A 115,343-nucleotide genomic window follows, 5' to 3' on the forward strand; every position below is an offset into this window, starting at 1 on the left:
TCCGCAGGAACGTTTTCACGGTCTTACTGCATCTGAAGTAAGAGAAGCTGCAAAAGCAACCGATGAACCGGTACTGTATCCAATCAAAGAGAATAAACGAATCAAAAAATACTGGGAAGGTATAGATGAAAAAAAGGCCTCTTTAATAGCAAGTGCTATTAAAGAGGCGGATCTCCAGTAAATTATTTCCCGTGTCTACTTGACAGGGGGCTGATCACATTTACGATCCTGCCTTCATTCTAATGTTTAAAGTGACGAACACCCGTAAAGACCATCGCGATCCCGTTTTCATTACAAACATCGATCGACAATTGATCCTTGATCGAGCCACCCGGCTGAATGATCGCCGTAACACCCGCCTTGACAGCCTCTTCCACCGTATCTGGCATCGGGAAGAACGCGTCGCTCGCCATGACAGAACCTTTCGCTTTATCGCCTGCCTGCTCGATCGCGATCTTGGCCGCCCCGACACGATTCATTTGACCAGCGCCAACTCCAATCGTCATATTATCCTTGACAAGAACGATCGCGTTGGACTTCACATGCTTCACCACATTCCAACCAAACAAAAGCTGCTTCATCTCCTCTTTGGTTGGCTTGCGATTCGTTACACAACGAAGATCCTCTTCCTTGAGAGAATGCGTATCCATATCTTGAACCAGAAGACCATCATTGACATTCGTATACTTCAAAGCCGTATTCGCGTTAAGCGTCGTATCCAGCTCCATCAAACGAATATTTTTCTTCTTCGTCAAAATATCCAAAGCCTCTTGCTCGAACTTAGGCGCGATGACGATCTCCAAAAAAATCTTAGAAAGCTTTTCGGCCAGCTCAACATCCACTGGCGCGTTCAAAGCCACGATCCCACCAAAAATCGAAACCGGATCCGCCTCATACGCTTTATCCCAAGCCGCGTTGATCGACTCGCCAATTCCAACTCCACAAGGATTCATATGCTTCAATCCAACAGCCGCGAACTGCCCCTCGAAATCCTTCAAGATCTCGATCGCCGCGTTTCCATCCTGAATATTATTGTAGGAAAGCTCCTTGCCATGAAGCTGCTTCGCGTTCGCCAAAGAATACTTCGGATTCATTCCCTTATAGAAAGCCGCCTTTTGATGCGGATTCTCTCCATACCGAAGATCCTGCACCTTATCGAACGTGATCGTCAAACTCTCAGGGAACTGCTCGCCTACTTTCTTCGTCAAATAATCCGCGATCATCGCATCATAGCGCGCCGTATGACGGAACACTTTCGCCGCTAGACGCTCCCGAGTCTCTAAACGAGTTTCTCCAAATTCACGAAGCTCATCCAACACCAGATCATAATCCTTCGGATCACACAATACCGGAATCGATTGATAGTTCTTCGAAGCCGAACGCAACATGCTAGGACCACCAATATCAATATTCTCAATGATCTCGGCATGCGATACACCCTCTTTTTGCACCGTCTCCTTGAACGGATACAAATTCACGCACACAAGATCAATAAAATCGATCCCGAGCTCTTCGATCTGCTTACAATGATCCGGATTGTCGCGAACACACAACAGCGCTCCATGCACATTCGGATGCAACGTCTTCACACGCCCATCCATGATTTCCGGAAAATTCGTGATCTCGCTGATCCCGATCACCGAAAGACCCGCATCCTCCAAAGCACGCTTCGTTCCGCCCGTCGAAATGATCTCATAACCAAGATCGATCAACCCCGAAACAAAAGGCACCAAATTCTCTTTATTCGAAACACTCACCAACGCTCTTTTCATTCGCTTTCCCTCCATAGACTCTGCCACTTTTTTGATCACTTGCCAAAACAATTCATACTCCAACGCATGCACATGACTTTCCAACGTCTCTAGATCCCAATTTGGATCGATCTGTAAACGACGCTGCTCGATGATCGGACCACTATCGACCCCTTCATCCACAAAATGCACCGTAACACCCGTCTGAGAAACCTTCGCCATATACGCGTCCTGAATACTATGCGCCCCAGGAAACTCCGGCAAATACGCCGGATGCAGATTCATGATCTTATTCGGATACGCCTCCAACAAAACTGGCCCAATAAAACGCATATAGCCGCTCAAAACGATCAGATCCACATTTAAATCATTTAAGACCTCTAAGATCGCCCTCTCATACTCCGCCTTGTTCTTATACGCCTTCGGATCAAAATAAAACTCCGGAATAAAGTGATTTCTCGCCCGCTCACGAGCGAACGCCTTCTCTTTATCAACAATCAAACACGAAACATGAACAGGCAACGAGCCATCCTCGACATGCTTGAGTATCTCTTCAAAATTCGTGCCCGATCCGCTCGCGAAAATCGCCACATTTACCATGTAAGCTCGACCTTTCCAGAATCACTCACATGACCGATCACATACGAAGGCTCATCGATCTCTTCCAACAAAGAACGGACACGATCCACCTCGCTAGGATCGACCGCTAAAATAAAGCCGATCCCCATATTGAAGACGTTATACATCTCTTCTTTCTCGATCTTTCCATATGTCTGGATAAAATCAAAGATCTGAGGATGCGGGAAAGATGTCGTATCGATCACGACACCCATGCCCTCCTTCAACATCCGAGGCACGTTTTCATAAAAACCGCCCCCCGTGATATGCGCCATCGCATGCAGATCCACCTTCCCGAACAAATGCTTGATCGCCTTGACATAAATCTTCGTTGGCTCTAAAAGCACATCCCCAAGACGACGAGAAGACAACTCTTCAAAATGCGTGTACGGATCCAAATGATTATCCTTGAACAACGCCTTGCGCACTAAAGAAAAACCATTCGAATGTACACCCGAAGAAGGAAGACCGATCAAAACATCTTCCACCTTCAAATTTCTAGAATCTAACAATTTATCCTTATCCACAGCCCCTACGCAGAAGCCAGCCAAATCATAATGATCCTCAGAATACATATCCGGCATCTCCGCCGTCTCGCCACCAATCAAAGCGCACTCGCTTTGCACGCAACCATCCGCAACACCCTTTACGATCTGCTCGATGACTTCCGGCCTATTTTTTCCTACCGCAATATAATCCAAGAAAAAGATCGGAGAAGCGCCTTGCACAAGCACATCATTCACACACATCGCCACCGCATCGATCCCGATCGTATCATGCTTATCCATCGCGAAAGCCAGCATGAGCTTCGTTCCCACGCCATCCGTTCCCGAAACAAGAACAGGCTCCTTCAAACCAAAAACGCTCAAATCGAACATTCCCCCAAAAGCACCTAAAGAATCGATCGCGCCCTTTACTTTCGTGCGGGCCACATGCGATTTGATCCGACGAACCGATTCATACCCGGCCTCGAGATCAACTCCTGCTTCTTTATATTTTTCTGCCACAATGCTCCCTCTCTTTCCTCATACACGCTTGGCAACAATCCATCGGAAGACACGCGTCAAATTCCTCCAACTCTAAAAACCGAACCGAATCCACATTGAGCCATTTCGCCAATTCATCATCCGAATAGACATTGGCAGCCAATTCATCATGATCCGCCTCTTCAAAACCATACCAGCACTCCGAAACGATCCGCGGAGAAGCGATCCGCAAATGGACCTCCTTCGCTCCCGCTTCCTTTAAAAGCTGACATAAACGCTTCGCCGTGAAACCCTTGATCAAAGAATCATCCACCAAGTACACGCGCTTGCCCTTCACGATCGAAGACACCGCGTTAAAACGCGTCTTGATCCCCTGCATCCGCTGCACAGACGAAGGATAAATATACGTCGAACCAATATAACGATTCTTGACCAAACCAATCTCGTAAGGCTTTTTCAAAACCGAAGCGAACGCCATCGCGGCGCTTGTCGCCGTATCGGGAGCCGCCACGACAAGATCCGCGTCCACCCTCTCTTGTCTAGCCAACATCGCTCCCGTTTTTTTACGAACCGTATGCACGCTCACATTCTCGAACAAACTATCCATACGCGCATAGTAGACAAATTCCATCGCACATAAGCGTTCCTGCGCCCGATCGTTCAAGAAAAACGATCGCACATCTTCCTTCCCGAACCGAATGAGCTCGCCCGCCTCTAAAGAGCGGAACTCTTCTACATCGAACATCGAAAACGCGCTCGTCTCCGAAGCCAGTAAATATCCACCCTTATACGAGGCAAGAAAGAGAGGATGGATCCCATCGCTCGAACGATACGCATACATCGTATTCTTCGTCATCAACAAAAACGTATAAGAACCGACCAACCGCTTCGTCGCCGATAAGATCTTCTCAAACAAATGCCCATGATTGAACTGAATCAAATGCGCGATGAGCTCCGCGTCGCTGTTGCCCTGAAAGATCAAGCCATCCGCTTCCATTTCCTCCTGCAGCTCTCTTGCATTCAAGATCGAACCCGAAACCACGATCGCAAAATGTCCTTGATGGGCACGCACCATGATCGGCTGCAAATTCTCAAGCGCCTCATCGAGATACATCGACATTCGAACATGACCTACCGCGCTGATCCCGGTGTTTTTCGACAACACATCTTCCTTGAACACTTCCGCCAGCAAGCCATGATTTTTCTCCACCATCACATGAGAACCATCCGCGATCGCCATACCACAACCATCCTGGCCCAAATGCTGTAAAGAATGCATCATATAATATAAGATCCGCTCGCTTTGTTCGGCATGAAACACACCCGCGATCCCAGAAAGTGACTGCTTATTCATGCGTAAAGAACCGGATTCCATTTTCAAAAATATTCTGATCCTTATTCCCGGAAATATTTTGGAACAAGTTCTCCTCGTAACGTTCGCTATGTCCCATCTTTCCTAGAATATGACCATCCTCGCTCATGATCCCCTCGATCGCCATCGAAGAACCATTGATATTATCTAAACCATTCATCGTCGGAACGCCCTCCTCATTCACATACTGGAACGCGATCTGTCCATTGGCCACCAAAGCATCCAGCACCTCAGAAGAAGCTACGAACTTTCCTTCGCCATGCGACATCGCGATCGAATGCATCTCGCCAGGCTTAAAAGAAGAAAGCCAAGGCGAACCATTCGAACTCACTCTCGTGCGCGCGATATGCGAAACGTGACGATTGATATCGTTCCTGAACAAAGTCGGTGAATCTTGACTAAGCGAATGCACATCTCCATACGGCAAAAGTCCCGACTTGATCAACGCCTGGAATCCATTACAGATCCCCAAGATCAAGCCATCGCCAGCCCGCATTTCTTGAATCGCCGCGTCGATCTTTGGATTTTGCAGCACACTCGCGATAAATTTACCCGAACCATCCGGCTCGTCGCCTGAACTAAAACCGCCCACCAACATCAAGATCTGAGAGGAAGCGATCTCTTTTGCCAACGTATCGATACTTTGCTTCGTGGACTCGACGCTCAAATTGTTGAAGACGACCATTTTCACTTCGCCCCCGGCCCGCTCGAATTTCGCCGCGCAATCATACTCGCAATTTTGACCTGGGAAGATCGGGATCACAACTTTTGGCTTCTCGACTTTCTCTTTCGAATACGTCCGCTCTTTTTCACACAACGGAATATCGACCGTGCTCTCTTCCGTGGCATTGACGATTCGTGGATAAAGAGTGTGATATCTCTTCTCCCATAGCTCGATCGCCTCATCCAACGACAAGCGCTCCCCATTAAAATCAAGCCTATTCGAGGAATTCGTCGAACCGATCCGGATCAAACGTGGATCGTCGATCTCTTCGTTGGCTTCGATCACGATCGAACCATACATTGGATCGTATAGCGCAAGATCTGTATCCAATACGACACCGATCTTGTTTCCAAAAGCCATCTTAGCCACAACTGCTCCAATGCCGCCTTCCTGCACCGATTTCGAAGCTGCGATCTTGCCCTCTTTCATCCAGCCAAGAAGAGAATCAAAATTGTTTTTTAATTGCTCATAGTCCGGAAGATCCTTTTCCTTTGGCGTATGTTTGAGCACATATAATGGATGATCGGCCTCTTTCAAACTTGCCGAAACGATTTGATCCACTTTCGCCGTATTGATCGCGAACGTGATCAGAGTTGGAGGCACATGAATGTCCTTGAACGTACCCGACATACTATCTTTACCACCGATCGAAGGCGTTTCAAACGCGAGCTGCGCCTCGATCAAGCCTAACAGCGCCTGCAGCGGAGCTCCCCATTTTTGAGGATCGTTTCCCAAACGCTCAAAATACTCTTGGTTGCTCAAACGAGCCCCTTTATAATCCACGCCCATCGCGACAAGTTTCGCCAACGCTTCCACCAACGAATAGGCGGCTCCTAAATAAGGAGAATACGTGCTGATTTTTGGATCATAGCCATAACTCATCGCCGAACACGTGTTCGTCATCCCAAACACAGGCAGCTTTTGAACCGAACCTTCTTCTGGCGTCAATTGATATTTGCCTCCAAAAGGCATGAGCACCGTGCTCTTGCCAATCGAAGCGTCAAACATTTCCGCTAGACCGATCTGCGAAGCCACATTGGCATCTTGCAGCACGTCTTTAAGCGAAGAATACGAAGAATGGAAAGGATCTTGAACCTCTGGCTCGCTTTTGACATCGACCTTTTGATGCGCGCGCACCCCATTCGTATTCAAAAAATCACGCGAAAGATCGACGATCGCCTTGCCATTCCACTTCATGATCAAACGATTGGAATCTGTCACTTTCGCGACCACGATACCGCTCAAATTTTCTTTGCGACACTCTTCCAAGAACGCATCCAGATCCTTTGGATCGATACATACCGCCATTCTTTCTTGAGATTCCGAGATGGCCAATTCCGTTCCATCAAGACCTTCGTATTTTACAGGAACGACATTCAAGTCGATCTCTAAGCCATCCGCCAATTCGCCGACCGCCACGCTCACGCCGCCAGCGCCAAAATCATTCGCCTTTTTGATGAGCTTGGTCGCCTCTGGATTACGGAAAAGACGCTGCAGCTTTCTTTCGATCAACGCGTTTCCTTTCTGAACTTCGGAACTACATTTTTCAAGCGAAGTGTCATTGTGCTCTTTGCTCGAACCCGTGGCGCCGCCAATACCATCCCGGCCTGTAGCACCGCCGATCAACACGATCACATCGCCTGGTTGCGGCTGTTCGCGTTTGACATTGGATTTTGGAGCGGCCCCTACAACCGCGCCGACCTCCATGCGTTTTGCGGTATAGCCTTCATCGTAGATCTCTTCCACGAAGGTGGTCGCTAGCCCGATCTGGTTGCCATACGAAGAATAGCCATGCGCCGCCTGTTTGCTGATCTTCGATTGCGGCAGCTTATGCTCCAATGTTTGCGCGATCGGCTTAGTGATATCCCCCGCACCGCTCACACGCATCGCTTGATAGACATAGCTGCGCCCAGAGAGCGGATCGCGGATCGCGCCTCCAATACAAGTGCTCGCTCCTCCGAATGGCTCGATTTCCGTAGGGTGGTTATGCGTCTCATTTTTGAACATCAATAAATAGTCTTCGTCTTTTCCATCGACATCGACTTTGATTTCAATGGAGCAAGCATTGATCTCATCGCTCACTTCAAGATCGTCGAGCTTGCCTTCTTTTCTTAATTTTTTGCCCGCGATCGTCGCCATATCCATGAGCGTCGATGGTTTGCGGTTTTGGTGTACATCTTCACGAAGCTTCAAATACGTTTCATACGCGTTTTGAATTTGTTCTTGGAATTGACCCTTTTCGAATCGGACATCCTCGAGCACCGTTTCAAACGTCGTGTGCCGGCAATGATCCGACCAATATGTGTCGAGCACACGGATCTCGCTCATGCTCGGATCCCGATGCTCTTCGTTTTTAAAGTAGTCTTGAATAAAAGCGAGATCTTTTAACGACATCGCAAGCCCTAGCGTTTCAAGAAGATTAGAAAGTGCCTCGATATCCATCGAGCAAAATCCTTCGATCACAGGCACATCTTCGATCTGAATATCTTGATCGTCCTCCAAAATCGATAGATCTTTTTTGCGCGCTTCGACCGGATTGATCATATAGTGTTCGATTTGTTCGATTTGTTCCTTCGTGACATTTTCGAACACGAGCAACGTTCCTGAATGGATCCGGACGCTTTGCTTATTGTTGAGGAGCATCAAGCACTGCATCGCGCTATCCGCTCGTTGATCGTATTGACCAGGCAAGAATTCATACGCGATATACGTTTTTCCTTCTAGATCGAGCGTATCGAACACTTTATCCGTTACGACTTCCGAGAGCACTCTTTCTTTTAAAAGCGAAAGATCGTTTTCATCGGCGTTGAAGACGTCATAAATGTTGTATTTCGCGACTTGAAAAGAAGGCTGTAAGCCTAAAGAGCTGATCAATTCGTCGCGAAGCGATTCGCTTTCGACTTGGAATCGATCTTTCTTCTGCACAAATATTCTTTGATCCATACAATTCCTTTCCTCTATTCTTCTTTATTCATAGATCGAATCTGCCAACACTTTTTTGGCTTGTTCCTGCTTGAAGACTTTGACCTTTTCTTGGATGGCTGGATCCTGCAAACCGATCATTTGACACGCTAAGATCGCCGCGTTCTTGGCGCCCGCCTTTCCGATCGCCACTGTGGCCACCGGCACGCCCGAAGGCATCTGCACCGTTGAAAGAAGCGAATCCATACCGCCTAAGGCACTTGTCTGCATCGGGATCCCGATCACAGGAAGCACGGTGGAGCTGGCAAGCACGCCAGCTAAATGGGCGGCTCCTCCAGCTGCTGCGATAATGACTTGGATTCCTTGGCTTTGCGCTTCTTTGGAAAGCTCGAGAACCGCCTCGGGTGTTCGATGCGCGCTCAAGATCCGAACGAGATAAGGAACTTGAAACGCGTCCAGCTGTTCCATGCACCCTTCCATCGCGGGCAGATCGGAACGTGAGCCCATCATAATCAATACTTTTGCTTGTTTCATCTAAGAGATACCTTCCTTTCATGAAAAAAAGCGCACCTTTTGGGCACGCTTAAAAAAACCTCTTCATTTTTACTAGTTGTTTAAATCTTGTTAAGACCATAATCAAGACCTCCGACAACGTCTGCTCCATCATTTTACATGAATTTACCATTTTTTACAATATATTGATAGAGTTCATTTTTTGAGACGTTCAAATCGGAAGCCGTTTGCTGGACCGCCTTTTTCATTGACAATCCATCTTCCATATATCGATGGACAAATTCAGCCGCGTCTTCGATCGAAATTTGATTCTCCTCTTTCTTAGCGCCCGAGACCACGAGCACCATCTCCCCTTTTAAAGTCGAACAAACCTCTAAGATCTCCGAGATCGTTCCCCGCAAGTATTCTTCATGCAGTTTGCTGATCTCACGCGCCAAGACGATCTTGCGATCTCCAAAGACAGAAAGCAAATCTTTCAAACACGCCTCGATGCGATGAGGCGCTTCGTAAAACAAAATCGTATAAGGAAAGGAGGCGAGCTCTTCGAGCTCTTGGATCCTTTTTTTCGATTTCGCGTCTAAAAATCCATAAAACAAATAGTGCTTCGTTTCAAGACCGCTCGCCACAAGCGCATCCAACGCGGCGTTTGGTCCTGAAATCGAAATCACCGGAATATCTTGTTCGATGCTTTGTTTCACGAGATAAGATCCTGGATCCGAAATGAGCGGATAGCCCGCATCCGAAACGATCGCCACGCTTTGTCCTTCCTTGATCTTATCGAGGATCTTGGAAATGCTTTGATCTTGGTTATGTTCATGATGAGAGAGCAGCGGCTTTTTGATATCAAAGTGTTTTAAGAGCTTTCCGGTATTGCGCGTGTCTTCACAAGCGATCACATCCACGCTTTTCAATATTTCAAGCGCTCTTTCGCTCATCTCTTGCAAATTTCCGATCGGCGTAGGAACGAGATAGATCGAAGGCTCTTCCTGCTCAAAGCTTTTTTGTCTTTTCATGTTTCTCCCCTTTGTTTGGCCAAAGCTCGTCAAATGAAACGAAACGGACTTCTTCCCTGTTTTCAAGCTTCGCTTGTTTTTGAAGCACGTTCATGCTCGAGATCCGATATTTGTTCCCTTCAAAAACGATCTGGGAATTGAGTTTTGGCAATCCTTTTTTCAACTGGGTATATTCGTCATTTTCATAGCGCAGACAGCACATGAGTTTGCCGCATTGGCCAGAAAGCTTCGAGATGTTCAAGGCGAGCATTTGGTTTTTTGCCATATTGATAGAGACTGTATCGAATTCAGATAAAAAGCGCGAACAACAGCATTCCATTCCACAATTGCCGATCCCGCCAACCATCTTCGCTTTGTTGCGCGGACCAATCTGCCTCAACTCGATGCGGCAGTGCAGCTGATGCGCAAGATCCTTGAGCAGCTGCCTGAAGTCGACCCGCTCATCGGAAACATACATAAAGATGACTTTCGCGCAATCGAGCGTATATTCGCAACTGATCAAATGCATATCAAGATCAAGATGCCGGATACAAGCCGCGCAGATCTCCATGGCGTGTTTCGCTTTTTCTTTGTTTTTTTCTTTTTGTTCTAGGTCGGCTTGGCTCGCTTTGCGAACGATCGGCTTGCATTCGCCTTTAACTTTTTTAGGATCGAAAGGGATCGCCGGCACACATACTTTGCCGATTTCTTGTCCGCGCACTGTTTCCACGACAACCATATCGTTCACATGATATTTTTCGTGCGCGCCAAATGAATACGGTTTTTTGCTTTCTTCAAATTGAATATATACAAGATAAGGAAAATCGAATTCCTTTTCCTTTTTTTCTTTCATAAAATAGCCTTTCTAATGCGGAAATGAATATCGTCTAAAAACAACAACAGATCCACAGGACGGCGAAGGCGTTCAAACGCTTCCACTAAGATCAAAAAGATCTCGTTTCTTTGTTCGAGAGACAGCTTCGATCCGTCATTATATTTAATATAATACAAAATCCAGCAGAGCCAAACTCTTACGGCTTCTTTCTCTTTAAATTTGCTTTTGGAATAGAAGATCTTTGTTTGCAGATCCACGATCTGAGAAAGAGAAGCGTGATGATCGATATACTTTTTCGCGCTTTCCTGAAGCAAAGAAAAATCTTCGTTTTCCATCCACGCTTTCGCGCTTTCATAGGAATATCCGCAGCGCGCAAGCATGCTGGCCTGCTCTTCGTTTCCATATTGTTGAATGAGAGATGCTCTCATTCCTTCTGGATCTAGTGGTTTAAAAGGGATCACTTGCGTTCTAGAGACGATCGTATCGAGCACTTGGCTTAGATCCTCCGCCATCAAGATCCCAAGAATATTAGGGTGAGGCTCTTCTAAAAATTTTAATAACGTATTCGCCGCTTCCGGTGTACACGATTCAAAATGATCCAAAATATAGATCTGAAACGCGTATGTTTCCATAGAAGTTTGCGCGAAACGCTCCTGGATCTTCAATATATCTTTCTTTTTCAAAGGCGTCGATCGGATTCGGATCAAATCAAAGGACTCTTCTTTTTGAAGGCGCATGCACGCTTCGCATGTTTGGCAAGCGAATCCATCTTCGTCTTTATGATGGCAGACAAGCGATTGCGCCAATAAAAGCGCTGTGTCTTCTTTAGGAACATTTTTATCTCCCACCAACAAATACGCATGCGAGAGACGATTGGTTTTAAGCGCCTTCGATAAGATGCGATAAACGACGGGCTGTTTTTGTTTGAGTTCAGCTTTGAACATGAAGCACCTTTTCGATCGCGTCGATCACATCCGCTTCCACATCTTCGAGATCTTGAGAAGCATCGATTGCTCGGATCCGTTCTGGATATTTTTTGAGAAGCTTTTCATACCCGCGCCGGACTGCTTGATGGAACGCTTCTTCCTCCAATTCGAGACGGTCTTTTTTTTCATCCCGAGCCTTGAGGCGGGCTTGGCTAGTCTTTTCATCGATCGCAAGAAATAGCGTGAGATCGGGCATGCAGCCTTGGATCGCGAATTGATTGAGCTGCTCGATCGCATCCATCCCTAGCTTTCTTCCTTCTCCTTGATAGGCGAGCGAGGAATCGATGAACCGATCGCAAAGAACGATCGTTCCTTCTTCAAGGGCAGGGAGCACCACTTCGACAAGATGTTGTCGGCGACTAGCCGCGTAAAGGATCGCTTCTGTGATCGCGTCCATTTTGGTGTTTTCAGGATCCAATAAGATCGTACGGATCTTTTCGGTGATCATCGAACCGCCTGGTTCTCTTGTGTAGATCGCTCGATATCCTTTTTTTTGAAGATATTCGAGCGCTTTTTTAGCCATCGTCGTTTTTCCAGCGCCGTCGTTTCCTTCCAATGTGATAAATAATCCTCGCTTCATTGTATCGACTCCTTTTTTTATTTCTCCATTTTAGCATTGTGCTAAAAAAAAAGATAGAATAGAGAAAGGAGGAGGTGACTCGAACATGTGTGGTCAATTCTATATTTCCAACGATATATTAAAAGCGACGCGAAATTATGCACCGATCTCGCATTTCGAACAAGAACAGCTTCATTTTGGAACGATCTATCCAAGCGCGAAAACGCTTGTCCTTTGTAGGCAAGAGGATCATATCGCCGCCAAGATCATGCGTTTTGGAATCGAATATAAAGGTTTTAAAAAAGCGCTCATCAACGCGAGAAGCGAGACTGTCCTATCCAAGTGGATGTTCCGTTCTGATTTTATCCATAGCCGCGTCGCGATCCCGGTGTGCTCTTTTTATGAATGGACAGCGGATAAAGAGAAGATCATCTTTACGCGTTCGCATCATTCCGTATTCTTTATCGCGGGCTTTTGTCAAGACGATCAGTTTATCATCTTGACTCGAGAAGCCAACGAATCGATGTCGCCGTATCATTCTCGGATGCCTCTTCTTCTCAAAGACGATCAGGTCCTTCCTTATTTGACGGATCTTGAAATGGCGAAAACGTATCTAAAAGAAGGTTCGTTTCCTTTAGAAGCTAAATCTGCCGATCCGCAAATCAAACTATTCTAGAAAGTGAGTGAGTGTAATGAATACCCAATTGATCGAACATCTTCTATCCTTGCCAGTCCAGCTCGTGGCGGTCACTAAAAAACACACCAAAGAAGAAGTCGACGCCCTATACACTTTAGGGGTCCGTACTTTTGGCGAAAACCGTGTCCAAGAATTTTTAGAAAAATACGACCCGAACTATTCTTGGCATATCATAGGGCATTTGCAGACAAATAAAGTAAAATATATTATTGACAAAGTCGATATGATCGAAAGCGTCGATTCTTTGAAGCTGGCTTCAGAAATCGAAAAACAAGCCAAGAAGATCGGTAAAGTTCAAGATATCTTGATCGAGCTGAAAGTAAGCGATGATCCGAATAAAACAGGTCTGCCACTCGAAGATCTCGATGATTTGCTCGAAAAGGTCGATCAAATGGAGCATGTGCGTTTAAGAGGATTGATGTGCATCGCTTCCAACACAGAAGATACGCAAAAGATCGAACATGAATTCGATACGATGCATTCTCTATATCACGATCTGCAACAAAAGAGGGATCATATCGATACGTTGTCGATGGGAATGTCACACGATTATCCGATTGCGATCAAACATGGAGCCAATACGATCCGGGTAGGCACCGCTCTTTTTGAATAAAAGGCTTGCTTTTGGGAGAATAGATGTTAAAATAGCATTAAGAATAATTCTCATTCTCAAAAGGAGGCGCCTATGTCGAAACAAAAAGACAAATTGCTTGCGATCTTGCAGGCATCCAAGACGCATCCAAGTGCGGAAGAACTGTTCTTAGCCTGCAAAAAGGAAAACGTCAAGATCTCGTTAGCGACTGTCTATCGAAATCTCGCGCTGCTTCAAGAAGAAGGTAAGATCCAGAAAATTTCGATTCCAAACGAGGTGGATCGTTACGATTCGATCCTCAGGCCGCATGCGCATGCTGTATGTGATCGATGTCATCAAATCGAAGATATCGAATTGAATGGCTTGATTGATTTTATTCAAGCTCAAACCGAGATCAAACCCACTTCTTGCGATCTGAGCATTCGTCATATTTGCGCGAAATGCCGGAAAAAAGAAGCACTTAACATTCATTAATGGTTGCGATTTCAAATATGAAATTGAACATAGGATTTTTTTAAATAATGGAGGACAACATGGAAAAATCACTAAAAGGTACAAAAACAGAAAAGAACTTGTGGGAAGCGTTCGCAGGAGAAAGCCAAGCGCGCAACAAATACACTTATTTTGCGGGTGTAGCGAAAAAAGAAGGATACGAGCAAATCGCTGGTTACTTCTTGAAGACTGCGGATAATGAAAAAGAACACGCGAAATTGTGGTTCAAAGCACTCGGTGAACTTGGAAACACGGAAGAAAACTTATTAGCCGCTGCTCATGGCGAACACGAAGAGTGGACAGACATGTACGAAAGAATGGCGAAAGAAGCCGAAGAAGAAGGTTTCCCTGAACTCGCTCGTAAATTCCGCGGCGTTGCGAAAATCGAAAAAGCACATGAAGAACGGTATGTCGCATTGTTGAACAACTTGAAAGAAGAAAAAGTATTCAAGAAAGACGACAAGACGATGTGGGAATGCCGCAACTGCGGATTTATCGTATTCGCTGAAAAAGCGCCTGAGATCTGCCCAGTGTGCGATCATCCAAAATCATTCTTCGAAGTACACGTTCAAAATTATTAATCAAAAAAAGTCGCAATGCGACTTTTTTTTGTAACTCATGATATACTGCTTGCATGAGTACCAAAAGAAAAAAGAAACGACAACTTCGTCCTTGGGTGAAGATCACCCTTTCTATCATTGTCATCCTTCTTGTTGTTTTTGGCTTGAAAAGCTGTTTTTTTGATCAAGAAAAAAGACAAGCTAAAGCCGATCCTGATCAAGAAGTGATGACTACCGCCAAAAGCAAGATCATAATCGATGCAGGCCATGGCGGAATGGATGGGGGAGCGATCTCCACGATCCAAAAAACCGAAAAAGAATTCGCCCTTGAGTACGCTTTAGGTATTGGAGAAGAAATCCAAAAACTCGATCCAAATATCGAAGTCTTGTACACTCGAGTCAATGATGAGACGCCTTGGGTCGATCCATATACATCTTTGAATTATGAATATGACGATTTGATCGGGCGCGCCAATCTGGTCAACGAAAAAGATCCCTATTATTTGTTGTCCGTTCATTTCAATTCAAGAGAGGATGTCAACGAATCTGGCTTTGAAGCGTACGTTCGAGGAGATGATGCGGCAAGCGATCAAATCTATCAAAATATCGCCAAAAATTTGAAAGAGATCGGCTATTCAAAAGACCGCGGCGTGTTCAGCACAGAAACGTATCCACTGCATATGGTCGATATGACTACACCTTCCGCGATGCTGATCGAACTCGGTTTTATGACCAACGAGCAGGAAGTCAAAACGCTCAATTCACCACAAATGCGTGCCAAGATCTGCAAAGCGATCGCCAAAGGCTATGTCGAATATATCAAGGACCATGATAATCCAGACACGAATCCACAAAAAGAAAAGCTGAAGAAACGAGCCGAAGAGGACGCTAAAAAACAAGAAGAAGCCCAAAAAGCGGCTGAACAGGCAGCCCAGCAAGCGGCCCAAGCCAATCCACAACCGGTCCAATAAATCGAAATAGGCAAGCGCGAACGCTTGCCTATTTTTCGTCTTCCTTTTCTTCTTGAGGTTCCGGTAATAAAAGACGCACTTCTTCAATGCGGTTTTTATCGAGTTTTTTCACTTGCAGAACGATTCCATTTGCCAATATGACTTGATCGTTCTTTTCAGGAAGCCTACCGAGCTGATCGATGATCAGACCGCCGATCGAATCAAAATCTTCGCTATCAAGATCGAGTTCGAGCTGGTCGTTCAAATCATGCAAGCTAACATAACCTTTGACATCGTATGTCCTATCGTCGACTTTTTGGATCTTCTCCACTTCATGCGTATCGTATTCATCCTGCATTTCGCCAACGACTTCTTCTACGATATCCTCTAATGTGATCAATCCGGCCACTTCGCCATATTCATCCAATACGATCGCAAGATTGAATGTCGCTTTCCGCATTTCCATCAATAGATCCGATACATTTTTATTTTCTACTGTAAAATACGGCTTTCTTAAAAGCTTGCGAATATTGAAATGTTCGAGGTCTTCATAAAGCAGAAGATCTTTCATATTGATCAAACCGATAATATTATCGACATTGTCTTCATAGATCGGGATCCGTGTAAATTGTTCTTTGCGGAAGAGCTCCAAAAGATCTTGATAGCTGCTGTTGACATCCGCCATGACGCAATAAACGCGCGGGACCATCACTTCTTTGGCGATCGCGTCGCCAAGATCGAACACATTGTTGATCATTTCTTTTTCATCTTCTTCAATGACCCCTTCTTCATGGGAAACATCGACGATCGTTCTCAGCTCGGATTCGGTCATCGCCTGCCGTCCTCCGCGATCGATATGAAAGAGCTTCAAGATCATATCGCTGAACAAGTTGACAAACCAAATGACAGGGGTGAGGATCTTCATTAAAAAAGAAATGATAGGAGCATAGGCCAAAGCGAGCTTTTCAGCGTTCTGGGTAGCGAATGTCTTTGGCGTGATCTCTCCGAACACCAAGATCAAAAACGTGATGATAAATGTCGCGATGCTGACGGCTGCCCCGCCTCCAAAACTTAAAGCCAATGTGGCCGCGATACTGGCCGCATACGTATTGACTAAATTGTTTCCGATCAAGATCGCGCTAAGCATCTTGGAATCGTTTTCGTAGATTTTCAACAAGATCTTCGCTTTACGGTTTCCTTCTTCCGCTAAGGTTCTGATCTTGATACGGCTCACCGCGACAAGAGACGTTTCGGCGGATGAAAAAAAGCCCGACAAAAATAATAAAATGATTAAAATGACGACTTGAGGACCTATGTCTTCGCTCATGTATCTTTCTCCTTTTGATTATTCAATATTTGGCAGCGCTAAAAGGATCGCGTTGGGAACGATCTCTATGTTCGGATCTTGAAAGGCTTTGACTTCCCCATCGAGATTCGCTTCTAAAAAACGGCCTTTCGTATCGATCTGCACACGCTTCACCTTTCCCATTGTAACACGTTCTGGAAATTTTTCTTGGTGTTCGCCTCGTTCATATGATTTTGAGAATAGAAAGATCTGGCTTTTTTTAACGCCTTCGATCATACAAAGATCCATCTTTCCATCATCCAGCTTCGCCTCTGGGCAAGGCTGGTAGCCACCTCCATAAAATCTTCCATTTCCAAAAACAAGAAATGAATAGTTCGCATTCGGAAGCTTCATCCCATCGCACGTCAGCTGGCATTCAAAGCCCATCGGATTGAACAAGCTTCTAAGCATTCCTAAATAATAGGGAACGATTCCTGTGTGGATCAGTTTTTTCGTGTATTGATTGGCGTATTGAGCGACGCGGACATCAAAGCCAAACGAGATCGTATTGATCGCGTATTCTTGCTCGATCTTCATTAGATCGCAAACTTGAATAAAAGGTGCTTTATAATTGGATAGTTTTTGAAAATCTTGTTTTTTATAGGCCGGAAACGATTTGATCCAATCATTTCCTGTTCCTAAAGGAACCACGGAGAGGAGGATGTTTTTTGATGTTCGTATCCCATTGACAACTTCATGAAGCAAGCCATCCCCGCCGCAAGCAAAAAGGTGGATCCTTTCTTGTCTATTTTGAGAAAGCTGAAAGGCGATCTCTTGAGCATGATTGAGATAGCGTGTTGGATAGACTCGCACGTTTGGATCGAATCGTTCGATTTGCTTCATTAAATCGACGATCGCTTTTTTCTTCGCTAGACCATGAATGATAAATACGTTTTTCATTGAGGATGACTACTTAAATAACGGATGCACGCATCCGCCAACAACAAACCAGCGGCGGCTGGTACAAAGATCATGCTCGGCAAAGGCTGCCCGCTTTCTACAGAAACTGGGATCTCGGTGGAAGAGACGACCATGATCTTTTCCCGGATCTTTTGTTTTCGCTTCCATACTCGGATCTGCTTGGCGATCGGATCATAGCTTGTCTGTTCGACTTCCATTACTTTCAGCTTGCTGATGTCCTTTTTTCTTGCCATGCCCATCGACGAGAGAAATGGAATGTGTCGATCCAAGGCATACGCGATCAAATCTTTTTTGGAAGAGATCGAATCGATCGCGTCAATGATATAGTCGATCTTATATTGATCAAGAGTCTCATTGAGAGAAGCATCGTAAAACGTATGCAAGGCAATCACCTTGCATCGTTTGGAAAGAAGATGGATCCGTTTTTTCCATTCTTCTACTTTGCTGTGGGAGAGTGTATCAAAGTTGGCGATGAGCTGTCGATTGATATTGGATTCTTCGATCGTGTCTTTATCGACTAAGATCAAGCAACCGATCCCGCTTCTAGCTAGCGCTTCTACACACATTCCCCCTACGCCTCCCACGCCAACGACGAGGACGGTCTTTTTTTGAAGTGTTTCGATGGCTTCTTTTCCTAACAATAAACTCGCCCGTTCTAATTCAGGCATTCAACCAGCACCTCACCTTCTCTACGATCTTTTCTATTTGATCCGATGCGAACCAATGGACAGGAACTTGTCTTGAAAACCATGTCATTTGTCTTTTAGCGTATTGGCGGGTATGGATTTTGATTTTTTCTTTTACGCTTTCCAAGGAAGCTTCTTTTAAGAAATACGGTTTAAATTCTTTATAGCCAATCCCTTGGAAGCTCGTATACTCCCATGTTCGTGGGGAGGAAAACAAATCGACCACTTCTTGTTCGAGGCCTTCTTCAAACATTTGATCAACGCGTTCATCGATCTTTTCGACAAGCTTTTCTCGATCGATATCGAGCCCGATCCAAAGCACATCATAGATCGGTTCATGGTTTTGCGCCTCTTCGATGGCGCTCTTGTTCTTCCCTGAATGCGCGATTTCGAGCGCGCGGATCACACGCTTGCGATTGTTGACATGGATCGAATCTAAACTTTTGGGATCGATTTCTTTTAGAAGTTGATACAATTCTTCGTTGGTCTTTGTTTCTAATTCTTGACGATACGCTTCATCCTTTTGTTCTTCTTGAAAAGTATAGTCGTATAAAGCCGCTTTTAAATAAAGTCCTGTGCCACCGCAAATGATCGGAAGCTTTCCTTTTTGATGGATCGTTTCGATCGCTTCGCGGCATTTCTTCTGAAATTCACATACGTTATACGGTCGTGAATACTCTTGGATATCGAGCAAATAATGGGGGATCCCTTCTTTTTCATCTTCTTTGATCTTGGCGGTCCCAATATCCATCTTTCGATAGACTTGCATGCTGTCGCCTGAAATGATCTCTCCATCCAGCTTTTTTGAAAGTTCGATCGAGATCTTTGTTTTGCCTGAGCCAGTCGGTCCAACGATCGCTATAACTTTGATCTTATCCACGTTCGAATTCCTTTCTAAGCATCGAATCGCTCAAAGTGATCACAGTAGGACGTCCATGCGGACAATGATACGGCTGTTCGCATTTTTGCAGATCCTTGATCACTTGTTCCATTTCTTGTTTCGATAAGTCGCGATGGAAGCGGATCGAAGAATGACACGCCATCGTCGCGACGATATGTTTGCGAAGCTGGGCGATATCGACTCGTAGATGTTCCATGAAGAAATCGAGCAACCGCTCTAGAAATTCTTCTTCTTGTTCGCATTGCATCCAAAGAGGGATCTCACGAACGATGAGACGATCTGAGCCAAACACTTCAAAATGAATGCCAAATGGTTCTGTTTGTTCATTGATCGTATCCACATGGGCGATCAAGGCAGGACTGGCATGGACTTGCAATGGCAGCATAAGCGGTTGTTTTTTAGGATCGAGCTGCATCAATTCTTTTTGAAGCTGTTCATAGTGGTATCTTTCTTGCGCAGCATGCTGGTCGATCACGACGAGTCCTTCTTCATTTTCGCAAAGAATATATGAGGAGCGAAGCTGACCAATAATGCGCAAATGGTCAAAGAAAGCGTGTCCCTTTTCCTTTTTTTTGGGAATCGGAATAGGATACTCATACGATTGCTCCGATATTATCGGCTGGAACGGTTCTTCTTGCTCGTAGACATTTTCGATCGGATCGACTTCGCGCACTTCTTCTTTGAGTTCTTCTAAAATTGTAGGCTGTTTTTTTGGAATCATGCTTTGCTCATAGACGTTTTCAATCGGATCGACTTCTTGCACTTCTTCTCTCATCTCTTCCATTAGCGATGGCTGCACGACCTTCTTTTCTTTTTCCTTCTCTTTTTGGGGCGAGATTTCGACGGTCCTGAGCTCTTTTGTAAAAGCGGCATTGATCGTCTCTTTGATCAGCTGGATCAAATCGTTTTGCTGGGCGATGCGCACCTCCCATTTATTCGGATGCACGTTCACATCGACAAGCTGGGTATCTACATCAATATTGAGCAGAACGATCGGAAAACGATTCGGCGGCATATAATTATGATACGTTTCAATGATCGCGTTTTGGAGCGGAATCGAGCGAACGAGACGATCGTTGATCGACAAGAAAATAAAATACTTAGTCGACCGATTGATCTTTGGTTGGATCGCGTAGCCAGAAAGTTTGAAAGTCTCGTTTTTCGCCTTGAATGGAACAGCGTTTTCTGCAACTTCTTTTCCATACATTTGATATAAGATTTCCAATACATTTCCTTTTCCACTCGATTGAAAGACGAGACGATCATTGTGAAAAAGTCGAAATCGAATGTTTGGATGGGAAAGCGCCATTTTATTGACGAGATCGGCAATGACTGAAAACTCATAGCTTGCTTTTCGTAAATATTTAAATCGGGCGGGTGTTTTATAAAAGAGTCCGCTGACTTCGATCTTTGTTCCTTGCGGGATCGAGATCGATTCCTGTCCTTTCAATTCGCCATAATCATATTCGATGCGACTTCCTTCGTCTCCATCGCTCGTGCTGAGCACGACTTTCGAGACAGCGGCAATCGAAGGAAGCGCCTCCCCTCGAAATCCCATCGTCTGAATATTGAATAAGTCATCCTCATCTTTCAGCTTGCTTGTGGCGTGTCGCAGAAAAGCGAGTTTGGCATCTTCCCTCGACATTCCTTCCCCATCGTCTTGAATGACGAGCTTATCGATTCCTCCTTCATACGCTTCGATCGAGATTTCTTTGGCATGCGCATCGATGCTGTTTTCCACGCATTCTTTTACGATATTGGCTGGACGCTCTACGACCTCGCCTGCTGCGATCATATTGCTGATGTGGGGATCGAGAACTTGGATTTTTGACATACTTATTCCTCCATTTCTTCTTGGAGCGCTTTGAGTTCATACAAGCATTCGAGCGCTTCTCGCGGAGAGAGCTGATCGACATCGAGATCGTGGATCATTTCGATCAGCTTTGACTTTTCTGGTTTGACTTCGTCCATAATGAACAAGCTTGGCTGGTGTTCTTGGATCGTCGGGTTGGATTCATAGCCTTTTAAAAGCTGGCTGGCTCGTTCAAGCACGATCGAAGGAAGATGAGCAAGTCTTGCGACATTGATTCCAAACGATTTATCGGCCTTTCCTTCCAAGATCCGATATCGGAATTCGACTTCATTGTTTTTTTCTTTGACATCGACATGGACATTTTTGATCGATCCATGACTTTGGGCCAAGTCTGTCAATTCGTGATAATGGGTCGAAAAGAGCGTTTTGGCTTGAAGCGCCGAATCGATATATTCCATGATGGCTTGCGAGATGGCCATGCCATCATACGTTGCGGTCCCCCGACCAATCTCGTCGAATAAGATCAGCGAATGCTTTGTGCCGTATTGAAGGGCGTAATTGGCTTCGATCATTTCGACCATGAATGTAGATTTACCAGTCAATAGATCGTCGCTCGCGCCGATTCGGGTAAAGATCCGATCAAATAGAGGAAGGTCGGCTTTTTTGGCTGGAACGAAGCTTCCCATTTGGGCCATGATCACCAAGAGCGCGTTTTGACGCATATAGGTTGATTTCCCTCCCATATTGGGTCCTGTGATCAGCTGGATCGTTTCTTGTTCAGGCATTTGCCAATCGTTGGAAATATAGTTTTTAATGCGTTTTGCTAAGATCGGATGCTTTCCTTCGACCACGTGGATCGCTTGGTTTGAATGAAAGGTTGGTCGAACATAGCCTTCTTGACTCGCCAAGATCGCTAAAGAAAGAAGCACATCGAGCGTGGCGATCGCGGAGGATAAAGCGTGGATCATAAACAAGTCTTGCTTGATCCGTTTCAATAGATCGTCAAACAGTTTTTGTTCAAGTTCGATCATGCTTTGTTTAGCATGAAGGATCGATTCTTCTTGTTCTTTGAGTTCTTGCGTGGCGTATCGTGTTGAATTGGCTAACGTTTGTTTTGGGATATAGCCAAATTCTGGCCGAATGTTGTCTAGATTGGTGTTGCGGACTTCGATATAGTAGCCAAAGACACGATTGTATCCGACTTTCAGTGATTTAATGCCTGTCCTTTCTCGTTCTCGATTTTCGAGCTCTAAAATAAAAGATTGTCCATGTTCTGCTTTCTCTCGTAGAAGATCAAGTTTTTGACTATATCCTTGCTGTATGACGCCTCCTTCTTTGAGATTTAGGCTTGGTTCTTCTTGAATGGCGTTCTTGATTTGTTCATAGAGCGCTTGTCCGCGATCGATCGTCTTGAATTCAGGATACGCGTTTAGTTTTGAGGCGTAGTCCATGAGCGGAGCAGCGTGTTCTAAGGAAGAAACGAGCTGAAGAACATCGCGTGGACTCGCGTTTCCATAAGCGATACGAGAAGCTAATCGTTCCATATCGTATATGAATGTCAGATGTTCTTTCATATTTTCGCGCAATAAAAAATCATCGATGAGCTGTTCGACAGCGTCTTGTCGCTGTTCGATCCTTTTTTGATCATAGAGTGGGTGCGAGATCCAGTCTTTGAGTTTTCGTGATCCCATTGCGCTTTGCGTATGATTCATGAACGAATAGAGCGAGATTGCTTTATTCGAGCTTGAGCGGCTTTCTAGAAGTTCGAGATGGAGTTTCGTTTCATAATCCATTTGAAGGATCGTTTTTTTTTGGTCCAACGTGATCGGTAAAAAATGATCGATATGTTGTTTTTGGGTCTTTTTCAAATAGCCCATCAATAGCTGCAGAGCGATCTTGATATGCTGGTCTTGGTTGACCAAGAGCGCTTCATCTTCTTGTTCGAGATCGATACGCGTTTGGGTCGAAATCACAAATTGATCCATTTCTTCGAGCGCTTGGCGCCATTTCTTATCAAAGCTCGCTTCGATGATGATTTCTTTGACTTCGTTTTCGAGTAGCGTTTTTTGAAGTGCGACGATCGATCTTTCGATTTGAAGAGCTCTTAATTCTCCTGTCGATAATTCGGCAAGAAGGATCGTGATGTTGAAAGCAGAAGGATGAAGGACGGCTAAATAATTAAGACGGCTAGCTTCTTGGTTTTCATCCATGAATGTGCCTGGCGTGATGATCTTGATGATCCCGCGTTCAACAAGTCCTTTCGAGGTAGCTGGATCGGAGAGCTGTTCGCAGATCGCGACTTTATATCCTTTCTTGATGAGTCTTTGTATATACGATTTGGCGGCATGGTAGGGAATACCGCACATCGGAACTTTTTCATTGTTTCCAGCTGCTCTTCCTGTCAATACAAGATCGAGTTCTTGAGAGGCTAGTTTCGCGTCTTCAAAAAACATTTCATAGAAATCCCCGAGTCGATAGAATAAAAACGAATCTGGGTTTTCTTCTTTTAATTGAAGATAGTGCTGCATCATTGGAGTGTATTTTTTCTTATCCATGGAGTTATTATAGCAAATACTTTTTGAAATGCTTAGCTTCATCGATTCTGTGGTATGATAAAAGTTACTTAAAAGAAGGAGGGTTCTTGATGAAGCGGACAATCAAAATTGGAAAAATGACGATCCAGCTCGATTTCACTTTGATCCTCATTTTGTTGTGGATGTGTCTTTTGAGCAGCTTGGCATTGTACACTTCATTCAATCTTATATCGACCGGTTCAGGGAGTCGTTACTTGATGATGCAGATCGTATGGTATGCGGTTGGTTTCTTCGTGATGTTTTTGATTAGTCACTTCAACAATCGGATCTTATTCCGGTATATGAAGCCAGCTTATAATTTTTTGATGATATGCCTTGTGTATTTGTTTTTATCGATGCTTTGTATTCGTTTTTTTGGTTTTCATTTGCCATTGGCTCCCGATATCAATGGAGCGGTTTCTTGGTTTAGGATCCCTTTTATATCAAGCTTTCAGCCTAGCGAGTTCATCAAGATCGTTTTGATCATCTTATGCGCTAGAACGATCACGAAGTTTCAACGTTCTCATCGCGATCCGAGTCCAAAGGATGATTTTTTGATGTTATGGGAGATCGCGAAAGTGCTGCTTCCGCCATTGATCTTGATCTTTTTACAGCCGGATACGGGAGTTTGTATCATTATTGGTTTCACGATCTTAGTCATGATCTTATGTTCGGGGATCCGAAAAGAATATATTTATGGTTTGTTTGGATTGTTGATCTTTGTGGTTGCTTTATTTTTCTATTTGTATTTCTTCCAACACGATTTTTTATCTTCGATCATTTCCAATTACCGCTTGCAACGGATCGATGCTTGGCTTGATCCAGAAAGCAATATCCGGGGCAGCTCGAATCAATTGTATACAGCTTTGTTGTCGTTAGGTTCTGCTGGATTTTTTGGATATGGTTTGCAGCCAAATATCATCGCGATCCCAGAAGCGCAAACCGACTTTATTTTCGCGGCGTTTGGTCAAAGTTTTGGTTTGGTCGGAACGACTTTGATCTTGGCCTCTTGTATATTGTTGGATCTTTATTTGTGCAAGATCGCGTATGCAACAAAAAACCGCACGGATCGATTGATCGTGATCGGTGTTATCGCGATGTTGTTTTACCAGCAGATGCAGAATTTAGGAATGATCGTTGGTTTATTGCCGATCACAGGGATCACCCTTCCTTTCATTTCCTATGGAGGCAGCAGTATTCTTTCCTACTTCATCGCTTTTGGTTTTATCGCCAACGCTGAACCGAAAGTAAAAAAAAGAACCTAGCAGCTTAATATAGGTTCTTTAGACGTTTTAAATAAGAGTACGGTCGATATCGAAAAAACCGTACTTTTTTTGTAGATGTTTTGATCTCGACTTTTTTTGTATCTCGCAACGATCGTTCAAAATAATCGTAACAAAGCTGGGCTTCGTCCATTTCTTCGGATTCAATCGTAATGATTCGATCATCCCGCATAATGTATGGATTTTTAAGCGAATGATGGCCTTTATGACTGATTGGCATGATTTCGCAAAGTTCCATGACAGAAAGTCCATCATCGATCACCGCACCTCCTAATGCCCGGTTGATCGCTGTCGATCCGGATTGTGAGCATACACAAATTCCCGAACCTGTAGAACGTTCAAAAAATTCATGATTGATATAAATATCGAGTTTGAGTGTTCTCGAAAACGATTCGATCCTAAACTCATTAAACGCATAGAGAACTTGACCATCTTCTAAAGTGAGTTCTAGAAGTGAGAACTCGTCATAACTTGGAGGATTGTGGCTAACATCTTGTAAAAACAATGGAATCTGAGATTGCGTATAATCTGTGAAGAATCCTAGGGTTCCTGTATGGATCCCGATAAATCCGATTTGATCCAATTGGTCTATATAGTGATGGATCGCTCTAAGCAGCGTGCCATCTCCTCCTATAGAAATCACGACCGTAGGTTCTTTTTCGTCATAGATCCATCCGATCGCTTCACATTCTTTTCGGATCAGAGAGCTGATCTTGCGAGAATGTTCGTCATCTCGAATAATTGTCGTAAATCGTATCATATTACTACCTGTCTTTTCTGAATCCATTGTACCATTCTTTTAAAGAAGGAGATACTATGGCTGAAGATTTAAAAAATAAAGAACGTGAATTAAAGATCATGCTCACCCAGGATCAATTTGAATCCTTACTCAACTCCTATGATTTTCCGATAACGATCCGACAAACAAATACGTATTACGACACAGTGGATCACCGTGTGAAAAAAATGAATGGCGCTTTACGGCTCCGCAAGATCGAAGATCGTACTATTTTTACTTTAAAAAAGAGGATCGATCCGATCACCTTGATCGAACTGGAAAAAGATGTCGATACAGACGATCTTCGATCGATCGAGGATCCAGAGATCTTGGATTGGCTCAAACAATATGGAATTTCGAAAGAGCATGTTGCTCCAATCGTTCAATTTTCAACGATTCGTCATATCCTCAATACGAAAGATGCGCAAATTTGTTTAGATGAAAACAAATTTGAACATTCGATGGATTATGAATTAGAATATGAATATAAAGTTGATCACGATGGTGTGCATGACCTGAATGTGTTTCTCAATAAAATTGGTATCCAATATACAAAAAATGGCCCTAGCAAACTGCAAAGAGCCATGATCGATCAACAACATTAAATTTTATGAAGCAAACGATAGAAGAAGGATTTTGAATTGTATTCTTCTTCTTTTCTTTTCATTTCTTCATTCGAACGTTTTAAATCGTTCAAAGTTGTGATTTCATCTTTCAATTTCTGATTTTCCGATTCTAATTCAGATATTTTCTGTTCATTGTTTTTATTTTCCAATAAAAATGATTGACGGCTTTTTTCAACTTCCAAGAGAAGACGTTCTTTGTAGAGCTGTTCGATTTGAAGAGCCGCCTTCTCTTTCTCTTCTATGATCGCTTTTAACTTTTCATTTTCATATCGCAATTCCATCTCTACGGTTGAGATTTCTTGCTTCTCTTTTCTAAAATAAGTTGATAAACATTCGACCCCTTCTGCCCGGATCGTGATCCTTCGAGTTTCAGGATTTTTATATTTCCAGTCTTTGTCTGGATGATCTTTGATTAGCTTCGCGACCGCTTTATCTACTGTATTTCGTGATTTATGAAAATGTTCGCAGATCTGCGCGATTTCCATATCATAATAAACATCGATCGGATCTTTCGAATTGGATATATTCATACAGCTCTCCTTTCTCGTTTCACGTGAAAATAGTATAGCACATTGGTCAATTTACTCGTGCTTCATAAGATTGTCATAGGAAACTTTTTTTGATACAAACAATCCATATAAAAACAGAAACGAAGAAAAAAAGCAAGGGATAATCTCATATATTTGAATTTTATTGAAATCGTCCATCATATTCATATATGAATTTTCATATATTATTCACATGATTAGTAAGAAATAGAAGAAATTGAATCGATTTTTATGATTATAAGGGTAGGAATTCATATATTCTTTAAGAAAAATTATGGATACGTTAATATTAAGTGGTGTAATATATCCTATGATCATTCCTAAGAGAATGCGATATCTCTATGATTTTTAGATGAAAGTAAAAAGTGTGGTTTACTTCTACTTTTAACTTTCCATGATTCTTTACGCTTCAAATATTCTAATTCCTATCCAATTCATATTAAATAGAATTTCTAATCAATTGGCTTTATTTTCTAAATTTTCTTTTCCTATGAATAAGTTATTTGGAATTTAATCTATGTAATAAGAAATAGGAAAATCATAAGTGATTCATTTATGTTATATCTCAACGATCATCTTTTTCATACAATTATCCTATTCAATAAAAAATACAGGAATCGTTTCTGCAAATTCCTGTATTTCTCCTATGATTGATCTGAATTCGTTATTTTCTTCCTTCAAACGCACGACTTAATGTTTTTGAATCGGTGTAGTCTAGATGTGCGCCCATCGGAATTCCAGATGCGAGTTTAGAAACTTTCACATGATTTTCTAATAGCTTTTGAAGATAGAGAGCCGTTGTTTCTCCTTCTACGGTTGGATCCAACGCTAATATGACTTCTTCTGTCTCTGGTGTGATTCGTTTCAACAAATTCTCAATATCTAGCTGATCTGGAAGAATCCCTTTTGATGTGTTGATCAAACCATTCAATACATGATAAACACCTTCATATGAATTCATATTTTCTAAAGTTAAAATGTCTTTTGGTTGAGATACAACACAAATCATATTATGATCTCTATTCTGATTTTCACATATTGAGCATATTTCGTGATCGGTTAAGTTCCCACATACTTTACAATGCTTGATATGATCGAGATCTTTGATCGTTTTTGAGAAATGATCTCGATCTTCCTTTGATAAATTTAAGATCGTGAACGCAAAACGTTCCGCTGTCTTCAATCCGACACCTGGTAGCTTTTGCATTTCAAAAATCAAGTCTTCGATTTCTCTTGGATACATATAGATCCTCCATTTCTATCAATCTTCTATAAATTGGATACTTGGAAATACTTTCTTCAATTGTTCTTCTTCTGAATTTCCTTTCTCTTCTTGAACGATACTTTTCAACTCAATGATTGCTGCCTTCGGAAGCGTGTTGTTCGCTCTTCTTTGGCGAAACGTTTCTATTAGATCTTTATGCTGTTCATTCGTGATAGCAAAAATCTTCTTTTCTCTTCCAACCAATTTTAACATAAAATGTTCAAATCCAAAATTTTCTTCCAATTCATTGATCTCATTGGCTTCCAATTCGCTATTGACTTTTATAATACTGTAATTTTCACCCGAAGCGATGAGATCACAATGAAGCAAGGAAGACGCGAATTTTCCATATTCGATATCGACTAAATAATCTTCCATTCCTATCATTTGTTCAGATTCTTTTTGTCTTAATTTTCTATCAGCACCTACTAATAAGGAGAGTAAAAAGTCTGTCGAAAATCTGATTTTTTCGTTTGTAAATTCAGATGATTCTTCTTTCTTATTTGTTTCACGTGAAACATCATATATTTCTTTTACGTCCAAATCTGCGTTATTTTTAGGCATTTTTTTATTTTTTTTAGAAATATCTGCTCGTTCAGGTGTTATATCATAGGATATATCCGATCCGATCTCTTCTTTCTTCACCCCATTTTCCGTCTGATTTATACTTTTATACTCCTTAGAAATATAGGATTTTGAGATACTTTTGAGAAGAGCGGCTTCCAGATAATCCGATATATTGCTGGCGTACGGATATTTCGTATATGTTTCCATCAGAAGATCCATCAGATGTATCCGAAATTCGATCGGAATATTCATAAATTTAGATTGTATGATTTTTTTTGTTGAAGGATCGATCAAAGTCGTTTGATTCGAATAATTAAAAATAACACTATTCTTCAAGATATGGATAAAATCATTTGTGAAACGTTTTAAGTCAAATCCATTCATCCGGATCTTATGAACGAATTGAATCGTGTCATCGACCTTCTCTTCATACAATAAATTCAATAGATCTCCTAGATCATTTTTGGTCACGACGCCATAGATCGTTCGTACATCCTCTAAGGTGATCGCATCTTCACTATAAGCGATGCATTGGTCTAAAATCGATAAAGCGTCCCGCATTCCTCCATCACTCAACTCGGCGATCAATTCTAGCGCCTCCGGATCGATCTTGATCTTTTCTTCTTTACAGACGACATCGAGACGATAGACGATATCTTCTTTCGCGACCCTCGAAAAATCGAAACGCTGACAACGAGAAATAATGGTCGGCAGCACTTTATTGACTTCGGTCGTGGCGAAAATAAAGATCACATGCGCGGGCGGTTCTTCGATCGTTTTTAATAAAGCGTTGAATGCCCCTGTTGACATCATATGAACCTCGTCAATGATATAGACTTTGTATTTTCCTTCCATAGGCGCGTATTTTACTCGCTCGATCAAATTACGTACTTCATCAACTCCATTATTGCTCGCCGCATCGATCTCAATAACGTCAGGATGCGCGTTTTGTTTCGCCAATTCGCAATTATGACAGTTTCCGCAAGGCGCATTCTGTAGGTTTTCGCAATTGAGAGTTTTCGCGAAGATCTTAGCAATTGAAGTCTTTCCTGTTCCTCTTGGACCACAAAACAAATACGCATGCGAGATCCGATTTGTTTTGATCGCGTGCTGCAACGTCTTTATAATTGGCTTCTGCCCAACGACCTCATCAAAAGAGGTCGGCCGATATTTACGATATAACGCTTGATAGGACATGAATAGATCCCCCTTTTTCAATTCGTATTTAAAGTATATCACGCATCTATCTAAAAAAAATGTTCTCCATCGAGGAGAACGATCATAAGCGATTCTTCTTTTTTTCTTTTCGCTTCTGCCTAAAAAAATCTTTGAGAAGCTGAGCGCATTCCTCTTCGAGGATGCCCCCGTGTACTTCAGGATAATGATTAAATCCTTTCACGTGAAAAAGATCAGTGCAAGAACCTGCGCATCCTCCTTTCGGATCATAGGCTCCAAACGTCACTGAACGAATTCTCGATAAAATGATCGCTCCGGCGCACATAGGACAAGGTTCTAGAGTCACATAAAGATCACAATCTTCTAGTCGCCAAGTTTTAAGCTTCTTGCACGCCCTTTCGATCGCGATCAATTCTGCGTGTTTTGTCGCGATCTGCTGACTCTCTCTTAAATTATGAGCGCGAGCGATGATCTTGCCATCCCTTACGATCACACATCCGATCGGTACTTCGTTTTTTTTCATCGCCACTTTTGCTTGCAAGATTGCTTTTTTCATCCAATCTATTTCATTCATGCTCCCATTCTACCATAAAAGAAGATCCTCGCTCTTTCTTGTATTCATTTTGTGCATGCTTACATATAGAAAAGAACGATTACACAGGGAAATAAAGAATCCATATCATAACCGTGTAAGCAGAAAGGAAATTCTTATGAAGCAAAAAAAATCTACCACTTATAATGTTTGTTTTCATTATCATGAATTTCATCATTTCCTTATCAGGAATACTGTTTAACGGCATTCTTGACCAACAACTTTCAAATCTTATTGTTTGCTCGTTTTATGGCTGGATTGTTTGGAACCGCATATGGTGTGATTGCCACAACGACTATCGCATCGCTATCCTCTAATAAGAATGTCGGAAGAAACATCGCTTTGTTGATTTCTGGCGCTTCCGCAGCGCTTATGATCGGTATTCCCCTATGCCGAATCTTGATTGAATACTTTTCATGGCAGATGATCTATCTTGTTTTAGTCATCTTGATGGGAGGAGGTTTGTTGGCTTATACGATCTTATTGCCAGAATCAAAAACAAATACCGTGAAAATCGATCTGAACAAAGAATGGAAGCTGCTCACAACTCCAAAAGTATGGAGTATCATTCTTGCTTCTTTCATCGTCTTTGTTGGATATGGAGCTTTTTATACGTATCTTACACCATATCTCATTGAATTATTCCCACAAATCGAACCATACACAAGTGGAATCCTTGTATTTGTAGGAGCTTGCGCTTTGATTGGAAATTCAATCAGCGGATATATCTGTGATCGGATCGGCTTTGCGCGCGCTTTATTGTATGGAACAGAGTTGCAGATTCTTGTTGGCTTTCTAATCTTCATAACCCAAAACAACATGGTGGTCAATATTTTATACGTATTTTTATGGATGATCACAGGATGGTTTATCGGTCTTCAGCTCAATACAGGAATTAATGTTGTAAGCCAAAAACGCTCCAACTTCATCGTTTCCTTATCTGGATCAATCATTCAGTTTTCGCAAGCCGTTGGCTCCTCGATTTCAGCAATCGTGATCAATCAATTCGGCATGTCAATGATCATCTTCATTTCCATGATCACTTCTCTTCTATGCGTGATCTTTTGTCTTTTACAAACCATTCAAAAACAAGCAGCAATAATAACATCCGAAAATATCTAAAACAAAGAGGAAAGATCCAATCCAGATCCTTCCTCTTAATTGTATAAAAAAACTACTACACATACGGGAGCTTACTTAGGGCTGCTTCATTCCTGACCTGACCCGATTCATAAGATCGTATTGTAGTAGCTTAAATATAATAGCAAAATCGCTCTAAAAAGTCAAACGAGAACTAGCGAACCAGTTTTAGCTCCTCTGTACCTCCCATATAAGGACGAAGCACTTCCGGGATCTTCACCGTACCATCCTCCTGCAAATTGTTTTCTAAGAAGGCGATCAACATACGAGGTGGAGCGACACAGGTGTTGTTTAACGTATGAGCAAAATATTTATTGCCCTTATCATCTTTAACGCGGATCTTCAATCGACGAGCTTGGGCATCCGTTAAATTCGAACAGCTTCCCACTTCAAAGTATTTTTGTTGGCGAGGAGACCAAGCCTCCACATCGACCGACTTACATTTCAAATCTGCCAGATCACCAGAACAGCATTCTAAAGTGCGGACAGGAATATCCATCGAACGGAAAAACTCCACCGTATTCATATACATCTTTTTAAACCAATCCATTGATTCTTCTGGTTTACATACAACGATCATTTCTTGTTTTTCAAATTGATGGATCCGATAGACTCCACGCTCTTCAATGCCATGCGCTCCCTTTTCCTTTCTAAAACAAGGAGAATAGGAAGTATAGGTATAAGGAAGAGCTTTTTCATCTAAGATCGTATCAATAAATTTACCGATCATCGAGTGTTCGCTCGTTCCGATCAAATAGAGATCTTCGCCCTCGATCTTATACATCATTCCTTCCATTTCCGCAAAGGACATGACACCCGTCACGACATTCGAACGAATCATATAAGGAGGAATGACATACGTGAATCCTTTATTGATCATAAAATCTCTTGCGTACGATAAGATCGAAGAATGCAAGCGCGCAATATCACCCATTAAATAATAGAAGCCGTTGCCAGCCACTTTTCTTGCCGCATCCAAATCGATCCCATTAAACCGCTCCATGATTTCTGTATGGTAAGGAATCTCAAAATCAGGAACGACAGGTTCTCCAAAACGTTCCAATTCCACATTCTCTGAATCATCTTTTCCAATCGGCACTGTTACATCGATCATATTCGGGATCTGCATCATTTTTTCTAAAACCGATTGACGAAGCGCGTCTTCTCTTTTAGAAAGCGTCTCAAGATCTTCAGCGATCTTAGCCACTTGAGATTTGACTTCAGCCGCTTCTTCTTTTTTTCCTTGTGACATGAGCTTGCCGATCTCTTTCGAAATCGACTTGCGCTGATTCCGTAAAGAATCCGCCTGCTGCTGTGTCGCGCGCAGTTCTTGATCTTCTTCGATCACTTCGTCAACTAAATGAAGCTTATGATCCTGGAATTTTTTACGAATGTTCTCTTTCACAAGATCTGGGTTTTCTCGTACAAATTTAATATCTAGCATATGACCTCCTAAAAAAAAGACCTTCGTCAAGGGACGAAGATCTTCGCGGTACCACCCTTTTTCGTTTTCATCCTCAATGAAAACCTCTTCCATGATAACGGTTTGGCTCCGGATCCTATTACTGATTTTCATAGGATCGCTCACAGGGGCTGCTTATAACGTTTCGTCGATGCTTCCACCAGCCGCATCGTCTCTATGAATCGAAATGGCGTTATAAAAAACCTGTTCTACGCTTTTTTTTATTTTATGACTCTTCCGATCACAGGCTTGCGATCGACTTCTATCTAACGATAGAGAAGAATAGCCACCTCCCCAATTGATTTGGTTTAATTTTACATCTATTCAAGATAAAAGTTAAGCAAAAATTATACTTACGAATTTGCGATCTCTTCCTCTTCGACATTCATCTGTCCATCTGGATCGGATTCTACAGCGAACTTTTCTTCGATTCCTTGATCATCCACCACATCGATTTCCTCGATCTCTTCTTCATCGTGATTGACCAATGTGATCTTATTCACCTTCGCTCCTTCGTCTAAATTGATGAGCTTGATTCCTTGTGTATTTCGTCCATACACACCAATATCAGCAAGATGGATCCGGATCATGATTCCTGTGCTCGAGACGATCAACGCATCCTCATCCCCATGGACCGACAACAAAGAAACAAGATCACCCGTTTTTTCCGTGATCCGAAGCGCGCGTACACCTTTTTTACCTCGCGCCGTTTTTCTGAAATCCGCAAACGAAGAACGCTTGCCATATCCATTTTCCGAAACGCAAAGAACCGTATCTCCTTCGTGGGACAGCGCGACACCAACAACTTGACCACCATCGGTATTGAATCCAAGAACACCAGCCGCCGTTCTGCCACTCATACGAATTTGCGATTCATCAAAACGCACCGCTTTTCCATTGTTGCCCGCGATAATGATCTCATCCGAGCCTGTTGTCGCTTTGACATATTTCAATTCATCATCATCTTTGAGCGTGATCGCGATCTTGCCATTCCGATTGATCGTATCGAACTCCTTGACACTTGTTCGTTTTACGATCCCATTTTTGGTTACGAACAACAAGCTTTCAAATCCGTCTTTATCTTCTGGGACCGCAAGGAGCGTCTGAACTTTTTCATCCGGTTGCAGCTCGACGATATTCACGATCGGTAGTCCTTTCGCTGTCCTGGAAGCATTCGGGATGTTATAGCCTTTGATTCGATAGACACGCCCTAAATTCGTAAACAAAAGAAGCGGATTATGCGTGTTCATGCTCAACAGCGTATCGACTTGATCTTCCTCGTTGAGTGTCACCGACTTGATTCCTTTGCCCCCACGATTTTGAGCATGATAGGTGTCGACTGGTTGCCTTTTGATATAACCCGATTCTGTCAACGTGATAATGATATCTTCACGAGGAATCAGATCTTCATCTTCCATATCCACATACGATTCCGATATCTCCGTACGACGAGCATCACCATACCTTCGATCCATCTCTTCGAGATCCTCTTTGATGATCTGCAAGACACGATCGTGATTTGCTAAAATATCCTCGAGATCCGCGATCGTTTCTAGAAGCGTCTGGTATTCATTCTCGATCTTTTCGCGTTCCAAACCAGAAAGGCGCCGAAGTTGCATCGCTAAGATCGCCCGAGCCTGGATCTGCGTAAAACCAAAGGCTTCACACAGATCGGCATTCAAACCATTCTCGTCTTTATGCGAACTGCGAATCATATGAATGACTTCATCCAAATGATCGAGCGCGATCCGCAATCCTTCTAAAATATGCGCTCTCTCTTTCGCTTTCTTTAAATCATATTTTGTTTTCCGAACGATCACATCCACTTGATGATCGATATAATCGACAATGATCTCCTTTAAAGAAAGCTGCTTTGGCCGGCCTCTTTCCAAAGCGAGCATATTGATCCCAAAAGAAGACTGCAAAGGCGTCAATCTGAATAGCTGATTCAAAATCACATCCTCTTGAGCGTCCTTTTTAAGCTCCATTACGATCCGCACCCCTTCACGATTGCTTTCGTCGTTCAAATACGTTATGCCTTGGATCGCTTTATCTTTGATCAATGTCGCCATTTTGGCAAGCAAATTCGCTTTATTCACAGAATAAGGAATCTCATAAAAGATGATCCTTTTTCTTCCTTGCGATAATTCCTCTACACGATATTTCGAACGGATCATGATCGAACCACGACCCGTTTCATACGCTTGACGGATCCCTTTTCTTCCTAAGATGATCCCGCCCGTTGGAAAATCCGGACCTTTGATATGTTCCATCAATTCCGGAACCGTGATATCTGGATCCTCCATTACCGCGTCGATCGCCTTGACTGTCTCGCTTAAATTATGCGGAGGAATGTTCGTCGCCATCCCGACGGCGATCCCCATCGCTCCATTCAACAATAAATTCGGGATCCGAGAAGGAAGGACATCCGGCTCTTCTCCATCTGAATCATAGGTCGGCGAAAAGTCGACCGTTTCCTTATTGATATCGGCAACCATTTCCATCGAGATCTTCGACATGCGCGCCTCGGTATATCGCATGGCCGCGGCCCCATCTCCATCCAAGGAACCAAAGTTTCCATGCCCGTCCACGAGCGGATAACGATAGGAAAAATCTTGCGCCATTCGAACCATCGCGTCATAGACAGCCGTATCTCCATGCGGATGATATTTACCAATGACATCGCCGACGATACGCGCGCTTTTTTTATGCGCTGTATTGGCTGTCATATTCAATGTGTTCATCGCATAAAGAATACGACGATGAACAGGCTTGAGGCCATCGCGAACATCGGGAAGAGCCCGCTGCACGATGACAGACATCGAATAATCAAGAAATGATTCTTTCATTTCTTTTGAGATTTCGACATCCTCGATCACATCGTGTCCGCGTTCTCCTTGATTTTCTAATTCTTCTGTATTCTTTTCTGGCATGTTCATTCACTCCTATAGATCCAAATTCGCATACGTCGCATTTTCTTGAATAAACTCTCTACGTGGATCGACATCTTCTCCCATCAGCATATCGAACACCGCATCGGCTTCCATAGCATCCTCGATCGTGACCCGCTTCAAGATCCGATTGGCCGGATCCATCGTCGTTTCCCATAGCTGCTCGGCATCCATTTCACCGAGTCCTTTATAACGCTGCACTTTGTATCCTTCTTTAAATTCATCACGAAGCTGATCCATCTCTTGTTCTTTATACGCATAAGCCACCTTCTTCCCCTTCTGGACTTTATAAAGAGGAGGCTGGGCCAAATACACATATCCGCCCTCGACGACTGGTTTCATGAACCGATATAAGAACGTCAACATCAATGTACTGATATGCGAACCGTCGACATCGGCATCCGTCATTATAATGATCTTATGATAACGAAGCTTAGAAAGATCGACATCATCTTGGATCCCGCAACCAAAAGCTGTGATCATGCTTCGTATTTCCGCATTCTCGAAGATCCGATTCGTTCTCGCTTTTTCAACATTCAAGATCTTTCCTCGAAGCGGCAAGATCGCTTGGGTCTTCGCGTCTCTTCCTTGCTTGGCAGAACCACCCGCCGAGTTCCCCTCGACAATATAGATCTCGCATTCGCTAGCATCTTTGCTGGAACAATCTGTCAATTTTCCTGGCAAAGAAGTGATCCCATCCAAAGCGGACTTTCTTCGCGTCAGCTCACGCGCCTTTTTGGCGGCGATACGGGCTTTAGAAGCGACCATCGCCTTGTCGACGATCGCCTTAGCCACGCTTGGATTTTCCAAAAAGAAACGATGCATTTTATCGCCTACGATATTAGAAACGATCTTGCGGACTTCCGAGTTTCCTAATTTTGTTTTTGTTTGCCCTTCATATTGAGGGTCTGGATGCTTGATCGAAATGATCGCGACCAAACCTTCTTTAACATCCTCTTGGGAAAGACTCTCGTCTTTTTTCAACATATTGTTGTCTTTAGCGTATTTATTGATGATACGTGTCAAAGCCAAACGGAAGCCTTCTTCATGGAAACCGCCTTCATGCGTATTGATATTGTTGCAGAACGAATAAATATTCGCCTGGTATCCATCGTTATACTGCAAAGCGACTTCCGCAAAGATCCCATCCTGCAACCCATCCACATAGATCACAGGCTCTGAAATAAGCTGCTTGCCTTTATTCAAATATTCGACATATTCAATGATCCCGCCTTTATAATGGTATTCATTGACGCGAGGAGTCTCGCCGCGCTCATCCCTTAAAGTCAGACGGATATCCCGATTCAAGAAAGCTAGCTGACGAAGTCTTGTATTCAAAATCTCATAATCATAAGTCGTTGTTTCTTTAAAGATCTGCGGATCGGCTTTAAAGCGGACAAGCGATCCGGTTTCATTCGTTTCGCCAATGACCTTTAATGGCGCCACGGTATGACCGCCATTTTCAAACCGGATCATATAGATTTTTCCATCTTGAAAGATCTTGACTTCCATCCATTCGCTCAAAGCGTTCACAACGCTCGCTCCTACACCATGCAATCCGCCGGAGACTTTATAAGCACCCCCACCAAATTTACCACCCGCATGAAGGACGGTCATGATCGTCTCGACCGCACTCAGTCCTGTCTTTTCGTGGATGCCAACAGGCATACCGCGTCCATTGTCTCGCACACTGATCACATTGTCTTTTTCGATCGTCACATCGATCTGGTTGGCGAAGCCCGCTAGAGCTTCATCGATTCCATTGTCAACGATCTCCCAAACAAGATGATGAAGTCCACGAGAAGAAGTCGAGCCAATATACATACCTGGCCGAAGCCTTACCGCTTCGAGTCCTTCTAATACTTGAATGTCATCAGCTGTATAGGAATGGTCCACAAAAGTGGCTTGGTTTTCCATTTCTTCAAATTTCAGCAATTCATCGTTATTCGTTTCGCTCATGAACTTCCTCCTTTATCGTTCCATTCTCTATCGTATAAAAAAATACTTTTCGTTTGAACCAGTCTGTCTGGATCGGTTCAGCGCTCGTTATGAAGATCTGCATCTGCTCAGGAAGCATTTGGATCAATGTCCGTTTGCGCCCTTCATCAAGCTCGCTGAATACATCGTCCAACAGCAAGATCGGATATTGCCCATCTTTTTCATAGACGATGTGAGCGAGTCCAAGCTTCAAGGAAAGAAGTACGCTTCTTTTTTGACCTTGGCTCGCGCTCTCTATGACAGGGACGCCATTGAGAGAAAAAATAAAATCATCTTTATGGATCCCCAATTGGGTCGTTTTATAAAACAGATCCTTTGAAAGGGAAGTCGCGTAAGCTTCCTTCAAGGACTGCTCTAGATTTTCGTCGATGGGTACGAATGTTTTATAGACCGCATCCATCACTTCTTTTCCATCATCAAAAAAAGGATAAAGCGATTGGGATTTTTCGATCAAGTCTTTCAAAAACGCATGTCGCTGCTTGATAATGATCTTTTCATCCTCGATCATCTGATCGGTATATACTTGAATGAGCGCGCGATCGACCGGCGTGCTCTTCAAAGCCAAGTTTCGATCTTTCAAGAGCTTTTGATAATGCGAAAGGGTTGCTGTATAGGTCTTGGAAAGCTTGATCAATTCTGTGTCGATAAACTTGCGTCGCTGACTTGGAGCGCCAGCAAAAAGCATCAAGTCGTCGGGGCAAAACAAGATCGCGTTGAGCGAGCCAACAAAAGAAGAATACGTAGAGACGGGCTGTCCAAACCGAAAAAGCTGTTTTTTATGCTCTGAAAGAACGACTTTTAGATCTTCCGTTCTTTCTTTCGATTCGATCTGCGCTTCGATCATCATCATTTCTTCATCGTGCTTGATCATGAGATTCGGTTTGCTCGTTCGAAAAGAGCGCAGCAGCGATAAAAAATAGATCGCTTCTACGACATTGGTCTTGCCTTGCGCGTTGTTTCCACGCAAGATATGGATCCCATTTTCTTCAAAAGAAAAAGAAGCCTTGTCATAATTTCGAAAATGATAGAACTTCAGTTTTCTAATATTCATTCGACTTCGATCCTAATTCCATCGGCTTCGACAACATCCCCTGCATAAATCTTTTTTCCACGTCGATCTTCTTTTTCTCCATTGAGAAAAACAGGACAGTTCGCTAAAAAATATTTCACTTCACCGCCACTTGAAACGACATCACAGGCTTTTAAAAGTTGCCCCAAAGCGATGTAATCATTCGTCAATTTAAATTTCATACAGTCTCCTTTCAATGTAATACATTATAGCACAAAATCAAACATTTTACCATAATCCCTATTTGAATACAAGAAAAAAGGAAGCACATTACGTGGCTTCCTTAATCAATGCTCCGTACCGGAACAACGATCATCAATGTCGAATCATCTTCTGGATCGCTGATCTTGATCGGCTTCAAAACTCCTGTAAAAGAGAGCTCGACTCTAGAAGAACCAAGTGCCTTCAGAGCATCGAGCATATACGATCCATTGCATGTCAAAGTCAGATCTTCGCCACCATAGATCGAGCTCAACAATTCTTCTTTCGAATCGCCGATCTCGCTAGAGCGCGTCTTGATCTCTACGATCTTGGGCGTGCACTCTAATTTGATCAAATGCACTTTGTCCGTCAAGATAAAATTCGTTCGATCGATAGCGTTCGAAAGTTCTCTAGCATCGATCTGCAGTGTAGAAATAAAGTGTTGCGGAATAATTCGTTCTACATCCGGAAACGTTCCATCCAGCAAGCGCGTTTGAAAGGTCGTCCCATCAAAAATAAACTGCGCCTTTTTTTGATCCACAAAGATCTGAATGTCTTCTTCCTCTTGATTGAGCGATTTTACGATCTCGTTGAGCGAACGATTGGAAATCGTGATATTGAATGTATTTTCTTGGGGCAAAGTGATCCTTTTGCGCGCAAGACGATATGTGTCTGTCGCTGAACAATAAAGGTTTTCTCCTTGCATATTAAAATTGATGCCATTCAAAACAGGACGGCTATCAGAATCCGCGCATGCAAATCCAGTTTGACGCACGATTTCTTTCAATTGTTTTTTTGAAAGGATGAATTCATTTTGAGGTTGATAAAAATCGATCGATGGATATTCGCTTCCTTCGATCCCATTCAAATGGAACGTTCCATGATCGCCTTCGATACGGATCAACGTATCGTCAAACAATTCAAAAGAAACGATCTTGCATTCTAGCTTTCGAATGATTTCTAATAGATATTTCGATTCGATGATGATCGATCCTGTAGATTCGATTTTTAATTGATTTTCTTCATTGGGTTCAATGATCGTTTTAATCGAGATCGTCGAATCGCTTCCCATCAAAATCAAATGATCCGCTTCTACTTGAATACAGATCCCAGATAAAGCGGGCAGCGGAGAATAGGGTGAGATCGCCCGAGCGACAATGCTAAGTTGGTCATAAAAGTATTTTCGATCTATGCTGAAATTCATGTAGACTCCTTTAATATATTTATTTTGTATATAGTAACAACAATAAGGGTGGGGATATTGGGGAAAACTCTTGAAAACCGAATATCTATGCGATTTTTTTACGATTTTAGCTGGGTATGGATTGGGGAAGCCTGGGGAAATCACAAAAGCTTCTCTTTGATCTTATGGACGGCGATCTCGAAGGCTTGATCTTTTTGCATTAGATCTTTCGCCCGGTTATAGGAAGACTGGATCGTCTTATGATCGCGTTTTCCAAGCTTCTTGCCAATCGTCATATAAGGAAGGTGTAAAAGCTCTCTAGAAAGATAGACACAAATGTGTCGAGCGTTCATGATCGCTTTGAGTCTCGATTTTCCTTCCAGATCTGAAATGGATAAGCCATAAAATTGCGAGACGGAACGTTTGATCGTCTTCATCGTCAATTCGTTTTTTTGCTCGACGATCGGCTCTTTGCCTAAATGTTCAGTCGCGAATTTTAGATCGATCACGTCGGGATTGAATAAAGTCGACTGAAAGATCAGACGATTGAGCTTTCCTTCCAGATCGCGGACATCCGAAGAATAGGACATCGCCAAATAATCGAGAACTTCATCGGTCACAAGATCTTCTCGTCCATCCAATTTCTTTTTCAAGATCGCTTTACTCGTTTCAAAGCCTGGTTTCGAGATATTGATCGCTAGGCCAGAAGTAAAGCGCGAAATAAGGCGGGATTGCAGATTGCTCAATTCTTTAGGATGGATATCCGAGGTAATGATGATCTGCGAGCCTTTTTCGATCAACTTGTTGTAGACCGTGAAAAAGACCTCCTGGGAAGAGTTGTGCTGCAAATTTTGAATATCGTCGATCAAGAAATAATCACAGTCGAGAAGCTGCTCTTTGACTTTATCGACTGTATTTCCATGAATATTCTTTGTCTTCATCGCTTCGATAAGGATCGAAACAAAGTCGCCGCTATACATATAGATGACTTTCGCTTCCGGGCGTTCGGCATGAAGATAATTGCCGACCGCATGGAGAAGATGGGTCTTCCCTAATCCAGAATTTCCAAAAAGCATCAATGGATTGAACATTGGATGGCTTCCTTGATTGCAGGAGGCAAAACAGGCGGCATACGCTTCTTTGTTGCTGCTGCCTTCGATAAAGTTTTCAAAGGTATAATTCGGATTGAATTTATTTTCCAGAAGTGTGTTGGTCCTTTGTTCGACGACGACTTCTGGCATCATTTGTTCCATTTCTTTTTGTTCGATCAAGATCAATGAAACTGGGTTGCCCCATTCCTCGCTCAAAGTCGCTTCAAATAAGGCCAGCTGCCTTTCCATGATCGCTTTTGTGATCGAGGATCGATACGCGACATAGGCGGAATCATTTTCTATCTTGAACAAGGTCGTTTTTTGGATCCATACTTGAAAATCTTGTTCATCGAAATATTGAGCTTCGTGGATCTTCTTTAAAACGCTGTCCCAAAGCATTTCTAATGTTGTGGCCATCCTTCTGCTCCTTTCGCTCGTATTGCTAGGTTTTCATTATACACAAAACGAAAAGGGGATAAAAGAGTTTTTCCCCAAAGGAATGTGTTTTCCCCATATCTGGATTAGGGAGAGTCTTTTCCCCTTGGGGAAAATGGGGAAAAAGAAGGAAAATAATTGGGGAAAACTCAAACATATCCCCAATTATTTTTAGAAAGATTTTCTTTTAGGTAAGGAATAATTGATGATTTCCCCACTTATCCCCAAAGGGGTGGATAGGGGAAAAGTTTTTGTGGTGAAAAAAGGGGAATTTTATTCAGTTTTCCCCCATTTTGTTGAAATGACCAAAATCAAGCATGATATAATTCCCAAAAGAATGGGGAAAACTTTCGTCATTTATGCTTTTCTTTTTCCCCTATATTAATATATAGACGGAACTTGGGGAAAAATTTATTAGGAACACTTCATTGACGATATGTATCGGATTTGCTATAATGGGCAAGCAATCTTATTTGTAAATAAAATAGTAATAGACTGTGGGGTGTAAAGAATGAAAAGAACATATCAGCCAAGTAAGATCAAACACAAAAGAGTTCATGGTTTCCGTGCACGTATGGCGACAGTTGGTGGGCGTAAAGTTCTAGCTCGCAGAAGAGCAAAAGGTAGAAAGGTATTATCCGCATAGAAATCACCAGCAAGGTGATTTTTTTGTCTGGATAGGGATTTTTTCATGAAAAAACAATTTAGAGTATGTAAAAATTATGAATTTGCTTCCATTATCCAGAATCGTAAATATTTAAAGTCTAGTGCGTTTGTTTTTTATTATAAACCGAAAAAGCATTCGACAGCCCGGGTAGGGATCAGCGTAGGAAAGAAGCTTGGCAACGCGGTATGCCGCAACCAAATCAAGCGTCAAGTTCGAAGCATGGTCGATGCTCTCTATGATTTTAATGAAGCGTACGATACGATCTTGATCGTGCGTCCGGTTTATCAAAAACAAACGTATCAGCAAAATCTAGAAGAACTTAAACGTTCAAAACAAAAAGTCGAAAAACGACAACAAATAGGGAAGGAACAACTATGACGCATTTTTTACATAAAAAAATGAATATTTTCCTACTTTGCTGTTTTGTATTGCTCGGTTTGTCTGGTTGTTCGAACCCAAGAGGTACGGATGGAAAAACGAAAGTGGATCAGATCATTGCGAGCGAAAAAATCGAAGTAGAAAAAGATCGAGTCAATGTATCCGATATCACGGATGAAAAACTAAAAAAAGAATACGAAAAATTAGGAAAGAACGAAATGATCACGATCGAACCAACTTCGTTCAAGCAAGCGATCTCGCAAAGCTGGTTCGATGGCTTGATCGTTTGGCCGATCGCGCAATTGATCAACGTGTTCGCTTCGTGGACCGATGCGGGAATCGGGATCATCTTAGCAACCTTGCTCATTCAGATCATCATTTTCTTCTTCACGCGCAAATCGCAGATCGCCAACCAGCGGATGCAGCAGATCCAACCGGAGATGAATAAGATCCAAAACAAATATAAGGATAAAAACGATGAGCGTTCCAAAATGATGATGGCTCAAGAGATGCAGAAGCTCTACTCCAAATACGATATCAATCCATTCGGAACGCTTCTAGTTACATTCATTCAATTGCCAGTCATGATGGGAATGTATTATGCGACGATGCGGGCAGCCGCTGTCGTATATGGATCTTTTTTAGGAATGCCTCTTTCGGAAACGCCAATGGGCGCGTTTACGACGCTTGGCTCCAGCAATGCGCAATGGGGACCGGTCATCGTGTATGTATTGATGGTCATTTTCCAGCTTGTCTCTTTACAGTTGCCAAAATGGCTCAAAAAGCTGGATGACAAGAAAAATCATGTGAAACAGAAAAAATACATCAAAGACGACAATCCGATGGGCAATACGATGAATACAACGATGTATTTCTCAACAGCGCTGATCGCGTTCATGTATTTGAGCTGGCCGATCGCCATGTCCTTTTACTGGCTCGTTTCTTCCGTGATTCGTACTTGCCAGACATTATTGATCCATTTTGTGATGACTGATAAAGAAAAACACTAGGAGTAAGCGTATGGAATATCAGAAATTTATTGGAAAAACACTTGAAGAGGCGCTACAGAAAGCCGCGAGCGAAAAAGAAGTCAGCGTCGAAGAATTGACCTATACAGTCACCGAAGAAAAAGCAGGTTTCCTTGGTATTGGAAAAACAGTGGAGATCCAAGTCTTCTGCAATAAGGATATCCAAAAATTTATTCATGACTATATCCAGACGTATTTTGATAATACCGATCTAGATGGCGAAACATCTGTGGAAATCGATGATGATGATTTCTATCGTGTTCAAGTGAATACGAGCAACAACGCGATCTTGATTGGAAAAAACGGCAAGACGCTTCAATCGTTCAATCGTCTTGTCAAAGCGGCAGCAAGCGCCGAATTTAAAAAACGGATCCGTTTATTGATCGATGTCAATGGCTACAAAGAAGAAAGATACGACAAGATCTGCCGAATGGCGATCCGCGTCGCCAAAGATGTTCGCCGAACAAAAGTCGATGCCGAACTTGATCCAATGCCAGCTGACGAGCGAAAAGCGATCCATAACGCGCTTTCAAAAATGGAAGATATATCCACGCACTCGCAAGGCGAAGGCGTAAATCGCCATCTGTGTATTTTATATACACCAGGAAAAGAAGTTGAATAAGTGGGAAGAGCTTCCCACTTTTTTTCGTAGGAGGAATAGAGTATGAAAATCATAGTAGGATTAGGAAATCCCGGAACAAAATATGAAAATACACGCCATAACGCCGGATTTATGGCGATCGATCGACTCGCAAAAAAATGGAATCTAGACTGGAACCAAGAAAAATTCAACGCCAAATTTATAAAGACGAAACAAAATGGCGAAGATGTGATCTTGCTCAAACCCTTGACGTATATGAACGAAAGCGGTTTCGCGCTCCGCGAATGCCTTGACTTTTACAAAAGCGGCAGCGAGGATGTCTTGATCCTTTATGATGATGTCGACCTTCCTGTAGGAAAGATCCGTCTAAGACAGAAAGGCAGCGCAGGAGGCCATAATGGCATTAAAAGCATCATCTCTTGCATCTTTACGCAAGAATTCGATCGGATCCGTATCGGCGTAGGAAAAGATCCTAAGATCCCAATGGTCAACTGGGTATTAGGAAAGTTCAAAGCGGATGAAAAAAATGAACTCGATCACGCCTTACAAGAAGCAAGCGAAGCTGCAGCGTATTCGATCGATCATAATTTTGCTCAAACGATGAATCAATTCAATAAAAAATAAAGGATGGCAACTCATGGAACCGCAAATTTTTAAACGACTCGCCCAAAATCCAGTGACCAAAGCGATCTTGGCCCGCCAAAACAATATTGGCAATCTATATTTGATGGAAGAAGCACTCGTTTTAGTCAGCGCCTTTTTAACCGATAAAAAAACGCGCATTATCGTAAAGAAAAATCGATACGAGGCGCAGCAGCTTTATAATCGCCTGCTTCAAATGGAAGAAAACGTGCTTTTATTTACGATGGAAGAAAGCTTGCGTGTCCAGGCGATCGCCTCCTCTCCAGAGGATATGGAAGAACAGCTCAATGCCCTCGTCCAAATCACACTCGATCCTAAGCCACGCTTGATCGTCTGCAATACAGCGAGCTTTCTACGTTTCTTGCCCGACCATACTTTCTTTCAAGAAAATACATTTACCTTAGAAGTCGGCCAAGAATTCAATATGAAAGAACTTAAGAAGAAATTGAATCGGATCGGGTATGGCAAAGTCAATTATGTCGATCGTCCATGTACTTTCGCATCACGGGGAGGAATCGTCGATGTCTTTATCTTAGGCCAAGACCATCCGGCCCGCATTGAATTTTTTGATACCGAAATTGATTCGATCCGTCTGATCGATGAGCATACCCAACGAACGATAAGAACAATCGAGAAGGTCACGATCACGCCTGCGACAGATCTTCTTTTCAAAGATGAGCAGATTGCGGAGATCCAGACGATCGTGAAAGAAAAACTTGAACATGAAAAAAAGAGTTTGAACGAAGAAGAATTTGATTTGCTCCAAGATCATATTGAAGAAGATCTTCTCGCTTTAGAAACCTACGATACTTCGCCTAAGCTCTATCGCTATTTTTCCTATATCCATTCAGATCAGCTTCTTGATTATATTGACGCCGAAGTCATTCTTTCTTCTCAAGAAGAAGTGGAGCGAGCGGCTAAAAAGCTCAACGAAGACAATATCGCCTTTATTCAAGAGCTCGTGCAAGATCGCAAAAGCATCGCCCGCTACATCATGTTTCATGATCTGTATCGTTTAGAAGCGAAGCATTCCTTTTTGATGTTTCATGAATTCCAAGATCTCGAAGATCCTATTTTTTCAAATATCCGGCCACTCGATCCGATCAGTCAAGGATTGCCTTTGTTTTTCGGTACGATCCATCAAAACACTTTGTTCGCCTTAGATGAAGAAGATGCCAAAAAAGTCAAAGCGCTTAGCGAGTATCCTCTTCGGATCATACCGAATGATTTTTACGAAGGATTTTCCTATGAAGGGGAAGAAATTTATACAAATCGGGAATTGTTCCGTCAGCAAGTCAAGCATAAACGGTATCAAAAGACATTTAAAGAAGGTCAAGTGCTGGAAAACGTATTGGAACTGGAAAAACTCGATTATGTTGTCCATGAACAATATGGGATCGGACAATATCTAGGAATCGTGACTCGCGAAAAAGATGGCAGAGCGCAAGATTATCTTCATATTGTCTATCGGGGCGGCGAGTTGTTCGTGCCTCTCGCTCAGTTCCAATTTATCCGCAAATATATCTCCAAAGAAGGAGCGGGTGTCAAACTCTCGCAGCTTGGAAGCAACCAGTGGCAAAAAACGAAAGAGCGAGTGAACGCGAAAATCGAAGAAATCGCCTCGCGCCTTGTTGAATTGTACGCGCATCGAAATGAAGAAATCGGTTTTGCCTACTCGAAAGATGACGCGCTGCAAGAAGAATTCGATCAAGCCTTTGAATATGAAGCGACCGAAGATCAATTGAAAGCGACGGAAGAGATCAAAGCCGAAATGGAAAAAGCCAAGCCGATGGATCATCTATTATGCGGAGATGTTGGCTTTGGTAAAACAGAAGTCGCTATGCGATGCGCTTTTAAAGCGATCACAAACAATAAGCAAGTCGCTTTCCTTTGTCCGACAACGATCTTATCGATGCAGCACTATCAAACCTTGAAAAAGCGTTTCGAATATACGGGTGCCAATATCGCGCTTGTGAATCGTTTCGTGAGCGCGAAAGAAATCAAGCAAATCAAAGAAGGCTTAAAAAATGGAACGATCGATATCGTGATCGGGACCCATAAGCTTCTTAATAAAAGTTTCGAATATAAGGACCTTGGCTTTTTGATCATTGACGAGGAACAGCGTTTCGGTGTCGAACATAAAGAAAAAATCAAAGAATTGAAAGAATCGATCGATGTTCTTTCTTTATCAGCTACTCCCATTCCGCGCACTCTGCAAATGTCATTGATCGGTGTCAGGACGATCTCCCAGCTCACCACCCCTCCGGCTCATCGGCATCCTATACAAACTTATGTGATCGAAAAAAGAGGAAGCGCGATTGAAGAGATCATTCAGCGCGAGCTTTCACGCGATGGACAAGTGTTCTATCTCAACAATCGAGTCTCCAATATTTATGGCGTGGCAAAAAAGATCCAAAAACAATTTCCAGACGTGCAAGTGGGCATCGCTCACGGAAAAATGAGCAAAGAAGAAATCGAACAGACGATGTACGATTTTGCCGAAGGAAAATACAAGATCCTTGTGTGCACGACGATCATTGAAACAGGACTCGATATCGCCAACGCCAATACGATGATCATCGATCAAGCTGACCGATTCGGCTTGTCTCAGCTCTATCAGATCCGAGGACGCGTTGGACGAAGAGATAAGATTGGCTATTGCTATTTGATGGTCGATGGCCAAAAAGAAATCACGGAACAAGCGCATAAGCGTTTGCAGTCGATAAAAGAATTCACCCAGCTCGGCTCTGGGTATAAGATCGCGATGCGCGATTTAACGATCCGCGGAGCGGGCGATATGTTAGGACCTCAGCAAGCGGGATTTATCGATCAAGTGGGACTGGATATGTATTTAGAGCTCCTTTCGAATGCGATTGCCAAAAAACAAGGCAAAGAAATCGAAGAAACGAAAGAAGTCAAACAAGCGAACATTCAATTGGGCGGATATATCCCGCAGCAGTTTACAGAGAACGATGGCGATAAGCTCGATCTTTATCAAGAAATCAAAGCGATCCGTTCCTTGCAGCAATTGTATGAATACCAGCATCGGATCGAAGATCTATTCGGCAAAATCCCAAAAGAAGTTAGTCAGCTCTTTAAAAAGAAGAAGCTTGACTTGTTCGTGAACGAAGACTATGTTGATTCTTTAAAGGAAACGAATATGAATGTTCAGATCCAAATGGCGCCTGCTTATTCGAAAAAAGTCGATGGCGCCGCGCTCTTTCACGATATGAGCGCTTTGTCTAAAACCATTCGATTAAAGATGAATAAAGGAAAATTAGAAATCCTTCTAGATAAGAAAGGACGTTACATCGATTTGTTGATGAAAGTCATCGATCGATTGATGCATGAAAAGGAGATAGAAGATGCGATTGGATAAATATTTAAAAACAGCGCGGATCTTGAAACGAAGAGAGGCGGCCAAAGAATTGGCGCTTCAGCAGCGAGTGGAAGTCAACGGAAGAATCGTCAAGCCTTCCTATGAAGTCGAAGTGGGAGATCGAATCGTGCTTCGCTTTGGAACGCGGATCTTAGAGATCCGTGTCCTTGATATTCAAAAACAAGTATCAAAAGCCAATGCTTCTTTGTTATTTGAAGTCATCAGCGAGAAAAAGATTGAAAACAAAGAATAAGAATCATTCTTATTTTGTGTATTTTAGTGAAAGGAACGAGAATATGAAAATCACAGATCGACTCGAAGAAATCAAAGTGATGCGTGATCCGATCCATAGCTATATTCATATTGAATACGCCCTGTTGTGGAAGATCATCGATACCCCAGAAATGCAGCGGTTGCGCCGCATCCATCAGCTGGGAGGAAATTTTCAAGTATATCATACAGCCGAGCATTCTCGTTTTTCACACTCCCTAGGCGTTTACGAGATCGTAAGAAGGATGCTTTCTGAAATACCAAGCCTTGTTCAAGAAGTCAGCGAACAGGAAAAGATCGTGTTGATGGCGGCAAGCTTGGTCCATGATATTGGCCATGGTCCTTTCTCCCATTTGTTTGAGAGGATCACTCATAAACATCACGAAACGATGGGAAAAGAGATCTTGCTCGATCCCTCTACCGGGATCCACAAGCTTCTTGTTCAATATGATCAAGATCTGCCCGATCAGATCGTTTCTATTTTAGAAAGGCGTCATCCTAAAAAGATCTTATCTCAAGTATTGTGTTCTCAGCTCGATGCGGATCGGATGGATTACTTGCTTCGTGATTCGTACGCGACAGGAACGAGTTATGGAAAATTTGATCTTGAGCGGATCTTACGAACTCTACGTGTCGAAGATGGATTGCTTTGCGTCAAAGAAAGCGGCGTGCATTCGATCGAAGATTACATCATGGCTCGCTATGAAATGTATTGGCAAGTGTATTTACATCCCGATGCGAAAAGCTATGATATTTTAATCTTAAAATTGTTCGAACGCTACGAAGCAATCCGTTCAAAAAGAAGGATCGAAGCGCTCGAGGCATTTTATCGACCGATCGATCCGCGCACTTTTTTTAAGCTCGACGACTATCGTTTTTATACGATCGTGCACGATCTTCAAGAAGATCGAGATCCTTATTTGAGCGATCTAGCCAATCGGATCATGAATCGGCGTTTATTCGATTGGGTGCGAGAGCCAAAACAAGAAATGATCAATTCGATCCAAGAAAAACTGACGCGAAGAAAGATCCCGCTATCTATCTATACGCATGAAGAAAGACTTTTAGAAGATATGTATCTTCCTTATACAGAAAGAAAAAAGGAAGAGGAGATCCATGTACTCGACGTTTGCGGCAAGATCTGGCCACTTTCCGCGAAATCAGAAATCGTCAAGGCGCTTCTAGGAATGGAGACGAAGACGTGCAAGTACTTTTATTGGCAAAAAATTTCTGAAGAATCCTAGGAAAATCGGTTCTTCTTATTGAAAAAAATGTCAATCATGTTAATATACATTCGCTATGACACACGTGATTGTTTTAAAGAATCTTAAGAATGATGAGATCGTGTTTCAGGGGAATGGCGAAATGATCATAGAGGAAAATGGAAATTGGAAGATTTCTTTTCAAGATCGATCCAGGACGTTTCATTATGCATTTGAAGAGCCGCGCTATGTGATGGATCATAAAACCGACATGGCTGTCCACTTGGAATTTGATGAAAACGAAGAAAAAAATGGATGGATCGAAACAGTCTATGGAAGGATCGACGTCCAAGTGAAAACGCGATTTCTCCAAGTCATGAAGGATGCGATCGAATTCGCCTACACATTATCGATCCATGGCGAAGAAGAGACGTTTCACTTTCGATTGGAATACACAAAAAGGAGCGATGAAGTATGCAAACAATAGATGTTCAACTCAAAGAGGCGCTGCAGAAGGCGATCAAAAAAGCGTTTGATCTAGAACTCGACGTAAAAGAGATCCAGATCGAGATCCCTAAAAATAAAGAGCATGGCGATTTTTCAAGCAACGCGGCAATGCAGTTGACAAAGATCTTGCGGAAAAATCCGCGCTTGATCGCCCAAGAAATCGTTCAAAATGTCGATCAAGAAACCTATGGCATTGAAAAAATCGAGATCGCGGGACCTGGTTTTTTAAATCTTTGTTTGGAAAAAAATTCATTCGCCCAAGTCGTGCACGATATTTTAAAACGAGGCGAACAATATGGAAATCAGCCTAAGCAAGATGTTCGTATCAATTTAGAATATGTCAGCGCCAACCCGACAGGTTCGCTTCATTTAGGACACGCTCGCGGGGCAGCCTGGGGAGATGCTTGCGCAAGGATCATGAAAAAAGCGGGCTATGATGTCACTCGGGAATACTATGTCAACGATGCCGGCAACCAGATCGCGAATCTTGCCCAATCCTTATACGCGCGCTATAATCAAGCGCTCGGGATCCCTAAAGAGATCGGGGCCGATGGATATTTAGGCAGCGATATCGAAGAAAAAGGAAAAGAGCTCGCACGCAAGTATGGGGATCGCTATTTGGATGCAAGTGAAGAAAACTTGGCGTTCTTTAGAAAAGTCGGCGTGGATTTCGAACTCGATAAAATCAAGAAAGATCTCGATGAATATCGTGTCCATTTCGATGTCTGGAGCAGCGAACAAAAGCTTAGAGACGATGGAGCGGTCGAGCAGGCGATCTTAAAGCTTGTCGAACAAGGCTACACGTATGAAAAAGAAGGGGCTCTTTGGTTCCGTTCGACCGATTTTGGTGACGATAAAGACCGTGTTCTTCGAAAGAGCGATGGCTCATTGACTTATCTTGTACCCGATATCGCCTATCACAACAATAAATACGAACGGGGCTTTGATGAACTCGTCGATTTCTTTGGCGCCGATCATCATGGCTATATTCCGCGCTTAAAAGCGAGCATGTCCGCTTTAGGCAACGATCCAGAAAAGCTCCATGTCGATATCATTCAAATGGTGCGCCTAGTCAGCAACGGGGAAGAAATGAAAATGTCGAAGCGTTTAGGCAACGCCACGACGATCACAGAATTGTGTCAACGTGTCGGGGTGGACGCGGCTCGTTACTTTTTCGTACAGCGCGCATTGGATTCCCATCTAGATTTTGATGTAGAGCTCGCTACGAAAAAATCCAATGAAAACCCGGTTTACTACGCACAATATGCCCATGCGAGAATGTGTTCGATCTTAAAGCAGGCGCCGGATTGGCAAGAGCCTGAAGTCTATGATCAGCTTGTTCATGAAAAAGAGATCGACTTGATGAAGACTTTGGAAGAATACAACAAGGTGATCCGTGATGTGGCGAAGAGCCGGCAAGTCCATAAAATGACGCATTATATTCAATCGCTTGCATCTAAGTTCCATAGTTTCTATAATGCATGCAAGGTGATCGATCCAAACAACAAAGAATTGAGCGCTCAAAGATTAGCGCTTGTCAAAGCGACGAAAATCGTTTTGGCAAACGCTCTCGATCTGATCGGTGTAGAAGCCGTAGAATCGATGTAATTTTGATTAAAGGAGAAATGACGTTATGAGTAAATCAATGATTGAAACAGCTTATCAAGTTTTGTCAGAACAGAAAGGGGCTATTCCATTTGTTGATTTGTGGAAGCAAGTCAGCGAACGAATGGGTTTCACCCCAAGTCAAGCGGAGGATAATATCGCTCAGCTGTATACAGACCTTTCTATGGATGGGCGTTTTTTGAATATGACGGGGAATCAATGGGATTTACGTTCACGCCATACATATTCTGAAAGTGTAACGGATACATCGACGATCGCGATCGATGATGATCAAGACGACGAGATGGATGAAGAAGCTTCGAGTGCAAATTTAGACGAAGAATAAGAAGAAATCTGCGCACCGCAGATTTTTTTGTGTTTAAAAACAGGTATAATAGAACAGAATAAGGAGTTGTGTATGCTCAAAAGTATTTGGTATGTCCTAAAGGAGAATTTTTCCAATCTCTATCGCATCTACAGCATCTCAAAATATGAGCTGCTCTCGGAAATGCGAGATTCTAAATTTGGGATCGTTTGGAATTTTTTATCTCCTGCAATACAAGTATTTACATATTGGCTGATCTTTGGTGTCGCCTGGAACCGGAAACCGATGAAAGTCAATGGGATCGAAGTGCCCTATTTGATCTGGCTGATCGTGGGGTATGCCGCGTGGTGGTTCATCCAACCAAGTATCACGCAAGGCTGTTCGGCGATCTACTCGAAGATCAACGTCATTACGAAGATGAAATTTCCCGTTTCGATCTTACCGGCGACAGTCGTCTGCAAAGAGTTCTTCAATCATATTTGCATGCTTTTGATCGCTTTCACCGCGCTTTTGATCTTTGGTTATTATCCAAACTGGTATTGGCTGAATTTGATTTATTATGCGTTTTGCGCATTCGTGCTCGTTGAATCGATCGGGTTGATTCTTTCAGTGTTGACGATGCTTTGGCGAGACATCAAAAAGCTTGTCACATCCTTGACGCGGATGCTGTTTTATTTTTCGCCAGTAATCTGGAATTGCCGGTTCGCGAGCAGCGTTCCTTTCCATACGATCTTGAATAAAATGATGAAGCTCAATCCGATCTATTATGTGATCGAAGGCTATCGGGAGTCGATCCTTTATCAAAAACCGTTTTGGGCCCATCCAGCTCTTGGCTTGTACTTTTGGCTCTTTTGTCTTGTCGCGTTTAGTCTAGGATGCTTCTTGATGTTTAAATTCAAGAAAAAATTGATCGATCTGATCTAGGAGAGTGCGTATGAGCAAAGAAAAGCAAACCTCAAAACAATACGCGGTAGAAGCGGATCATATTTCAAAGATCTACGCATTGCGAAACAAAAACAATCAGCATAAAAAGGCCAATAAACGTTTCTATGCTTTGAAGGATGTCTCCTTTAAAGTCGAAAAAGGCGATGTGGTCGGGATCTTGGGAACGAACGGATCAGGAAAGTCGACTCTTTCTTTGTTGTTGTCTGGAATATCCGATATCGATTCAGGCGAGATCAAGATCCATGGCGAACAAGCTTTGATCGCCATCAATACAGGACTCAATATGCAGCTGACCGGTCTAGAAAACATCAAAGTCAAAGGGGCTTTGATGGGTCTGAAGAAAAAACAGATCGAAGCGATCACAGAAGATGTGATCAATTTCTCGGAGCTTGGCGATTTCTTATATCAGCCTGTCAAAAAGTATTCTAGCGGAATGAAATCCCGTCTTGGTTTTTCGATCTCGTTAGCGCTCGATCCCGATATATTCATTGTCGATGAAGCGTTGTCGGTCGGCGATAAAGGCTTCGCGAAAAAGTGCATGGATAGAATGATGCAGTTGAGGAACGATCAAGGAAAGACGATCTTTTTTATCTCTCATTCTTTAGATCAAGTGCGAAATTTCTGCACGAAAGGCATGTGGATCGAAGGTGGCGAACTGAAAGCGTATGGAGATGTCGAGACCGTCGCTTCCGAATATTCTGAATACGTGGATTCTTTGAACGCCCTCAAGGGAAAAGAAAAACAAAAAGTCTTGGACGAAAAATTCGAAAAACGACTTCTTCCAAGCCCGCCAAAGAAGACATTATGGCAAAAAATCAAGGGATGAGATCCCTTTTTTCTTAAAGGTCGGTGAAAGATATGAAAAAAGTAATCACATATGGAACATTTGATTTGTTCCATATCGGCCATTTGAATATATTGAAGCGCGCCAAGGAGCTCGGCGATTATTTGATCGTGGGCGTCAGTTCTGATGAATTCAATAAAATCAAAGGCAAACATTGTCAAATTAGCGATAAGAACCGCATGGAGATCGTGAAAGCGATCCGTTATGTGGACGAAGTGATCCCGGAGACGAGCTGGGATCAAAAAGTGAAAGATATTCAAGAACACGATGTGGATGTTTTTGTGATGGGCGACGATTGGAAAGGAAAGTTCGACGATTTGAAAAGGTATTGTGAAGTCGTCTACCTACCTAGGACTGAAGGAATCTCAACGACACAGATCAAGGATACATTGAAAGAGGCGGACCATGAGTGAATTACGTATATATATCGACCAAGATGAATTAACGATCGAAAAGATCCGCGCCCGCCACAGCCAAGAAGATACGCTGGTTTTTGATTTAAATGATTTTGATGAGGAAACATGCACGATCACGACGAAAATGAGTGTCAATCGGCAAAAGGACACGCATTGTATCTTGTTTCAGCAAATGTGGAATGAAAAGCTCGTCCTTGTGTATTGCGGACAAAAATATATCCATGTCGGATGCGGAAGCGCAGAAATCCTTTATCAAAAAATGGGGCGACCGTATGTGTTCTCGACTTCTCAACGTCTAACTCGAAGAGGTCTAAAGATCAAGATCAAAGGGTATATTTATGATCCGTTCAATTTGCCAAGCACCTCTTGCTCCATCATGGTCGATGAAAACAACAAACAAGAGGTGGAGCTTCAAAAATCATTGAAAAAGATCCCAAAGTACACTTTTTTATGGAAGCCTTCGCAAACGGTGTTTTTTAAGATGGACAAGCTTTTATATCCGAATGCGATCATCAACTGCAACATCATGAGCGATTGGTGTGTAGAGGGCCATGAGCTCTTGCATCCAGTAGGATGCGGATATTTACGCAAGAATGGAGATCGGAGAAACTATGTGCCGTTCCAATCGCTCTATTATAAAGGCTGGGCGCTTCATTTACGTAAGACCCGGGCAGGCAATCTCGCCTTTATCCGTCGGCCGATGGAAGAAATAGAAAAGAAGCTCGATTTTCGAATCAAAGAAAATCCTCTCATCGATTGGGCGATGTATCATCTAGGAAAATGGAAGCGGGCTTGGAGCCAAAAACCGGTGAATTTGTTTTATGAAAAATTCGCCTCGAAATCCGAGGAAGGCGCTTTTGATTTGTTTTTAAAGGCGCGCGACAATACAACTTCAAACAATTATTTTATCATCGATCCTACATCGAGCGATTATGAAAAAATCAAGAATGAAAAAAACGTAGTCAAAAAGTGGAGCTGGAAATACTATTGGCTTTTGTTTGCTTCCGATCATTTTATCGCGACGGAAGCGCCGATTCATATCAATATCGTTCGTTCCAACAATAAATATTTTCGAAAGAGCACATTTGAGAAGAAGTTTATTTTCCTACAGCACGGGGTGACGTATTTAAAACGGCATGGCGTCAATTCGCCATTTGTTTCCGGGAAAGAAGCGACACCAAATTTGATGGTGGTCGGCAGCGAAAAAGAAAAAGATATCGTATCTGATATGCTCGGTTTAAAAGAAGAGCAGCTCCTTGTGACAGGCTTGCCTGTTTTTTCGAATTTGAAATGGGAGAGCATGGATCAAAACAGCGATGATCTTGTGACCGTCATGCTTACATGGAAGCCCTATGAAGAATTTATGACCGATTTCGATCAGACTTCATATTATCAAAATACAAAAGCAATCTATGAAGCTTTGTTAGAAAAATTACCGAAAGAAAAGATCATGATCATCCCGCATCCAAAGATCGCGCATTTAATGCAGAATACGGATTTCGCGCAAAATGTTTGGGATCGAGAAATATCGGAAGCGCTCTCTAAATCGAAGCTCTTGATCACAGATTATTCTTCGGTTTGCTACAACAGCTTTTATCAAGGAGGCGGTGTCGTGTTCTTTCAGCCAGATCTAGCTTTATATGAGGCAGAAAATGGAGATCTGATCCCGGAGGATGATGAATACATCGGCCATCGTGTGTATGATCTTGAAACATTGAAGAAGCTTTTAGATCAAGGGATCCATGATCAAAAGATCGACCTCGCTTTCTATCGGACCCCTGAATATGTAGATCGATATTTAACGATCAACTCTTTTGTGGATGGAAGGAATATCGACCGGATCGATGAACAGCTTAAAGAGCTGAAAATTGTATGAGTTCGCTTTTTACGCGTCGAAAAACGGATCTAGTCAAAGGATTCGCGATCCTCTTTATGTATATTCATCACTTTTATTTAGACCCCTCTCGTTATGAAGGATTTCCTATTTATTTTTTTCTAGGAGAGGAATTTGTCAATAAAGTGGCGGTATTCATGAAGATTTGTGTGGCGATGTTCATGTTTTTATCGGGATATGGGATGTATTTGAGCGCTCAAAAGAAACAAGGAGAACATGCGCTCGCATTGTATTCGATCAAACGCTATATCAAGTTGATCTTCTCTTTTTTCTTTATTTTTTGGCTTGTTCAGCTTATCTTCTATCCAACGATGCGTTGGAGAAAGATCTATGGCACTTCATTAGATAGTCTCGGTTATTTTTTGATCGACATGTTTGGATTGGCGCACCTTTTTCATACCCCCACCTATTTAGGGACTTGGTGGTATATTTCTTTGATTTCGCTTGTGATATTCACATTTCCAATCCTATTTCGCTTGTTTGATCAAAGGGTTTGGCTCTATATGGCGATCATCGTGCTGATCCAATGGATCGAGCCGGTCAAAGATCTTGAATATGTCCGCTATTTGCCTGCGTTTAGCTTCGGAATGCTTTTTGCGCGATATCATTTCGTGGACTATTTCCATAGGAAAATAGAGCAAAGTCCTCATTCCAAGTGGCTCTTTGGAGCGCTGATGGGGTTTGGATGCATTCTTTGTTTTTATTTTCGATCGGTTCCGAATATTCCGATTGGCTTGAAAGATGGTCTGATCGTAAGCTATATCATCAGTTTTATTGTTCTTTTCATTCCCGATTTTAAAATCGGTGTGGAATTAGGAAAGCGTTCGATGAGCATGTTTTTAACACATACCCTTGTAAGAACGACGTTTTTCAAAGAGTTCAGCTATGGATTTTATGATGCGGGCTTGAATTTACTCGTTTTTACACTCGTGACGTATATGATCGCTTTGGCGATCGATGAAATGAAGGTTAAATGCGGCTATGATCGTTTCGTCGATCGATTGACAAAAAGAATATGAGGGAAGAGGATGAAATTACTGCAAAAATTAAAAAGAATCGCTGGCGCATGGATCCGTTTCGCATATCGGTGCACCTACAAATGGATCCCGATCGATCCCAAGCTCGTCATTTTCATTTCATTTCATGGCCGAGGGTATTTGGACAATCCCAAAGCGATCTATGAAGCGATGCGAAACGATCCACGCTTTCAAGGGTATCGATTTATTTGGTACATCAAGCATAAAAAGAAAAAGAACATTGTTATTCCTGGGGCCAAAGTCGTAGAGTATTTCTCGATTCCTTATTTTTACTATTTGTCGAGAGCGAAATTTTGGGTCATCAATTGTAAGATGCCTTCCTATATTTCAAAAAAGCCAGATCAGATTTATTTGCAGACTTGGCATGGAACTCCATTAAAGAAGCTGGGACATGATATTGATGTCGCCGAAAATACGACATTTTATCGTTCGGGCATGAATTTTGAAGAAATGACAGGAAGTTATGATATCGATGTGGCTCGTTATAATTATATGATCTCTCCGAACACGTTTTGTACAGAAGTATTCCAAAGCGCTTTTGGGATCGATCGGCAACGTTTGATCGAAACGGGCTATCCGCGGAATGATTTTTTAAGCAACTATACAGAAGACGATGTTCTAAGGATCAAGAAAAAATACAACTTGCCTTTGGATAAGAAGATCGTTTTATACGCTCCAACATGGAGGGACGATTCCTTCGTGGCAGCGGGCTATACGTTTGAGCTGCAGGCGGATTTTAAAAAGTGGAAAGAAGTGCTAGGAGAAGATACGATCGTCTTGTTCAAGCCGCATTACTTGATCATCAATCGTTTTGATCAAGATCCTTCGTTAAAAGGTTTTTTATATTCGATCCCAGCCGAAGCGGAAATTAGTGAATTATATATCGTGGCGGATCGTCTCGTGACCGATTATTCGAGCGTCTTTTTCGATTATGCGATCTTGAAGCGCCCTATTTATTTTTATATGTATGACAAGGAACAATATGCGAACAATTTAAGAGGCTTTTATTTAGACATTTATAAAGATCTTCCAGGAAAGATCTATGAAAAAGAGCAAGATCTTCTAGAAGCGCTGAAGAAGGAAGAATTCGATCAAGAACGTTTAAGCGCGTTTAATGCCCTCTTCAATAATCGGGAAGATGGAGAAGCTTCGAAGCGTGTGTTGGATGTTTTAGCGAAAGATCGAATGGAGTGATCGATATGGGTTTGAGCAAACTTGTTTTAAAAATCGCCCTTTCGATCGTGAACGCTTGTACATTTTTTCTGCATCCAAAATGGAATCGGATCACATTTGTCTCATTGACGAGCGATGTGCTTTCAGGTGATTTTCTTAGATTGTCAAAAGCGCTCGAGAAGGAGCATCGTTATGATCTTCGTTATAATTTGATCGTATTCAAGCAGAATATATGGGGACAGATCGCTTATTTTTTTAATTGTTTAAAGCAACTTGTTGAATATAAACGTTCTGCTTTAGTCATTCTTAACGACAATAATTTTGTGATTTCAGTGATGAAGCCTAAACAGACGAAGGTGCTTCAGATCTGGCATGCGCCAGGAGCGGTTAAAAAGTTTGGCAATCAGATCAAACGTCAATATAAGATCCGAAACTATGACGCAGTGATTTGCAGCGCCCCCTATTGGAAGGAATGTTTTGCCGAAGCGTTTGGTGTTTTTCCTGAACAAGTCTATCCGACAGGAATGCCGAGGATCGATGATCTTTACGATCAAAGTGTTCGAAAAGCAAATCGAGATGCTTTTTACGAAAAATATCCGCAGACAAAAGGAAAGCGTTTGATTTTATACGCTCCTACATTTCGGGGCAATATCATTGATGGTTTCCAGATCGAATCGTTGAATATGTCCAAGATCGATCCAGCTTTGAAAGAGAATACGCTTCTTTTATATAAGTTTCATCCTTTATTAGGGGATGTGCAGCTCTCTTCCAAGAAAGCGATCGATGTCAATGCGGAAGATTTGTATACGTTAATGGAAGTAAGCGATTGTCTGATTTCCGATTATTCGAGCGTGTTTTTTGATTACTCGCTCTTGAACAAGCCGATGCTTTCTTTCGTGCCCGATCTTGAGATGTATAAAAAGACGATTGGATTGAATATCGCGTATGAGAAAGAATTTCCTGGGCCGATCTGTAAAACTGAAGAGGAGATTTGCGCAGCGATCCAAAATCTTCATACGTATGATCATGAAAAGCTTCAATCGTTTCGGAATCGTTATATTGTCGATTTTGACGGAAAGAATACGGAAAGGATCGTTCATTTGATCAATTCGCTATTAAAAAAAGCTCAGTGATCTGAGCTAATTTTTAAATGTGACTTCGATATCGTATTGGTCTTTGATGCCATCCGCGATCTGAAGAAGCTTCGTGATCGAATTGATCGTGTTCTCTTCAGCGACTTGATAGATTTGTTTTTCTTTGAGTTCTTCATCGACGAGCTTTTTTTGCTGGATGGCGAACTCTTTATAGTCGTTGATGCTGATTTGATTAAAGACATTTTTAGATTCGTTGTAGACTTCTATGCTTTTTTCATCGATCGTATTCGTAAGCACTTCAACAGGTGGTAAAGCGATCTTGATTTTGTTTTGTGTGACTTGAATATCCGCTTGATCGAGATCGACGCCAAGATTGACTTCTCCTTCATAAGTCAAAATAAAATACTTGTTCGTGAGAGGAATCGACCAATTATTGATTTCCAATGAATTTTCATAACGGCCAACTTTGGCGTAATGATATTTCGTGGTGATCAAATCCGAAGCGGATCTTAGTTGTTCTAAAACCGTCGTTTGGCTTACTTGTGGTTCGCTTTGTTTTATATTCCAATTCGCGACCCCAAAAAAGAGAAAAACGCCTACGAGGATCCCGGCTGCCAAGACAAATACATACGATTTCCAATTCTTTAATTTTTTCATAGCTTTATCTTATCATATTTTCCTGTTCCTATGAAAATCATATCCCCAAATATGTGTTATAATAAACGACACGGAGGCAATCATGACACAAGAACAATTTATACAAGCACTCTCAAGCCGCGGGATCTCGCTGTCTGAAAAGCAGATCACGCAGTTTCAAACATATATGCGTCTTCTTCAAGAATGGAATGAAAAGATGAATTTGACTGCGATCGTCAAGGACGAAGAAGTTTGGGAAAAACATTTTTATGATTCGATCTTGCCTTTTATTGGCTTGGATCTTTCGAGTTTTTGCGATGTGGGCAGCGGAGCGGGTTTTCCAGGAATTCCGGTCAAGATCGTCTATCCTGATTGCGAAATGACGCTGATCGAACCACTTCAGAAGCGATGCCGCTTTTTAGAGGAAGTCGTTTCTCAATTGAAGCTGGAAAATATTTCGGTAATGAACGTGCGGGCGGAAGAGTATGCCAAAGAACATCGGGCTCTATTTTCGATCGTCTCGGCTCGAGCGGTCGCCAAGCTTTCGATTTTATTAGAGTTATGCATTCCTTTATTGAAGGTCGATGGGATCTTTGTCGCTTTAAAAGGAAAAAATGGAGATCAAGAGCTGAAGCAGGCTAAAAAAGCGCTCTCGCTCTTGCATGTCAAGCTGATCAAGGAAGAAAAGACGACGATCGAGGAAGATGCGACTCGGATCAATTTTTATTTTCAAAAAGTACAGGCCACGCCAATCAAATATCCTAGAGCGTATGGGCAGATCAAAAAGAAGCCACTGGAGGAACAATAAATGGGGAAGATCATAGCGATATCGAATCAAAAAGGGGGCGTGGGCAAGACGACGACCGCGATCAATGTAGCGACTGGACTCGCTTATGCGAATCGGAAAGTCCTGCTCGTCGACTTTGATATGCAAGGAAACGCTTCGCAAGGATTATCGGCTCTAAAAGGTGAAGGTCAGCCAACTGTGTATTCGGTCTTGATGGAAAAATTTCCGATCGAAAAGGCGCTCATCCATATCGAGGAGAGTGGTGTCGATATTTTGCCAGCCAACATTTCTTTAGCTGGCGCCGATTTGATGATGGATAAGATTGGTCATGGAAAAGAGCGGCTTCTTAAAGAGGCTTTGGATCCTTTGCGGGATCGATATGATTATATTTTGATCGACTGCCCTCCTTCTTTAGGCTTGCTCAACACGAACGCTTTGACCGCGGCCGATAGTGTCCTGATCCCTGTTCAATGTGAATATTACGCCTTAGAGGGAGTTACTCAGCTCTTGATCACGATCCGGATCGTGCAGCAAACAAGCAATCCGGACTTGAAGATCGAGGGAATCTTGATGACGATGTCGGATATTCGCACGCGTTTGAGTGTCGAAGTTTCTCAAGAAGTACGACAAACGTTTGGCAAGCTCGTCTATGAGAACTCGATTCCGCGTAATGTGAAGCTTTCCGAGGCGCCAAGCCGCGGACTTTCGATTTTTGAATACGATAAGCGTTCGAAAGGAGCGGAAGCTTACAAAGAGCTTTGTGAGGAGATCATTCAAAGAAATGGAGGTCGATGATATGGCAAATAAAACAGCACGCTTAGGAAAAGGGATCAATTCGATCTTTGGGGCTGATGTCAGCAAGGTGCTTGACGATATCCAAAATGGCGATGTGGAAACAGAAGCCCAAGAGCAACTACAGATCCGCCTTGAGGAGATCCGGCCCAACCCATATCAGCCTCGAAAGGTCTTTGATCCAATGGCTTTAGAAGAATTGAAAGATTCGATCCAGCAGCATGGGGTCTTTACGCCGATCTTGGTGAAGAAAAGCATCGCCGGCTATGATCTGATTGCTGGAGAAAGGCGGCTTAGAGCAAGCAAGCTAGCGGGATTGGAAACGATCCCGGCAATCGTCGTTCCTTTCAATGATCAAGAAATGATGGAGATCGCTTTATTGGAAAACATCCAGCGGGAAGATCTGAATGTGATCGAAGAAGCAAGAGCGTATGAGCAGCTGATCCAGAAGCTTGGTTATACGCAAGAGCAGCTTGCCAAAAGAGTGGGCAAATCGAGAGAGCATATCACGAATTTGCTGCGTCTTTTAAAGCTTCCGGAAGATGTGCAAGATTATGCGATCAATAAAGAACTTTCGATGGGGCATATTCGGGCGCTTCTTTCTTTGAAGGACGAGATGAAAATGCGTCAGATCGCGAAAATGGCGATCGATCAAGGCCTCTCGGTTCGGAAAGTCGAACAGCTTGTCAAGGATAACGGTCAAAAAAAGGAAAAAACGCCTGTCGAGAAGCCAGAGGCGAATTTATTTTTGATAGAAGCGAAAAAGCAAATGGAGGAGATGTTCCAAACTTCGGTGAAGATCTCCAATCAGACGATTCAGATCCATTTTGAAAACGATCAAGATCTGACGAGGATCTTAGAAATACTGCATTTGATCGAGACAAACGAATGAGATTGTCTCGATTTTTTGTTGACATCTTGAATAGGGTCTAGTTAAATGGAAGAATCATGGAGAGCGAAAACGATAGCGCCAGGACTGAGCGATCAGTTGACGAGGACCAGATTTTTCGAAAGATTCGGCGGGTGATCTGGAGGCTTGATACAGTCTAAGTAGATGGACAAAAACATGTCGTGAGGCGTGAACAGAGCCATCGAGTATCCTCCATGAACATACATCATCAATAATTAAATGGAGGATCAGAACATGTGTGGAATTACAGCATTTACGGGGCAGGAGCCTGCCCTTCCTTTTCTATTGCAAGGTTTAGAGAAATTAGAATATCGCGGGTATGATTCGGCAGGCGTTTCTTTAGTGGATCCAGAGGGGATCATCACGAAAAAAGCGAAAGGAAAACTAGAGGCTCTTAAAGAAGAATTGAATAAAGAGATGTATTTGCAGCAAGCAGGGATCGGACATACTCGGTGGGCGACGCATGGGATCCCATCGCATTTGAATTCGCATCCGCATATCAATGCCGATAATACGATTTCGATCGTTCACAATGGGATCATCGAAAACTATCAATCGATCAAAGAAGGATTGGAAATGCAGGAGTATACGTTCCATTCCCAGACAGATAGCGAGGTGATCGTGCACCTTCTCGATTACTATTATGATGGGGACATGATCAAAGCGCTCAAGAAAGTGACGAGCTATTTAGAGGGAAGCTATGCGTTGTGCGTAACGACGCTCGATGAACCGGATACGATCTATGTCGCAAAAAAAGAAAGTCCCATGATCTTAGGAAAAACGGACACGGCCGCTTTTTGCGCGAGTGATATTCCGGCTTTGATCGCCTACACTAAAGAGATCATCGCTTTAGAAGATCAGCAAATGGCGATCCTAAAGCCAGGAAAGATCCAAGTGCTAGACCAAGAAGGAAATAAAGTGGATGTTCAGCCTGTTTTTGTTCCTTACGATCTAGAAGCGGCTCAAAAGAACGGCTACGAGACGTTCATGGAAAAAGAGATCGCGGAGCAGCCTTTTGTGATCAAAGAAACGCTCCGTTCTCGGATCGAAGATCATATCCTCATGCCAGAACTCGATGATTTGGCGATGGAGGATATTCATGCGATCTATATGATCGCTTGCGGAACGGCGTATCATGCTTCTTTATATGCCCAATATTTAGGAAGAGAATGGCTTTCGATTCCGATCCAATGCGTGCCAGCGAGTGAATTTCGATATGGAAATTATCCTGTCGACGAGCATAGTCTTTGTTTATTCGTTTCTCAATCCGGCGAGACGGCGGATACATTGGCGGCTTTGAAGGCTTGCAAGAAAAAGAATGCGAAAACGATCGCGGTTTGTAATGTGCTCGATTCTTCGATCTCACGTATCGCGGATACGACATTATATACGTGCGCAGGACCTGAGATTGCGGTCGCGAGCACCAAAGCGTATACGACGCAGCTTACCCTTCTTGCGTGTATCATGCTCAAGCTTGCTGAACTGGCAAAAGTTGAAGTGAATGGTTATGATCAGCTGTTGCATGATGTAAAGGCGCTTCCAGAAACGATTGAATCGATGCTAGGCATGGAAGAGCAAATGAAGGAGTATGCTTCATTTTTAAAAGAACAGCACGATGCGTATTTTATTGGACGGCAGCTAGATTATGTTTCTGTGCTCGAGGGCGCGTTGAAGCTGAAAGAAATTTCTTACGTGCACGCGGATGCGTATTATGCAGGAGAATTGAAGCACGGTCCGATCGCGCTGATCGAAGAGGGGACGGTCGTGATCGCTTTGGCGACCCAAAAGGATGTCGCGAGCAAGACGATCTCGAATATTGAAGAGACGATTGCTCGGGGCGCGAATGTGATCTTGATCAAAGCGAAAGGCGTGCATTCGGATAAGATCGCGCACCAGATCGAGATCCCGGATATTCATCCGTATTTGGCGTGCTTGCCAGCGACGATCTTGTTGCAGCAATTCGCTCTTTGGAGCGCTAAAGAAAAAGGCTGCAATGTGGATCAGCCTCGAAATCTAGCGAAAAGTGTGACGGTCGAATGATCATTTAGGCAAGGAACGGATGTATTGGCACGTCTTTTCTAGCCCGTTTTCCGATAAATAACATAATAAATATAAGATCTGACAATCAGTTTCGGGATGGATCAAGATATGGTCTCTTCCATTCATATAATAAGTAAGTGCACTGGAATCAGTGTACTTTTCTTTTTCATAGACCATGCTCGCGGCTACCCGATCGCAAAACATCTCATACACGTAGCGGTTTGGCATCTTGACGGCTTTGACGCCATGTTCTCCATTATCGATCCAATACTCCCAATGATGTGGGTTCCTTCCTTTGTGGTGGAGCCATGACATAGAATAGCTTTCTATTTCTTTTTGGGCATTGATCGGCGAACGATAGCCTTGATAGTATTGAAAGCCTGTTTTTAATTCGATGGGCGTATATTTGCTCAGATCGTGCAGAAGGCCTTGTTTATAGAGTCCGCACTTGAAACAAAGTTCCATGACTTTGATTTTATGGGCGTTGATCGTAGAAAGGTGGCCTTTGATTTTTTGAATTTGATTCATGTTTTTAGTATACACACTTTTGTTAAGAGTGAATATAGGGATGATTGAAAAGCCTTACATGTATTTGAAAAAACGTAAAATATTCTTGAAAAGCTTCTTTCATGTGCTAAAATTTAAACATCAGACTTAGAGTCGTAGAAGTTTATTAGGAGGAGAAAAGAATGAACTCTCGAAAACTATTTGCAGGGTTGACATCGGCTGCGATGTTGTTGAGCCTTGCAGGGTGCAGCAGTTCGAATGGCGGCGGTTCTAACGGCGGCTCAGATTCAAAATCCGAAAGCAAACCGCTGATCGTTGGAACGACGCAAGAATTAGCTGGTGTATTCTCACCGATTTTCTATCAATCCGCTTATGATGGATGGGTAGTCGACATGATCTATGAACCACTTCTTCGTTATACGAAGGATTCGGAATTGAAGCCATATTTGGCGGAAGAAATGCCTGAGATCTCTGAAGATGGAAAAACGATCACGTTCAAGATCAAAGAAGGAATCAAATTCTCGGATGGTTCGGACTTGGATGCCAACGACGTTAAATTCACGTTCACGTTGATCGCCGATCCTTCTTATGATGGACGCTTCACTGGAAACGCCGATTTTATCGAAGGTTATAAAGAATATCATGATGGCGACGCGACGGAATTTAGCGGAATCGAAGTTGTCGATGATCATACCGTGACATTCCACTTGATGGACACACAATACGATTCTGTCAGCACGCTTGGTGGCATGGGTATCATTTCCGATACACAATATGAATATAAAAAAGGCGATCTAGGAGACTACAAATCGAAAAACGATCAGCCTATGGGTTCGGGTCCTTATGTATTGAACAGCTACGATAAAGCGGCTGGTGCTTCGCTTGTGAAAAATGAAAACTATACAGGAGAAGGCGATTATAAGATCTCGCAAGTCGTTGTTAAAACGATCGCGGAAGCGACAGAATTGACTTCGCTGCAAAATGGCGATATCAACTACTTCCCAGACTCGATCGAAGCCGATATCGTCGGACCAGCTTCGTTGGATGAGAATTTGGCTTTTGACCATTACTTCAGAGCGGCTGAAGGATACTTCGGTTATAATTGCGCGGCAGGCGTGACTAAGGATGCCGCAGTTCGTCAAGCTCTTTCTTACGCGACGAACCGTCAAGAATTCATCGACGCTTACTTCAAGTATCCAGAAGCATCGGATGAATTGAAAGAAATCCCTCTTGGTTATAAACCTACGATTTATTGGAACCCAGTATCGGCGAACTTAGGCTCGATCGTTACAGGCGAAGAAAAACTCGATGGATTGGCTGTATATGATTTCGACGTTGAAAAAGCGAAGAAGGTTCTTGAAGACGCTGGATGGAAAGATACAGATGGCGATGGAATCCGTGAAAAAGATGGCGAAAAATTAACGGTTAAATTCTTGTTGAGCGAAGGAAACTCCGTTCTTGAAATGTTGATCCCGATCATCGAAAAATCTTGGAAAGAAATCGGTGTCGATTTGAAACAAAACACGGTTGATTTCAACACATTGATGGATACAGTGACACCAGGCAGCGGCGATAGCGATTGGAACGTATTCTTCATGGCTACATCGTATACAGGTGTTGAAAACGCGGATTCGAACTACAACTTGATGAGCGGCGATCCAAACAACTATTCTGGTTTGCAAGATAAGAAACTGGATGATGAGTTGAAAGCGGGTCGCGGAACAGTAGATGAAGCGAAATCTGTCGAAAACTATAAGAAAGCGATGATCACGGAAAACGATTTGATTCCATATTTGCCAATTTATGGAAATGAATTGTTCAACATCTATGCGAAGAATGTCAAACTTACAGACACTGGTCCAGTACGCTCTTGGGCTCAAGCTTTGGATACAGCAGTAGTTGAATAGAAGTGAACGAATTTAAAGAGCAAGCCATTGTATGACTTGCTCTTATTATAATTTTCAAAAGATTTTATTTTGAAAATTATAATAATCATATTACATTTATTAGTAGGAGGAATATATATGTTAAGATATACGATCAAACGTTTATTGACTATGATTCCCGTCGTATTGGTCATTTCCATCATGATCTTTGGCGTTGTCAAAGCGATGCCAGGAGATGAGGTTACAACGTATCTAGGGCCTGGTTCACGGGCTTCAGAACAAACTCGCATGGAAGTGCGCGAAAAACTCGGATTGGATAAGAGTTTGCCAGAACAATACGTTCGCTGGCTTGGGCGCGTGGCGACAGGTGATTTGGGAACATCCGTCGCATTGCGTAAACCAGTATCGGAAATCATAGGCTCTTATATTTGGAACACATTTTATTTGAATGTGCTTGCGCTGATCATCGCGTTGATCTTCGCGATCCCAGTGGGAATCAAGCAGGCAGTCAAAAAAGGCTCCGCCTTTGATAATTTTTGGACCGTGTTCTCTTTGTTGGGAATCAGTGTCCCTACTTTCTTTTTCGCGTTAGTGTTGATCTTTTATGTGGCGCTCAACTTTGGATTGCCGCTTTCAGGCATGCGTGATACGATGCTTTCGAGCTTCGGATATCAAAGCGCGTGGCAGGAATTTTGCGATGTCGCCGTCCATTCGATCCTTCCAGTGACTGTGCTCGCGTTTGGCTCGTTCGCCACATTCTCGAGATACGTGCGTAACTCGATGGTCGAAGTGATCAATATGGATTATGTGCGCACAGCGAGAGCGAAAGGTTTGAAGGAGAAGACAGTGATCTATAAACACGCCTTCAAGAACGCGCAGATCCCGCTTGTGACGCTTTTAGGAATGTATATTCCTTCACTATTTAGCGGTGCTGTTATTTTGGAGACCGTATTCGTATGGCCAGGAATCGGTAAAGTACTGATCGACGCGGTCAATCAGCGCGATACTTCGCTGATCATGGCTTGTCTTGTCTTTAGCGCGATCTTGATGATCTTAGGAAACTTATTGTCGGATCTATGTTATTCGCTTGTCGATCCGCGTGTGAAAGTTGATGGTTAGGGGGGAATCGAATGGCTAAAAAAGATGCAGTCGTTCTCGATACTGGAGAAAAAATTGAATCGATCGGCCCTTGGGCCATCGCGTGGCGAAAATTTAAAGCGAATAGAGTCGCCATGGCTGGCTTGGTCATTTTCATATTGATCATTTTAAGCGTGATCATCGTTCCGATGGTCATGGGCATCAGCGTGAGCGATTATGATACTTCGATCGCGAACCAAGCGCCGAGCGCTGCTCATCTTCTAGGCACCGATAATCAAGGCCGCGATTGCTTATATCGTTTGTTCTTAGGAGGACGGATCTCGATCATCGTAGGTTTGCTTGCCGCGTTGCTGACAGTCGTTCTCGGATGTCTTGTCGGCGGTATTTCTGGTTATTATGGAGGAATGACGGATAATTTATTGATGCGTTTTTCTGAAATCGTGTATGCTCTTCCATTCACGCCAATGATTATCGCGGTAGCGGCGACGATGGTTTGGGTGCCTCAAAGCCAAAAAATGTATACCGTGGCGCTTTTGATCGGTCTTTTGTCTTGGCCTGGTCTTGCCCGTCTTGTTCGTGGTCAGATCTTGACGCTGCGCGAACAAGAATTCATGCAAGCGTGTACAGCGCTTGGTCTTTCTGATTTTTCAAAGATCTTCAAGCATTTGCTTCCAAACGTGATTTCGCTTGTGATCGTCAACGCGACTTTACAGATGGCCAGTGCGGTCCTTACCGAAGCAGGTCTTTCCTTCTTAGGAATGGGTGTCATGCCGCCTACACCTTCGTGGGGAAATTTGATGAACTTGGCGCGCGATGCTCGAATCTTCCAATACTACCCTTGGCAATGGATGCCAGCAGGTTTAATGTGCCTGTTGACAGTTGTTTCGATCAACTTAGTCGGTGAAGGGCTTCGTGACGCCTTCGACCCGAAAGAGCTGCAGTAGAAAGCGGGGTATTCGATGTCTATTAATAAGAAAATATTGCGCGTAGAAGATCTTCGCGTTTATTTCCATACGAAAAAGGGCGATTCAAAAGCCGTAGATGGCAATCATTTTACGATGTATGAGAATGAGACATTGGCGATCGTCGGAGAATCGGGCTGCGGTAAATCTGTGACTGCAATGTCGATCTTAGGCCTTGTCTCGGAACCTGGCGAAATCATGCCTGGATCCAAGATCATTTATATGGGTAATGTCGATAAGCCAGAAGATGGTTTGAATCTAGCGACAGCCACCGACGAGCAACTTCGGGATGTGCGTGGAAACGAGATCTCGATGATCTTCCAAGAACCGATGACTTCTTTGAATCCCGTATTTACTGTAGGGGATCAAATCATTGAAAATATTACGATCCATGAAAGTGTCAGCAAAGAAGAAGCGCGTAAAAGAGCGATCGATCTTTTGGGCCAAGTCGGTATCTCTAGACCAGAGAGCATCATCGACAACTATCCATTCCAGCTTTCGGGAGGAATGTGTCAGCGGGTCATGATCGCGATGGCGCTCTCTTGTAATCCAAAGCTGCTGATTGCGGATGAACCGACAACAGCGCTCGATGTGACGATCCAAGCGCAGATCTTGACGTTGATGAATCAATTGAAAGAAAAATTCGGCACCAGTATCATGTTGATCACGCACGATCTAGGCGTCGTAGCGCAAGTCGCTGATCATGTCAATGTCATGTACGCTGGAAAAGTGGTCGAGACTGCGCCAGTTGGTGAATTGTTTAAAAATCCAAAGCATCCATATACGGTCGGCTTGATGCACTCGATGCCTTCCCTAGCTACGGAAGGAGAGCGTCTAGCTGTCATCAAAGGAACGGTTCCAAATCCTTTGTATTTACCAAAAGGTTGTCACTTCGCGGATCGATGTCCACATGTGATGCCGATTTGCCGTGAAAAACAACCAAAAGCGACAAAGATCGCTTCACGTCATCGTGTATGGTGTTTTTTATATGAACAAGAAGAAGTTGTTCAAGAAGAAATTGTAGAAGTGGAGGCATAAAAATGGCAGAAGAACGTAAAAAGATCCTTGAAGTCCGCGATGTCAAAAAATACTTTCCACTCACAAAAGGGAAATTGAAAGAAGGAGTTCCGTACGTCAAAGCAGTCGATGGGGTTTCCTTTGACTTGTACGAAGGAGAGACTCTTGGTCTTGTTGGTGAGTCGGGATGCGGTAAATCGACATTAGGCCGCACCATCATCCGGCTGTATGAACCAACAGCGGGCGAAGTCTTGTTCAATGGTGAAGATATTTCTAAAAAATCAAGAAAAGAGATGCGGAAGCTGCGCGAGCAAATGCAGTTCATTTTCCAAGATCCTTATTCTTCGCTCAATCCACGGATGAACGTGTTCAATATTTTGGCGGAGCCTTTATTGGCGCACGGGATTTTCAAACGTGGTCCAGAACTCGAAGAGTATGTAAAAAAACTGATGGATAAATGTGGACTTCCTAGTTATTATTGCTATCGATATCCACACCAATTCTCTGGTGGACAAAGACAAAGAATCGGGATCGCGCGCTCGTTGGCGCTCAATCCTAGCTTTATTATTTGCGATGAACCTGTCAGCGCTCTGGATGTATCGATCCAGTCGCAGATCATCAACTTGATGAAAGATATGCAGGAAGAAAATAATATTTCTTATATCTTTATTTCGCATGATTTATCGGTCGTTAAATATATTTCTGATCGTATTGGTGTAATGTACTTAGGTACGATCGTTGAATTGGCAGATAAAAACCAAATCTATGACAATCCACAGCATCCATATACGCAGGCATTGATTTCGGCGATCCCGATCCCTGATCCAGAAAAGCGGAACGAAATGAAGCTGATCGAGGGCGAGATCCCAAGCAACGTCAATACGCCTTCAGGATGCAAGTTCCATCCACGTTGTCCTTTTGCGAAGGATATTTGTAAAGAAAAAGAGCCTCCATATAAAGAGGTCGCTCCTAAGCATTGGGCTCGTTGCTGGTTTGCTGGAGAGTTTAAATGGTAAATAAGCGTCCAACGATGCAGGAGATGCTCAGTAAGAAAGAAAAGCAGGCGAATAAAGTCGATCTTTTAGAAAAGGATGATTTTAAAGCGCTCAATAAAGCGGCATTTTCTGTATTTGGACCTGTTTTGATTGGTGCCATTGTTGTTTTAGCTCTTGTGATCCTGATCTTCACCCGAATGTTCAGCTCATAAGAGCTTTTTTATAAAAAGAGTATAGGAGAAACCACGATGAAATTTAAAGAATATCCGTATGAACATTTGGATGAAAAATTTGTTGAATCCGAGTATCAAAATGTTGAAAAAGCGCTGAAAGAAGCCAAAAGCTATGACGCGTTCTATAAGGCGTTCCAAGATCTTGACGCATTGAATCGAAAGGTCGAGACGATGTCGAATCTTTCGAGTGTTCGTCATACGATCCAGACAAATGACGCCTATTATACGCAAGAAAACGATTATTTTAACGAACTGATTCCTCATGTTCAAAATTATCGCGATTCCATCACGAAAACGATTTGGAATTCCCCTTATTTTGAAGAGCTCAAAAAGCATGTTCCTCCTGTTTATTTTTTAAAGAAGGAATTTGGAATGAAAGCTTTTGATCCTTCGATCATCGAAGAACTGCAGCAAGAAAACAAGCTGGCGAGCGAATACCAAGCGTTGGTCGCAAGTGCCGATATCGAATTTGATGGCAAGCATTATTCATTAGAAGGTCTACAAGTTAAAATGCAAGACGAAGACCGAGAAACTCGAAAAAGAGCGACAAAGGCTTATTGGCAATGGTTCGAAGAACATGAACAAGAGCTCGGGGCAATCTATGATAAAATGGTCAAGCTTCGTACCCAAATGGCTAAAAAATTAGGGTTCGACAACTACATTCCTCTTGGCTATTTAAGAATGGAACGCTTGGATTATGATCAAAACGATGTAGCGAATTACCGTAAACAAGTGCTTGAGGATGTTGTTCCATTTGATAACATGCTTTACGAAAAACAAAGACAACGTCTAGGTTATGATCAACTACAGGCATGGGATGAAAAAATCGAGTTCTTAGATGGAAATCCTACCCCAAAATACGATCGTGAAGAGATGGTGAAACGGGCTTTGAAAATGTATCGGGAATTGGATCCAGAAACAGGAAAATTCTTTGAATTCATGGTCGAACACGATCTGCTAGATCTAGATTCCTATCCTGGTAAAGCAGCTGGCGGATATTGCACATTCATGCCAGATTTCGAGTCTCCATTCATTTTCGCGAACTTCAATGGAACCTCACATGACGCGGAAGTATTGACGCATGAAGCGGGTCACGCCTTTCAATCATATAGTTCGAAAGAGAATTTTCCATTTGAATGCGTTTGGACGACCATGGAATCGGCGGAGATCCATTCGATGTCGATGGAGTTTTTCACATATCCTTGGATGAAATCGTTCTTTGAAGACGATGTCAATAAATATTATTATTCGCATCTTGGGGGAACATTGAAATTCTTGCCATATGGCGTTTTGGTTGACCATTTTCAGTACGAAGTGTATGCGCACCCAGAAATGAGTCATGAAGAGAGAATGGCTACATGGAGACGGTTGGAAAAACAATATTTGCCACATAAAAATTATGAAGAGATCCCATTTTTAGAGCGTGGTGGCTGGTGGATGCGTCAGCTTCACATCTTTATGGATCCATTCTATTATATCGATTACACGCTTGCCCAAGTGTGCGCTCTGCAATTCTGGACTAGGATGCAAAAAGAAGATCCTAAAGCGTTTGAAGATTATAAAAAGATCTGTAAGCTCGGGGGCAAGCTTCCATTCCGTCAAATCGTAGAGACGGCCAATTTAAAAGTCCCATTTGAAGAAGGCTGTCTAAAAGATACCGTAAAAGAAGTGGAAAAATGGTACGAAAATTTTGATGAATCTACGCTTTGATTGTTGTGTTTTCAAAAAAGAGTGTTATAATGTTTGAGCAACTTACTTTAAACTCGCCTAGAGTTTAAGGCGGAAGGAGGACACGAGTATGAAACAAGGAATTCATCCAAATTACCATACTGTTAAAGTGATCTGCTCTTCTTGCGGCAATGAATTCGAAACTGGAAGCACGATCAAAGGGGATACGATGCGAGTAGATACTTGCTCAAATTGCCATCCATTCTTCACAGGTCGTCAACGTTTCGCGGCTGCACAAGGACGCATCGAGAAGTTTAACAAGAAATATGGTCTAAAAGACGAAAATAAGTAATGATAAAGACAGCGCCTTTGCGCTGTCTTTTTTTCGGAGGAAACAATGATTGAAACGGCTCAACGTATGCGCTCTTTCCATACATCTGTATTTATGGATCTGCATGCACTTAAACAAGAATATGAACAAAAAAGCGGAAAATCTGCGCTCGATTTTTCATTAGGCTCTCCCAATATCGCGCCCGAATCATCGATCATGGATGTCTTGTCCAAAGCGGTGCTCGTACCCAAAAATTATCGGTACGCGATCAATCCGCTTCCAAGCATGATCAAAGCGATCCAAGATTGGTATCAAAAACGCTACGACGTCTTTCTTGAAAGCGATGAGATCGCTTTGCTTCAAGGCTCGCAAGAAGCGTTGATCAACATTCCCTTGATCTTTTGCGATCCACTAGATGGTGTGCTCGTTCCGGATCCTTACTATCCTGCCTATATTGACGCGCCCAAACTCGCCGGAGCGACGATCTTATATATGCCTTTGCGAAAAGAAAATGAGTATTTGATCGACTTTGATCAAATTAGTGAAAATGATCGCAAAAACGCGAAAATCATGATCGTTTGTTATCCTAACAATCCAACAGGCGCGATCGCTCCCGATTCTTTTTACACGCGTCTGATCCAATTCGCGAAAGAAAACGATATTTTAGTTTTATACGATAATGCCTATAGCGAACTCGTCTTTGAAGGAAAACCAGGAAAAAGCTTTTTATCGTTTCCGGGCGCTAAAGAAGTCGGCGTTGAATTGAATTCTTTTTCAAAGACTTATGGAATGGCGGGCGCGCGTTTAGGCGTACTTGTCGGAAATAAAGATGTGATCCATCAATATAAGATCTTAAAATCCAATATGGATTATGGCGTGTTCTTACCAATTCAATACGCGGGCATCCAAGCGCTAAAGCATGGAGGAGCAAGCATCGTCAAAACGAGAGAAGAATATGAACGAAGGCGGGATCTACTCATCCAGCGTTTCGCAAACAGTGGCTGGACGATCCCAAAATCGGCGGCGACGATGTTTTTATGGGCTCCTATCCCGGCTTGTTACGAGAATTCTTTAGAGTTTTCAAAACAACTATTAAAACAATGCGGGATCATCGTCACACCAGGCTTATCCTTTGGAAAAGAAGGAGAACGGTACGTCCGGATCGCTCTAGTTGTCAATGAAGAACAAATCGAAGAAGCCGCAAAACGGATCCAAGAAGCAAGAAGCTCTTTATTTTAAGAAGCTTCTTTTTCTTTGTGGATCTCTTCCACGTACGCTTGGGCGATCTTTTGCGCAAGCGCGCTTTGGATCCTCTCGTTGTCGAGTTTCATCAGTTCTACATCATTGGAAATAAAACCAACTTCCAACAATAAACTAGGAATTGATTGTTCATGGACGACCATCAAAGGAGTCTGGGTAAATAACCCCCGGTCTTGTGAATAAGATAGATCTTCAAAAGAAGAAGCGATCTTTTCATAGACTGAGCTAGAAAAGGAATCTTCCGCTTTGATAAATCCTTCATAACCATACGCATCGGTATTCGTGCTCGAATTCAAATGGATCGAAAGGAAATAATCGGCTTGGGCTTCATTCGCGATTTGAATGCGGGCTTTCAAATCTTCGAGTTCATCCATAGGCCATGAGACTGTATCGTCTAGGCGGGTAAATTCTACTTGGATCGTTGGATCGAGTTTTTTGATCGCTTGTCCAATTTTATAGGCGATCTCCATCGTAATCATTTTTTCTTCTTGACCATGATTTTGATTGATGGCTCCAGTATCGTATCCGCCATGTCCAGCATCGATCACAACGATGGCGCTGACTTCATGGTTTTTAAAACATATAAAATAAACGCCAACGGCGAGCGAAATCAAAAAGATCCAAATCAAAAAAATACGTCTCCAGATTGTCATGCATCTATCATAAACAAAAAAACTAAAAAAAAGATTAAAAAATGGATCCATTTTATTAATTTTTGTCGTATAGAAAAGTATGAAGTGTTTACGATGCCATAACGAAGATCGGCGAATGTTCGCCTATGATCATGGAGTTTACTATTGTCGAAAATGTGTCGCGTTTGGACGTCTCAACGTAGGCGAACAAGATCAAAGACCCACGATCGTTTCTAAAAAGATTTCTGTGGAGCCTCTTCTTCGATTTCGACTTACTCCAGAACAAAAACGAGTTTCTAGACAAGTCCTTGATCATCTTTTAAATCATAAAGATGTATTCGTATACGCGGCTACAGGGGCTGGAAAGACCGAGATTACATTCGAGAGCATTTGTTCCTACTTGGCGCAAGGAAAGAAAGTTGGTTTTGCGATCTCGAGACGGCAAGTCGTCTTAGAGTTGTGGGAAAGACTTTCAAGCGCGTTTCCAACTTTGCGTGTTGTCGCAGTGACTCAAGGCTATACGGACGAATTGGATGGAGATTTAATTGTTTGCACGATTCATCAATTGTATCGTTATCCCTTTACGTTCGATCTTTTGATCTTGGATGAGCTTGATGCTTTCCCATACGCGCAAGATCCTTTGCTTCATCAACTTGTAAAGAACGCGTGCAAAGGAGAAAGGCTTTGCCTTTCGGCAACGATCGATGAGCAGCTTCAAAAGGAGATCGACGCCAAAAAGCTTGAAGTCGTCGAATTATTCAAACGTCCGCATGGCAAGCCTTTGATCGAACCTAAGATCATTCAAGCGCCTGTATGGTTCCAGTTTGTTTTGCTTCGTTTATATCTTGAATGTTTTATTCGTGATCGTAAACAAACTTTGGTGTTTGTTCCTACGCGCAAAAAGGCAATTTGGATCAAAAGAATGCTTTGGGGGATTTCTGTGGAATCGATTCATGCGCAAGATCCTCAAAAAGATGAAAAAATGAAGCTTTTTAAAGAAAAAAAGTGGGACGTGCTTGTCAGTACGACTTTATTGGAGCGAGGAATCACGATCGATTCCGTGCAAGTGATCGTTTTTCAAGCGGATGATCCTGTCTTTACGCAAGCTTCCCTCATTCAGATTTTTGGAAGAGTCGGAAGAAAATTCAGCGATCCATATGGAAAGGGGATCTGTTTATGTCAATTCAGAAAAAAATCGATTCTTTCTTGCGTGTCAACGATTCAAAAGATGAACCGCTCTGTTTGATCTGCCTTCAGAAAGAACGTCAGCTTCCTTCTCGATTTTTGTTGGAAGAGGACGTTTGCGTATGTCGAGAATGTCAAAAAAAATTTATTCTCCATAAAAAGTCGTATTTGATCGATCAGGTCTACTACCATGTGCTCTTTGAATACGATGAATGGGCCCAGCGACTGCTTTTTCAATATAAAGACCAACGAGATATTGTCTTAAGACGCGTCTTTTTATCGTCTCAAGAAAAACGGTTTTTCGAAAAAATGAAAAAGTATACGTTGGTTGGATTGTGTTCGAGCGAAAAGAAACGCCAAGAGAGAGGGTTTGAACCTCTTCTTGAAATTTTTTCAGAGTACGCTCTTTTTGTGTTCTCGCCTTTTTATAAGCAAGAAGAGATCAAGCAATCTTCTCTATCAAAGCAAGAACGAGCAAGGATCCAAAAGATCCTTAAAATCAAGGAAGGATATTGGATGCCAAAAAAGAAAAGAATGCTCGTGGATGATGTTTTGACGACTGGAAATTCTGTGCAGGCGGCTCTTTCTCTTATTCCAATGAAGGAAGTGTTCGTTTTGTTCGCGCATCCATTATGGATCGAGTCGCATCAAAAGGATGTCAAGAAGCATGATTCATTTTTCATATAAAAAAACAATAGATCTATAGATCTATTGTTCAAAGATGGAGGTTACAAACTTGCATTGTTCTTCGATCGTTTCATAATCTGGCTCGAATAAAACTTCCAAAGCGTGGATGACTTGTTCGACAACATCGTAATTTCCCATCAACATGCACCATTTGAGCGCATAGCCTAAGCCAAGGTTGCGGCCTGTTAAATACAGATCGGTCGGATCGGTCATATTTCGGATCTGCCGAAGCTTTTGCGCGTTTCGGATCGCATTGATCGTAGAGTCGCGCGCAGGAGAATTGTAGCGCGCGGTGAGCGTATGTTGTCTAAAATTGACAGTCATATATTGACCATAGAGAGCAGGGCCCATCTTTACCGACTTGCGTAAAGTAAAAGTCAATCCGATCACGATCAAACGCCAATAATTCAGTTGAGGTTCAAGCTTGCGTAAAAGCTCATAAAGCTCATCGGCGGTTCCACGATAATGATAACGGAGCAAATCTTCTTTCGATGGGATATATTTATAAAAGGTCGGCTTTGTGATATGGCAGGCTTCGCAAATATCGATCACAGATACGTTGTCATATCCTCTTTCATAAAACAAAGTCAAAGATGTATTGATGATTTCTTCTTTACGTTTTAAATTTTTCATTCCGGTTTCTCGCAATCTTCCAACAGAGCAGGATCTGTTTCATACAATTGGGCCAGTCCATTCACAAAGTGATCTCTCAAAGATACGGTTGGATCATTATAAAAACACCAATAAGCGCCATAGCCAATGCTGAGGTGCGTACCTGTATCATATAGATCTTCTGCTTTTGAATGATTTAATATTTGACCTGTCTCTTGGGCTTTTTGGATCAAATCGATCATCAGCGCTTTGAAAGAAGGAATATCGTTAAAAACTCCAGTATATAAATGAAGATTGGAAATATAAACAGCAGTATAAAGATCGATACCCGTTTTTTCGGCATGATCGACAAAGAAACAATATCCTTGCACGATTTTTTCCCAAAAATTTGTAGAATCATCATATCTATACCAATCATCTGGAATTTTTGATGTGAGTGATTGAAAAAAATAACTCAATAAATCTTCTTTTGAATTGACATACTTATAAAAAGTTGGTTTAGTTATATCACATGCTTTACATATGTCATTCACTGATACTTGATCAAATCCTCTTTCTTCAAAAAGACTATAGGCACAATCTAAAATCAACTGTTCTAAATTCTTTCTTCTCATAAGGTTTACTCCGGTAAAGTTTTATTTGTCTAAATTATATCATATTTTTTTATAAAAAAGATAAAAATAGTAGACATTTTCAAAAAATATAAAAAATTATCGAAATATTATGGGAAAAATTAGATTGTTTTGTATTTAAAATTACCTTTTGCTAATATTAAGAAAGACTAGGGGGAATTCTACATGGCTAAAGATGCGAAAGACGAATTATCTGAACTTCTCGATTCCTTTCAAAACGACGACACGATGGAAAAGAAGATCGAGGATTTTGCGAGAAGGAAAGAAAAGAAGAGTCGACTCGATCGGAAACTAGAAGTCGATGAGGATATTCGGCTCCATATTCCAAATCAAACAGAAACCACAAAGATCAAATACGAAACGACAGAAGAAATAGAGCCTGAACCTAGCGGAAGCAAAACAATGGTCTTCGATAAGGGGCAAATCGATGAAGACATGAATTCAGGCCAGCATACAGTCATTATGGATAATGACGAGATCCAGTCTTTGATCGACGAAAATAAAGGGCCGCAGCTCATTCGTGAGTCGGATGAAGACAACAAGAAAACGGTCACGCTAAAACGAAAACCAAGCGCTAAAAACAAAAAGATCATTGCGATCGTCGTTGCCGGAATCGTTGGACTCTGCTTGATCGGTGGTCTTGTTTATGGAATCATCAACTTTGTTCAAAATTCCATTTTGGATTCCAAAGAACAAACGAGCGAACAGCAGCAAAAGTCATTTGACCAGCTGAAGAAATTTATTGATTCGCTCCAAGAAGATCCTCAAGGCTTGACGGCGTATGAATCCACCTTCAAAAAATTGAGCAACGCTCAAAAAAAGGAGATCAACGAACTTTTGAAAGCGAAGACAGGAAAAACATTTGATGAATTGATCAAACAGATCAAATCGCAAAAAGAAGAAGATTCCAAAAACAACAACACACAAGTGGCTGAGCAAAAAGCGAAATTGAAAGACGAGATCGCGTCGCTGCAAAATCAGCTTCAGGATGCGCAAAACGAACTCGATTCCGTAAAATCGCAGCTTTCGCAAGCACAAAGCACGCTCAATGGAGCAATCTCGCAAAGAGATAGCGCGCAGACGAATTTGACCAACGCGCAAGCTCGTTATGAGCAAAGCAAGCAGCAAAGCCAAGCGCAAAATCAAGCTAAAAAAACTGAATTAGAGAATCAAATTAGTCAACTGAAAGATGAAGCTAACGAACTCGCTAAAAACTATGACAGTCCGGATGATGAGGAACTGCAAGCAGCACTCAATGGGTACAACCAACAGATCGCCAATCTGCAACAGCAGATCAGCGCTTTAGGTAGCGCGGAAGGTGATCCAAACTTGTACAATCAAGTGCTTCAAGCGCAAAACGCGTACGATAGCGCCAATTTAGAGGTGAGCAACGCGCAAAATCAAGTCAATTCCTATGAGCAATCGGTGAATAACGCGCAAGCCACCCTCGATAGCATCAACGATCAGATCGCCCAAAAACAAAGTCAACTCAACGCATTGAAATAATAAGAACGGATATGGCCATGAGCGATATCCGTTTTTTTAGAAAGGACACTATGAATAAAGAATATGTAGAACACACTTTGCCTCCTCAAATCGATTCAGGAAGCAAGATCTTGATCTTAGGAACGATGCCTTCTCCTAAATCAAGAGAAACGGGCTTTTATTATGGACATCCGCAAAATCGGTTTTGGAGACTTCTTTCCGATCTTTTTTCAGAACCAAAGCCAGAAACGATCGAAGAAAAAAAGGCGTTCTTGAGCCGACATCATATCGCATTATGGGATACGTTAAAATCGTGTTCGATCTATAAAGCAAGCGACGCGTCGATCCAAGATCCGATCCCAAACGATATAAAAAGTCTTGTGGAAGGCACGCAGATCCAGCACGTATTCGTAACAGGAAAACAAGCGGAAAAGTTTTATACAAAATATTGCGGAAAACCTCTTCCTTATACGTTGCTTCCTTCCCCTTCAAGTGCCAATCAAACAAAGAAATACGAAGCGATGCTTGATGAATATCGGGCCATTTTGTCCTATTTATGAAATTTAATTGATTCATTGTTCAGAGTTTTGTTAGAATAGGTGAGGAAAGTCAGGTGATGACATGCGCAATGCGATTATATTAGCTGCCGGCAAAGGAACACGAATGAAATCGGAACTCAACAAAGTCATGCATCCGATCATTGACCGCCCTATGTTGGCCTATATTATCGAAGCTTTAAAAGCCATCCATGTGGAAAGGATCATTGTTGTTGTAGGCTATCAAGCCGAAAGCATCATGGAAGCTTTTCCTGATGTTGAATTCGCCATTCAAGCCGAACAGCTTGGAAGCGGCCATGCGGTGATGCAGGCGACGATGCTCGAAGGCGAAGAAGGCGAGACATTGATCATCAATGGTGATGGGCCTTGCATCCAGCCTGAAACGCTGGAAAAGCTCTACGATATGAATAAAGAAGCGTCATTGACATTATTGACTTCTATCCTAGAGGATGGAGCTCATTATGGTCGGATCGTCCGGAATGAAGAGGGCAACGTTTCTATGATCGTGGAAGCAAAAGACTGCACGCCTTCTCAAAAAGAGATCCGCGAGATCAACGCTGGAATGTATTGCTTCAAAAATAAAGATCTTTTTGAAGCGCTCAAGCTTTTGAACAACGATAATGTACAGCACGAATACTATTTGACAGATCTTGCCTCGATCTTATCCAAGCAAGGAAAGAAGGTCCAAGGTCTTGTGATCGAGGATCGAGACGAAGTTATGGGAATCAATGACTGTCTTGAGCTTTATGAAGCGTATCAATGGATGAAAGATCATATCAACATGCGCTGGATGAAAGAAGGAGTCCAGATCGTGGATCCAAAACGAACCGTGATCGGAAAAGATGTGAAGATTGGACATGATGTGATCATTGAACCTGGTGTTTCGATCTTGGGCAGCAGCGTGATCGATGACTATGCGCATATTCCGCCAAATTGTACGATCAGCGATTCGCATATTTCAAAAGAGATGGATCTAAATCCGTCTATGACGATCCAAAACGATACTACAATTGAATAAATTATGAATTCTCAGAAGGGACAACGAAAAGAAATGATCAATAAAACAATTATTTTTGCTTTGAATTCGAGTAAAGAGCTTGCTCAACAAATTTGTGATGAACTTGGTGTCGAACTTGGAAAATGCGAAGTCAAGCATTTTTCAGATGGAGAGATCCTCGTTGAGCTTGGTGAATCGGTTCGTGGAAAAGATGTCTATTTCATTCAAAGCACGAACAAACCCGTCAACGCGAATTTGATGGAACTTTTGATTGGGATCGATGCGTGCAAAAGAGCGAGTGCTGGTTCGATCAACGCGGTGATTCCATATTTTGGATATGCTCGTCAAGATCGTAAGGCAAAGCCTAGACAACCGATCTCTTCGAAGCTTGTCGCCTCTTTATTGGAGCGCGCAGGCGCCAACCGCGTGATCACGATGGACCTTCACGCGACACAGATCCAAGGCTTTTTTGATATTCCCGCTGACGATATCACAACGCTTCCGTTGATTGGCCAGCATTTGAAGGAAGTCACCAAAGGGGAAGATCTCGTTGTCGTTTCTCCAGACCATGGAGGTGTCGTTCGGGCTCGTCGTTTAGCAGAAATGCTGAATGCGCCGATCGCGATCATCGATAAGCGTCGTCCAAAACCAAATGTAGCGGAAGCGATGAATTTAATCGGTGATGTGAGCGGAAAAACAGCGATCATCATCGACGATATGGTGGACACGGCCGGAACGTTGACATCTGGCATCAATATGCTCAAAGAAAAAGGAGCTCTTAAAGTATATGCGGCATGTTCGCACGGTATTTTATCTGGACCGGCTGTAGAACGTCTGCAGAAGGCGAATTTGGAAGAATTTATCTGTACGAATACGATCGATCAAACTTTGAATCAAGAAAAATTCCCTGAAATGAAAGTTATTTCAGTCGCACCGCTTATAGCGGCGACGATTGGAGCGATCGAAACGAATTCTTCTTTATCGAGCGCATTGCAAGGCGCTCTTGAAGAAGACAAATAGATCGTCTTTTATTTAGACCGTTGAGAAATCAATGGTCTTTTTTTTACAAACCAGAAAAAAAGTTCAATCTTGTGTTGAACTTTTTTGATTGGCGGCATACTGTTTGATCGAAAGGATGATCTTAGTTAATTCAGGATCGATGGTTGAATAGCAAGCGATCTCTTCTTGAATGCGGGAGCCTGTTTGACCTAAAAAGAGATAATTAAAATCGATCGGCAAGATCGATGCCAATCGGACCCAGTTCTCTAAAGAAAAAGACTGGTTTCCGCGCTCAACTTCTCCATAATGTTTGGCGGTAATATCCATCATGGCGGCTATCTCTTCTTGGGTATACTTCATTTGTTCACGAATCTCTTTTAAACGACTTCCTATTTTTTTCTTAATGTCATTCATAATTTATTCTCCTCTCTGTACACTATCTTGTTTTTTAGAAACCCTCAACCATGTAATAGGTATGAAAAAAAATAACCTATTAGGTATACTTAAAAAAAAGAAATGATAGGTATATAAGTATGATAGATAATTTATATGAAAAATTCAAAGAAAAATATCCGAAAATTACACAAAACGCGCGTATGCTACGTCCTGTCTTGCTTTTGATCGCAAAAGAGGACGGAAAAGTTTCCATTTGTCCTAAAGATACGGATCAATTTTTAGCGCTGCTTTTCGCTGCGAGCATCAGTGGCTTGACAATATGCGTCGATGCAGAAGGACCCATTATAGAAGAAGGAAATGAAGATGTTGAAATTCCTTTGCTCGTGGACCTGGATCGTCCGCTTTTAGAGATCGAACAACAAACGTATAGACAAAAAGAGCTTCTCGAAATGCCCCTCGAGAAGCTGAAAGCCTTATTCAAATAAGGATAAAAAGTTTTGCTCGATTTGCCGGCAGACGGACTCTAGATCGCTCTCTTTCAATTCAGCGATCTTTTTTTCTACAAATTCGACATAGGCTGGCTGGTTGCGTTTTCCTCGATAAGGAACAGGTGTCAAATAGGGAGAATCGGTTTCAGACAAGATTCGATCGATTGGACACGCTTTGACGCACGCTGGAGCGTGTTTCGCGTTTTTAAAGGTGATCACGCCCGCAAAAGAAATGAGAGAATTCATTTTCAAGCATTCCTTCATCGTCTCTAGGCTCCCTGAAAAACAATGAAAGATGATTTTTGTTTTAGCGTATTGTTTAAGAATGGAAAGACAATCGTTCGTGGCCTCGCGCATATGGATCGAGATCGGCACCTTGTAGCGGTTGGCCAGCTCGATCTGTTTTATAAAGAGCTCCTTTTGAATTTCTTTAAAAGAATCATCCCAATAGTAGTCGAGGCCAATTTCGCCAAGAACATCGATCAAACCTTCTTTTAAATTCATTTCGAGTTGCTCGAGATCTTGATGGCTGACTTCTTTGGCGTCTCCAGGAAAAAAGCCAAACGCGACTTTAAAGCGCGGATCTTGTTTCTTTATAAGCAATGCGCGTTGAAATTCGGTTTCATTCGTACACATGATCATGCAAGAAGAAAGAGAATGCATGTTCGCAAGGACTTCATCGAGCTGATCGTATAATTCATCACACGTTAAATGACAATGGCTATCGGTATACATAGAAATTCCTCCAAAGTTCAGTATACTATGAACAGGAGGAAAGAACATGAAAACAACGATCAAGCTTCACATGAGGGCGCAAGAACTCTTCAAGATCATGAAAGACTCTTTGATCCAAGAAGTCGAAAACGCGAATCTCAAACATTTTGATCCAAAACAGATCGGGAAAGGTTTTTCCTATACAAAAAAGTCAAAAAACCGAAATGTCCAAGTGCGCATCGATGCCTGGAAAGAAAATCAAGAATATAAAGCCACCTTCACGAGCGGAAAGGATGCGATCCAGATCACTTATTTGATTCGCGAAATCGATGCACAAACGATCGAAGTCACCTATATCCACGATGTTTTGAACGCGCCTAAACTCACCCAAAGATGGATGGAAAAAAAAGCGCTCAAGCAAGCCGAGCGCATGTTAAAAGCAGTCGAATCCTCAGCGATCCAGCGCTAGATCGCTGGATGTGTGGTTACGCGCCTCTTGAATCGAAGGCAGTCGAGTATAGGCAAACCATAGCTGGATCGTCATGCACACCCAAATCAGTGGTTCAGACCAGATGACAGCCGTATAGCCAAAGACGGGAATGAGTAGAGATGAAAACAAAAATTTTCCGATCAGCTCGATGATACTTGAAACAAGGGGCACGATCTTTTTGCCTAGTCCCTGCAAGGCGTTGCGTAAAATGAGAAGGACGGACAGGACGATACAGAATGGGGTGTTGATCATTAAATACATTCCCCCATTCGATAGGACGACCGGATTGGTGGATCCGCTGATCCAATAGATGATCGACTGGTTAAGAGGGATCACGAATATCGAGCAGACGATCGCAATCACGGCTCCGATCCGACACGAAATATGAATTCCTTCAACGATCCGTTTATATTGGTTGGCGCCTTTGTTTTGGGCGACAAACGTACTCGAGGCCGCCGAGATCGAGGCGATCGGCATCATGATGATCGAAGCGCATTTTCTTGCGGCTGTATGGGCCGCGATCAAGGTGGTTCCTAGACTATTGATCGCCGCTTGTAAAATGACGGTTCCAAGCGAAACGATCGACATCATAAAGCCCATGGATAGACCTTGGCCGATGAGGTCTTTTAATAAGCTTGGATCATAGGTGAAGGATTGGCGGTTGGGGATCAAAAGCTTTTTCTTTTTAAAGATGTATATGAAACAGATCAAGGTCGATAAAAATTGGGCGATCATGGTCGCGTAAGCCGCGCCAGCAACCCCGAGATGCAGCTTGGTGATAAAGTAAAGATCGAGGCCAACATTGATCAAGCAAGAGATCAATAAAAAACAAAGTGGCGCTAGACTGTCTCCAATGGCTCGAAGCATGCCGGCCGATAAATTATAAAATACGGTGATCGACATGAATAAGACGATGATTTGAATATAGCGCAAGCTTTCTTGAAAGATTTCTGGAGGCGTATTCAACAGATTCAAGAGAAAGGGCATCAAAGTGTATGCGAGAATCGTCAGGCAGACACTCAGGAGCGCGCTCAATAGGAAGGAAGAAGCGATGCTTTTTTTGAGTCCTGGTGTATCGGAGGCTCCATAATAATGGCCGGCAACGATCCCAAAGCCGGCTCCGATTCCTGTGGCGAAACCAACGACTAAATCGAAGATCGCTGTGGTGGCGCCCATGGCCGCTAATGAAGAATCGCCTAAAAAATGCCCGATCAAGATCGTATCGACCATGTTGTAGAGCGTTTGAAACAGATTGGAGAAAAATAGCGGAATCGCGAACCATAAAAGACCTTTTAAAATATTGCCATTCAGCAAAGATTGTTGTTTCATATTCACATTTCCTTTCTTGAATTCAGTATACAAAAAAGAAGTCTAGGCGAACTAGACTTCTTTTGGTTTTGAAACGATGTTTTCAATTTTGATCGATCATAAGGAAACATAGCCAACCATGTTTTCCGTGTAGGGGATCGATACATCGATCTTTCCGTCTTGGATCGGTGCTTCGAGCTGGACTTTGATCGTATTTCCATTTTCTTCGAGCACGATAAAGCTTGCCACGCTTCCTTCTGGATACGAGTATAAAACATTTCCTTTTTTATCCTCGACAGATAGTTTTTGGTCGAGCAGCTTCGTTACGATCGAAATCGAGGAAGCGTCTTTTCCTTCATCAAGATAATAATACATAGATGCCGCTTTTTCGCCCCAATATGGATCGGAGGCGTATTGAACATTGATCCCGCTTCCTTTATCTCCAAACCAGGAGCCGTGATATCGCCAATCGTTGGGGTTGGCGTATCCTTCTTGTAAAAAGTGCTGCGCGTGTTGTTCAACGCAATCGTTCAGGTCGGCATAGAGAGTTGCTTGGTCTGGGTTGGAATCATAGGCTTCGTGACCAAACACATTGTGCTGTTCGATGGCGTATTGGCTTTGTCCATAGCCGCTTTCATTGCAGGCTAGGGCGAACATCATCGTTCCATTCATATAAACTTGATCTTGCACAGCCATGAAAAGAGGTTGTTGATCGTAAAGGACGGATTCATTTTCAAGGCAAGGGTAAGCGCTCGCAAGCTGATCGATTCCTTTTTGTTCCCACAAAAATGTGTTGAAGCGATCGGAAGCTGCATGGCTTTTGCTTCGATGCGGGACATATTGATAAAAATTGAAATAAGGTTCTTGGTTGATCGCGTTGGCGTGCTCGTTATGTTGAACATCTTGGCTCATCGATTTGAAATCCGTATAAAAATAATGGCCATCATACGAATAATAGGTCGTATCGTCTTCTATGAATGGAGGAACCGGTCCGATGCCGTAGGCGATCGCCTCATTTTCTAGAAGATTCAAGCACACTTGATGGACGAGAGTGTCTTTGTTTTTGGTATAGGAAGACAGAGTATAGTTTGGATCGTATAAGAGCAGATCGATCGAATCGACATCGACCCAGCCTTTTACGCCGGCCATCTGAAAGAGGACTTGTTTTCCATCTTGGCTTGTATCAAGATACAAGCCGTCCGAGCCATAGTTTCCATTCAAGTAGCCGTTTTCTCCGTTTTCCATCGTATATTCGGTGTTTTCACTGGCATCTTTTGTGTGAAAGTTGACAAGGCCTTCCTTGATCGCGACGACTTTTCCTTTTTCGTTTTTAATGCATACTTGTTCGTGATCGATCGCCTTCATTTTGCGTTTGGCGAATTCAAAATGCTTATAGGTGGCGACTTCTTGGGGATCTTCTTTGTAGTCGATGACGGTAAAGACGCCATTTTCTGTGATCTTGAAGCCTAGATAAGCCACTAAGATAAGTAGAAGGAAAAGAGCGGGGATCCAGATTTGTTTGCGGATCTTGCGTTTTGGTTTTTTTTGCATAGGCTCATTATACCTTATTGATGAGGATTGAGGTTCTTTTTGTTCTTATTTTGATTTTGAAATTTTGCTCATGAATGATAAAAGAGAAATTTTTTTGAACTCATTTTCAATGTTAGAAAAACGTAGAGAAAAACGTTGAATTCATTTCTGGAGGAAAAAGAGAGCATGCTGAAGAGAAAAATGGAGAGAGTTCTAGAACGATGGAAAGAGAATAACGCTCACCATCCCAAAGCACTATGTTTGTTTGGTGCTAGACAGACTGGAAAATCGACACTAGCACGTGTCTTTGGTGCAAAACGGTACGAACAGGTCATTGAAATCAACCTTATTTTCGATCCAGATGCGAAGCGGATTTTCGAAAATGCAAATGGTGCGAAGGAGATTTTGCGCAATATCACTAGTTATACGCATAAAACTGTAATTCCGGGACAGACACTGATCATTCTTGATGAAATCCAAGAATGTCCGGAAGCTCGCACAATGATCGAAGCGCTTGTTGAAGACAATACGTGTGAATATATTGAAACGGGATCGTTACTAGATGTACGGTTCAAAGAAATTCGATCGTATCCTGTTGGTTTTGAGCAAATCGAATTCATGTATCCGCTGGATTTGGAAGAATTTTTATGAGCGCTGAAAATTTCGGAAGAGACAATTGAATATTTAAAGGATTGTTATGAAAAACGAAAATCGGTCAGCCAAATCATTCATGAAACACTTCTCAAAACATTTTACAATTATATCGTGGTCGGAGGAATGCCAGAAGTCGTGCAGACGTTTGTAGATACGAATGATCTTTCTCGCTGTATTGAATTACAGAATAATATTGTTCATTTGTATCGCAGCGATATCGCAAAATATGCCGAAAAAAAAGACAAGATCAAGATCCGAGATATTCTTGATCAGATTCCATCTCAGCTCGATGCGAAAAATAACCGATTCAAGCTATCGGAAATTTCGAAAAACGCGCGCTATACGTATTTCGAATCCAGTTTTCTTTGGCCTGCCAAAGCGGGTGTCGCTCTGCCATGCTATAACTGTATGGCGCCAATTCTTCCGCTCGATCTCAATCGAAAACGAAACCTCTTCAAATTGTATTTATGCGATACGGGCTTGCCTTGTGCGATGTCGATAAAAAACCTACAGTTTGATCTTCTGCAAGGCAATCTCCATATCAATCATGGATCGATCTTGGAAAATGTATTCGCGCAAGAACTTGCATCAAAAAATATCGACTTGACTTATTATGATCAGAAAAAGCTTGGTGAGCTTGATTTTGTCGTTCAGGATCAGAATCGGATCCATATTTTTGAGATCAAGTCGGGCAATGATTTTCAAAAACATCCAGCGCTTTCGAAAGCAATCGAAAATAAAGAATGGCATCTTGATGACAACTATGTGTTTTCAAAATCAAATCTCTTTTGCGCGGAAAAGATCACCTATCTGCCATTTTATATGATCATGTTTTTTAAGATCCGCGAACAAGAAACATTGGTTGGACTAAACGATCTGAGCATGCTGTTCCCACCGCAGTCCTAACGGAAAGCGAACAAATCGATTGTTTTGGCTCTTACGATAGGAGCTGCTTGCCATTTTATGATATAGTGAAACATGGAAAGGACTGGGCAAACATGGCAAAAATGGACGAAAGGCTCGAATCGATGGTTGAGCGCTATAATGAGATCAATGAATTGATGATGCGCAGCGACATCGTTTCAAACCGAAAAGAAATGGCTAAATTAGGCCGCGAACAAAATGAATTGACACCAATCGTCGACACGTATGGTGAATATAAAAACGCGAAAGCGGAACTGGAAGACGCGCAAAGTCTTCTTCACGAAGACGATAAGGAGATGCGCGAAATGGCTGAAATGGAGGTCGAACGTCTCGAACCGCTCATTCAGCAATATCTCGACAAGCTCGAACTTCTTCTAGTACCGAAAGATCCAAACGATTCGCACAACGCGATCCTCGAGATCCGGGGAGCCGCTGGTGGCGATGAAGGAAATATTTTCGCGGGCGATCTTTATCGGATGTACGCGAAATACGCGGAAGCGAAAGGCTGGAAAGTGGAAGTCATCGATACGGAAGAAAGCGAAGCTGGAGGATATTCTCTCATTTCATTCAAAGTCAATGGAGATGGGGCGTATGGCATCTTGAAGTTTGAATCGGGTTCGCATCGAGTGCAGCGCGTGCCGAAGACAGAAAGTCAAGGACGTATTCATACTTCAACAGCGACGGTTCTTTCGATGCCTGAGATCGATGCAGAAGACTTTGATATCGATATGAACGATCTTGAAATCGAGACGATGCGGGCTTCTGGAGCGGGAGGACAGCACGTCAATAAAACAGACTCGGCCGTCCGCATCATTCATAAGCCGACAGGCATCATCGTCAAATGTCAAGATGGACGCTCTCAGCATGAAAATAGGGCGACGGCGCTCGCGACGATCCGTGCTCGAGTCTATGAAGAGCATCAGCGCAAGATCGATGAAGAAAACGAGGCGGAACGCCGTACAAAAATCGGCTCTGGAGATCGTGCCGAAAAGATCAGAACCTATAACTATCCGCAAAATCGGGTGACAGATCATCGAATTGGCTATACAGTCAATCAGCTCGACCGTATCATGGATGGTCGTTTGGATGACTTGATGGCTGCGTTGCAGTTGGCCGATCAACAAGCGAAATTAGCTGGAGAAAAACAATAATGGTCACGTATCACGATTTGGTCCGTGAAGGAAAAGAAAGGCTGATCCAGGCTGGGCAAGGCGAACAGGCTGCCCAGCTTTTGATGGTTGAGCTTTGTTCCCAGAAAAATATCAATTTATATATGGTGATGGATGAGCCTGCCGATGAAGAGATCGCGACCGATTATTTAGAAGGGATCCATCAAATGGAGCTTGGTTCGCCATTAGGATATGTGCTTGGCTATGAATGGTTTTATGGCTATCCATTTACAGTGAACAAGGATGTTTTGATTCCTAGACCAGAAACGGAAGAATTGGTCGCGCTCGTCCTACAATTATTTGATACGCATTTTGGTGATCGCGATTCTGTAGACGTATTCGATGTGGCGACTGGTTCAGGAGCGATCGGCATCACGCTTTCGCTCGAAGAACCACGCATGAAAGTCGTCGCTTCGGATATTTCCAAGGAAGCTTTAGAAGTGGCGAAAGAAAACAATGAAAAACTACATGGGTCGGTCGAATGGATCGAAGGAAGCATGCTCGAACCATTTATCGAGAGAGGAAAGCGGTGTGATATTCTCGTGTGCAATCCGCCCTATATTCCTGTCCACGAAAAAATGGAGCATAGTGTAGTCGATTATGAGCCTCATGTGGCTTTGTTCGGCGGCGAAGATGGTTTGAAATTTTATCGGGACGTGTTTGAGCATGCAAAGGCGGTATTGAAAGAACATGCGGTGCTCGCCTTTGAAATGGGGTATGATCAAGGCGAACGCTTACGTCGCTTGGCTGCTTCTTATTTTCCAAATGCCAAGATCGAAATCCATAAAGATCTTTCAGGAAAAGATCGAATGCTTAGTATAGAAATAGAATAGAAGGTGGAGTATGAAACTGAGCAAGAATTCACCGTGCTGGTGCGGTTCGGGAAAAAAATATAAACACTGCCACGAAGAATGGGACAATACGATCAATGTATTAAAACTGCAAGAGCAAAAAGTGCCTGACCACTCTTTGATCAAGTCAAAAGAAGATTTGAAATGGATCCGCAAAGCGGCAAAGATCAACAATGAAGTTCTTGATCTCGTACAAGAAAAGATCCATGCAGGCATGTCGACAGGCGAGATCGATCAACTTGTCTATAACTATACGATCGAGCACGGGGCTACGCCCGCCTGTCTAGGGTATGAAGGGTTTCCAAACAGTTGTTGTACGAGTGTCAACGATGAAGTCTGTCATGGAATTCCGGATTTTAACCGCATCTTGAAGGAGGGCGATATTGTCAATGTCGATTGCACGACGATCGTTCATGGTCATTATGCGGACGCGAGTCGGATGTTTTGTATCGGAGAAGTGAGCGAAGCGGCCCAAAAACTCGTCGATGTGACAAAGGAGTGCATGGAGGCAGGGATCGCGGCCATTCGTCCTTGGGGTCATCTTGGAGATATTGGGGCGGCTATTCAAGAGCTGGCGCATAAAAATGGATATAGCGTTGTTGTGGATTATGGAGGACATGGCGTAGGAAACGATTTCCATGAAGAGCCCTTCGTTTATCATGTCGGTGTAAAAGGGCAAGGAATGATCTTAGCGCCTGGAATGGTATTTACGGTCGAGCCTATGATCAATGAAGGAACATATCGACTTTTTATCGATGCCGACAATGGATGGACAAGTTATACGGAAGATGGAAAGCTTTCGGCTCAATGGGAAAATACCGTTCTCGTAACGGAGGATGGCGTCGAAAAACTCGCTTGGTAAAGTGGAAGGATCAACTTCCGCTTTTTTTTGATTTTTGACTTGAGTCTTCCTTAAGGGGAGAGAGTATGATGAGCTTGCTTAAGCAAGAGAGGTAGTTATGATCCCGATCGGAAAATTTTCAAGAATTTGTCAAGTGAGTGTCAAGACCTTGCGTTTATATGATCAAATCGGAATTTTGAAGTCAGCTTATATCGATGCGAATAGTTCGTATCGATATTATGAACCAGACCAGCTGGATACGATGATCTTTATCCAACGATATAAACGATTTGGCTTTTCGCTTGAAGAAATCAAATCAATGCTCGAGGATGTGAATTCAAATCATATTGAGAAGCTGATCGAACGGAAAACAGCTTTGATCCAGCAAAAAACAGATCTAGAAGTAACGATCAGCGAACTTCGCATCTTGATCGAGTGTATAGAAAGGAAAGAAAATATGATCGAAAATATTTTGGGGAACTATGAAATCAATATTGTCGAAAAACAACCGATTTCAATTTATGGATTGCGTCAAGAAATGAGTGTGGCTGATTTTGGAGCCGCTTATTCGCGACTGTTCGAAGACTTATATCAAAAAGGAATCAAAGACTTTGGCTTAACGGGCTCCCGGTATTATGATCAAGAATTTGATCGAAATAAAAGCGATGTGGAAGTGTTCGTCGAAGTGGCGTCTGAAGCAGCCAACGCGAAGATCCAAGAAGGAGTGATGGTCCATACGACCCATAAAGGCGCTTATGCCACACTTCAAGAAGCGTATGCGGCCATCGTGAAGTGGATGGAACAAAATGGTTACGAAGGTGTAGGAGCGCCTTTTGAATTGTACACAAAATGTGGATTCAATCATTACCCAGTCGATGAATGGGAAACCGATATTTATTTTCCGGCCCAAAAGAAAATCTAATGTCAAAAAAAGAGAACTCAAAACCAAAATTGAGTTCTTTTTTATCAGTAATTTCTATTGAACTTGTCCACCATCGACTGGAAGAACAGCGCCAGTGATATAGTTAGCTTCTTCGCTTGCCAAGAATAAGAACGCGTTGGCGATATCTTCCGGTTTTCCGATCCGATGCAGCGGGATCATGTTCACTAATGGTTCGATCATTTCCTTTGGAAGATTTTTGACCATATCGGTTTCCGTGATTCCAGGAGCCACCGCATTCACACGGATATTATATTTACCCAGCTCTCTTGAAAGGGATTTTGTCAAACCATTGATCGCGTATTTGCTCGTAGGATAGGCGACACCGCTTGGTTGACCAAAGAACGAAACCATCGAGCTTGTATTCAAGATCACTCCATGTTTTTGTTCTTTCATAATATCCAAAACAGCCTTGATACATACGAATGGGGCTTTGACGTTCAGATCCATGATACGGTCAAAATTTTCGACTGTATATTTATCCAAAGGAGTCGCGTCTGAAACACCAGCATTATTGATCAAGACATCGACACTGCCATATTTCGCTTTGATCTCTTCAAAATCGGCTTTCATCGCTTCCACTTCCTGCAAGTTCGTCCACCGACCTTCTACAGCCTCTCCTTTTAAAGCTTCCAGCGCTTTATCCACAGTCTCTTGACGAGAACCGTATAGAAAGACTTGATAGCCTGCGTTCAAAAAGGCTTTGACAGTCGCGAAACCAATGCCGCGTGTACCGCCCGTTACCACACATACTTTTTTATTCATGATATCCTCCATATGTTTTTATATAGAATTATTATGACATAAAAAAATGCGGATGCAAACGGAGGTGAAAGACGATATACTAAAGGATATGAAAATTATTTCAGAAAGCGAAAGAAAAAAAGCTCAACAACTCCTTAAACAATTGAGCCTTTCCGAAAAATGTTCTCTATTGACCGGAAAAGATTATTGGCATATTCAAGGCATTCCTCGCCTTCATCTTCCCGATATGATGGTTAGCGATGGACCAAGCGGATTGCGCAAACAAGAAGGCAAAGTCGACTATTTAGGCATGCTCCCAAGCAAACCCACCATCTGCTATCCGTGTCCATCCGCTTGCGCATCGACTTTTGATCCCAATTTGCTAGAACAATTAGGAATAGCGCTTGGAGAAGAGTGTGTTCATGAAGAGATCGGGATCTTGCTTACTCCAGGCATCAACCATAAGCGCTCCAGTTTAGGAGGCAGGAATTTCGAGTATTACAGCGAAGACCCCTATGTGACAGAAACGATGGCCGAAGCGCTCATCAATGGCCTGCAATCTACAGGCGTCGGCTGTTCTTTAAAGCATTTCTGCTGCAACAATCAAGAAACCGCGCGCATGATCAATAATTCGATCGTCGATGATCGAGCGCTCGCTCAAATCTATTTGCGGCCTTTTGAAAAACTGATCCAACGCTGCCAGCCAGCCACGATCATGCTCGCCTACAATCAGCTCAATGGAATCTATTGCGCAGAAAATAAAGACTTGATGGATCTAGGCCGCCAATGGGGCTTTGAAGGATTTTATATAAGCGATTGGGGAGGCGTGAACGATCGATTCTTAAGCATTAAAAATGGACTCTCACTCGAAATGCCAGGCATGAATAAGGAACTATGCCATCAAGTCGAAAAAAAGATCCAAGAAGGCGAATGGGAGGAAGACGAACTCGATCAGCGGATCCTTCCGATCCTTGAGATCTTAGTCCACCATAAAAATATGCAAGCTAAAAAAGAGCAGCCCTATACGATCGAGCGAGAAGCGCTCGCTAAAAAAATCGCTCGAGAATCGATCGTATTGCTCAAAAATGAAGACAACCTATTGCCTCTATCTTCCCACTCATCGATCGCGTTGATCGGAAACATGGCGAAATATCCACGCTATCAAGGAGCCGGCAGCTCCAATGTAAACACGGATACGATCGAAAGCCTATGCGACTTTCTTCCATTCGCCTATTATGCCAAAGGCTATGATGAAAACGGGCATACCAACGATGTGTGGCTGCAAGAGGCTGAACAATTAGCCAAACGAGCCCAAGTGGCGCTTGTCGTCGTTGGACTTCCTCTTTTCTATGAAACAGAAGGATACGATAAAAAAGATCTTTCATTGCCAGCAGGAATGAGAAAACTCATAGAACGAGTCTTGGAAGCGAACGAGAATACGATCGTCGTGGTCGAAAGCGGATCGCCCGTTCTTCTCCCCCATTTAGAAAAGATCAAAGGCCTCGTGTTCGCCTCCTTGTTAGGAAGCTATGGTGGAAGCGCTATCGCCGAGATCTTGATGGGACAAATTTCTCCAAGCGGAAAATTAAATGAAACATTTGTTCGCTCGCTTTCGCAAATACCGATCCTTGAGTATCCGCGTTCGCTAAGAAACACCTACTATATCGAAAGCATCTATACAGGCTATCGCTACTATGACGCCGCCAAGATCGATGTCGCTTTTCCTTTTGGATATGGACTCTCCTATACTTCTTTCTTCTATTCAAATGGCGCAAAAAACGGAAATTCGATCACCTTCGATCTCACCAATACAGGAAAGATGGATGGGAAAGAAGTCGTGCAACTTTATGTAAGCTCTTCAGCTCCTTTTTCCGTTCCGAAGCTTTTGCGTTATAAAAAAATCAGCTTAAAGCCGCAAGAAACGAAACACATCGAACTGTTTTGGGAAAGAGAAGATCTGGAAGAATATTTTGATCCATGGATCCTACGCGAAGGAGACTATACCTTTTATGTAGGTTCTTCTTCCCGAGATAGACAGCTTTCTTTTCAAGAACATATCGATGGAGCCAATATAGAAGTCCCTAATGCTTATCAAAACGCCACCTATGTCAAAGAACTGGATCTTCATGACTTTCATTTTTTGATCGCTTATGAAGAAAAAGAAAACATCCGTCCTAAACGATATGGGATGAATACGACGATCCAAGACCTCATCGATACCAATTGGATCTATCGGCTGCTGATTCGCGGAATCATGAAGAAAATGCTCAAAGACGATCAAGACATCTATAAAAACTTGATTGAAGAAATGCCCTTACGGATCTTACGCATGTATGGAGTCTCGCAAACGACGATGGAAGGCCTCTTTGAAATGTTGAATGGAAAATGGATCCAAGGGTGGAAAAAGATCAACCAAAATGAAATCAAAAAAGTCATACACGATTTGGAGGGATTGCATGAATCAGAAATACAGAAATAAACTCAAACAGAAAAAAAGAATAGTCGTAAAGATCGGTTCTTCATCTTTGGCGCATCCAGAAACCGGTCATCTCGACTTGAATAAAATCGAAGTGCTCGTTCGTGAATTGAGCGATCTTGTCAATCAAAATAAAGAAGTCGTGCTCGTTTCGAGCGGAGCGATCATGGTCGGATCGAAAACACTAGGCTTTTCAAAAAAGCCACAAGAACTCGCCCTTAAACAAGCTTGCGCGAGTATCGGACAGGCACGCTTGATGATGATCTATCAAAAATTATTTTCCGAATATAATCAGATAGCGTCGCAAATCTTGATGACCAACTTTACGATCCAAAATCCAAACTCAAAGAAAAATGCCCGCAATACGCTCAACGCGCTCCTTTCTTTAGGTGTGATCCCGATCGTCAACGAAAACGATACTGTCGCTACCGAAGAAATCGAGGTAGGAGACAACGATACTCTTTCTGCCATGGTGGCCTCTTTGATCGACGCCGAACTATTGATCTTGCTTTCCGATATTGATGGATTATTCACGGATGATCCGCATCAAAATAAAGAAGCCAAACTCATTGAATTTGTCGATTCGATCGACTCGGAAGTATTGAGCATGGCCAAAGAAAGCACGGGATCGAATGTGGGCACAGGTGGAATGGCGACCAAACTATGCGCGGCTAGGATCTGTATGGAAAAAGGCTGCGATATGCTTATCGCCAATGGCTGTGATTTCCATATCCTTCATGACTTGATGGAAGGAAAAAACGCAGGCACTCTATTTACAAAAGGAGAAGAACAATGACATACATAGAAACGTTAGGAATCAAAGCGCAGCAAGCCAAGAAAGGAATGATGAAGCTAGGCACTCAACAAAAAAACGATGCTCTTCTTGCCGTCGCTCAAGGACTCATCCAAGATACAGACGCGATTTTAGAAGCGAACACGATCGATATGGCACGCGGCATTGAAAACGGCATGGATCCAGGACTCTTGGATCGATTGAAACTCGATGCCTCTAGGATCGAAGGAATCGCCCAAGGTCTTGAACAGATCGCCAGCTTGCCCGATCCGATCGGCGAGATCTTACGCATGCAGAAGCGACCTAATGGATTGATGATCGGTCAGAAAAGAGTACCGATCGGAGTCATTGGAATCATCTTTGAAGCGCGTCCGAATGTGAGCGCGGACGCGTTCGGACTTTGTTTCAAAACAAACAATGTAGTCATTTTAAAAGGCGGAAAGGACGCGATCCATTCGATCCAAGCTCTATGCGCTTCGATCCGCCACACACTAGAGGTTCAAGGAATCGATCCGGACTGTTTGCTTTTGGTCGAAGAGACGTCTCGAGAAGCGACGGTCGAATTGATGAAACAGCATCAATATATCGATGTATTGATCCCAAGAGGTGGGGCTGGATTGATCCAAAGCGTCGTGATGAACGCCACGATCCCCGTCATTGAAACGGGAACAGGTAACTGTCATATTTTTGTGGATGAGACAGCCGACCTCGAAAAGGCGATCGAGATCATCTTGAATGCGAAAACTCAGCGCGTAGGGGTATGCAACGCGGCAGAATCGTTAGTGATCCACGAAGAGATCGCCCCAAAACTTCTTCCAAAACTCACGCAAGCACTTATTGAAAAAGAAGTCGAGATCGTTGGCGACAAGAAAGCCCGAGCTTGTTCGAGCTCGATTCAGGAAGCGGAGCCATCGGATTGGGGAAAAGAGTATTTGGCGTTGAAAATCTCGATCAAAGTCGTTTCCGATATCGACGAAGCGATCGAACATATCAATCGATATAATACAGGACATTCGGAAGCGATCTTGACCAAAGACTATGATCATGCTAAGCAGTTTTTAGAGGAAGTGGACGCAGCTTGCGTTTATGTGAACGCCTCGACTCGTTTTACGGATGGATTTGAATTTGGCTTCGGGGCCGAAATAGGGATCAGCACCCAAAAACTACATGCGCGAGGACCAATGGGATTGCTGGCTTTAACGAGCACAAAATACATCATTTTAGGGGATGGACAAGTTAGAAAATAGGCGAAGCGCTTACATTCGACGTTGATTTGCATAAATTTGCCAAACGCTTAAAAAGTATGTATGATAGTCCGGAAAGGGAGGACACAACATGGAAAAGTGGACACAAGAACAATATGCCCAACAGATCCAAGCCTTAAAGCAGGAGGCCCACGATAAGATGTGGTTGTATATCGAATTGAACGCAAAAGATTTTATGAATGAATGTGAGCCAGGCGTTAAAAATTTGAATAGCTGCTGTAAAGCGATGGTCAACGCGATGTTGGAAGGCGACACATATATTGTCGAGCCTAAGATCCGCACGAAAGTTGCGGGAGCACTTACAATTCGTTATTATGTCGATAATTTGAGCCCAGAGCGCAGAACGTACAAAGAAGCGAACCAATAAAATAAGAAAGAGCACACAACTGGATGATGAGGATGTGTGTTTTTTTTGCTCAAAAATGAAAAAACAAGCAAGCTGCCGTATAATGAAAATGGGTGATAGAATGATTGAAATCGGAAAGTACCACATTGATCTTTGGACGCTTCTTGACCACCTTTGGCTACCTGTCATCGAAGTAGGAATCGGAATCTATTTAGGACCAAAGCTCAAAAAAGTGATCATGAAAACAGCAGATAAGTCGTTAGATCGAGGGGCGACGACTTTCTTGGCTTCTTGCGTGAACATTTTAGTCATTGCGCTTGCCGGTATTTTGGCGCTCGAAGAGTTGGGCGTCAATCTCAAAAGCATCGTTTCCTTAGTTTCCGCTCTAGGTCTTGGGATCGCCTTGGCTCTCAAAAGCAATATGGCCAATGTGGCCGGAGGCTTGCAGATCTTGATGACAAAACCTTTTACGGTCGGTGAATTTATTTCCACGCCCGATCATAAAGGGACGGTCACAAGCATTGAATTGATGTTTACGACGATCCGCACCAACAACAACAAGCTTGTGGTGATCCCAAATTCCAACTTGGTGACCGAATCGATCGTGAACCATTCTAAAAACAAGATCGAGCGGATCAAGCTTGTTTTTCCGGTGAACATCCCTTTTGAAATGGATTCGATCAAAAAAGAAGTCGACGCGATCGTTTCGAGAAATCCTAAAGTCGTTCAAGAAGCTGGATGGGAGCTAACGGTAAAAAATATCCAGCAAGGCTATGCGAACTGCTTGTTGCTTGTCAGCTGCAATACAGTCGATTATGAAACACTCATGTATGAATTGAACAAAGAGCTTGTAGAAAAACTTAGCGTGTATCAAGATACAAAAAAGGACAGCTCATCGAGTTAGCAGTCCATAATATTCAAAGGCTTTATATAAACCATCTTTATTTATATCGTCGGTTATGTGATCGGCGATTTTTTTTACGGTTTCATTTCCATTTCCCATCGCCACAGAAATATCCGCCTCTAAAAGCATGCTCACATCGTTTTCTGAATCGCCAAACGCCATCGTTTCATAGTCTTTATAGTGGCTTTTTAAAAAATCGATCGCCGTCCCTTTCGTGTATTCTTTCATCGTGATCTCGCCGATAAAATAGTCTTTTACCGCTTCAATCGTAAAGGGAGTGAATACAAGGCCCAAGGATGAAAGGTTTGAGAAATCGATCGGATCTTTTGAGTGGACCGAAACTTTCATGATCTGCCCAAAATCTTCTTTTTTCATTTTTGAAAAGTCTGGAAAAACACCGACACCTACTCGATTGGCTTCTTGGGCTTTGGCGAAAAATTTCTGATTCGCCTTATTCATGAACGTCCTCTCTTTTCCTTCCAGGGAATAACCGACATCGAGTGGATCTAAAAAGTCTTGGATCGCTTGGATCTGTTCCATGGATAACGGCTTGCATAAACATTCTTTTTGATCGGCTATGATATGCGAGCCAGCCGAAAATACATATCCATCCAATGGGATGGAATATAGTTCTTTGGCGGCTTCGCTTTGTGTTCTCCCGGTATTGGCGAACACTTTGTGGCCGTTGTTTCGGGCTAGCGCGATCGCTTTCTTTGCGCTTTCTGGAATACCATCCAGAGTCCATAACGTTCCATCTAAATCTAAAAAAACGAGCTTCTTTTTCATCTTACCCTCCTTTTTTATCTCTATTATATCGAATGTATCTAACTTTTAGCACAAGCCTTTTTTACGAAAATCTAATATGCTAGTATAAGAAGTATTAAAGGATAAGAGAATATGGATATGAAAATCATTGTTACGATATCCCGCGAATACGGCTCCAATGGAAAAGAAATTGGCCGTCTTCTAGCCCAAAAGCTAGGAATCTCCTATTATGATAAATCCATCTTAGAGAACTTAGCTAAAAATATGGGCGTCAATTCCGATTTTTTCAAAGATGAAAATTTAAATCGGGAAGGGATGTTTTCTTTAGCAGGCTCTTTTCGAACAAATGTAAAGATGCTTACAGAACTCTCGCTCAGCACCCAAGCTTACGATCAAGGACGTGCGATCTTGCAAGATCTTGTTAAGAAAGATAATGCCGTTATCGTAGGAAGATGCTCGAACTTTATCTTAAAAGATCATCCAGGACAAATCTCCGTATATTGCTATGGAGAGCTGGAAGATCGGCTCAAGCGCGTGATCGAGGAATATAACGTCCCTGCCTCGAAGGCGAGGAAGGTCGTCCTCGATACGGATGCCAAACGCGCCAAACATTATGAGTATTACACACATCAAAAATGGGGACAACTCGATGATTTTGACGTGACGATCAACACCTCGAAACAAAGCATGGAGGAAACGATCGATCTGCTTGTTGAACTCTATCATCAAAAGGAGAAAAAGCTCCAAGAACGAGCAAAATAGGACCAGCCAAATAAACGCTGGTCCTTTATCGATTCATGCTTTCTTTTTTGAATCCATCAAAGCGGTGCACAATACATTGTTGGATTGGGTCGTGCTGAGCGCCTTCAAGATCGTTTGCGTCTCTTCGATCGGATTCGAAGAGAGCCATTCCCGACGAATGAGTTCCTGCGTGTCGAGCACTTTTTTATTTAACAATAAATCATCATGTCGGGTGGATGATTTTTGAATATTGATCGCTGGAAAGATGCGGCGTTCAGAAAGCGACTTATCCAAATATAATTCCATATTGCCGGTTCCTTTGAATTCTTCAAAGATCATATCGTCCATTCGGCTGCCTGTATCGATCAAAGCGCTCGCGATCACAGTCAAAGATCCGCCTTCTCTAAGGTTGCGGGCCGCCCCAAACAAACGTTTAGGCCCGTATAAAGCATTCGGATCAAGGCCCCCGGATAATACTTTGCCAGTCGAGGGAACGATCAAATTATACGCTCTAGAAAGACGAGTGATCGAATCCAAAAGAATGACGACGTTCTCGCCAAACTCGACAAGCGATTTCGCGCGACTTAACGCCATTTCAGCAACACGCTTATGATGAGATGGCTGCTCATCGAAGGTGGAATACACGACCTCGACATGATCTTTGTTTTCTCCTGCCGCTTCGATGACCATTTCTTTAAAAGCGGTCACTTCTTCTGGACGCTCATCGATCAAAAGAACGATCAAATAAATGTCTTTATGATTTTTTAAAATCGATTGCGCAAAGGTCTCAAGCAAAGTCGTTTTTCCGACTTTAGGAGGCGCGACGATCATACCACGCTGCCCATAGCCGATCGGAGAAAATAGATCGATGATCCTGCCTGCGTAGTTTGTTTTGGTCGTTTCCATCTTGATCTTCTTATCAGGAAAGATCGGAGTCAGCTGGTCGAAGCGTTTGCGGCCAAGACTTTCTTTGACCGTATGATTGTTGATCGTATGGACCGTCTCTAGCGCTCTTGAATTGTTGGAATGCTTAGGCGAAGCGACACCTTCGATATAATCGCCCGTTTTAAGCTTGAGCGCTTTGATTTTCGACTCTGAAACATAGACATCATCTTCTCCAGATAAGTAGTTTTCTTGCCGTAGAAAACCAAACCCTTTTTCCATGACCTCTAATACGCCTCGAGCTTGTTTACGTTCGCGGTCTCTTTTTTCCATCAATTCTTTTTGGACTTTGGAAATATCGATCTCTTCGACATGGATTCGATTGACCGATTCGATCTTTTTTAAAATATATTGGGAGCGGCCTTCTTTATCGGTTTCCGCCTCACCGATGATAAAATCATTGTTTTTAAGTTGATAGGCCGCGATAAACGCGCTATCGACAAATACATCTCCATCACTTTCTGTTCGGATGAATCCAAAACCTTGATGAAAAGTTTCTAATATCCCTTCGATTGGTTTCAAGGAAAGTCCTCCTTTTTTATGCTTTTATACTAGCACAAGTGAGGACAACGAACAAAAAAAGAGCCAGTGAAATATTCACTAGCTCTTTTGCTTACATCATATATGGAGTCGCGAAGTAGATCACAAAGATCACAAGCAAGATCCAAACCGTCATATGGATTTCTTTTGTTTTCTTGGCCGCGATCATCGAAATCGCATAAGCGATAAATCCAAACGCGATCCCGTTGGAGATCGAATACGTCAAGATCATAGAAATCACAGTCACGAATGTAGAAATCGCGAAAATGATATTGTTCCATTCAATACCGCGAAGCTGTTGCGCCATCAAGACACCAACAATGATCAAAGCAGGCGCTGTCACAGAGTTTGTGATGGCGCTCAAGATCACTGGCGCGATGAAGATCGACAAAGCGAAGAGGACACCTGTCGTTACAGCCGTCAAACCAGTACGTCCGCCAACTTCAACACCAGAAGTCGATTCAACGAAGCTCGTAACTGTCGAAGTACCAACAGCCGCACCAAATACGGTCGCGATCGAATCGGCAAGAAGCGCTTGTTCAGCACCTTCCAATTCACCTTGCTTGTTGACAAGACCAATCTCGTTACCGATCGCAACGAGCGTACCAGCTGTATCGAAGAAATCGACGAACAAGAACGAGAAGATGATCACGATCGCGTTCATCGGATTCGCGAACAATTCCGAGAATCCATTCATGAAAGCGCCAGCCGCATCCATTTCGAATGTAAGCGACATTGAAGTAGGAAGTGCAGGCATGCCATCGATGCCTAACGCGCCACAGATGATCCCGATGATCGCCGTAACGACCATTCCAACGAACACGGCCGCTGGAACTTTTTTAACGACCAAGAAAATCGTGATCAAGATCCCGACGATCGCTAAAAGAACCGTTGGATCTGTGAAGTTTCCTAAACCAACTAAAGTTGCTGGGTTAGCGACGATGATCCCCGCATTTTTGAAACCTACAAAAGCGATAAAGAAACCGATACCAGCGCCGATGGCGAGTTTGAGCTGAACTGGGATCGCGTCGATGATCATTTTACGAACACCAGTTACCGAAATGATCACGAAGATGATCCCGCTCAAGAAGACAGCAGTCAGAGCCGCCGCCCAGCTATATCCCATTTGACCACAAATCGTATATGCGAACAAAGCGTTTACACCCATACCTGAAGCTAGACCTACAGGATAGTTGGCAAGAAGACCCATCAAGATCGAACCAACAGCTGCTGACAAGGCCGTAGCCATAAATACGGAAGGAACACTCATTCCCGCATCACTCAATACAGAAGGATTGACACCTAAAATATAAGCCATTGCTAAAAAAGTCGTTAAACCAGCAAGAAGCTCTGTTTTGACATTCGTGCCCTTTTCCTCGAGTTTGAAGAATTTGTTTAAGCTATTCATTATTATCTCCTTTTCATGACGCGCTAATTGTAATACATGAAAAAAGATATTTCAAACAAATTCCCATATTTTTGACACATTTAGCAAGCAATTTGAATGAGCTTTTTCAAGTAGAACGAATAAATATACGTGACGATCGTTCGGTTTGGCTCGATGAGCTCCATCGCCTCTTTATAGATCATCAATTGTTTTTGATACATCGAAACGAGCTCTTTTTCATCGTTCACATAATCGCTCTTGAAATCGAGAATGATCGTCCGTTTATCCTCAAAAACGACAAGATCCATAAAACCATGAATGAGTTCGTTGCCCTTTTTCACCGTATAAGGACACTCGAAAATATGCTTTCTCTCCATCCAACCAACATATTCAGGATTCGCATTCAGCGCTAAGATCTGCTGAATATCTTCTTGATTCGTCAGCTTCGTTTCTAAAACATCTTTTTGATAAGGGAAAGGAAGAGTGGCCACCAGCTCATGAAGCATGGTCCCGCGCTTGAGACGATCATTGATACGCATACGGACAGGCGACCACTGTGGCTGTTTTTTAGATCCAGAAGCCGTCATCGATTCGACTGAACGCACCTTTTGATCAAAAATCTGGAACGGAATATTTTTCATGAATTTGCGTTGCACGATTTTTCGCTCATACAGCTCTTCGACCTCTTCAAGCTCGAAAAGAGAAGATGGCTCCGTCAAAAACGTGTGCAGGAGCCATCCCGTATAGTTTTGGTTTTGAAGCAACGCCCGCGTATTTAATGGATACCGATAGTCGTCCAAACTCTTGATCGCATCAACGATGACAAGCTCCTCCTCCGCTCGAGTCGTCGCTACATATAAGATTCGCATCTCTTCCTCGATCTCTTTATGAAATTTTTTAGTCTTGAAAGCGATCGAAGAAAGACTTGGCCGATAGACATTGCCCTTATCATTCAGGCTGCGCAACGACACACCAAGATGATCATCCAGCAAGATCGGACTCGAAGCCTCCATATCGCGCCGCTCATGATCCGACAATAAATAAACGATCGGAAATTGCAGCCCTTTTGAATGGTGCATCGTCTTGATCTTGACGACATCTTCTTCTTTGCCATACGGAAACGCTTCCGCGGTCTTATCGAGATCGGCCTCCTGTAGGATCAGCTCGATAAATCCATTTAAATCATAAGGGTTTGCATATTGGCTCGCCCTCTCCAACAAAAGATCGAGATTCGTTTTATCTTGACCATTCGTGAATAAATAATAATAATTGTGAAAATTATAAAGCTTTCGCACGATCGTGGCGACAGGCTCTTTTTTCCACTGAAAGATCGCATTGAGCTCTTTCATGAACGATTCATTCCGCACTTTCGAAAATAAAGAGACAGGAGCGTCGTTTTCGATCATGATCTTAGAAAGCGTCGCTTGATCGACTTGACCGATCGGCGAGCATAAAGCGGCCATGAGCGGAATATCTTGATTTGGATCTTGAATGATCTGCAGACACGAAAGAATGATCTGGACCGCCTGATTTGTATAAAAGCCATGATCGATCTCTGCAAGAACAGGGATCCCATAGGCTTCCAAGCCATCCTTGAGCGCTTGGTGAGTGCCATGCGTACGCGTTAAGATACACATCGACCGATATGGGACTCCCGCTTGATGATGTTTTAAAATATCGTTGGCGATCAAATCGACCCGATGGGCCCGATGCAATTTTTTCGCTTCTCTTTTCTGGTTTTCATGTTCGATCGCCCATGGCTCATATTGGCTGAAAAGAAAGCGGACAGGATATTGAGGAGAACTTTCTTGTTTTGAAGTTCCCGGCATCGCCCGATCCGAAGGCAGAAAGCGCGAATCTAAAAACGACAAATTCATGATCTTCTCATAAAATGTGTTGTTGAAGTCGATGAGCGTCTTGGTGGAACGATAGTTTTCCGACATGACGAGCGTCTCGTTGTTTTCGTCTTCCTTTTCCATATGATGGATCATGATCGAAGGATCCGCTTGGCGGAATCCATAGATTGATTGCTTGATGTCCCCGACCCGGAACACATTGTTTTTGGAAGCGATCTGCTGGATGATGCTTTCCTGCAATTCATTAGTGTCCTGGAATTCGTCGATCAAGATCGTCTTGAATTGATTTTTCACTTGTTCTTGGATCGTCGGAATACAAAGCAGCCGATAGGCAAAATGCTCCATATCCGAAAAATCGAGGATCTGCAGACGCTCTTTTTCTTCTTGGAAATAGTCCATCAATAAGATCGAAAGATCGCACCATGTCTCTAAGATCGGCTGCGTCCTTTCTTGATCGGCCTGAAATTGGCGTAGATCAAATAAGTTTTCTGTGATCGCGCTTTCCATGCTTTGGAACTCTTTTTTGATATTCGCAAAACTTTTTTTATTGACCGTGCTTGGAAAACGCTTTGTCGTATCAATATAGGCGATAAAATCACGAGCGAAACGATCATACTCCTCTTGCGCAAGATCATCTTGGCAGCGTTTTAAATACAACGCCTTTTGTTCGAAAAGCTCTTTGTTCGATTCATACGTCTTGATTTTCGAAAACTCCATTTCATCAAGTTCATCGAGCATCTCTTGAACGATCGAGATCATCGTCTCGACTCGCTCCTGGAAAAAAGTCAAAAACCACTTTTTGACATCTGCATGCTCTTGCTTGCACGACTCGATCCAGCCTTTTGGATCCGCTTTGGCGTTGGCCATCTCTAAAAAACGGTTGATCGCTTTAAACAAGGTTTCCGAAGACACATTAAACGCGGCAAAGTAACGATTCATCGCCGCGATGCGTTCGCCCTCCAAAGAAATGAGCGCTCTCTCATAAGCCAGCTCGAAAGCTTGCGAGCGAAGCGATCCGTTGTCTACATGCAAAGCCATCGCGTAAGGAATCGGAATCTGGTAATAGTATCGCTGCACGATCTTATAGCAAAAGCTGTCGATCGTGGAAATATCGGCTGTCTCCAACAAAGCGAGCTGATCGAGAATATAGGGCGTAGGCTCTAAGCTTGAAAGACGATGCTTCAGACGAGCTTTCATTTCGTTGGCCGCATCGTCCGTGAATGTCATCGCCAAGATCTCGTTGATCGGGATCTGATCATCGATCACGAGTCGGCATAGCCTCTCGACCAAAACGGAAGTTTTTCCCGAACCAGCACTAGCGGAAACGACGACATTCTTGTTTCTGGAATCAATCGTTTTTTGTTGTTGGGAAGAATAATGGATCATGCAGGCTCCGCTCCTTTCTCTTTTCGGATCGCTCCATTGCGGCAGATCGCTTTATATGGACAGCGCGTACACGCCCCTTCTTCGTGGACTGGCAAGATCTCGCCGGCTTTCAAACTCGTGAGGACCTGCTCGAGTTTTTCCTGAATCCCTTGTTCTTTTTCTTGGAATGTCGGAACTTTCTTTTTGACTTCAAGAAGAAGCTCGTCTTGGATGCCGCCAGGAAGATCTTGGACTTTCCAGCCTTTGATAAAGCGCTCATCGAGCACTTTGGCTTCGAATTGCTTATTCAAGATCGGCGAGGCGCTTGGCTGACTTGTCCGATAATTGACCGCATACGCGTTTTGTTTTTCGGCTTTTGGCTGTAAAGATAGATCATAGACCCCTAGTCCGCCTTCGTGGTCGCCAATACCCGCTTCGATCAAATTTGGATCTTGCACGATCAAAGAAAGCGATTTGGAATCAAAACCATCGATCGCGCCTTTCATTTCAACATTCACATTGTCCCAAGAAAAGTTTTGATGCACTTCATATTCCTTATTCAATAAAGAAAGATGCAATTTGTCCTCGAATAAATCGAGTACTTGGATCAAGGAGAGCATTTCCATGCTGAATTCATCGATCAGTGTTTCGAAGCGCTTTTTCTTCGTCCAGAATACTTTCATCGCGAAAGAAAACTCTTCTTGAATGATTTGACGGATCGCTTCATGATCGATCGTTTGGAACCGCTCACTTTTATAGAGGCGAGCTTTTTGCAAGATCCTTGAAACGAGATCGCGATCAAGCTGGATCCCATCTTTTTTGTACGCTTTTTTGATTTGCAGTCCATAACGTAAATAATGACGCAAAGGACACCGGTTAAAAGTCTGGATCTTTGAATAATTCGACGAGAAGCTGTTGTTTTTAAAAAAGAGCGAAGCGGCTTGCCCTTGCGCAAGAGCGAAGCGCGGCAGCGAGCCTCCATAAGGATCTAAGATCGCCTGGAAAGTCGGTCTTTTTTTCATCCACGCATCGAGTTCGCTCGAAGACTCCAGCGATTTGCCATGATAATCCGATTGAGGGATCAAGACGATCAAAGAATCGAGAGAATCCAGCGTGCCAAAGATGTTCTTTCGCTGCATCTGCAGCCGATCTTTCAAAGAAGGAAAGCCCGTGTTCTGCAAGTAGCTCTCGTCAAAGATCCCTCCATACACTTGAAGGGATGGAAAAAGCAAGGCGTGAGCACCTACGAGGATCGTTGTCTTACTCAAACCGCTCATCTCTTTCCTTCCGCCGACCAAGACGCCTTTGAGCGTATCGGCATTTTTATTGAATGTCTTTTTCTCCAGATATTGAATGAAGAGCGATAGGTCTTCTTGATCTTTAAGGTCCTCAAGAACAGAGGCGAGATCCTGCACGATCGCATCGAACATCGCTAGATCATCTTCGCTAGGATCTGGATGGAGCGACTGGATCAAAGTGCAGATCGATTCCATATCCTCTAAAGACCATGTATCGATGAATTGGTGGGCGCGCTGAAATTTTTTAGCTTCAAGCTCGAGCTGCTGCCAGCGGATAAACTCTTCTTGCGAGATCAATGCGTTATCCTCGTATTCGATCAAAAGCAAGTCGACATCCGGAAACTGGCGCTCGTAGTCAACGAGTGCTTTGGAAGCATCCGGAAACAAAGTCTGGATCAAAGCGAGAAACGTTTCGTTGTTCTTGGTATGCAAATATTTTAAAACGGCGATAAACTCGTTTTTGATCGTAGAAAGCAAAGGACGCTTGAGTGGCGTATACGGAATGTGATGCGCATCAAAGATCTGCGAGAACACTTCAAGATCGCTTTCTTGAGCGAGGGCGATTAGACTATTTTCGATATCCACCTTTTTGCTCAAAAAAAGTTCCGCCAGCACTTCGATCTCTTTGCGCGTGTTGGCGCAGCTGAAATATTGAGGAGCCTCTTTTTGCTCGCCTTTGAGCAAGTGGGCGCCTTTCGACAGAAAATGATCCGTCCAAAACAAGGATCCGATATCTTTTTCGCCTTCTAAAATATAGAGGTTCGAAAAATCGAGATCGAGCGCTTTTGCTTGTTTGAGAGTCGGAGAAAAAAGAGGGATCTTCTTTAATAAAGAAAGGATCGTATACAAGTCTTTTTCTTTCTGGCTCTGGTTTGGAAAATCGCTAACGTCCAATAAGGAAGCCAATGATAAAAATTGAAGGCAAGCGTTCAAAAAGTCAAAATCATTTCGGGAATGATAAAACGTGTTTTTAGGATCTAAAGAAGAGAGCGCTCTTTGATATTTCATCAAGATAGAGAGCTTGTTCTCTTTGTCTTGCTCAAAGAGCGTCTGCAAGTAGGTCTCTAAGGAATAGATCCGAATATTTAAACAATTTCCTTTTTGAGCAGCGATTTGCTCATATAAAGGAAGATGCAAAGATGTTGGGGCCAAGATTGTCGAATGATCAGGAATTCGAATCATAGATTGCTCCTTTCATGTAGGTATTCTAGCATAATTTGTGACTTTATTTATGTCATAAATCAAGAGAAGTTTTACTTTGTTCTCTTTCTAAAGGACTTATCCATTCCGGATATATGCCCGTATAAAGGCAAGCCGCTTTCGTTTCTAGCAGGCTATTAGCCGTTTTGCTTCGTTGTGTAAAGTCATGCTAGGTCCTTTCTTTTTTACTCATTTTATCACGCTCTAAGTTGGATGATTTCATAAAAAGAGAAGCAGTGTTATAATTTCAAAAGATAAGGATAGCTTTATGGAAACAAAAAAAGATCTCTTCAAACAAATCATATTCATTCTTTTAGGAAATTGTATATTGGCGGCAGCTGTTTCGTTTTTGATCTTGCCCAACAACATTTTGACAGGCGGGGTCGCCGGCGTAGCGGTCGCTTTAGAACCTTTGATCCATATCAAACCCGTATATGTCATTGATTTCTTGACGATTGGCCTTTTTATTGTGGGCGCCATTTTTTTAGGGAAGCGCTTCGCGATGCGAACGATCGTATCGACGATCATCTATCCAATGCTCGTCACGACTTTTTCATGGATCGCCACCGCTTTTTTTCCGGAAGGAACGTTTTTGATGGAGCCCCTTCTTGCTTCGCTCTATTCTGGCTTATTCATGGGGATCGGCGTCGGATTGGTGTTTAAAGTGGACGCTAGCACAGGAGGCATGGATATTCCCGCTTTGATCATGCATAAATATATCCGCATCAAAGAAGGAGACGCGGTGATGATCATCGATACCCTCACCGTTCTTTTAGGATTGTATACGTATGGTTTGCAGCCCGCTTTGATCGGGATCGTCTCGGTTGTCGTCTCTGGAGTGGCGATCAATCGCATGATCATGCTCGGGACCCAAGCGGCCATGAACGTGATGATCATCTCCGAAAAGTGGGATACGATCCGTTCCGCTTTGATGGACCATGTCGGAAGAGGGGTCACGCTTTTGGACGCGAAAGGTGGCTATCATGACAAAAAAAGACCAGTGGTCATGTGTGTCATTACCCAACATCAATATCCGCAGCTTGAACAGATCGTCAACGCGATCGATCCGCAAGCGTTTTTTATCGTCAACAACGTCCATTCCGTTCATGGAGAAGGATTCTCGCAAGGAGAGCGTCTATGAAACGCAAGATCAAAGAAATCATTGTCGTGGAAGGAAAACACGATACCCAGCGCCTCCAGCAATATTTTGAATGCGATACGATCGAGACGCATGGAAAATCGCTGGACCCTGAGATCTTAGAGCGGATCGAGGCAGCCCAAAAGACAAGAGGGATCATCGTCTTTACCGATCCAGACTCGCCAGGAGAATATATTCGGCGTACCATACAACAGCGTGTACCACAAGCCAAACACGCGTTTATTGAAAAAGAGAAAGCGAAGACAAGCAAAAAAGTCGGCATCGAGCACGCCAGCATGAGTGATTTGTGGAACTCTTTAGAACGTTGCGTCAGCTTCACAAATACCGATCCGTCTTTGAGCTGGGAAGAATTTATCGATTTTGGACTTGTCGGAAATAAAGAAAAAAGAAATAAAGTGTGCCAAGAAGTTGGGATCGGGATTTGCAATGCCAAAACGTGTTTTAAACGCTTGCGGGCGATGAATATCGATCCAGCCAAACTCGCCCAGATCTTGAAGGAGGAGCAATCATGAAGGATGCTATCGCGACAGTCCGCAAAACAAGAGAGATTCAAGAAAAATATGGAGTCTATACGAAAAAATCATTTGGACAGAACTTCATCATCGAACCGAAAATTGTCGAGAAGATCGCCGATGCAGCCATCCAAGATCCAAGCGACCTCGTGATCGAAGTAGGTCCTGGAATTGGAGCGCTCACCCAGTTTTTATGCGAGAAAAGCGACCATGTGATCGCTTTTGAAATCGATGAAAGACTTCCGCGCGTGCTTGAACAGGAAATCGGCTTCGAGCACCTTGAACTCATCATGCAAGATTTTCTAGAGGCCGATATCGATTCGATCATCGAAGAACGTCGCCAAGAAGGGCAGCGTGTCGATTTTGTTTCCAATTTGCCTTACTACATCACCACCCCGATCTTATTCAAGCTTTTTGAAGCGAAAGTGCACATCGATTCGATCACCGTGATGATGCAAAAAGAAGTGGGAGAACGCTTTCTTGCCAAAGACAATGAGAAAGCCTACAACGCGTTAAGCGTGATCAGCCAATATCGCTGTTCGATCAAAAAAGTCATGGACGTGTCCCGCCACGTCTTTTGGCCAAAGCCGAATGTCGATTCGATGGTGCTGCAATTCCGGTTTCATTCGACCTATCAAGTCCAAGACGAGCCGCTCTTTTTTCAAATGGTCAAAGCTTGCTTCGTCCAACGTCGCAAGACGCTATATAATAACTTGCAAGCGTGGCTTCCAGACAAAGAACAAGTTAAACAAATGCTTGAAAAAGCGAACATCGATCCTTCTATACGGGCCCAGCAGCTCAAATTAGAAGATTTTATACGATTATATGAGGAAAATTATGAAACGATACGCGCCAGCCAAAATCAACATCGCGCTGAACATTAAAGGCGTTCTTGAAAATGGATATCATGATCTCGATATGATCATGGCTCCTATCTCGCTCTATGACGAGATCGAGATCGAACCAAGCGATCAAGGACAAGATGAGATCGTTTTTGTCGGAATGGAAATTCCAAAGCACAACACCGTCCAAAAAGCGGTCGAACTCATGCGCCAAGCGGCTGGATTTTCGACACATTATTCGATCCGGATCCATAAAAACATCCCCTCGCAAGCCGGTCTTGGAGGGGGAAGCGCGGATGCGGCATGTGTCATGCACGCGATCAACGAGATGGAAATGCTCTGTCTTGATACCGAACAGCTGATCGAGATTGGCAAAAAAGTGGGAGCGGACGTTCCGTTTTGCCTTTTTAGTCGCTGGGCGAGGGTACAAGGCTTTGGGGAAGTGATCCAGCCGATCCAAAGCGATTGGAAGTTTTCGATCTTGCTCGTAAAGCCCAAAGAAGGTGTCTCAACGCCAGAAGCCTTCAAAATGTGGGATCGATCAAATCGAGTGCAATACGATGTCGATCTTGTCCAAAGAGCGCTCGAAAAAGAAAACGCGGAGCTTTTGTTCACGACGATGGCCAACGCCTTAGAAAGTCCAAGCCAAGAGCTTCTGCCGGTTTTAGAACAAATCAAGGACGACATGTATGGAGAAGGGATCGTGCAAGCGATGATGTCGGGTTCGGGTTCGACGATCATGGGCTTCAGCGTCGATGAAGAAGTGCTCGAATATGCGAAAAAGCAGCTGGAGCCCTATTATGAATTCGTAGAAATCGTACAAGTCGGATCGTAGAAAGGGGGCTATTATGTCATATGCCATCATTAAATTGATCGTATTTTTCGTTTGTTTCGGGATCAGTTTCTACGCGTGTTCCGCGATCCAGTTTGAAAAGATCATGAAAGTCAGACAGCCAGGCAAAGTGATCGTGATGCTATTTTTGTTGTCGCTGATCATGGGCTATTTGAGCGCGCAGGCGATCTTAGAGCTTACGATCATGAATGGATTGGGAATGTGATATGTTCGAGAGATGGTATGTATTAGAAGCAGGCGCTTCCATGCTCCGCCTCTACGATCCCAAAGAAGATCTGCTGATCCGATTTCCAACATGTTATTTAGAAGAAGATGGACGAGTGATCGCCTATGGAAACGAGGCGCTCCAGTCTATCCTTCATCCTAATATTCATCGGCGCATCACCTATCCTCTTGAGGATGGACGGATCTTGCATGAAGTCAGCGGACTTCTTCAGAACGCCTTTCAAAAAGCCAATGTACATGAGCATCTACTCAAGCCAAGCTTGATCGTTTACGCTCCTTTTTCTTTAGGGGAAAAAGAAAAAGAGAAATGGACGGAGATCTTATTGAATCTAGGAATCAAAAAAGTGCGGTTCGTGAATTTGATCGAGCTTTACGAAAAAAGAGGAGGCACTCATTTTTTGATCCATGCTGGCCATTCGTTATGCGAAATGGCGATCTTCATTCATGGAAAATGTCAAATCTATAAATCGATCCCTTTTGCGGGCAAACAAGTGGATGAAAATATCCAGCAAGCGATCGCCCACAAAAAGAATTGCTTGATCTCGCAAGAAGAAGCAAAACGCCTCAAGGAAGAAGCGAATATTTCGTTCCAAAGAAAGCTTCCAAGTCCGCTACACGGAATCGGTATGGACCGCTATCAGCGATTCGTCTCGTTTTCGATCCTTTCTTCGGATCTATGGCCAAGCGTTGATGAGGTCGAAAAACAAATCATCCTATGGGCTAAATCGCTTTTTGATACGCTTTCTTTACCGGCGAAAGCGCAAATCGCGCAAAAAGGAATCGAATTGACGGGCGGATCCGCCAATTTATACTCATTGTCCTCTCGGCTGCAAGAACAGCTGCAATGTCCGATCTTTTGTTCAAACGATCCCGAATATGATATGCTCAAGCTCATAAAGGAGAATTTTTTGTGATTGAATCCGCTTATTTATTGGTGCCTTTTTTGATCTCTCTTGTTTTGACGCCTTTAGTCAAACAATACTCGATCCCGGCTCAAACATACGCAAAAGAAAATCATCGGACCGTTCACCATGGTAAGATTTCTAGGATCGGTGGGGTCGCGATCTATTTATCGTTTATGATCAGCATGGCGATCTATATGAAGGCGGACCGCGCGATCACAGGCATCATTCTAGGTGGATCGATCATGTTCTTTACCGGCTTGGTCGACGATCTGATCGACATCAAACCTCCTGTCAAGCTATTCTTTGAAGTGGTCGCGGCGCTTGTCTTGATTTATTACGGAGTGCAGGTGGACCGGATCCGTCTGCCCTTTGGTTTGACAATCGATTTTGGATTGATCTCGTTTTTGTTTACGATCATCTGGATCGCGGGGATCACCAACGCGGTCAATTTGATCGATGGGCTCGATGGGCTTTCTGGAGGCATGAGCGTGATCATATTAGTCGTGATCGGGTGCATCGCCTTGATCGAAAGAAGACCGGATATCGTCTCGCTCGCCTTTATCCTAGCCGGAAGCACGTTTGGCTTTTTGATCTATAATTCACATCCTGCCAGTATCTTCATGGGAGATTGCGGCTCTTTGTTTCTAGGGTCGATGATTTCGGCGATCTCGATCGTCGGATTTAAATCGAGCACGATCTTGACGCTCGCTTTGCCGATCTTGTTGCTGATCATCCCGATCATCGATACGCTTTCCGCGATCTTGAGACGGACCCTCAAAGGAATGAAGTTTTCGCAAGCGGATAAAAGCCACCTGCACCATTTATTGATGAAGCAGTTTGGCCATCGCAATAC

General features: G+C 43.0%; 109 protein-coding genes, 1 other RNA gene, 1 pseudogene and 1 other annotated feature (1 of these 112 running past the window's edge). Of the genes and pseudogenes, 67 read left to right on the top strand and 44 right to left on the bottom strand.

Annotated features, from left to right (window positions below; translation table 11 throughout):
* Nucleotides 1-181: hypothetical protein (locus tag BO225_RS12275; protein ID WP_198936078.1), on the top strand; the 181-nt coding region annotated here is incomplete at its 5' end.
* Between the two features lie 58 nt (nt 182-239).
* Here the strand turns inward: BO225_RS12275 and purH are convergent.
* From purH to tmk, 10 genes and pseudogenes are all read right to left on the bottom strand, one after another.
* Nucleotides 240-1,772: a bifunctional phosphoribosylaminoimidazolecarboxamide formyltransferase/IMP cyclohydrolase gene (purH, locus tag BO225_RS01625; RefSeq protein ID WP_198936082.1), complete on the bottom strand. Its 1,533-nt coding sequence runs from the start codon at nt 1,770-1,772 to the stop codon at nt 240-242.
* Between the two features lie 27 nt (nt 1,773-1,799).
* Nucleotides 1,800-2,351 (bottom strand): annotated as a pseudogene (gene purN / locus BO225_RS13130) (phosphoribosylglycinamide formyltransferase); the annotation flags it as partial.
* Entirely contained in the window at nt 2,345-3,376 is a 1,032-nt protein-coding gene (purM, locus tag BO225_RS01630) for a phosphoribosylformylglycinamidine cyclo-ligase (RefSeq protein ID WP_076340539.1), read from the bottom strand. The pseudogene purN and the gene purM, both read right to left, overlap by 7 nt.
* Entirely contained in the window at nt 3,360-4,730 is a 1,371-nt protein-coding gene (gene purF / locus BO225_RS01635) for an amidophosphoribosyltransferase (protein WP_076340540.1), read from the bottom strand. The genes purM and purF overlap by 17 nt, the downstream gene beginning before the upstream one ends.
* Complete coding sequence (locus BO225_RS01640) at nt 4,702-8,394, bottom strand: phosphoribosylformylglycinamidine synthase (RefSeq protein WP_076340541.1); 3,693 nt, start codon at nt 8,392-8,394, stop codon at nt 4,702-4,704. Before BO225_RS01640 ends, purF begins: the two co-directional genes overlap by 29 nt.
* 24 nt (nt 8,395-8,418) lie before the next feature.
* Nucleotides 8,419-8,907 (bottom strand): 5-(carboxyamino)imidazole ribonucleotide mutase, encoded by a 489-nt coding sequence (gene purE / locus BO225_RS01645; protein ID WP_076340542.1) that lies wholly within the window; start codon nt 8,905-8,907, stop codon nt 8,419-8,421.
* A gap of 134 nt (nt 8,908-9,041) precedes the next feature.
* A complete protein-coding gene (gene rsmI / locus BO225_RS01650; protein ID WP_076340543.1) occupies nt 9,042-9,899 on the bottom strand; it encodes a 16S rRNA (cytidine(1402)-2'-O)-methyltransferase in 858 nt (285 codons plus the stop codon).
* On the bottom strand, nt 9,877-10,731 hold the full coding sequence (gene ricT / locus BO225_RS01655; RefSeq protein ID WP_076340544.1) for a regulatory iron-sulfur-containing complex subunit RicT: 855 nt from the start codon (nt 10,729-10,731) through the stop codon (nt 9,877-9,879). Before ricT ends, rsmI begins: the two co-directional genes overlap by 23 nt.
* Nucleotides 10,728-11,657, bottom strand: a complete 930-nt coding sequence (locus tag BO225_RS01660; protein WP_076340545.1) for a hypothetical protein — start codon at nt 11,655-11,657, stop codon at nt 10,728-10,730. The genes ricT and BO225_RS01660 overlap by 4 nt, the downstream gene beginning before the upstream one ends.
* Entirely contained in the window at nt 11,644-12,279 is a 636-nt protein-coding gene (gene tmk, locus BO225_RS01665; RefSeq protein WP_076340546.1) for a dTMP kinase, read from the bottom strand. Before tmk ends, BO225_RS01660 begins: the two co-directional genes overlap by 14 nt.
* An 85-nt stretch (nt 12,280-12,364) precedes the next feature.
* On the opposite strand from tmk, the gene BO225_RS01670 reads away from it, so the two are divergent.
* The 5 genes from BO225_RS01670 (at nt 12,365) to BO225_RS01690 (ending at nt 15,570) form a co-directional block, all read left to right on the top strand.
* The gene (locus BO225_RS01670; RefSeq protein WP_076340547.1) at nt 12,365-12,934 is read left to right on the top strand and encodes an SOS response-associated peptidase family protein; all 570 of its coding nucleotides are present in this window, start codon (nt 12,365-12,367) and stop codon (nt 12,932-12,934) included.
* A 16-nt stretch (nt 12,935-12,950) separates the two neighbouring features.
* Nucleotides 12,951-13,568, top strand: coding sequence for a YggS family pyridoxal phosphate-dependent enzyme (locus tag BO225_RS01675; protein ID WP_076340548.1), 618 nt, complete (start codon nt 12,951-12,953; stop codon nt 13,566-13,568).
* 72 nt (nt 13,569-13,640) lie between these two features.
* On the top strand, nt 13,641-14,021 hold the full coding sequence (locus BO225_RS01680; protein ID WP_076340549.1) for a Fur family transcriptional regulator: 381 nt from the start codon (nt 13,641-13,643) through the stop codon (nt 14,019-14,021).
* Nucleotides 14,022-14,080: 59 nt separating this feature from the next.
* Complete coding sequence (gene rbr / locus BO225_RS01685; RefSeq protein WP_076340550.1) at nt 14,081-14,620, top strand: rubrerythrin; 540 nt, start codon at nt 14,081-14,083, stop codon at nt 14,618-14,620.
* A gap of 53 nt (nt 14,621-14,673) precedes the next feature.
* Nucleotides 14,674-15,570, top strand: a complete 897-nt coding sequence (locus BO225_RS01690) for an N-acetylmuramoyl-L-alanine amidase (protein WP_076340551.1) — start codon at nt 14,674-14,676, stop codon at nt 15,568-15,570.
* Nucleotides 15,571-15,598: 28 nt separating this feature from the next.
* On the opposite strand, the gene BO225_RS01695 is transcribed toward BO225_RS01690, so the two are convergent.
* From BO225_RS01695 to mutS, 6 genes are read right to left on the bottom strand one after another with little or no spacing between them, the layout of a single operon-like run.
* Nucleotides 15,599-16,876: an HlyC/CorC family transporter gene (locus BO225_RS01695; protein WP_076340552.1), complete on the bottom strand. Its 1,278-nt coding sequence runs from the start codon at nt 16,874-16,876 to the stop codon at nt 15,599-15,601.
* 18 nt (nt 16,877-16,894) lie between these two features.
* Complete coding sequence (locus tag BO225_RS01700) at nt 16,895-17,794, bottom strand: diacylglycerol/lipid kinase family protein (RefSeq protein WP_076340553.1); 900 nt, start codon at nt 17,792-17,794, stop codon at nt 16,895-16,897.
* Nucleotides 17,791-18,483, bottom strand: a complete 693-nt coding sequence (locus BO225_RS01705) for a tRNA threonylcarbamoyladenosine dehydratase (protein WP_076340554.1) — start codon at nt 18,481-18,483, stop codon at nt 17,791-17,793. The genes BO225_RS01700 and BO225_RS01705 overlap by 4 nt, the downstream gene beginning before the upstream one ends.
* The gene (miaA, locus tag BO225_RS01710) at nt 18,476-19,381 is read right to left on the bottom strand and encodes a tRNA (adenosine(37)-N6)-dimethylallyltransferase MiaA (RefSeq protein WP_076340555.1); all 906 of its coding nucleotides are present in this window, start codon (nt 19,379-19,381) and stop codon (nt 18,476-18,478) included. Before miaA ends, BO225_RS01705 begins: the two co-directional genes overlap by 8 nt.
* Nucleotides 19,374-21,236, bottom strand: a complete 1,863-nt coding sequence (gene mutL / locus BO225_RS01715; RefSeq protein ID WP_076340556.1) for a DNA mismatch repair endonuclease MutL — start codon at nt 21,234-21,236, stop codon at nt 19,374-19,376. Before mutL ends, miaA begins: the two co-directional genes overlap by 8 nt.
* A gap of 2 nt (nt 21,237-21,238) precedes the next feature.
* A complete protein-coding gene (mutS, locus tag BO225_RS01720) occupies nt 21,239-23,770 on the bottom strand; it encodes a DNA mismatch repair protein MutS (RefSeq protein ID WP_076340557.1) in 2,532 nt (843 codons plus the stop codon).
* Between the two features lie 89 nt (nt 23,771-23,859).
* Here mutS and BO225_RS01725 point away from each other — a divergent pair, with 89 nt between their 5' ends.
* The gene (locus tag BO225_RS01725) at nt 23,860-25,053 is read left to right on the top strand and encodes an FtsW/RodA/SpoVE family cell cycle protein (protein WP_076340558.1); all 1,194 of its coding nucleotides are present in this window, start codon (nt 23,860-23,862) and stop codon (nt 25,051-25,053) included.
* Nucleotides 25,054-25,057: 4 nt separating this feature from the next.
* On the opposite strand, the gene BO225_RS01730 is transcribed toward BO225_RS01725, so the two are convergent.
* Entirely contained in the window at nt 25,058-25,858 is an 801-nt protein-coding gene (locus tag BO225_RS01730) for an NAD(+)/NADH kinase (RefSeq protein WP_233120270.1), read from the bottom strand.
* Nucleotides 25,859-25,887: 29 nt separating this feature from the next.
* On the opposite strand from BO225_RS01730, the gene BO225_RS01735 reads away from it, so the two are divergent.
* Nucleotides 25,888-26,454, top strand: a complete 567-nt coding sequence (locus BO225_RS01735) for a CYTH domain-containing protein (protein WP_076340559.1) — start codon at nt 25,888-25,890, stop codon at nt 26,452-26,454.
* Here BO225_RS01735 and BO225_RS01740 read toward each other — a convergent pair.
* The 4 genes from BO225_RS01740 to tadA form a co-directional block, all read right to left on the bottom strand.
* A complete protein-coding gene (locus BO225_RS01740) occupies nt 26,451-27,005 on the bottom strand; it encodes a hypothetical protein (RefSeq protein ID WP_076340560.1) in 555 nt (184 codons plus the stop codon). The two genes, BO225_RS01735 and BO225_RS01740, sit on opposite strands and share 4 nt — an antisense overlap.
* Before the next feature lie 682 nt (nt 27,006-27,687).
* Nucleotides 27,688-28,266 (bottom strand): recombination mediator RecR, encoded by a 579-nt coding sequence (gene recR, locus BO225_RS01745; RefSeq protein ID WP_076340561.1) that lies wholly within the window; start codon nt 28,264-28,266, stop codon nt 27,688-27,690.
* 18 nt (nt 28,267-28,284) lie between these two features.
* Nucleotides 28,285-30,051 carry a DNA polymerase III subunit gamma/tau gene (gene dnaX / locus BO225_RS01750; RefSeq protein ID WP_076340562.1) on the bottom strand — a complete coding sequence of 589 codons (1,767 nt, stop codon included), beginning with the start codon at nt 30,049-30,051 and terminating at the stop codon, nt 28,285-28,287.
* Nucleotides 30,052-30,133: 82 nt separating this feature from the next.
* On the bottom strand, nt 30,134-30,604 hold the full coding sequence (gene tadA, locus BO225_RS01755; protein WP_076340563.1) for a tRNA adenosine(34) deaminase TadA: 471 nt from the start codon (nt 30,602-30,604) through the stop codon (nt 30,134-30,136).
* Between the two features lie 228 nt (nt 30,605-30,832).
* Between tadA and BO225_RS01760 the strand changes: the two genes are divergently transcribed.
* Nucleotides 30,833-31,744: an MFS transporter gene (locus BO225_RS01760; protein ID WP_076340564.1), complete on the top strand. Its 912-nt coding sequence runs from the start codon at nt 30,833-30,835 to the stop codon at nt 31,742-31,744.
* Nucleotides 31,745-31,783: 39 nt separating this feature from the next.
* On the opposite strand, the gene ffs is transcribed toward BO225_RS01760, so the two are convergent.
* From ffs to dnaA, 8 genes are all read right to left on the bottom strand, one after another.
* An RNA gene (ffs, locus tag BO225_RS01765) (signal recognition particle sRNA small type) lies at nt 31,784-31,881 on the bottom strand.
* 35 nt (nt 31,882-31,916) lie between these two features.
* Nucleotides 31,917-33,206: a serine--tRNA ligase gene (gene serS / locus BO225_RS01770; protein WP_076340703.1), complete on the bottom strand. Its 1,290-nt coding sequence runs from the start codon at nt 33,204-33,206 to the stop codon at nt 31,917-31,919.
* Nucleotides 33,207-33,232: 26 nt separating this feature from the next.
* Nucleotides 33,233-33,445 (bottom strand) — a binding site (T-box leader).
* 132 nt (nt 33,446-33,577) lie between these two features.
* Nucleotides 33,578-36,157, bottom strand: a complete 2,580-nt coding sequence (gene gyrA, locus BO225_RS01775) for a DNA gyrase subunit A (protein ID WP_076340565.1) — start codon at nt 36,155-36,157, stop codon at nt 33,578-33,580.
* 12 nt (nt 36,158-36,169) lie between these two features.
* Nucleotides 36,170-38,092 carry a DNA topoisomerase (ATP-hydrolyzing) subunit B gene (gene gyrB, locus BO225_RS01780; RefSeq protein WP_076340704.1) on the bottom strand — a complete coding sequence of 641 codons (1,923 nt, stop codon included), beginning with the start codon at nt 38,090-38,092 and terminating at the stop codon, nt 36,170-36,172.
* Between the two features lie 25 nt (nt 38,093-38,117).
* A complete protein-coding gene (gene recF, locus BO225_RS01785) occupies nt 38,118-39,224 on the bottom strand; it encodes a DNA replication/repair protein RecF (protein ID WP_076340566.1) in 1,107 nt (368 codons plus the stop codon).
* Nucleotides 39,221-39,424 (bottom strand): RNA-binding S4 domain-containing protein, encoded by a 204-nt coding sequence (locus tag BO225_RS01790; RefSeq protein ID WP_076340567.1) that lies wholly within the window; start codon nt 39,422-39,424, stop codon nt 39,221-39,223. Before BO225_RS01790 ends, recF begins: the two co-directional genes overlap by 4 nt.
* Nucleotides 39,425-39,525: 101 nt before the next feature.
* Nucleotides 39,526-40,647: a DNA polymerase III subunit beta gene (gene dnaN, locus BO225_RS01795; RefSeq protein ID WP_076340568.1), complete on the bottom strand. Its 1,122-nt coding sequence runs from the start codon at nt 40,645-40,647 to the stop codon at nt 39,526-39,528.
* A gap of 140 nt (nt 40,648-40,787) precedes the next feature.
* The gene (gene dnaA, locus BO225_RS01800) at nt 40,788-42,134 is read right to left on the bottom strand and encodes a chromosomal replication initiator protein DnaA (protein WP_076340569.1); all 1,347 of its coding nucleotides are present in this window, start codon (nt 42,132-42,134) and stop codon (nt 40,788-40,790) included.
* Between the two features lie 529 nt (nt 42,135-42,663).
* Between dnaA and rpmH the strand changes: the two genes are divergently transcribed.
* The 18 genes from rpmH to BO225_RS01895 all read left to right on the top strand — a co-directional run bounded on the left by rpmH (nt 42,664) and on the right by BO225_RS01895 (nt 60,198).
* Nucleotides 42,664-42,798 (top strand): 50S ribosomal protein L34, encoded by a 135-nt coding sequence (gene rpmH / locus BO225_RS01810; RefSeq protein WP_076340571.1) that lies wholly within the window; start codon nt 42,664-42,666, stop codon nt 42,796-42,798.
* A 45-nt stretch (nt 42,799-42,843) separates the two neighbouring features.
* Nucleotides 42,844-43,197: a ribonuclease P protein component gene (rnpA, locus tag BO225_RS01815; RefSeq protein ID WP_076340572.1), complete on the top strand. Its 354-nt coding sequence runs from the start codon at nt 42,844-42,846 to the stop codon at nt 43,195-43,197.
* On the top strand, nt 43,194-44,207 hold the full coding sequence (locus BO225_RS01820; protein WP_076340573.1) for a YidC/Oxa1 family membrane protein insertase: 1,014 nt from the start codon (nt 43,194-43,196) through the stop codon (nt 44,205-44,207). The genes rnpA and BO225_RS01820 overlap by 4 nt, the downstream gene beginning before the upstream one ends.
* Before the next feature lie 10 nt (nt 44,208-44,217).
* Nucleotides 44,218-44,847, top strand: coding sequence for an RNA-binding cell elongation regulator Jag/EloR (gene jag / locus BO225_RS01825; protein WP_076340574.1), 630 nt, complete (start codon nt 44,218-44,220; stop codon nt 44,845-44,847).
* Between the two features lie 42 nt (nt 44,848-44,889).
* Nucleotides 44,890-45,450, top strand: a complete 561-nt coding sequence (gene pth, locus BO225_RS01830; RefSeq protein WP_076340575.1) for an aminoacyl-tRNA hydrolase — start codon at nt 44,890-44,892, stop codon at nt 45,448-45,450.
* 13 nt (nt 45,451-45,463) lie between these two features.
* Nucleotides 45,464-48,847: a transcription-repair coupling factor gene (gene mfd, locus BO225_RS01835; protein WP_076340576.1), complete on the top strand. Its 3,384-nt coding sequence runs from the start codon at nt 45,464-45,466 to the stop codon at nt 48,845-48,847.
* A complete protein-coding gene (locus BO225_RS01840) occupies nt 48,834-49,100 on the top strand; it encodes an RNA-binding S4 domain-containing protein (protein ID WP_076340577.1) in 267 nt (88 codons plus the stop codon). The genes mfd and BO225_RS01840 overlap by 14 nt, the downstream gene beginning before the upstream one ends.
* A 43-nt stretch (nt 49,101-49,143) precedes the next feature.
* The gene (locus BO225_RS01845) at nt 49,144-50,361 is read left to right on the top strand and encodes an HD domain-containing protein (protein WP_076340578.1); all 1,218 of its coding nucleotides are present in this window, start codon (nt 49,144-49,146) and stop codon (nt 50,359-50,361) included.
* A 55-nt stretch (nt 50,362-50,416) separates the two neighbouring features.
* Nucleotides 50,417-50,806, top strand: a complete 390-nt coding sequence (locus tag BO225_RS01850; protein WP_076340579.1) for a DUF1934 family protein — start codon at nt 50,417-50,419, stop codon at nt 50,804-50,806.
* Nucleotides 50,794-52,434, top strand: a complete 1,641-nt coding sequence (gene argS / locus BO225_RS01855; protein ID WP_076340580.1) for an arginine--tRNA ligase — start codon at nt 50,794-50,796, stop codon at nt 52,432-52,434. Before BO225_RS01850 ends, argS begins: the two co-directional genes overlap by 13 nt.
* A 25-nt stretch (nt 52,435-52,459) precedes the next feature.
* Nucleotides 52,460-52,777, top strand: a complete 318-nt coding sequence (gene rpoE / locus BO225_RS01860; protein ID WP_076340581.1) for a DNA-directed RNA polymerase subunit delta — start codon at nt 52,460-52,462, stop codon at nt 52,775-52,777.
* Nucleotides 52,778-52,849: 72 nt separating this feature from the next.
* The gene (locus BO225_RS01865) at nt 52,850-53,680 is read left to right on the top strand and encodes an ABC transporter permease (RefSeq protein ID WP_076340582.1); all 831 of its coding nucleotides are present in this window, start codon (nt 52,850-52,852) and stop codon (nt 53,678-53,680) included.
* A 10-nt stretch (nt 53,681-53,690) separates the two neighbouring features.
* Nucleotides 53,691-54,527 (top strand): ABC transporter ATP-binding protein, encoded by an 837-nt coding sequence (locus BO225_RS01870; protein WP_076340583.1) that lies wholly within the window; start codon nt 53,691-53,693, stop codon nt 54,525-54,527.
* 32 nt (nt 54,528-54,559) lie between these two features.
* A complete protein-coding gene (tagD, locus tag BO225_RS01875) occupies nt 54,560-54,958 on the top strand; it encodes a glycerol-3-phosphate cytidylyltransferase (protein ID WP_076340584.1) in 399 nt (132 codons plus the stop codon).
* Nucleotides 54,951-56,837 (top strand): CDP-glycerol glycerophosphotransferase family protein, encoded by a 1,887-nt coding sequence (locus tag BO225_RS01880; RefSeq protein WP_076340585.1) that lies wholly within the window; start codon nt 54,951-54,953, stop codon nt 56,835-56,837. The genes tagD and BO225_RS01880 overlap by 8 nt, the downstream gene beginning before the upstream one ends.
* Nucleotides 56,834-57,874, top strand: coding sequence for an acyltransferase family protein (locus BO225_RS01885; RefSeq protein WP_076340586.1), 1,041 nt, complete (start codon nt 56,834-56,836; stop codon nt 57,872-57,874). Before BO225_RS01880 ends, BO225_RS01885 begins: the two co-directional genes overlap by 4 nt.
* Before the next feature lie 9 nt (nt 57,875-57,883).
* The gene (locus tag BO225_RS01890; protein ID WP_198936079.1) at nt 57,884-59,086 is read left to right on the top strand and encodes a CDP-glycerol glycerophosphotransferase family protein; all 1,203 of its coding nucleotides are present in this window, start codon (nt 57,884-57,886) and stop codon (nt 59,084-59,086) included.
* 5 nt (nt 59,087-59,091) lie between these two features.
* The gene (locus BO225_RS01895) at nt 59,092-60,198 is read left to right on the top strand and encodes a CDP-glycerol glycerophosphotransferase family protein (RefSeq protein ID WP_076340587.1); all 1,107 of its coding nucleotides are present in this window, start codon (nt 59,092-59,094) and stop codon (nt 60,196-60,198) included.
* 6 nt (nt 60,199-60,204) lie between these two features.
* Here BO225_RS01895 and BO225_RS01900 read toward each other — a convergent pair whose 3' ends face one another.
* On the bottom strand, nt 60,205-60,816 hold the full coding sequence (locus tag BO225_RS01900; RefSeq protein ID WP_076340588.1) for a DUF4230 domain-containing protein: 612 nt from the start codon (nt 60,814-60,816) through the stop codon (nt 60,205-60,207).
* Nucleotides 60,817-60,898: 82 nt separating this feature from the next.
* On the opposite strand from BO225_RS01900, the gene rsmG reads away from it, so the two are divergent.
* The 4 genes from rsmG to glmS all read left to right on the top strand — a co-directional run bounded on the left by rsmG (nt 60,899) and on the right by glmS (nt 65,324).
* Nucleotides 60,899-61,603 (top strand): 16S rRNA (guanine(527)-N(7))-methyltransferase RsmG, encoded by a 705-nt coding sequence (rsmG, locus tag BO225_RS01905; RefSeq protein ID WP_076340589.1) that lies wholly within the window; start codon nt 60,899-60,901, stop codon nt 61,601-61,603.
* Nucleotides 61,604-62,377 carry a ParA family protein gene (locus tag BO225_RS01910; protein ID WP_076340590.1) on the top strand — a complete coding sequence of 258 codons (774 nt, stop codon included), beginning with the start codon at nt 61,604-61,606 and terminating at the stop codon, nt 62,375-62,377. It abuts the gene before it with no gap.
* Between the two features lies 1 nt (nt 62,378).
* Complete coding sequence (locus tag BO225_RS01915) at nt 62,379-63,266, top strand: ParB/RepB/Spo0J family partition protein (RefSeq protein ID WP_076340706.1); 888 nt, start codon at nt 62,379-62,381, stop codon at nt 63,264-63,266.
* A 252-nt stretch (nt 63,267-63,518) separates the two neighbouring features.
* Nucleotides 63,519-65,324 carry a glutamine--fructose-6-phosphate transaminase (isomerizing) gene (gene glmS / locus BO225_RS01920; RefSeq protein ID WP_076340591.1) on the top strand — a complete coding sequence of 602 codons (1,806 nt, stop codon included), beginning with the start codon at nt 63,519-63,521 and terminating at the stop codon, nt 65,322-65,324.
* Here glmS and BO225_RS01925 read toward each other — a convergent pair whose 3' ends face one another.
* A complete protein-coding gene (locus BO225_RS01925) occupies nt 65,325-65,852 on the bottom strand; it encodes a DUF5662 family protein (RefSeq protein ID WP_419185467.1) in 528 nt (175 codons plus the stop codon).
* A gap of 161 nt (nt 65,853-66,013) precedes the next feature.
* Between BO225_RS01925 and BO225_RS01930 the strand changes: the two genes are divergently transcribed.
* The 9 genes from BO225_RS01930 (at nt 66,014) to BO225_RS01970 (ending at nt 75,260) form a co-directional block, all read left to right on the top strand.
* A complete protein-coding gene (locus tag BO225_RS01930) occupies nt 66,014-67,738 on the top strand; it encodes an ABC transporter substrate-binding protein (protein ID WP_076340592.1) in 1,725 nt (574 codons plus the stop codon).
* Between the two features lie 117 nt (nt 67,739-67,855).
* The gene (locus BO225_RS01935; RefSeq protein ID WP_076340593.1) at nt 67,856-68,836 is read left to right on the top strand and encodes an ABC transporter permease; all 981 of its coding nucleotides are present in this window, start codon (nt 67,856-67,858) and stop codon (nt 68,834-68,836) included.
* Between the two features lie 11 nt (nt 68,837-68,847).
* Nucleotides 68,848-69,759 (top strand): oligopeptide ABC transporter permease, encoded by a 912-nt coding sequence (opp4C, locus tag BO225_RS01940; RefSeq protein WP_076340594.1) that lies wholly within the window; start codon nt 68,848-68,850, stop codon nt 69,757-69,759.
* A 15-nt stretch (nt 69,760-69,774) separates the two neighbouring features.
* Nucleotides 69,775-70,815, top strand: coding sequence for an ABC transporter ATP-binding protein (locus BO225_RS01945; RefSeq protein ID WP_076340595.1), 1,041 nt, complete (start codon nt 69,775-69,777; stop codon nt 70,813-70,815).
* 2 nt (nt 70,816-70,817) lie between these two features.
* On the top strand, nt 70,818-71,810 hold the full coding sequence (locus BO225_RS01950; RefSeq protein ID WP_076340596.1) for an ABC transporter ATP-binding protein: 993 nt from the start codon (nt 70,818-70,820) through the stop codon (nt 71,808-71,810).
* Nucleotides 71,804-72,001 (top strand): hypothetical protein, encoded by a 198-nt coding sequence (locus BO225_RS01955; protein ID WP_076340597.1) that lies wholly within the window; start codon nt 71,804-71,806, stop codon nt 71,999-72,001. The genes BO225_RS01950 and BO225_RS01955 overlap by 7 nt, the downstream gene beginning before the upstream one ends.
* Nucleotides 72,002-72,037: 36 nt before the next feature.
* Entirely contained in the window at nt 72,038-73,732 is a 1,695-nt protein-coding gene (locus tag BO225_RS01960) for a M3 family oligoendopeptidase (RefSeq protein ID WP_076340598.1), read from the top strand.
* Between the two features lie 88 nt (nt 73,733-73,820).
* Nucleotides 73,821-74,042: a 50S ribosomal protein L31 gene (gene rpmE, locus BO225_RS01965; RefSeq protein WP_076340599.1), complete on the top strand. Its 222-nt coding sequence runs from the start codon at nt 73,821-73,823 to the stop codon at nt 74,040-74,042.
* Between the two features lie 45 nt (nt 74,043-74,087).
* Nucleotides 74,088-75,260, top strand: coding sequence for a pyridoxal phosphate-dependent aminotransferase (locus BO225_RS01970; RefSeq protein WP_233120271.1), 1,173 nt, complete (start codon nt 74,088-74,090; stop codon nt 75,258-75,260).
* Here the strand turns inward: BO225_RS01970 and BO225_RS01975 are convergent.
* Nucleotides 75,257-75,934 (bottom strand): N-acetylmuramoyl-L-alanine amidase, encoded by a 678-nt coding sequence (locus tag BO225_RS01975; protein WP_158023775.1) that lies wholly within the window; start codon nt 75,932-75,934, stop codon nt 75,257-75,259. The two genes, BO225_RS01970 and BO225_RS01975, sit on opposite strands and share 4 nt — an antisense overlap.
* Nucleotides 75,935-76,013: 79 nt before the next feature.
* Here BO225_RS01975 and BO225_RS01980 point away from each other — a divergent pair, with 79 nt between their 5' ends.
* Together BO225_RS01980 and BO225_RS01985 are read left to right on the top strand one after the other, a co-directional pair.
* A complete protein-coding gene (locus tag BO225_RS01980; RefSeq protein ID WP_076340601.1) occupies nt 76,014-77,159 on the top strand; it encodes a helicase-related protein in 1,146 nt (381 codons plus the stop codon).
* Nucleotides 77,090-77,785, top strand: coding sequence for a hypothetical protein (locus tag BO225_RS01985; protein WP_143356729.1), 696 nt, complete (start codon nt 77,090-77,092; stop codon nt 77,783-77,785). Before BO225_RS01980 ends, BO225_RS01985 begins: the two co-directional genes overlap by 70 nt.
* 21 nt (nt 77,786-77,806) lie before the next feature.
* On the opposite strand, the gene BO225_RS01990 is transcribed toward BO225_RS01985, so the two are convergent.
* Nucleotides 77,807-78,418, bottom strand: coding sequence for a TetR/AcrR family transcriptional regulator (locus BO225_RS01990; RefSeq protein WP_076340603.1), 612 nt, complete (start codon nt 78,416-78,418; stop codon nt 77,807-77,809).
* Complete coding sequence (locus tag BO225_RS01995) at nt 78,415-79,011, bottom strand: TetR/AcrR family transcriptional regulator (protein WP_076340604.1); 597 nt, start codon at nt 79,009-79,011, stop codon at nt 78,415-78,417. Before BO225_RS01995 ends, BO225_RS01990 begins: the two co-directional genes overlap by 4 nt.
* Nucleotides 79,012-79,194: 183 nt before the next feature.
* On the opposite strand from BO225_RS01995, the gene BO225_RS02000 reads away from it, so the two are divergent.
* The 4 genes from BO225_RS02000 (at nt 79,195) to BO225_RS02015 (ending at nt 83,088) form a co-directional block, all read left to right on the top strand.
* The gene (locus BO225_RS02000; RefSeq protein ID WP_076340605.1) at nt 79,195-80,535 is read left to right on the top strand and encodes a hypothetical protein; all 1,341 of its coding nucleotides are present in this window, start codon (nt 79,195-79,197) and stop codon (nt 80,533-80,535) included.
* Nucleotides 80,536-80,585: 50 nt separating this feature from the next.
* Complete coding sequence (locus BO225_RS02005) at nt 80,586-81,074, top strand: DNA-deoxyinosine glycosylase (protein WP_143356730.1); 489 nt, start codon at nt 80,586-80,588, stop codon at nt 81,072-81,074.
* Nucleotides 81,075-81,135: 61 nt separating this feature from the next.
* The gene (locus tag BO225_RS02010) at nt 81,136-82,089 is read left to right on the top strand and encodes a bifunctional UDP-N-acetylglucosamine diphosphorylase/glucosamine-1-phosphate N-acetyltransferase GlmU (protein WP_076340607.1); all 954 of its coding nucleotides are present in this window, start codon (nt 81,136-81,138) and stop codon (nt 82,087-82,089) included.
* A 33-nt stretch (nt 82,090-82,122) separates the two neighbouring features.
* Nucleotides 82,123-83,088 (top strand): ribose-phosphate diphosphokinase, encoded by a 966-nt coding sequence (locus tag BO225_RS02015; RefSeq protein ID WP_076340608.1) that lies wholly within the window; start codon nt 82,123-82,125, stop codon nt 83,086-83,088.
* A gap of 63 nt (nt 83,089-83,151) precedes the next feature.
* Here BO225_RS02015 and BO225_RS02020 read toward each other — a convergent pair whose 3' ends face one another.
* Nucleotides 83,152-83,481 (bottom strand): helix-turn-helix domain-containing protein, encoded by a 330-nt coding sequence (locus BO225_RS02020; RefSeq protein ID WP_076340609.1) that lies wholly within the window; start codon nt 83,479-83,481, stop codon nt 83,152-83,154.
* A gap of 119 nt (nt 83,482-83,600) precedes the next feature.
* Between BO225_RS02020 and BO225_RS02025 the strand changes: the two genes are divergently transcribed.
* Nucleotides 83,601-83,948: a hypothetical protein gene (locus BO225_RS02025; RefSeq protein WP_076340610.1), complete on the top strand. Its 348-nt coding sequence runs from the start codon at nt 83,601-83,603 to the stop codon at nt 83,946-83,948.
* Here BO225_RS02025 and BO225_RS02030 read toward each other — a convergent pair.
* Nucleotides 83,937-84,686: a TatD family hydrolase gene (locus tag BO225_RS02030; RefSeq protein WP_076340611.1), complete on the bottom strand. Its 750-nt coding sequence runs from the start codon at nt 84,684-84,686 to the stop codon at nt 83,937-83,939. The genes BO225_RS02025 and BO225_RS02030 overlap by 12 nt on opposite strands.
* A 46-nt stretch (nt 84,687-84,732) precedes the next feature.
* Between BO225_RS02030 and BO225_RS02035 the strand changes: the two genes are divergently transcribed.
* The gene (locus tag BO225_RS02035; RefSeq protein ID WP_076340612.1) at nt 84,733-85,134 is read left to right on the top strand and encodes a DUF3284 domain-containing protein; all 402 of its coding nucleotides are present in this window, start codon (nt 84,733-84,735) and stop codon (nt 85,132-85,134) included.
* Here BO225_RS02035 and BO225_RS02040 read toward each other — a convergent pair.
* Together BO225_RS02040 and BO225_RS02045 are read right to left on the bottom strand one after the other, a co-directional pair.
* Entirely contained in the window at nt 85,117-86,484 is a 1,368-nt protein-coding gene (locus tag BO225_RS02040) for an MATE family efflux transporter (protein ID WP_076340613.1), read from the bottom strand. The genes BO225_RS02035 and BO225_RS02040 overlap by 18 nt on opposite strands.
* Before the next feature lie 96 nt (nt 86,485-86,580).
* Nucleotides 86,581-88,014 (bottom strand): glucosaminidase domain-containing protein, encoded by a 1,434-nt coding sequence (locus tag BO225_RS02045; protein ID WP_076340614.1) that lies wholly within the window; start codon nt 88,012-88,014, stop codon nt 86,581-86,583.
* A 165-nt stretch (nt 88,015-88,179) separates the two neighbouring features.
* On the opposite strand from BO225_RS02045, the gene BO225_RS12490 reads away from it, so the two are divergent.
* The 6 genes from BO225_RS12490 (at nt 88,180) to BO225_RS02070 (ending at nt 93,354) form a co-directional block, all read left to right on the top strand.
* Nucleotides 88,180-88,644, top strand: coding sequence for an AAA family ATPase (locus BO225_RS12490; protein ID WP_198936080.1), 465 nt, complete (start codon nt 88,180-88,182; stop codon nt 88,642-88,644).
* 126 nt (nt 88,645-88,770) lie between these two features.
* Complete coding sequence (locus BO225_RS12495; protein WP_198936081.1) at nt 88,771-89,553, top strand: DUF4143 domain-containing protein; 783 nt, start codon at nt 88,771-88,773, stop codon at nt 89,551-89,553.
* A 92-nt stretch (nt 89,554-89,645) separates the two neighbouring features.
* Nucleotides 89,646-90,722 (top strand): peptide chain release factor 1, encoded by a 1,077-nt coding sequence (gene prfA, locus BO225_RS02055; protein WP_076340615.1) that lies wholly within the window; start codon nt 89,646-89,648, stop codon nt 90,720-90,722.
* Entirely contained in the window at nt 90,722-91,573 is an 852-nt protein-coding gene (gene prmC / locus BO225_RS02060) for a peptide chain release factor N(5)-glutamine methyltransferase (RefSeq protein ID WP_076340616.1), read from the top strand. The genes prfA and prmC overlap by 1 nt, the downstream gene beginning before the upstream one ends.
* 10 nt (nt 91,574-91,583) lie before the next feature.
* On the top strand, nt 91,584-92,453 hold the full coding sequence (gene map / locus BO225_RS02065) for a type I methionyl aminopeptidase (protein WP_076340617.1): 870 nt from the start codon (nt 91,584-91,586) through the stop codon (nt 92,451-92,453).
* A gap of 97 nt (nt 92,454-92,550) precedes the next feature.
* Nucleotides 92,551-93,354: a MerR family transcriptional regulator gene (locus tag BO225_RS02070; RefSeq protein WP_076340618.1), complete on the top strand. Its 804-nt coding sequence runs from the start codon at nt 92,551-92,553 to the stop codon at nt 93,352-93,354.
* A gap of 54 nt (nt 93,355-93,408) precedes the next feature.
* On the opposite strand, the gene BO225_RS02075 is transcribed toward BO225_RS02070, so the two are convergent.
* Nucleotides 93,409-94,137: an SDR family NAD(P)-dependent oxidoreductase gene (locus BO225_RS02075; protein WP_083632039.1), complete on the bottom strand. Its 729-nt coding sequence runs from the start codon at nt 94,135-94,137 to the stop codon at nt 93,409-93,411.
* Nucleotides 94,138-94,225: 88 nt separating this feature from the next.
* Between BO225_RS02075 and BO225_RS02080 the strand changes: the two genes are divergently transcribed.
* From BO225_RS02080 to BO225_RS02100, 5 genes are all read left to right on the top strand, one after another.
* A complete protein-coding gene (locus BO225_RS02080) occupies nt 94,226-96,595 on the top strand; it encodes a glycoside hydrolase family 3 C-terminal domain-containing protein (RefSeq protein WP_076340620.1) in 2,370 nt (789 codons plus the stop codon).
* Complete coding sequence (gene proB / locus BO225_RS02085; protein ID WP_076340621.1) at nt 96,573-97,388, top strand: glutamate 5-kinase; 816 nt, start codon at nt 96,573-96,575, stop codon at nt 97,386-97,388. The genes BO225_RS02080 and proB overlap by 23 nt, the downstream gene beginning before the upstream one ends.
* Nucleotides 97,385-98,632, top strand: a complete 1,248-nt coding sequence (locus BO225_RS02090) for a glutamate-5-semialdehyde dehydrogenase (protein ID WP_076340622.1) — start codon at nt 97,385-97,387, stop codon at nt 98,630-98,632. The genes proB and BO225_RS02090 overlap by 4 nt, the downstream gene beginning before the upstream one ends.
* 88 nt (nt 98,633-98,720) lie before the next feature.
* Nucleotides 98,721-99,017 (top strand): hypothetical protein, encoded by a 297-nt coding sequence (locus BO225_RS02095; RefSeq protein WP_076340623.1) that lies wholly within the window; start codon nt 98,721-98,723, stop codon nt 99,015-99,017.
* A 100-nt stretch (nt 99,018-99,117) separates the two neighbouring features.
* A complete protein-coding gene (locus BO225_RS02100; RefSeq protein WP_076340624.1) occupies nt 99,118-99,900 on the top strand; it encodes a mechanosensitive ion channel family protein in 783 nt (260 codons plus the stop codon).
* Here BO225_RS02100 and BO225_RS02105 read toward each other — a convergent pair.
* Nucleotides 99,889-100,686, bottom strand: a complete 798-nt coding sequence (locus BO225_RS02105; protein WP_076340625.1) for an HAD-IIB family hydrolase — start codon at nt 100,684-100,686, stop codon at nt 99,889-99,891. The two genes, BO225_RS02100 and BO225_RS02105, sit on opposite strands and share 12 nt — an antisense overlap.
* 117 nt (nt 100,687-100,803) lie before the next feature.
* On the opposite strand from BO225_RS02105, the gene BO225_RS02110 reads away from it, so the two are divergent.
* Nucleotides 100,804-101,427 (top strand): cytidylate kinase-like family protein, encoded by a 624-nt coding sequence (locus BO225_RS02110; protein ID WP_076340626.1) that lies wholly within the window; start codon nt 100,804-100,806, stop codon nt 101,425-101,427.
* 33 nt (nt 101,428-101,460) lie between these two features.
* Here BO225_RS02110 and rho read toward each other — a convergent pair whose 3' ends face one another.
* From rho to BO225_RS02135, 4 genes are all read right to left on the bottom strand, one after another.
* A complete protein-coding gene (gene rho / locus BO225_RS02115; RefSeq protein ID WP_143356733.1) occupies nt 101,461-102,870 on the bottom strand; it encodes a transcription termination factor Rho in 1,410 nt (469 codons plus the stop codon).
* Between the two features lie 91 nt (nt 102,871-102,961).
* Complete coding sequence (locus BO225_RS02125) at nt 102,962-104,296, bottom strand: NCS2 family permease (RefSeq protein WP_076340627.1); 1,335 nt, start codon at nt 104,294-104,296, stop codon at nt 102,962-102,964.
* A gap of 80 nt (nt 104,297-104,376) precedes the next feature.
* Nucleotides 104,377-107,517 carry a UvrD-helicase domain-containing protein gene (locus BO225_RS02130; protein WP_076340628.1) on the bottom strand — a complete coding sequence of 1,047 codons (3,141 nt, stop codon included), beginning with the start codon at nt 107,515-107,517 and terminating at the stop codon, nt 104,377-104,379.
* Nucleotides 107,514-109,976: a PD-(D/E)XK nuclease family protein gene (locus BO225_RS02135; RefSeq protein WP_076340629.1), complete on the bottom strand. Its 2,463-nt coding sequence runs from the start codon at nt 109,974-109,976 to the stop codon at nt 107,514-107,516. The genes BO225_RS02130 and BO225_RS02135 overlap by 4 nt, the downstream gene beginning before the upstream one ends.
* Before the next feature lie 286 nt (nt 109,977-110,262).
* Between BO225_RS02135 and BO225_RS02140 the strand changes: the two genes are divergently transcribed.
* The 7 genes in view from BO225_RS02140 to BO225_RS02170 are tightly spaced (at most 13 nt apart) and all read left to right on the top strand, a layout consistent with a single transcriptional unit that may run on beyond the window.
* Entirely contained in the window at nt 110,263-111,135 is an 873-nt protein-coding gene (locus BO225_RS02140; RefSeq protein ID WP_076340630.1) for a YitT family protein, read from the top strand.
* Nucleotides 111,132-111,665, top strand: a complete 534-nt coding sequence (gene rnmV, locus BO225_RS02145) for a ribonuclease M5 (protein WP_076340631.1) — start codon at nt 111,132-111,134, stop codon at nt 111,663-111,665. Before BO225_RS02140 ends, rnmV begins: the two co-directional genes overlap by 4 nt.
* Nucleotides 111,662-112,549 (top strand): 16S rRNA (adenine(1518)-N(6)/adenine(1519)-N(6))-dimethyltransferase RsmA, encoded by an 888-nt coding sequence (gene rsmA / locus BO225_RS02150; RefSeq protein WP_076340632.1) that lies wholly within the window; start codon nt 111,662-111,664, stop codon nt 112,547-112,549. Before rnmV ends, rsmA begins: the two co-directional genes overlap by 4 nt.
* Complete coding sequence (gene ispE / locus BO225_RS02155; RefSeq protein ID WP_076340633.1) at nt 112,503-113,342, top strand: 4-(cytidine 5'-diphospho)-2-C-methyl-D-erythritol kinase; 840 nt, start codon at nt 112,503-112,505, stop codon at nt 113,340-113,342. Before rsmA ends, ispE begins: the two co-directional genes overlap by 47 nt.
* 13 nt (nt 113,343-113,355) lie before the next feature.
* A complete protein-coding gene (locus tag BO225_RS02160) occupies nt 113,356-113,565 on the top strand; it encodes a DUF1146 domain-containing protein (protein ID WP_076340634.1) in 210 nt (69 codons plus the stop codon).
* Between the two features lies 1 nt (nt 113,566).
* A complete protein-coding gene (locus BO225_RS02165; protein WP_076340635.1) occupies nt 113,567-114,499 on the top strand; it encodes a rod shape-determining protein in 933 nt (310 codons plus the stop codon).
* On the top strand, nt 114,496-115,343 hold the 5' portion of the coding sequence (locus BO225_RS02170; RefSeq protein ID WP_076340636.1) for a glycosyltransferase family 4 protein. It continues 229 nt past the right edge of the window; 848 of the gene's 1,077 nt are visible here — the first part of the coding sequence; the start codon lies at nt 114,496-114,498; the stop codon falls past the right edge of the window. Before BO225_RS02165 ends, BO225_RS02170 begins: the two co-directional genes overlap by 4 nt.

Source organism: Dubosiella newyorkensis (genome assembly GCF_001945605.1).
Taxonomy (GTDB): Bacteria; Bacillota_I; Bacilli_A; order Erysipelotrichales; family Erysipelotrichaceae; genus Dubosiella; species Dubosiella newyorkensis.

What these genes read in the sequence shown, in the direction of transcription:
- purH (WP_198936082.1), bottom strand. Translation starts at nt 1,772, where the DNA reads ATGAAAAGAGCGTTGGTGAGTGTTTCGAATAAAGAGAATTTGGTGCCT.
- purF (WP_076340540.1), bottom strand. Translation starts at nt 4,730, where the DNA reads ATGGAATCCGGTTCTTTACGCATGAATAAGCAGTCACTTTCTGGGATC.
- BO225_RS01640 (WP_076340541.1), bottom strand. Translation starts at nt 8,394, where the DNA reads ATGGATCAAAGAATATTTGTGCAGAAGAAAGATCGATTCCAAGTCGAA.
- purE (WP_076340542.1), bottom strand. Translation starts at nt 8,907, where the DNA reads ATGAAACAAGCAAAAGTATTGATTATGATGGGCTCACGTTCCGATCTG.
- rsmI (WP_076340543.1), bottom strand. Translation starts at nt 9,899, where the DNA reads ATGAAAAGACAAAAAAGCTTTGAGCAGGAAGAGCCTTCGATCTATCTC.
- ricT (WP_076340544.1), bottom strand. Translation starts at nt 10,731, where the DNA reads ATGAAAGAAAAAAAGGAAAAGGAATTCGATTTTCCTTATCTTGTATAT.
- BO225_RS01660 (WP_076340545.1), bottom strand. Translation starts at nt 11,657, where the DNA reads ATGTTCAAAGCTGAACTCAAACAAAAACAGCCCGTCGTTTATCGCATC.
- tmk (WP_076340546.1), bottom strand. Translation starts at nt 12,279, where the DNA reads ATGAAGCGAGGATTATTTATCACATTGGAAGGAAACGACGGCGCTGGA.
- BO225_RS01670 (WP_076340547.1), top strand. Translation starts at nt 12,365, where the DNA reads ATGTGTGGTCAATTCTATATTTCCAACGATATATTAAAAGCGACGCGA.
- BO225_RS01675 (WP_076340548.1), top strand. Translation starts at nt 12,951, where the DNA reads ATGAATACCCAATTGATCGAACATCTTCTATCCTTGCCAGTCCAGCTC.
- BO225_RS01680 (WP_076340549.1), top strand. Translation starts at nt 13,641, where the DNA reads ATGTCGAAACAAAAAGACAAATTGCTTGCGATCTTGCAGGCATCCAAG.
- rbr (WP_076340550.1), top strand. Translation starts at nt 14,081, where the DNA reads ATGGAAAAATCACTAAAAGGTACAAAAACAGAAAAGAACTTGTGGGAA.
- BO225_RS01690 (WP_076340551.1), top strand. Translation starts at nt 14,674, where the DNA reads ATGAGTACCAAAAGAAAAAAGAAACGACAACTTCGTCCTTGGGTGAAG.
- BO225_RS01695 (WP_076340552.1), bottom strand. Translation starts at nt 16,876, where the DNA reads ATGAGCGAAGACATAGGTCCTCAAGTCGTCATTTTAATCATTTTATTA.
- BO225_RS01700 (WP_076340553.1), bottom strand. Translation starts at nt 17,794, where the DNA reads ATGAAAAACGTATTTATCATTCATGGTCTAGCGAAGAAAAAAGCGATC.
- BO225_RS01705 (WP_076340554.1), bottom strand. Translation starts at nt 18,483, where the DNA reads ATGCCTGAATTAGAACGGGCGAGTTTATTGTTAGGAAAAGAAGCCATC.
- mutL (WP_076340556.1), bottom strand. Translation starts at nt 21,236, where the DNA reads ATGTCAAAAATCCAAGTTCTCGATCCCCACATCAGCAATATGATCGCA.
- mutS (WP_076340557.1), bottom strand. Translation starts at nt 23,770, where the DNA reads ATGGATAAGAAAAAATACACTCCAATGATGCAGCACTATCTTCAATTA.
- BO225_RS01725 (WP_076340558.1), top strand. Translation starts at nt 23,860, where the DNA reads ATGAAGCGGACAATCAAAATTGGAAAAATGACGATCCAGCTCGATTTC.
- BO225_RS01730 (WP_233120270.1), bottom strand. Translation starts at nt 25,858, where the DNA reads ATGGATTCAGAAAAGACAGGTAGTAATATGATACGATTTACGACAATT.
- BO225_RS01735 (WP_076340559.1), top strand. Translation starts at nt 25,888, where the DNA reads ATGGCTGAAGATTTAAAAAATAAAGAACGTGAATTAAAGATCATGCTC.
- BO225_RS01740 (WP_076340560.1), bottom strand. Translation starts at nt 27,005, where the DNA reads ATGAATATATCCAATTCGAAAGATCCGATCGATGTTTATTATGATATG.
- recR (WP_076340561.1), bottom strand. Translation starts at nt 28,266, where the DNA reads ATGTATCCAAGAGAAATCGAAGACTTGATTTTTGAAATGCAAAAGCTA.
- dnaX (WP_076340562.1), bottom strand. Translation starts at nt 30,051, where the DNA reads ATGTCCTATCAAGCGTTATATCGTAAATATCGGCCGACCTCTTTTGAT.
- tadA (WP_076340563.1), bottom strand. Translation starts at nt 30,604, where the DNA reads ATGAATGAAATAGATTGGATGAAAAAAGCAATCTTGCAAGCAAAAGTG.
- serS (WP_076340703.1), bottom strand. Translation starts at nt 33,206, where the DNA reads ATGCTAGATATTAAATTTGTACGAGAAAACCCAGATCTTGTGAAAGAG.
- gyrA (WP_076340565.1), bottom strand. Translation starts at nt 36,157, where the DNA reads ATGCCAGAAAAGAATACAGAAGAATTAGAAAATCAAGGAGAACGCGGA.
- gyrB (WP_076340704.1), bottom strand. Translation starts at nt 38,092, where the DNA reads ATGGAAAACCAAGCCACTTTTGTGGACCATTCCTATACAGCTGATGAC.
- recF (WP_076340566.1), bottom strand. Translation starts at nt 39,224, where the DNA reads ATGAATATTAGAAAACTGAAGTTCTATCATTTTCGAAATTATGACAAG.
- BO225_RS01790 (WP_076340567.1), bottom strand. Translation starts at nt 39,424, where the DNA reads ATGAAATTTAAATTGACGAATGATTACATCGCTTTGGGGCAACTTTTA.
- dnaN (WP_076340568.1), bottom strand. Translation starts at nt 40,647, where the DNA reads ATGAATTTCAGCATAGATCGAAAATACTTTTATGACCAACTTAGCATT.
- dnaA (WP_076340569.1), bottom strand. Translation starts at nt 42,134, where the DNA reads ATGGCCACAACATTAGAAATGCTTTGGGACAGCGTTTTAAAGAAGATC.
- rpmH (WP_076340571.1), top strand. Translation starts at nt 42,664, where the DNA reads ATGAAAAGAACATATCAGCCAAGTAAGATCAAACACAAAAGAGTTCAT.
- rnpA (WP_076340572.1), top strand. Translation starts at nt 42,844, where the DNA reads ATGAAAAAACAATTTAGAGTATGTAAAAATTATGAATTTGCTTCCATT.
- BO225_RS01820 (WP_076340573.1), top strand. Translation starts at nt 43,194, where the DNA reads ATGACGCATTTTTTACATAAAAAAATGAATATTTTCCTACTTTGCTGT.
- jag (WP_076340574.1), top strand. Translation starts at nt 44,218, where the DNA reads ATGGAATATCAGAAATTTATTGGAAAAACACTTGAAGAGGCGCTACAG.
- pth (WP_076340575.1), top strand. Translation starts at nt 44,890, where the DNA reads ATGAAAATCATAGTAGGATTAGGAAATCCCGGAACAAAATATGAAAAT.
- mfd (WP_076340576.1), top strand. Translation starts at nt 45,464, where the DNA reads ATGGAACCGCAAATTTTTAAACGACTCGCCCAAAATCCAGTGACCAAA.
- BO225_RS01840 (WP_076340577.1), top strand. Translation starts at nt 48,834, where the DNA reads ATGCGATTGGATAAATATTTAAAAACAGCGCGGATCTTGAAACGAAGA.
- BO225_RS01845 (WP_076340578.1), top strand. Translation starts at nt 49,144, where the DNA reads ATGAAAATCACAGATCGACTCGAAGAAATCAAAGTGATGCGTGATCCG.
- BO225_RS01850 (WP_076340579.1), top strand. Translation starts at nt 50,417, where the DNA reads ATGACACACGTGATTGTTTTAAAGAATCTTAAGAATGATGAGATCGTG.
- argS (WP_076340580.1), top strand. Translation starts at nt 50,794, where the DNA reads ATGCAAACAATAGATGTTCAACTCAAAGAGGCGCTGCAGAAGGCGATC.
- rpoE (WP_076340581.1), top strand. Translation starts at nt 52,460, where the DNA reads ATGAGTAAATCAATGATTGAAACAGCTTATCAAGTTTTGTCAGAACAG.
- BO225_RS01865 (WP_076340582.1), top strand. Translation starts at nt 52,850, where the DNA reads ATGCTCAAAAGTATTTGGTATGTCCTAAAGGAGAATTTTTCCAATCTC.
- BO225_RS01870 (WP_076340583.1), top strand. Translation starts at nt 53,691, where the DNA reads ATGAGCAAAGAAAAGCAAACCTCAAAACAATACGCGGTAGAAGCGGAT.
- tagD (WP_076340584.1), top strand. Translation starts at nt 54,560, where the DNA reads ATGAAAAAAGTAATCACATATGGAACATTTGATTTGTTCCATATCGGC.
- BO225_RS01880 (WP_076340585.1), top strand. Translation starts at nt 54,951, where the DNA reads ATGAGTGAATTACGTATATATATCGACCAAGATGAATTAACGATCGAA.
- BO225_RS01885 (WP_076340586.1), top strand. Translation starts at nt 56,834, where the DNA reads ATGAGTTCGCTTTTTACGCGTCGAAAAACGGATCTAGTCAAAGGATTC.
- BO225_RS01890 (WP_198936079.1), top strand. Translation starts at nt 57,884, where the DNA reads ATGAAATTACTGCAAAAATTAAAAAGAATCGCTGGCGCATGGATCCGT.
- BO225_RS01895 (WP_076340587.1), top strand. Translation starts at nt 59,092, where the DNA reads ATGGGTTTGAGCAAACTTGTTTTAAAAATCGCCCTTTCGATCGTGAAC.
- BO225_RS01900 (WP_076340588.1), bottom strand. Translation starts at nt 60,816, where the DNA reads ATGAAAAAATTAAAGAATTGGAAATCGTATGTATTTGTCTTGGCAGCC.
- rsmG (WP_076340589.1), top strand. Translation starts at nt 60,899, where the DNA reads ATGACACAAGAACAATTTATACAAGCACTCTCAAGCCGCGGGATCTCG.
- BO225_RS01910 (WP_076340590.1), top strand. Translation starts at nt 61,604, where the DNA reads ATGGGGAAGATCATAGCGATATCGAATCAAAAAGGGGGCGTGGGCAAG.
- BO225_RS01915 (WP_076340706.1), top strand. Translation starts at nt 62,379, where the DNA reads ATGGCAAATAAAACAGCACGCTTAGGAAAAGGGATCAATTCGATCTTT.
- glmS (WP_076340591.1), top strand. Translation starts at nt 63,519, where the DNA reads ATGTGTGGAATTACAGCATTTACGGGGCAGGAGCCTGCCCTTCCTTTT.
- BO225_RS01925 (WP_419185467.1), bottom strand. Translation starts at nt 65,852, where the DNA reads ATGAATCAAATTCAAAAAATCAAAGGCCACCTTTCTACGATCAACGCC.
- BO225_RS01930 (WP_076340592.1), top strand. Translation starts at nt 66,014, where the DNA reads ATGAACTCTCGAAAACTATTTGCAGGGTTGACATCGGCTGCGATGTTG.
- BO225_RS01935 (WP_076340593.1), top strand. Translation starts at nt 67,856, where the DNA reads ATGTTAAGATATACGATCAAACGTTTATTGACTATGATTCCCGTCGTA.
- opp4C (WP_076340594.1), top strand. Translation starts at nt 68,848, where the DNA reads ATGGCTAAAAAAGATGCAGTCGTTCTCGATACTGGAGAAAAAATTGAA.
- BO225_RS01945 (WP_076340595.1), top strand. Translation starts at nt 69,775, where the DNA reads ATGTCTATTAATAAGAAAATATTGCGCGTAGAAGATCTTCGCGTTTAT.
- BO225_RS01950 (WP_076340596.1), top strand. Translation starts at nt 70,818, where the DNA reads ATGGCAGAAGAACGTAAAAAGATCCTTGAAGTCCGCGATGTCAAAAAA.
- BO225_RS01955 (WP_076340597.1), top strand. Translation starts at nt 71,804, where the DNA reads ATGGTAAATAAGCGTCCAACGATGCAGGAGATGCTCAGTAAGAAAGAA.
- BO225_RS01960 (WP_076340598.1), top strand. Translation starts at nt 72,038, where the DNA reads ATGAAATTTAAAGAATATCCGTATGAACATTTGGATGAAAAATTTGTT.
- rpmE (WP_076340599.1), top strand. Translation starts at nt 73,821, where the DNA reads ATGAAACAAGGAATTCATCCAAATTACCATACTGTTAAAGTGATCTGC.
- BO225_RS01970 (WP_233120271.1), top strand. Translation starts at nt 74,088, where the DNA reads ATGATTGAAACGGCTCAACGTATGCGCTCTTTCCATACATCTGTATTT.
- BO225_RS01975 (WP_158023775.1), bottom strand. Translation starts at nt 75,934, where the DNA reads ATGACAATCTGGAGACGTATTTTTTTGATTTGGATCTTTTTGATTTCG.
- BO225_RS01980 (WP_076340601.1), top strand. Translation starts at nt 76,014, where the DNA reads ATGAAGTGTTTACGATGCCATAACGAAGATCGGCGAATGTTCGCCTAT.
- BO225_RS01985 (WP_143356729.1), top strand. Translation starts at nt 77,090, where the DNA reads ATGTCAATTCAGAAAAAAATCGATTCTTTCTTGCGTGTCAACGATTCA.
- BO225_RS01990 (WP_076340603.1), bottom strand. Translation starts at nt 78,418, where the DNA reads ATGAAAAATTTAAAACGTAAAGAAGAAATCATCAATACATCTTTGACT.
- BO225_RS01995 (WP_076340604.1), bottom strand. Translation starts at nt 79,011, where the DNA reads ATGAGAAGAAAGAATTTAGAACAGTTGATTTTAGATTGTGCCTATAGT.
- BO225_RS02000 (WP_076340605.1), top strand. Translation starts at nt 79,195, where the DNA reads ATGGCTAAAGATGCGAAAGACGAATTATCTGAACTTCTCGATTCCTTT.
- BO225_RS02005 (WP_143356730.1), top strand. Translation starts at nt 80,586, where the DNA reads ATGAATAAAGAATATGTAGAACACACTTTGCCTCCTCAAATCGATTCA.
- BO225_RS02010 (WP_076340607.1), top strand. Translation starts at nt 81,136, where the DNA reads ATGCGCAATGCGATTATATTAGCTGCCGGCAAAGGAACACGAATGAAA.
- BO225_RS02015 (WP_076340608.1), top strand. Translation starts at nt 82,123, where the DNA reads ATGATCAATAAAACAATTATTTTTGCTTTGAATTCGAGTAAAGAGCTT.
- BO225_RS02020 (WP_076340609.1), bottom strand. Translation starts at nt 83,481, where the DNA reads ATGAATGACATTAAGAAAAAAATAGGAAGTCGTTTAAAAGAGATTCGT.
- BO225_RS02025 (WP_076340610.1), top strand. Translation starts at nt 83,601, where the DNA reads ATGATAGATAATTTATATGAAAAATTCAAAGAAAAATATCCGAAAATT.
- BO225_RS02030 (WP_076340611.1), bottom strand. Translation starts at nt 84,686, where the DNA reads ATGTATACCGATAGCCATTGTCATTTAACGTGTGATGAATTATACGAT.
- BO225_RS02035 (WP_076340612.1), top strand. Translation starts at nt 84,733, where the DNA reads ATGAAAACAACGATCAAGCTTCACATGAGGGCGCAAGAACTCTTCAAG.
- BO225_RS02040 (WP_076340613.1), bottom strand. Translation starts at nt 86,484, where the DNA reads ATGAAACAACAATCTTTGCTGAATGGCAATATTTTAAAAGGTCTTTTA.
- BO225_RS02045 (WP_076340614.1), bottom strand. Translation starts at nt 88,014, where the DNA reads ATGCAAAAAAAACCAAAACGCAAGATCCGCAAACAAATCTGGATCCCC.
- BO225_RS12490 (WP_198936080.1), top strand. Translation starts at nt 88,180, where the DNA reads ATGCTGAAGAGAAAAATGGAGAGAGTTCTAGAACGATGGAAAGAGAAT.
- BO225_RS12495 (WP_198936081.1), top strand. Translation starts at nt 88,771, where the DNA reads ATGCCAGAAGTCGTGCAGACGTTTGTAGATACGAATGATCTTTCTCGC.
- prfA (WP_076340615.1), top strand. Translation starts at nt 89,646, where the DNA reads ATGGCAAAAATGGACGAAAGGCTCGAATCGATGGTTGAGCGCTATAAT.
- prmC (WP_076340616.1), top strand. Translation starts at nt 90,722, where the DNA reads ATGGTCACGTATCACGATTTGGTCCGTGAAGGAAAAGAAAGGCTGATC.
- map (WP_076340617.1), top strand. Translation starts at nt 91,584, where the DNA reads ATGAAACTGAGCAAGAATTCACCGTGCTGGTGCGGTTCGGGAAAAAAA.
- BO225_RS02070 (WP_076340618.1), top strand. Translation starts at nt 92,551, where the DNA reads ATGATCCCGATCGGAAAATTTTCAAGAATTTGTCAAGTGAGTGTCAAG.
- BO225_RS02075 (WP_083632039.1), bottom strand. Translation starts at nt 94,137, where the DNA reads ATGAATAAAAAAGTATGTGTGGTAACGGGCGGTACACGCGGCATTGGT.
- BO225_RS02080 (WP_076340620.1), top strand. Translation starts at nt 94,226, where the DNA reads ATGAAAATTATTTCAGAAAGCGAAAGAAAAAAAGCTCAACAACTCCTT.
- proB (WP_076340621.1), top strand. Translation starts at nt 96,573, where the DNA reads ATGAATCAGAAATACAGAAATAAACTCAAACAGAAAAAAAGAATAGTC.
- BO225_RS02090 (WP_076340622.1), top strand. Translation starts at nt 97,385, where the DNA reads ATGACATACATAGAAACGTTAGGAATCAAAGCGCAGCAAGCCAAGAAA.
- BO225_RS02095 (WP_076340623.1), top strand. Translation starts at nt 98,721, where the DNA reads ATGGAAAAGTGGACACAAGAACAATATGCCCAACAGATCCAAGCCTTA.
- BO225_RS02100 (WP_076340624.1), top strand. Translation starts at nt 99,118, where the DNA reads ATGATTGAAATCGGAAAGTACCACATTGATCTTTGGACGCTTCTTGAC.
- BO225_RS02105 (WP_076340625.1), bottom strand. Translation starts at nt 100,686, where the DNA reads ATGAAAAAGAAGCTCGTTTTTTTAGATTTAGATGGAACGTTATGGACT.
- BO225_RS02110 (WP_076340626.1), top strand. Translation starts at nt 100,804, where the DNA reads ATGAAAATCATTGTTACGATATCCCGCGAATACGGCTCCAATGGAAAA.
- BO225_RS02125 (WP_076340627.1), bottom strand. Translation starts at nt 104,296, where the DNA reads ATGAATAGCTTAAACAAATTCTTCAAACTCGAGGAAAAGGGCACGAAT.
- BO225_RS02130 (WP_076340628.1), bottom strand. Translation starts at nt 107,517, where the DNA reads ATGATCCATTATTCTTCCCAACAACAAAAAACGATTGATTCCAGAAAC.
- BO225_RS02135 (WP_076340629.1), bottom strand. Translation starts at nt 109,976, where the DNA reads ATGATTCGAATTCCTGATCATTCGACAATCTTGGCCCCAACATCTTTG.
- BO225_RS02140 (WP_076340630.1), top strand. Translation starts at nt 110,263, where the DNA reads ATGGAAACAAAAAAAGATCTCTTCAAACAAATCATATTCATTCTTTTA.
- rnmV (WP_076340631.1), top strand. Translation starts at nt 111,132, where the DNA reads ATGAAACGCAAGATCAAAGAAATCATTGTCGTGGAAGGAAAACACGAT.
- rsmA (WP_076340632.1), top strand. Translation starts at nt 111,662, where the DNA reads ATGAAGGATGCTATCGCGACAGTCCGCAAAACAAGAGAGATTCAAGAA.
- ispE (WP_076340633.1), top strand. Translation starts at nt 112,503, where the DNA reads ATGAAACGATACGCGCCAGCCAAAATCAACATCGCGCTGAACATTAAA.
- BO225_RS02160 (WP_076340634.1), top strand. Translation starts at nt 113,356, where the DNA reads ATGTCATATGCCATCATTAAATTGATCGTATTTTTCGTTTGTTTCGGG.
- BO225_RS02165 (WP_076340635.1), top strand. Translation starts at nt 113,567, where the DNA reads ATGTTCGAGAGATGGTATGTATTAGAAGCAGGCGCTTCCATGCTCCGC.